This is a genomic window from Bacillus sp. FSL K6-0994, from assembly GCF_038630815.1.
Classification (GTDB): Bacteria; Bacillota; Bacilli; order Bacillales; family Bacillaceae; genus Bacillus; species Bacillus safensis.
The window spans coordinates 1436077-1551419 of sequence record NZ_CP152043.1; the positions used below are offsets into that span (position 1 = coordinate 1436077).

Annotated in this window: 113 protein-coding genes and 1 riboswitch (1 of these 114 running past the window's edge); of the genes, 111 read left to right on the forward strand and 2 right to left on the reverse strand. The window is 42.5% G+C overall.

Annotated elements, in window-relative coordinates; all coding sequences use genetic code 11:
• From MHB69_RS07355 to MHB69_RS07420, 14 genes are all read left to right on the forward strand, one after another.
• Positions 1-966, forward strand: the 3' portion of a protein-coding gene (locus MHB69_RS07355; protein WP_024424230.1) for a carbamoyl phosphate synthase small subunit. 129 nt of this gene lie to the left of the window's left edge; the window shows 966 of its 1095 coding nt (coding positions 130-1095); its start codon lies off the left edge, out of view; it ends in the stop codon at positions 964-966.
• Positions 951-4166, forward strand: a complete 3216-nt coding sequence (carB, locus tag MHB69_RS07360) for a carbamoyl-phosphate synthase (glutamine-hydrolyzing) large subunit (protein WP_342496119.1) — start codon at positions 951-953, stop codon at positions 4164-4166. Before MHB69_RS07355 ends, carB begins: the two co-directional genes overlap by 16 nt.
• Positions 4163-4939: a dihydroorotate dehydrogenase electron transfer subunit gene (locus MHB69_RS07365; protein WP_326483453.1), complete on the forward strand. Its 777-nt coding sequence runs from the start codon at positions 4163-4165 to the stop codon at positions 4937-4939. The genes carB and MHB69_RS07365 overlap by 4 nt, the downstream gene beginning before the upstream one ends.
• Positions 4933-5865: a dihydroorotate dehydrogenase gene (locus tag MHB69_RS07370; RefSeq protein WP_342496120.1), complete on the forward strand. Its 933-nt coding sequence runs from the start codon at positions 4933-4935 to the stop codon at positions 5863-5865. The genes MHB69_RS07365 and MHB69_RS07370 overlap by 7 nt, the downstream gene beginning before the upstream one ends.
• Positions 5837-6541, forward strand: a complete 705-nt coding sequence (gene pyrF, locus MHB69_RS07375) for an orotidine-5'-phosphate decarboxylase (protein ID WP_342496121.1) — start codon at positions 5837-5839, stop codon at positions 6539-6541. Before MHB69_RS07370 ends, pyrF begins: the two co-directional genes overlap by 29 nt.
• Before the next feature lie 7 nt (positions 6542-6548).
• Positions 6549-7187, forward strand: coding sequence for an orotate phosphoribosyltransferase (gene pyrE, locus MHB69_RS07380; RefSeq protein ID WP_024424225.1), 639 nt, complete (start codon positions 6549-6551; stop codon positions 7185-7187).
• Between the two features lie 191 nt (positions 7188-7378).
• Positions 7379-7481, forward strand: a riboswitch (SAM riboswitch).
• 74 nt (positions 7482-7555) lie between these two features.
• Entirely contained in the window at positions 7556-7702 is a 147-nt protein-coding gene (locus MHB69_RS07385) for a YezD family protein (RefSeq protein WP_073205135.1), read from the forward strand.
• Between the two features lie 45 nt (positions 7703-7747).
• Entirely contained in the window at positions 7748-8449 is a 702-nt protein-coding gene (locus MHB69_RS07390) for a phosphoadenylyl-sulfate reductase (RefSeq protein WP_024426945.1), read from the forward strand.
• 13 nt (positions 8450-8462) lie between these two features.
• Positions 8463-9527, forward strand: a complete 1065-nt coding sequence (locus MHB69_RS07395; protein ID WP_034281721.1) for an inorganic phosphate transporter — start codon at positions 8463-8465, stop codon at positions 9525-9527.
• Positions 9528-9584: 57 nt separating this feature from the next.
• Complete coding sequence (gene sat, locus MHB69_RS07400) at positions 9585-10721, forward strand: sulfate adenylyltransferase (RefSeq protein WP_024426947.1); 1137 nt, start codon at positions 9585-9587, stop codon at positions 10719-10721.
• A 14-nt stretch (positions 10722-10735) separates the two neighbouring features.
• On the forward strand, positions 10736-11329 hold the full coding sequence (gene cysC, locus MHB69_RS07405) for an adenylyl-sulfate kinase (RefSeq protein WP_034281722.1): 594 nt from the start codon (positions 10736-10738) through the stop codon (positions 11327-11329).
• Positions 11330-11358: 29 nt separating this feature from the next.
• On the forward strand, positions 11359-12114 hold the full coding sequence (gene cobA / locus MHB69_RS07410; protein WP_024426949.1) for a uroporphyrinogen-III C-methyltransferase: 756 nt from the start codon (positions 11359-11361) through the stop codon (positions 12112-12114).
• 74 nt (positions 12115-12188) lie between these two features.
• Positions 12189-12974, forward strand: coding sequence for a sirohydrochlorin chelatase (locus MHB69_RS07415; RefSeq protein WP_342496122.1), 786 nt, complete (start codon positions 12189-12191; stop codon positions 12972-12974).
• Positions 12955-13458 carry a bifunctional precorrin-2 dehydrogenase/sirohydrochlorin ferrochelatase gene (locus MHB69_RS07420; RefSeq protein ID WP_081124362.1) on the forward strand — a complete coding sequence of 168 codons (504 nt, stop codon included), beginning with the start codon at positions 12955-12957 and terminating at the stop codon, positions 13456-13458. The genes MHB69_RS07415 and MHB69_RS07420 overlap by 20 nt, the downstream gene beginning before the upstream one ends.
• A gap of 38 nt (positions 13459-13496) precedes the next feature.
• Here MHB69_RS07420 and MHB69_RS07425 read toward each other — a convergent pair whose 3' ends face one another.
• Positions 13497-15206 carry an NFACT RNA binding domain-containing protein gene (locus MHB69_RS07425; protein ID WP_065214339.1) on the reverse strand — a complete coding sequence of 570 codons (1710 nt, stop codon included), beginning with the start codon at positions 15204-15206 and terminating at the stop codon, positions 13497-13499.
• Between the two features lie 165 nt (positions 15207-15371).
• Here MHB69_RS07425 and MHB69_RS07430 point away from each other — a divergent pair, with 165 nt between their 5' ends.
• The 17 genes from MHB69_RS07430 (at position 15372) to spoVM (ending at position 32939) form a co-directional block, all read left to right on the forward strand.
• Positions 15372-18047, forward strand: coding sequence for a calcium-translocating P-type ATPase, SERCA-type (locus MHB69_RS07430; RefSeq protein ID WP_101677214.1), 2676 nt, complete (start codon positions 15372-15374; stop codon positions 18045-18047).
• A gap of 83 nt (positions 18048-18130) precedes the next feature.
• Positions 18131-19006 (forward strand): YicC/YloC family endoribonuclease, encoded by an 876-nt coding sequence (locus tag MHB69_RS07435; RefSeq protein ID WP_034281735.1) that lies wholly within the window; start codon positions 18131-18133, stop codon positions 19004-19006.
• Between the two features lie 76 nt (positions 19007-19082).
• The gene (gene remA, locus MHB69_RS07440) at positions 19083-19352 is read left to right on the forward strand and encodes an extracellular matrix/biofilm regulator RemA (protein ID WP_008344898.1); all 270 of its coding nucleotides are present in this window, start codon (positions 19083-19085) and stop codon (positions 19350-19352) included.
• Between the two features lie 9 nt (positions 19353-19361).
• Positions 19362-19976: a guanylate kinase gene (gene gmk, locus MHB69_RS07445; RefSeq protein WP_024424214.1), complete on the forward strand. Its 615-nt coding sequence runs from the start codon at positions 19362-19364 to the stop codon at positions 19974-19976.
• 3 nt (positions 19977-19979) lie between these two features.
• Positions 19980-20183: a DNA-directed RNA polymerase subunit omega gene (gene rpoZ / locus MHB69_RS07450; protein ID WP_003211647.1), complete on the forward strand. Its 204-nt coding sequence runs from the start codon at positions 19980-19982 to the stop codon at positions 20181-20183.
• A gap of 117 nt (positions 20184-20300) precedes the next feature.
• Positions 20301-21518, forward strand: a complete 1218-nt coding sequence (coaBC, locus tag MHB69_RS07455) for a bifunctional phosphopantothenoylcysteine decarboxylase/phosphopantothenate--cysteine ligase CoaBC (RefSeq protein ID WP_034281738.1) — start codon at positions 20301-20303, stop codon at positions 21516-21518.
• A complete protein-coding gene (priA, locus tag MHB69_RS07460; protein ID WP_111927351.1) occupies positions 21515-23923 on the forward strand; it encodes a primosomal protein N' in 2409 nt (802 codons plus the stop codon). Before coaBC ends, priA begins: the two co-directional genes overlap by 4 nt.
• A gap of 15 nt (positions 23924-23938) precedes the next feature.
• The gene (gene def, locus MHB69_RS07465; protein WP_034281741.1) at positions 23939-24421 is read left to right on the forward strand and encodes a peptide deformylase; all 483 of its coding nucleotides are present in this window, start codon (positions 23939-23941) and stop codon (positions 24419-24421) included.
• Positions 24422-24426: 5 nt separating this feature from the next.
• Positions 24427-25380: a methionyl-tRNA formyltransferase gene (gene fmt / locus MHB69_RS07470; protein ID WP_034281743.1), complete on the forward strand. Its 954-nt coding sequence runs from the start codon at positions 24427-24429 to the stop codon at positions 25378-25380.
• Positions 25367-26710 (forward strand): 16S rRNA (cytosine(967)-C(5))-methyltransferase RsmB, encoded by a 1344-nt coding sequence (gene rsmB / locus MHB69_RS07475; RefSeq protein WP_342496123.1) that lies wholly within the window; start codon positions 25367-25369, stop codon positions 26708-26710. Before fmt ends, rsmB begins: the two co-directional genes overlap by 14 nt.
• A 3-nt stretch (positions 26711-26713) precedes the next feature.
• Positions 26714-27796: a 23S rRNA (adenine(2503)-C(2))-methyltransferase RlmN gene (gene rlmN, locus MHB69_RS07480; protein ID WP_024424208.1), complete on the forward strand. Its 1083-nt coding sequence runs from the start codon at positions 26714-26716 to the stop codon at positions 27794-27796.
• A 3-nt stretch (positions 27797-27799) separates the two neighbouring features.
• A complete protein-coding gene (locus tag MHB69_RS07485; RefSeq protein WP_034281746.1) occupies positions 27800-28570 on the forward strand; it encodes a Stp1/IreP family PP2C-type Ser/Thr phosphatase in 771 nt (256 codons plus the stop codon).
• On the forward strand, positions 28564-30519 hold the full coding sequence (gene pknB, locus MHB69_RS07490) for a Stk1 family PASTA domain-containing Ser/Thr kinase (RefSeq protein WP_024426959.1): 1956 nt from the start codon (positions 28564-28566) through the stop codon (positions 30517-30519). The genes MHB69_RS07485 and pknB overlap by 7 nt, the downstream gene beginning before the upstream one ends.
• Before the next feature lie 12 nt (positions 30520-30531).
• A complete protein-coding gene (rsgA, locus tag MHB69_RS07495; RefSeq protein ID WP_342496124.1) occupies positions 30532-31428 on the forward strand; it encodes a ribosome small subunit-dependent GTPase A in 897 nt (298 codons plus the stop codon).
• 3 nt (positions 31429-31431) lie between these two features.
• A complete protein-coding gene (gene rpe, locus MHB69_RS07500; RefSeq protein WP_252058025.1) occupies positions 31432-32082 on the forward strand; it encodes a ribulose-phosphate 3-epimerase in 651 nt (216 codons plus the stop codon).
• 60 nt (positions 32083-32142) lie between these two features.
• The gene (locus tag MHB69_RS07505) at positions 32143-32787 is read left to right on the forward strand and encodes a thiamine diphosphokinase (protein ID WP_034281751.1); all 645 of its coding nucleotides are present in this window, start codon (positions 32143-32145) and stop codon (positions 32785-32787) included.
• Between the two features lie 71 nt (positions 32788-32858).
• Positions 32859-32939, forward strand: a complete 81-nt coding sequence (spoVM, locus tag MHB69_RS07510; RefSeq protein WP_008354550.1) for a stage V sporulation protein SpoVM — start codon at positions 32859-32861, stop codon at positions 32937-32939.
• A 72-nt stretch (positions 32940-33011) separates the two neighbouring features.
• Here the strand turns inward: spoVM and rpmB are convergent, their stop codons facing one another.
• Complete coding sequence (gene rpmB / locus MHB69_RS07515; protein ID WP_003212514.1) at positions 33012-33200, reverse strand: 50S ribosomal protein L28; 189 nt, start codon at positions 33198-33200, stop codon at positions 33012-33014.
• Between the two features lie 271 nt (positions 33201-33471).
• On the opposite strand from rpmB, the gene MHB69_RS07520 reads away from it, so the two are divergent.
• The 80 genes from MHB69_RS07520 (at position 33472) to MHB69_RS07915 (ending at position 115074) form a co-directional block, all read left to right on the forward strand.
• Entirely contained in the window at positions 33472-33834 is a 363-nt protein-coding gene (locus MHB69_RS07520; RefSeq protein WP_008344871.1) for an Asp23/Gls24 family envelope stress response protein, read from the forward strand.
• 15 nt (positions 33835-33849) lie between these two features.
• Positions 33850-35523 carry a DAK2 domain-containing protein gene (locus tag MHB69_RS07525; RefSeq protein WP_041117363.1) on the forward strand — a complete coding sequence of 558 codons (1674 nt, stop codon included), beginning with the start codon at positions 33850-33852 and terminating at the stop codon, positions 35521-35523.
• 148 nt (positions 35524-35671) lie between these two features.
• Entirely contained in the window at positions 35672-36334 is a 663-nt protein-coding gene (gene sdaAB / locus MHB69_RS07530; RefSeq protein WP_024424201.1) for an L-serine ammonia-lyase, iron-sulfur-dependent subunit beta, read from the forward strand.
• A gap of 20 nt (positions 36335-36354) precedes the next feature.
• Positions 36355-37257, forward strand: a complete 903-nt coding sequence (gene sdaAA, locus MHB69_RS07535) for an L-serine ammonia-lyase, iron-sulfur-dependent, subunit alpha (RefSeq protein ID WP_024424200.1) — start codon at positions 36355-36357, stop codon at positions 37255-37257.
• Positions 37235-39283 (forward strand): ATP-dependent DNA helicase RecG, encoded by a 2049-nt coding sequence (recG, locus tag MHB69_RS07540; protein ID WP_342496125.1) that lies wholly within the window; start codon positions 37235-37237, stop codon positions 39281-39283. Before sdaAA ends, recG begins: the two co-directional genes overlap by 23 nt.
• A 112-nt stretch (positions 39284-39395) precedes the next feature.
• Positions 39396-39962: a transcription factor FapR gene (fapR, locus tag MHB69_RS07545; RefSeq protein WP_024424199.1), complete on the forward strand. Its 567-nt coding sequence runs from the start codon at positions 39396-39398 to the stop codon at positions 39960-39962.
• Positions 39963-39977: 15 nt separating this feature from the next.
• Positions 39978-40976 carry a phosphate acyltransferase PlsX gene (plsX, locus tag MHB69_RS07550; protein ID WP_034281756.1) on the forward strand — a complete coding sequence of 333 codons (999 nt, stop codon included), beginning with the start codon at positions 39978-39980 and terminating at the stop codon, positions 40974-40976.
• Positions 40977-40991: 15 nt separating this feature from the next.
• Positions 40992-41936, forward strand: coding sequence for an ACP S-malonyltransferase (gene fabD, locus MHB69_RS07555; RefSeq protein ID WP_101677207.1), 945 nt, complete (start codon positions 40992-40994; stop codon positions 41934-41936).
• Positions 41936-42679 carry a 3-oxoacyl-[acyl-carrier-protein] reductase gene (gene fabG / locus MHB69_RS07560; RefSeq protein ID WP_024424196.1) on the forward strand — a complete coding sequence of 248 codons (744 nt, stop codon included), beginning with the start codon at positions 41936-41938 and terminating at the stop codon, positions 42677-42679. The genes fabD and fabG overlap by 1 nt, the downstream gene beginning before the upstream one ends.
• Before the next feature lie 81 nt (positions 42680-42760).
• A complete protein-coding gene (gene acpP / locus MHB69_RS07565) occupies positions 42761-42994 on the forward strand; it encodes an acyl carrier protein (RefSeq protein WP_008344853.1) in 234 nt (77 codons plus the stop codon).
• Positions 42995-43175: 181 nt separating this feature from the next.
• Entirely contained in the window at positions 43176-43919 is a 744-nt protein-coding gene (gene rnc / locus MHB69_RS07570; RefSeq protein ID WP_034281759.1) for a ribonuclease III, read from the forward strand.
• 105 nt (positions 43920-44024) lie between these two features.
• Positions 44025-47585 (forward strand): chromosome segregation protein SMC, encoded by a 3561-nt coding sequence (gene smc, locus MHB69_RS07575; protein WP_268480796.1) that lies wholly within the window; start codon positions 44025-44027, stop codon positions 47583-47585.
• A gap of 21 nt (positions 47586-47606) precedes the next feature.
• Entirely contained in the window at positions 47607-48593 is a 987-nt protein-coding gene (ftsY, locus tag MHB69_RS07580; protein WP_342496126.1) for a signal recognition particle-docking protein FtsY, read from the forward strand.
• Positions 48594-48735: 142 nt separating this feature from the next.
• Positions 48736-49068 carry a putative DNA-binding protein gene (locus MHB69_RS07585; protein ID WP_012009935.1) on the forward strand — a complete coding sequence of 111 codons (333 nt, stop codon included), beginning with the start codon at positions 48736-48738 and terminating at the stop codon, positions 49066-49068.
• A 13-nt stretch (positions 49069-49081) separates the two neighbouring features.
• On the forward strand, positions 49082-50422 hold the full coding sequence (gene ffh, locus MHB69_RS07590) for a signal recognition particle protein (protein ID WP_034281763.1): 1341 nt from the start codon (positions 49082-49084) through the stop codon (positions 50420-50422).
• A 105-nt stretch (positions 50423-50527) separates the two neighbouring features.
• On the forward strand, positions 50528-50800 hold the full coding sequence (rpsP, locus tag MHB69_RS07595; RefSeq protein ID WP_008344841.1) for a 30S ribosomal protein S16: 273 nt from the start codon (positions 50528-50530) through the stop codon (positions 50798-50800).
• Complete coding sequence (locus MHB69_RS07600; protein ID WP_024424192.1) at positions 50800-51045, forward strand: KH domain-containing protein; 246 nt, start codon at positions 50800-50802, stop codon at positions 51043-51045. The genes rpsP and MHB69_RS07600 overlap by 1 nt, the downstream gene beginning before the upstream one ends.
• 103 nt (positions 51046-51148) lie before the next feature.
• Positions 51149-51535, forward strand: coding sequence for a YlqD family protein (locus MHB69_RS07605; protein ID WP_024424191.1), 387 nt, complete (start codon positions 51149-51151; stop codon positions 51533-51535).
• An 8-nt stretch (positions 51536-51543) separates the two neighbouring features.
• Positions 51544-52068, forward strand: coding sequence for a ribosome maturation factor RimM (rimM, locus tag MHB69_RS07610; RefSeq protein ID WP_024424190.1), 525 nt, complete (start codon positions 51544-51546; stop codon positions 52066-52068).
• Entirely contained in the window at positions 52065-52799 is a 735-nt protein-coding gene (gene trmD / locus MHB69_RS07615; protein ID WP_024424189.1) for a tRNA (guanosine(37)-N1)-methyltransferase TrmD, read from the forward strand. Before rimM ends, trmD begins: the two co-directional genes overlap by 4 nt.
• A gap of 137 nt (positions 52800-52936) precedes the next feature.
• Positions 52937-53284, forward strand: a complete 348-nt coding sequence (gene rplS / locus MHB69_RS07620) for a 50S ribosomal protein L19 (RefSeq protein ID WP_008354510.1) — start codon at positions 52937-52939, stop codon at positions 53282-53284.
• Positions 53285-53374: 90 nt separating this feature from the next.
• Positions 53375-54223, forward strand: a complete 849-nt coding sequence (gene ylqF, locus MHB69_RS07625) for a ribosome biogenesis GTPase YlqF (RefSeq protein ID WP_034281765.1) — start codon at positions 53375-53377, stop codon at positions 54221-54223.
• Positions 54224-54299: 76 nt separating this feature from the next.
• The gene (locus tag MHB69_RS07630) at positions 54300-55064 is read left to right on the forward strand and encodes a ribonuclease HII (protein ID WP_211042774.1); all 765 of its coding nucleotides are present in this window, start codon (positions 54300-54302) and stop codon (positions 55062-55064) included.
• Positions 55065-55090: 26 nt separating this feature from the next.
• A complete protein-coding gene (locus MHB69_RS07635) occupies positions 55091-56830 on the forward strand; it encodes a glycosyltransferase (protein WP_342496127.1) in 1740 nt (579 codons plus the stop codon).
• Complete coding sequence (locus tag MHB69_RS07640; RefSeq protein ID WP_003211418.1) at positions 56827-57102, forward strand: FlhB-like flagellar biosynthesis protein; 276 nt, start codon at positions 56827-56829, stop codon at positions 57100-57102. The genes MHB69_RS07635 and MHB69_RS07640 overlap by 4 nt, the downstream gene beginning before the upstream one ends.
• 176 nt (positions 57103-57278) lie before the next feature.
• On the forward strand, positions 57279-58439 hold the full coding sequence (gene sucC / locus MHB69_RS07645) for an ADP-forming succinate--CoA ligase subunit beta (RefSeq protein WP_024426972.1): 1161 nt from the start codon (positions 57279-57281) through the stop codon (positions 58437-58439).
• 22 nt (positions 58440-58461) lie between these two features.
• Positions 58462-59364 (forward strand): succinate--CoA ligase subunit alpha, encoded by a 903-nt coding sequence (gene sucD, locus MHB69_RS07650; protein WP_007499624.1) that lies wholly within the window; start codon positions 58462-58464, stop codon positions 59362-59364.
• Positions 59365-59427: 63 nt separating this feature from the next.
• Positions 59428-60330, forward strand: coding sequence for a DNA-processing protein DprA (gene dprA, locus MHB69_RS07655; protein ID WP_070325815.1), 903 nt, complete (start codon positions 59428-59430; stop codon positions 60328-60330).
• Positions 60331-60523: 193 nt separating this feature from the next.
• Entirely contained in the window at positions 60524-62599 is a 2076-nt protein-coding gene (topA, locus tag MHB69_RS07660; protein ID WP_041108973.1) for a type I DNA topoisomerase, read from the forward strand.
• Positions 62600-62669: 70 nt separating this feature from the next.
• Entirely contained in the window at positions 62670-63974 is a 1305-nt protein-coding gene (gene trmFO / locus MHB69_RS07665; protein ID WP_024424183.1) for an FADH(2)-oxidizing methylenetetrahydrofolate--tRNA-(uracil(54)-C(5))-methyltransferase TrmFO, read from the forward strand.
• 62 nt (positions 63975-64036) lie between these two features.
• A complete protein-coding gene (gene xerC, locus MHB69_RS07670; protein WP_034281771.1) occupies positions 64037-64954 on the forward strand; it encodes a tyrosine recombinase XerC in 918 nt (305 codons plus the stop codon).
• A 14-nt stretch (positions 64955-64968) separates the two neighbouring features.
• Positions 64969-65514 carry an ATP-dependent protease subunit HslV gene (gene hslV / locus MHB69_RS07675; protein ID WP_034281773.1) on the forward strand — a complete coding sequence of 182 codons (546 nt, stop codon included), beginning with the start codon at positions 64969-64971 and terminating at the stop codon, positions 65512-65514.
• A gap of 16 nt (positions 65515-65530) precedes the next feature.
• A complete protein-coding gene (gene hslU, locus MHB69_RS07680) occupies positions 65531-66931 on the forward strand; it encodes an HslU--HslV peptidase ATPase subunit (protein ID WP_024424180.1) in 1401 nt (466 codons plus the stop codon).
• A gap of 34 nt (positions 66932-66965) precedes the next feature.
• Positions 66966-67745: a GTP-sensing pleiotropic transcriptional regulator CodY gene (codY, locus tag MHB69_RS07685; protein ID WP_007499612.1), complete on the forward strand. Its 780-nt coding sequence runs from the start codon at positions 66966-66968 to the stop codon at positions 67743-67745.
• A gap of 288 nt (positions 67746-68033) precedes the next feature.
• Positions 68034-68423 (forward strand): flagellar basal body rod protein FlgB, encoded by a 390-nt coding sequence (gene flgB, locus MHB69_RS07690; protein WP_012009952.1) that lies wholly within the window; start codon positions 68034-68036, stop codon positions 68421-68423.
• Complete coding sequence (flgC, locus tag MHB69_RS07695; RefSeq protein ID WP_024424179.1) at positions 68423-68875, forward strand: flagellar basal body rod protein FlgC; 453 nt, start codon at positions 68423-68425, stop codon at positions 68873-68875. Before flgB ends, flgC begins: the two co-directional genes overlap by 1 nt.
• A gap of 11 nt (positions 68876-68886) precedes the next feature.
• Positions 68887-69204, forward strand: coding sequence for a flagellar hook-basal body complex protein FliE (gene fliE / locus MHB69_RS07700; protein WP_034281774.1), 318 nt, complete (start codon positions 68887-68889; stop codon positions 69202-69204).
• Positions 69205-69253: 49 nt separating this feature from the next.
• Complete coding sequence (gene fliF, locus MHB69_RS07705) at positions 69254-70846, forward strand: flagellar basal-body MS-ring/collar protein FliF (protein ID WP_024424177.1); 1593 nt, start codon at positions 69254-69256, stop codon at positions 70844-70846.
• Between the two features lie 11 nt (positions 70847-70857).
• Complete coding sequence (gene fliG / locus MHB69_RS07710) at positions 70858-71874, forward strand: flagellar motor switch protein FliG (protein ID WP_034281776.1); 1017 nt, start codon at positions 70858-70860, stop codon at positions 71872-71874.
• Positions 71867-72631, forward strand: a complete 765-nt coding sequence (gene fliH / locus MHB69_RS07715) for a flagellar assembly protein FliH (protein WP_034281779.1) — start codon at positions 71867-71869, stop codon at positions 72629-72631. Before fliG ends, fliH begins: the two co-directional genes overlap by 8 nt.
• On the forward strand, positions 72628-73944 hold the full coding sequence (gene fliI, locus MHB69_RS07720; RefSeq protein WP_217008594.1) for a flagellar protein export ATPase FliI: 1317 nt from the start codon (positions 72628-72630) through the stop codon (positions 73942-73944). The genes fliH and fliI overlap by 4 nt, the downstream gene beginning before the upstream one ends.
• A gap of 8 nt (positions 73945-73952) precedes the next feature.
• Positions 73953-74396 carry a flagellar export protein FliJ gene (fliJ, locus tag MHB69_RS07725; RefSeq protein WP_024424173.1) on the forward strand — a complete coding sequence of 148 codons (444 nt, stop codon included), beginning with the start codon at positions 73953-73955 and terminating at the stop codon, positions 74394-74396.
• A 12-nt stretch (positions 74397-74408) separates the two neighbouring features.
• Complete coding sequence (locus MHB69_RS07730) at positions 74409-75128, forward strand: MotE family protein (protein WP_342496128.1); 720 nt, start codon at positions 74409-74411, stop codon at positions 75126-75128.
• On the forward strand, positions 75129-76454 hold the full coding sequence (locus MHB69_RS07735; protein ID WP_041117386.1) for a flagellar hook-length control protein FliK: 1326 nt from the start codon (positions 75129-75131) through the stop codon (positions 76452-76454).
• Positions 76454-76900 (forward strand): flagellar hook assembly protein FlgD, encoded by a 447-nt coding sequence (gene flgD / locus MHB69_RS07740; RefSeq protein WP_024426978.1) that lies wholly within the window; start codon positions 76454-76456, stop codon positions 76898-76900. Before MHB69_RS07735 ends, flgD begins: the two co-directional genes overlap by 1 nt.
• A 17-nt stretch (positions 76901-76917) precedes the next feature.
• The gene (gene flgG, locus MHB69_RS07745; RefSeq protein ID WP_024426979.1) at positions 76918-77709 is read left to right on the forward strand and encodes a flagellar basal body rod protein FlgG; all 792 of its coding nucleotides are present in this window, start codon (positions 76918-76920) and stop codon (positions 77707-77709) included.
• A gap of 37 nt (positions 77710-77746) precedes the next feature.
• The gene (locus MHB69_RS07750) at positions 77747-77962 is read left to right on the forward strand and encodes a flagellar FlbD family protein (RefSeq protein WP_008344794.1); all 216 of its coding nucleotides are present in this window, start codon (positions 77747-77749) and stop codon (positions 77960-77962) included.
• On the forward strand, positions 77959-78387 hold the full coding sequence (fliL, locus tag MHB69_RS07755) for a flagellar basal body-associated protein FliL (protein ID WP_024424168.1): 429 nt from the start codon (positions 77959-77961) through the stop codon (positions 78385-78387). The genes MHB69_RS07750 and fliL overlap by 4 nt, the downstream gene beginning before the upstream one ends.
• A gap of 32 nt (positions 78388-78419) precedes the next feature.
• Positions 78420-79418, forward strand: a complete 999-nt coding sequence (gene fliM / locus MHB69_RS07760) for a flagellar motor switch protein FliM (RefSeq protein ID WP_024424167.1) — start codon at positions 78420-78422, stop codon at positions 79416-79418.
• The gene (fliY, locus tag MHB69_RS07765; protein ID WP_034281787.1) at positions 79408-80529 is read left to right on the forward strand and encodes a flagellar motor switch phosphatase FliY; all 1122 of its coding nucleotides are present in this window, start codon (positions 79408-79410) and stop codon (positions 80527-80529) included. The genes fliM and fliY overlap by 11 nt, the downstream gene beginning before the upstream one ends.
• Positions 80530-80556: 27 nt before the next feature.
• Complete coding sequence (locus MHB69_RS07770; RefSeq protein ID WP_007499584.1) at positions 80557-80919, forward strand: response regulator; 363 nt, start codon at positions 80557-80559, stop codon at positions 80917-80919.
• 57 nt (positions 80920-80976) lie between these two features.
• Positions 80977-81597, forward strand: coding sequence for a flagella biosynthesis regulatory protein FliZ (gene fliZ, locus MHB69_RS07775; protein ID WP_231293995.1), 621 nt, complete (start codon positions 80977-80979; stop codon positions 81595-81597).
• Positions 81590-82255, forward strand: coding sequence for a flagellar type III secretion system pore protein FliP (gene fliP, locus MHB69_RS07780; RefSeq protein ID WP_008354479.1), 666 nt, complete (start codon positions 81590-81592; stop codon positions 82253-82255). The genes fliZ and fliP overlap by 8 nt, the downstream gene beginning before the upstream one ends.
• Before the next feature lie 16 nt (positions 82256-82271).
• Positions 82272-82541, forward strand: coding sequence for a flagellar biosynthesis protein FliQ (gene fliQ / locus MHB69_RS07785; RefSeq protein WP_003211206.1), 270 nt, complete (start codon positions 82272-82274; stop codon positions 82539-82541).
• Between the two features lie 6 nt (positions 82542-82547).
• Complete coding sequence (gene fliR / locus MHB69_RS07790) at positions 82548-83327, forward strand: flagellar biosynthetic protein FliR (protein WP_024426982.1); 780 nt, start codon at positions 82548-82550, stop codon at positions 83325-83327.
• A complete protein-coding gene (gene flhB, locus MHB69_RS07795) occupies positions 83324-84412 on the forward strand; it encodes a flagellar biosynthesis protein FlhB (protein WP_029707677.1) in 1089 nt (362 codons plus the stop codon). Before fliR ends, flhB begins: the two co-directional genes overlap by 4 nt.
• Before the next feature lie 29 nt (positions 84413-84441).
• Positions 84442-86475, forward strand: coding sequence for a flagellar biosynthesis protein FlhA (flhA, locus tag MHB69_RS07800; protein ID WP_034281791.1), 2034 nt, complete (start codon positions 84442-84444; stop codon positions 86473-86475).
• Positions 86475-87584, forward strand: a complete 1110-nt coding sequence (flhF, locus tag MHB69_RS07805) for a flagellar biosynthesis protein FlhF (RefSeq protein WP_041117390.1) — start codon at positions 86475-86477, stop codon at positions 87582-87584. Before flhA ends, flhF begins: the two co-directional genes overlap by 1 nt.
• On the forward strand, positions 87578-88483 hold the full coding sequence (locus MHB69_RS07810; protein ID WP_327825851.1) for a MinD/ParA family protein: 906 nt from the start codon (positions 87578-87580) through the stop codon (positions 88481-88483). Before flhF ends, MHB69_RS07810 begins: the two co-directional genes overlap by 7 nt.
• Positions 88480-89553 (forward strand): chemotaxis response regulator protein-glutamate methylesterase, encoded by a 1074-nt coding sequence (locus MHB69_RS07815; protein WP_342496129.1) that lies wholly within the window; start codon positions 88480-88482, stop codon positions 89551-89553. The genes MHB69_RS07810 and MHB69_RS07815 overlap by 4 nt, the downstream gene beginning before the upstream one ends.
• Before the next feature lie 5 nt (positions 89554-89558).
• The gene (locus MHB69_RS07820) at positions 89559-91586 is read left to right on the forward strand and encodes a chemotaxis protein CheA (protein ID WP_342496130.1); all 2028 of its coding nucleotides are present in this window, start codon (positions 89559-89561) and stop codon (positions 91584-91586) included.
• A 24-nt stretch (positions 91587-91610) separates the two neighbouring features.
• Positions 91611-92072 carry a chemotaxis protein CheW gene (locus MHB69_RS07825; RefSeq protein WP_024424157.1) on the forward strand — a complete coding sequence of 154 codons (462 nt, stop codon included), beginning with the start codon at positions 91611-91613 and terminating at the stop codon, positions 92070-92072.
• Between the two features lie 12 nt (positions 92073-92084).
• A complete protein-coding gene (locus MHB69_RS07830; protein ID WP_065214356.1) occupies positions 92085-92711 on the forward strand; it encodes a chemotaxis protein CheC in 627 nt (208 codons plus the stop codon).
• Positions 92711-93211: a chemotaxis protein CheD gene (locus MHB69_RS07835; protein WP_024426989.1), complete on the forward strand. Its 501-nt coding sequence runs from the start codon at positions 92711-92713 to the stop codon at positions 93209-93211. The genes MHB69_RS07830 and MHB69_RS07835 overlap by 1 nt, the downstream gene beginning before the upstream one ends.
• A gap of 24 nt (positions 93212-93235) precedes the next feature.
• Positions 93236-94003 (forward strand): FliA/WhiG family RNA polymerase sigma factor, encoded by a 768-nt coding sequence (locus MHB69_RS07840; protein ID WP_024424154.1) that lies wholly within the window; start codon positions 93236-93238, stop codon positions 94001-94003.
• Positions 94004-94024: 21 nt separating this feature from the next.
• Positions 94025-94564, forward strand: coding sequence for a Swarming motility protein SwrB (locus MHB69_RS07845; protein ID WP_065214357.1), 540 nt, complete (start codon positions 94025-94027; stop codon positions 94562-94564).
• Between the two features lie 155 nt (positions 94565-94719).
• Positions 94720-95454, forward strand: coding sequence for a 30S ribosomal protein S2 (gene rpsB / locus MHB69_RS07850; protein ID WP_024426991.1), 735 nt, complete (start codon positions 94720-94722; stop codon positions 95452-95454).
• A gap of 91 nt (positions 95455-95545) precedes the next feature.
• Positions 95546-96427, forward strand: a complete 882-nt coding sequence (gene tsf / locus MHB69_RS07855; RefSeq protein ID WP_024424151.1) for a translation elongation factor Ts — start codon at positions 95546-95548, stop codon at positions 96425-96427.
• 134 nt (positions 96428-96561) lie between these two features.
• A complete protein-coding gene (gene pyrH / locus MHB69_RS07860; protein WP_008344767.1) occupies positions 96562-97284 on the forward strand; it encodes a UMP kinase in 723 nt (240 codons plus the stop codon).
• Between the two features lies 1 nt (position 97285).
• Positions 97286-97843: a ribosome recycling factor gene (frr, locus tag MHB69_RS07865; protein ID WP_024424150.1), complete on the forward strand. Its 558-nt coding sequence runs from the start codon at positions 97286-97288 to the stop codon at positions 97841-97843.
• Positions 97844-97973: 130 nt separating this feature from the next.
• Positions 97974-98756, forward strand: coding sequence for an isoprenyl transferase (locus MHB69_RS07870; RefSeq protein WP_065214358.1), 783 nt, complete (start codon positions 97974-97976; stop codon positions 98754-98756).
• Between the two features lie 12 nt (positions 98757-98768).
• Positions 98769-99563 (forward strand): phosphatidate cytidylyltransferase, encoded by a 795-nt coding sequence (locus tag MHB69_RS07875; protein WP_024424148.1) that lies wholly within the window; start codon positions 98769-98771, stop codon positions 99561-99563.
• A 39-nt stretch (positions 99564-99602) separates the two neighbouring features.
• Entirely contained in the window at positions 99603-100754 is a 1152-nt protein-coding gene (dxr, locus tag MHB69_RS07880; protein ID WP_024424147.1) for a 1-deoxy-D-xylulose-5-phosphate reductoisomerase, read from the forward strand.
• 6 nt (positions 100755-100760) lie between these two features.
• Positions 100761-102026 carry an RIP metalloprotease RseP gene (gene rseP, locus MHB69_RS07885; RefSeq protein ID WP_101677204.1) on the forward strand — a complete coding sequence of 422 codons (1266 nt, stop codon included), beginning with the start codon at positions 100761-100763 and terminating at the stop codon, positions 102024-102026.
• Between the two features lie 80 nt (positions 102027-102106).
• The gene (locus tag MHB69_RS07890; RefSeq protein ID WP_252050428.1) at positions 102107-103804 is read left to right on the forward strand and encodes a proline--tRNA ligase; all 1698 of its coding nucleotides are present in this window, start codon (positions 102107-102109) and stop codon (positions 103802-103804) included.
• Between the two features lie 133 nt (positions 103805-103937).
• A complete protein-coding gene (locus MHB69_RS07895) occupies positions 103938-108191 on the forward strand; it encodes a PolC-type DNA polymerase III (RefSeq protein ID WP_231293996.1) in 4254 nt (1417 codons plus the stop codon).
• 425 nt (positions 108192-108616) lie between these two features.
• Positions 108617-110467 carry a glycoside hydrolase family 9 protein gene (locus MHB69_RS07900; protein WP_342496131.1) on the forward strand — a complete coding sequence of 617 codons (1851 nt, stop codon included), beginning with the start codon at positions 108617-108619 and terminating at the stop codon, positions 110465-110467.
• Positions 110468-110500: 33 nt separating this feature from the next.
• Entirely contained in the window at positions 110501-112606 is a 2106-nt protein-coding gene (locus MHB69_RS07905; protein ID WP_034281817.1) for a glycoside hydrolase family 48 protein, read from the forward strand.
• An 80-nt stretch (positions 112607-112686) separates the two neighbouring features.
• A complete protein-coding gene (locus tag MHB69_RS07910; RefSeq protein WP_034281819.1) occupies positions 112687-113916 on the forward strand; it encodes an endo-1,4-beta-xylanase in 1230 nt (409 codons plus the stop codon).
• A 24-nt stretch (positions 113917-113940) separates the two neighbouring features.
• Positions 113941-115074 (forward strand): cellulase family glycosylhydrolase, encoded by a 1134-nt coding sequence (locus MHB69_RS07915; protein WP_342496132.1) that lies wholly within the window; start codon positions 113941-113943, stop codon positions 115072-115074.
• The last annotated feature ends 269 nt before the right edge of the window (positions 115075-115343 follow it).

The window sequence follows — 115343 nt, forward strand, 5'->3', positions numbered from 1 at the left end:
CCATCATACTGCGGACAAATTGTCACACTGACTTACCCGCTTATCGGCAACTATGGCATTAACCGTGACGATTTTGAATCGATCACACCGTTTGTGAAAGGGCTGATTGTGAAAGAGCTTTGTGAAAAGCCCTCAAACTGGCGCTCTTCATATTCACTCGATGAATATTTAAAAATGAAAAACATTCCGGGGCTGAGCGGAATCGATACACGGAAGCTGACTAGAATGATTCGAAGTGCAGGGACTTTAAGAGGGGCATTTGCAGGACCTGATGAACAAGTAGAAGACGTTGTCCGCCGCCTTCAAACATTGCAGCTGCCAACAGATCAAGTGAGTCAAGTATCTGTGAAAAATGCGTACCCAAGCCCAGGCAGAGGAAAAAGAATTGTCCTTGTCGATTTCGGCATGAAGCACGGCATTTTGCGCGAGCTCAATAAACGTGACTGCGACGTCATTGTGGTGCCATACAACATCACTGCAGATGAAGTGCTGCAGCTAAAGCCTGATGGCATCATGCTTTCAAACGGACCTGGAGATCCTGTGGATGTACCGGAAGCCGTTGAGATGATTCAGCAATTGATTGGAAAGGTGCCGCTCTTTGGTATATGCCTCGGACATCAATTATTTGCTCTAGCATGCGGTGCAAGCACAGAAAAAATGAAATTTGGCCACAGAGGATCAAACCATCCGGTGAAAGAACTAGCAACTGGCAAGGTGACACTGACGTCTCAAAACCATGGCTACACGGTTAGCAGTATTAACGAAGACGTGCTCGAAGTCACACATATTGCCCTAAACGACAATACGATTGAAGGATTAAAACATAAAGAAGCACCAGCATTCACTGTTCAGTACCACCCAGAAGCATCACCGGGTCCAGAAGATGCAAACTACTTATTTGACCAGTTCATGGAAATGATTCATACGACTGAGAAAGAAGGGGAAGAAGTATGCCAAAACGCGTAGACATCAAAAAGATTTTAGTAATCGGATCAGGTCCTATCATCATCGGTCAGGCAGCGGAGTTTGACTATGCAGGTACACAGGCTTGCTTAGCGCTAAAAGAAGAGGGCTATGAAGTCGTTCTTGTGAACTCTAACCCTGCGACCATTATGACAGATACAGAAATGGCTGATAAGGTATACATCGAACCACTGACACCAGAATTTTTAACACGAATCATTCGAAAAGAACGCCCTGATGCGATCTTGCCAACACTTGGCGGGCAAACTGGATTAAACCTTGCTGTTGAATTGTCAGAGCTTGGCGTATTAGCTGAATGCGGCGTTGAAGTACTCGGTACAAAGCTGTCAGCCATCCAAAAAGCAGAGGATAGAGATTTATTCCGTAATTTAATGAATGAACTAAATGAGCCAGTACCAGAAAGTGAAATCATTCATAACCTGGAAGAAGCGATGGCGTTTACAGATCAAATCGGTTTCCCTGTCATCGTCAGACCAGCCTATACATTAGGCGGAACGGGCGGCGGAATTTGTACAAACGAGCAAGAACTGAAGGAAATCGTTGAAAACGGTCTGAAGCTAAGCCCAGTCACACAATGCTTACTTGAAAAAAGCATTGCAGGCTTTAAAGAAATTGAATATGAAGTCATGCGAGACAGCGGTGACCATGCAATCGTTGTTTGTAACATGGAAAACTTTGACCCTGTCGGCATCCATACTGGTGACAGTATTGTTGTAGCCCCAAGCCAAACGTTAAGTGACCGTGAATATCAGCTGCTTCGCAATGTGTCGCTTAAGCTGATCCGTGCACTTGGCATTGAAGGCGGCTGTAACGTACAGCTGGCACTTGATCCAAACAGCTTTCAATACTATATCATCGAGGTAAACCCGCGTGTGAGCCGTTCATCTGCGCTTGCGTCAAAAGCGACAGGCTATCCAATTGCCAAATTGGCAGCGAAAATTGCTGTCGGCTTAACGCTTGATGAAATGATGAACCCAGTCACAGGTAAAACCTATGCAGCCTTCGAGCCGGCACTTGACTATATCGTTTCTAAAATCCCGCGCTGGCCGTTCGATAAATTTGAATCTGCGAACAGACGTCTTGGTACGCAAATGAAGGCAACTGGTGAAGTCATGGCGATCGGCCGCACATTAGAAGAGTCTCTTCTAAAAGCTGTACGTTCACTTGAAGCCGATGTGCATCACATTGAATTAAAAGATGAAGTAGACATCACAAATGAAGTGCTTGAAAAACGGATTATCAAAGCGGGAGACGAACGATTATTTTATATCGCTGAGGCGCTTAGAAGAGGCTATACCGTCGAACAAATACATGAATTCTCAAAAATTGATTACTTCTTCCTTCATAAGCTGGAAGGTATCATCGCCTTTGAGAAAACATTAAAAGAAAACAAAGGCAATACAGCCGTATTAAAAGAAGCGAAAGAAAAAGGCTTCTCAGATATCTACATTAGCCGTGAGTGGAATATGAAAGAAGCGGATGTCTACAAGCTAAGACAAGAAGCAGGCATTGTACCTGTATACAAAATGGTGGATACATGTGCGGCAGAATTTGAATCAGAGACACCATATTTCTACAGCACGTATGAAGATGAAAATGAATCAGAACGTACAGACAAGAAAAGTGTCATCGTATTAGGTTCAGGTCCTATCCGAATTGGACAAGGGGTAGAATTTGATTATGCGACTGTTCACTCAGTGTGGGCAATTAAACAAGCAGGCTATGAAGCGATCATTATAAACAACAACCCTGAAACGGTCTCAACAGACTTTAGTATTTCAGATAAGCTTTACTTTGAACCACTCACTGTAGAAGATGTCATGCATATCATCGATCTTGAACAGCCTGAAGGAGTCGTTGTTCAGTTCGGCGGACAAACGGCGATCAACCTAGCAGACGAATTATCAAATAGAGGGGTTAAAATTCTTGGAACTTCTCTAGAAGACCTAGACCGCGCAGAAAACCGGGACAAGTTTGAACAAACGTTAGAAACACTCGGCGTGCCGCAGCCTAAAGGGAAAACAGCAACGTCTGTGCCTGAAGCTGTAGCGATTGCCAATCAAATCGGCTACCCAGTCCTTGTCCGTCCTTCCTATGTATTAGGCGGCCGCGCGATGGAAATTGTGTATCAAGAAGCCGAGCTTCTTCACTACATGGAGAATGCGGTGAAGGTCAATCCGCAGCATCCAGTGTTAATTGACAAGTATTTGACAGGAAAAGAAATTGAAGTAGATGCCGTGTCTGATGGAGAAACTGTCGTAATCCCAGGCATTATGGAACACATTGAAAGAGCCGGAGTTCACTCTGGTGACTCGATTGCGGTCTATCCGCCGCAAACATTGTCTGAGGACATCAAAGCAAAGATCGCAGAATACACGATCAAGCTTGCCAAAGGACTCAACATTATTGGGCTTTTGAACATTCAGTTTGTCCTATCAAAAGGTGAAGTGTATGTACTTGAAGTGAACCCGAGATCAAGCCGGACGGTTCCTTTCTTAAGTAAAATTACGGGCATTCCGATGGCAAACCTTGCGACAAAAGTCATCTTAGGAGACAAGCTCAAAAATTATGGCTACGAAGAAGGCCTTCACACAGAGCAAGAAGGGGTGTACGTCAAAGTTCCAGTCTTCTCTTTTGCAAAATTAAGAAGAGTGGATATTACACTCGGGCCTGAAATGAAATCAACAGGTGAAGTCATGGGGAAAGATGTCACGATCGAAAAAGCCTTATATAAAGGATTGATTGCATCAGGCATTCAAATTCCTAAAGACGGAACAGTTCTTCTGACAGTGGCTGATAAGGATAAAGAAGAAGGACTTGAGATCGCAAGAAGATTCCATTCGATCGGCTATCATATTTTAGCAACAGAAGGAACGGCGAATTATTTAAAACAAGCCTCCATTCCATCAAGTGTGGTCGGCAAAATTGGAGAAGAAGGCAAAAATCTTCTCGATGTCATTCGAAACGGGGAAGCCCAATTCGTGATCAACACATTAACAAAAGGAAAACAGCCGGCAAGAGACGGCTTTAGAATTAGACGTGAATCTGTTGAAAACGGAGTGGCCTGCTTAACGTCCCTAGACACAGCAGAAGCCATTTTAAGAGTGCTTGAGAGCATGACATTTAGAGCGGATGAAATGCCAGAAGTGAAAACGAATGCTGAGGTGACAGTAACGATATGAAAAAAGCATACTTGACGGTCGTCTCGAACCGAGAGATCGCTGATCATATTTACGAAATGACATTAAAAGGTGACCTTGTGGACGCCTTTCAAACGGCTGGACAATTTCTTCATCTAAAGGTCAGTGAATCCATGACACCGCTGCTGAGAAGACCGATCAGTATTGCCAACATTCATGCCGAGCAAAAAGAAGCAACCATCATTTACCGCGCAGAAGGAGAGGGCACAAAGCTCCTCTCCCAAAAGCGGGAGGGAGAATCAGTCGATGTATTAGGGCCGCTTGGAAACGGGTATGATCCTTCAGTCGTCAAGCCCGGAGAGACGGCATTACTAGTCGGCGGCGGAATTGGCGTACCGCCTCTATATGAACTGTCCAAGCGTTTAACGAAAAAAGGAGTCATCGTAAAGCATGTCCTCGGCTTTCAATCGAAAAAGGATGTATTTTACGAGGAGAAATTTCAAGCACTCGGCGATACGTTTATTGCAACTGTTGATGGCACATATGGTGCTAAAGGCTTTGTAACAGATGTGATAAAAGAGCAAAACCTGAGCTTTGATGTGCTGCTTTCCTGCGGTCCGACACCTATGCTAAAAGCGCTGAAAGACACGTATCCTGATAAGCCCGTCTACATTTCGATGGAAGAACGAATGGGCTGCGGGATTGGTGCCTGCTTTGCATGTGTCTGTCATACCGATCAGCTCGACAAACCTTACGTCAAAGTCTGTCTTGATGGACCTGTTTTTAAAGCAGAGGAGGTGGCATTGTCATGCTAAACGTTGAGTTACCGGGATTATCTTTAAAGAATCCAATTATCCCTGCATCAGGCTGCTTTGGATTTGGGAGAGAATTTGCATCCTTATATGACCTATCATTACTGGGCGGTATCATGATCAAAGCCACAACCCTTGAACCGAGATTTGGCAATCCGACACCAAGGGTAGCCGAGACAGGAGCTGGTATGCTCAATGCAATCGGACTTCAAAACCCAGGTCTAAAAGGCGTGCTTGAAAATGAATTGCCTTGGCTCGAGCAGTTTAATACACCTATTATTGCGAATGTTGCTGGCTCACAGGTTGAAGATTATGTTGAAGTAGCCAAGCAAATCAGCCAAGCCAAAAATGTTCATGCCCTTGAACTGAATATTTCTTGCCCAAATGTTAAAACAGGCGGGATCGCCTTTGGTACAGATCCAAATATGGCGGCGTCATTGACAAAAGCAGTCAAGGACGTCTCTTCTGTACCTGTCTATGTCAAGCTGTCACCTAACGTAGCCAATATTGTAGAGATTGCTCAAGCGATTGAAGCTGCTGGAGCGGATGGACTCACCATGATTAACACATTAATTGGGATGCGTTTAGATTTAAAAACGGGGAAACCCATTCTTGCCAATAAAACAGGCGGATTATCAGGACCAGCTGTCAAACCTGTCGCTGTGCGCATGGTGCATGAGGTGAGTCAAGCGGTTTCTATTCCGATTATCGGGATGGGCGGAGTGCAAAGTGCTGAAGATGTACTTGAATTTTTACTAGCAGGTGCAAGTGCAGTAGCTGTCGGTACAGCCAATTTTGTGAATCCATTTATTTGTCCGGAAATCATTGAAGAGCTGCCAAATGTGTTAGCAGCATATGGTTATTCATCTGTAGAGGAATGTATCGGAAGGAGCTGGAAACATGAAGCACTTGCCCATCATCGCGCTTGATTTTCCTTCAGGACAGGAGGCGCTTGCCTTTTTAGATCCCTTTGAAGGGACACCATTATTTGTGAAGGTCGGCATGGAGCTGTTTTACCAAGAAGGACCTGCCATCCTTGATGCGCTGAAAGAAAAAAATTGCCGCATTTTTCTCGATCTAAAATTACATGACATTCCAACAACGGTGCAAAAAGCGATGAACCGGCTTGCCGCACTTGGCGTTGATTTGGTCAATGTGCATGCTGCTGGCGGGAAACGAATGATGCAGGCTGCATTAGAGGGACTTGAAAGCGGGACTCCTGCTGGACAAAGCCGCCCAGGCATTATTGCAGTGACCCAGCTGACTAGTACGTCAGAAGACATGATGAGAAAAGAATTACTCATTGACCGTCCGCTGCAAGAGACTGTTATCCGGTACGGACAATTAGCATATGAAAGTGGGCTGGACGGGGTTGTTTGCTCTGTTCATGAATCTAAAGCACTTCATGAACATATCTCACCATCCTTTCTCACTGTAACGCCAGGGATTCGCTTACCGAATGATCAAACCGATGACCAAAAGCGTGTGGCGACACCTGCCTATGCAAAAGAGCAAGGTGTTTCACAAATTGTTGTCGGAAGATCAATCACAAAAGCTGATAAACCAATAGAAGCCTATCATCAAATTTTGAAAGAGTGGGAGTGACTGCCAGATGAAATCAAAAATCGCGAAACATCTATTACAAATCAAAGCGGTCTCATTAAAACCAGACGAACCGTTTACATGGGCGAGCGGTATAAAATCACCGATCTATTGTGATAACCGCCTCACATTATCATATCCAGAAGTCAGACACGACATTGCGGAAGGTCTAAAAGATTTGATTCTCACTCATTTCAAGGGGGCAGAGGTTGTCGCGGGTACTGCAACAGCTGGCATTCCGCATGCGGCATTAGCAGCAGACCGCTTGAACATCCCGATGTGTTATGTCAGAAGTAAGCCGAAAGCACACGGCAAAGGAAATCAAATTGAAGGGGCCGTATCGAAAGGCCAAAAGGTTGTCGTCGTCGAAGACCTTATTTCCACAGGAGGCAGTGTGCTTGAAGTGGTCGCTGCTCTTCAAGCTGAGGGCTGCGAGGTACTAGGAGTTGCCGCAATCTTCACATACGGACTGCCAAAAGCAGCAGCCGCTTTTCAAGAAAAAAATATTCCGTATGTCACCCTGACAGACTATGACACATTGACAGACGTGGCACTTGAACTGAAAGCGATTGAGCCGTCTGCGATGAACAAACTAAAACGCTGGAGACAAGATCCGTCCTCTGAATCTTGGATGGAAGAAACGGTCTGAAAAGAAGAGAAAGGACTAGGATGAAGAGCATTTTAGCCTCCTATCGTTAACAAAAGCTGTGCCTGCCCGCACGGCTTTTTTATTTGGGTGAAAATAGTAAAATAGACTCAAATTTTAATAAAAACTAATCCTATCAATAAAGTCGGGTTGACTTTTGTTTGAATTGTGTTAATATTTAAGACAAATTGAAACTCTTATCCAGAGAGGTGGAGGGACTGGCCCGATGAAACCCGGCAACCTGCGATCCGCAAGGTGCTACTTCCTGCAAAATGATTCTATTTTGAAAGATAAGGAAATCGTGAGCTTCCTCATCTTTCTTTCGGACTGAAAGAAAGTTTTTTTATTTTAACGGTGAGGAGGAAGAGGAGATGGAAGTGAAACAAAATCAGGATGAGGACTTAGTAAAGCATATGCAAGAACTGATTGGGGATATGAAATTCGGTTCAATTACGTTAATTGTTCAGGACGGTCAAGTGATTCAAGTGGAAAAAAACGAAAAAATTAGATTGAAGTAGTGCGGAAATTAGCAATATGAGCGGTACTCCGGAAGGGGAGAAATCATGTTAACTTATGAAAATTGGCAAGAGCCGTCCATTACATTTCAAGAGGATGATTTGTATAAAGGAGCCCTGTCTGTACTGAAATGGGCGTACGGTCATTATGGTGACCAGCTCGTGTATGCGTGCAGCTTTGGCATCGAGGGCATCGTTCTGATTGATCTGATTGCAAAAGTAAAAAAAGATGCGAGAATTGTCTTTTTAGATACAGGTCTGCATTTTAAGGAAACATACGACACAATTGATGCGGTAAAGGAAAGATACCCGGGTTTAGACATTGTATTGAAAACGCCTGAGCTGACGGTTGAACAGCAAAATGAGCAGCACGGTGATGAATTATGGAAAACAAATCCTCAAAGCTGCTGCCATATGCGTAAGGTCATTCCTTTGCAAGAAGCTCTCTCTGGTTATCCAGCATGGCTTTCCGGTTTAAGAAGAGAGCAGTCACCAAAACGAGCAGGGACGAATTTCTTAAATAAGGATGAAAAATTCAAATCAGTGAAAGTATGTCCGCTCATCCATTGGACGTGGAAGGACATATGGAGATATGCATCTAGAGAGGAACTTACTTATAATCCGCTGCATGACCAAGGATATCCAAGTATCGGCTGTGCACCGTGTACACAGCCAGCATTTACTGCAGATGATCTGCGTTCTGGCAGATGGTCAGGAACAGCAAAGACAGAGTGCGGATTACATGAGTAAGGGAGCATAATGTATGGAAATCGCCGCAATTTTATTTAGTCTATTCTTTGCTTTAAACATAGGCGCAAGCGGGGCAGCTGCTTCTATGGGCATTGCGTATGGATCAGGTGCCATTCAAAAGCCCATTTATGCACTCAGTTTTTGTGCAGTGGGGATTTTAGCAGGTTCAGTGATTGGCGGCGGCGAGGTCGTCAAAACGATCAGCTCTGGTATTATGCCAGAATCAGTCATTACACTTGAAATCGTTTGTATTATCATTGGTTCTGCTGCACTATCACTTTTCATAGCGAATCTCATGGCGATTCCTTTATCAACAAGTGAGGTCACAGTAGGGGCTGTGGTTGGTGTGGCAGTCGCGTATAAAGTATTGTTTGTGAAATCCATTTTAGTGATTGTGGCATTTTGGGTCATCATCCCGCTTTTTGCCTTTCTTTTTACCTTTGCTGTCGTCAAAATCATCAGAATGTTCCCTAAACGGAAGCTGTCTAAAAAAGGCACAGCTATTTTATCTGTCGTATTAATCCTCAGCGGATTTTTAGAGGCATTTTCAGCCGGTATGAACAATGTGGCAAATGCCGTCGGCCCGCTCGTCGCTTCAGGCGTTTTGTCTGTTGGGCAGGGAACACTTTACGGCGGAATCTTCGTCGCAGCAGGGGCCCTCTTGCTAGGCAGAAGAGTGCTGGAAACAAACGGAAAGAAAATTACCCGCTATCAAACAGGCGAAGGGATTTTACTTTCGAGTACCGGTGCCGGGCTTGTCATCGTCAGCTCTATTTTTGGGCTGCCCGTTCCACTTACGCAAATCACCTCCTCGTCTATCATCGGGCTTGGAATGGCAAAAGGCGGGCCTAACATTTTTCACAAACATGTTGTGAAAAAAATGCTGAAAGTATGGGTGGTCTCACCTTTTTTATCACTCAGCCTCTCGTATTTGCTTGTGAGCCTTTTCTTAAAAGGAGACTATTACTCTATCTTTATCATGATGAGTGTACTGCTTGCCTCACTTGGTGCGCTGAGTCTGATGAAGGCAGTCAAAAATGAAAGCAGCTCTATTCATGAACAGGGCGGCGGGATTTAACCATAAATCCGACTATTAACATCTAATAAATATGAACATTGAGAGGAAGATGAACAAATGAGTTTAACACCACATGGTGGCGTATTAATTAATCGAGTAAATGAAGAATATGATCTCAGCACGGCTGCGAAGGAAATTGAACTAGATGCGATTTCCTTTGCAGACCTTGAACTCATTGCAATTGGCGGATATAGTCCAATTGAAGGGTTTTTAACAAAAGCTGATTATGAAGCAGTTGTAAGCAGTATGCGGCTAGCAAGTGGTGTCGTTTGGTCTCTTCCTATTACACTGCCAGTAACAAAAGAAAAGGCGGCGGAAATCCATCAAGGCGATATCGTGCGCTTATCCTACAATGGAACTGTATATGGGGTCATTGAAGTAGAGGATCAATACACACCAGATAAAGAAAAAGAAGCGGTGAATGTCTATAAAACAGATGACCGCAATCATCCAGGCGTGAAAAAATTATTTGAACGCGGCGATACTTACATTGGCGGAAAAATTACACTGACGAAACGCAGTGAAAAACCATTCCCTCAATTTACGTATGAGCCAGAAGAAACAAGACGTCATTTTAAAGATAACGGCTGGAAAACCATAGTTGGTTTCCAAACGAGAAACCCTGTTCATCGTGCTCATGAATATATTCAAAAAACAGCACTGGAAACAGTCGATGGTTTATTTTTAAATCCGCTTGTCGGTGAAACAAAATCTGACGACATCCCGGCAGATGTAAGAATGAAAAGCTATCAAGTATTATTGGACGGTTATTATCCAAAAGACCGCGTCTTTTTAGGTGTTTTTCCTGCTGCAATGCGTTATGCTGGACCAAAGGAAGCCATTTTTCATGCGCTAGTGCGGAAAAATTATGGCTGCACCCATTTTATTGTCGGAAGAGATCATGCAGGTGTTGGTGACTATTACGGCACATACGAGGCGCAGGAACTATTTGATCAATTTACAAGCGAAGAAATCGGCATTACTCCATTAAAATTTGAACACAGTTTCTACTGTAATACATGTGAAGCGATGGCCACTCCAAAAACGTGTCCTCACGACAAAAGCGAGCATGTCATTCTTTCAGGTACAAAGGTTCGAACAATGCTGAGAAACGGTGAATTACCACCAAGCACGTTCAGCCGAAAAGAAGTCATTGAAACATTAATCGAAGGATTAAAAACGACGGTATCTTAATGGGAGGGTATGACATGAGCAACGAACATATCGTGTGGCATGATTCATCAATTACAAAAAAAGAATATCAGCAGAAAAACAATCATACGAGCGGCATTATCTGGCTTACAGGTCTAAGTGGGTCAGGTAAATCAACGATCGCGAATGCAGCTGCGAGAGAGCTGTTTGAACAAGGCTACCAAGTCACAGTTCTTGACGGCGATAACGTGCGGCACGGACTCAATAAAGATCTAGGGTTTTCAGATGATGACAGAAAAGAAAACATCCGCCGGATCGGAGAAGTAGCAAAATTATTTGTGGAGCAAGGGACGATTGTCATCACTGCTTTTATTTCTCCATTTCAAGAAGACCGCCACACTGTCAGACAGTTGGTCGAAGATGGGGAATTTCATGAAGTATTTGTCAAATGTGATCTGAACGTGTGTGAAGAGCGTGATCCAAAAGGGTTATATAAAAAGGCGAGAAACGGTGAAATTCCGTTTTTCACTGGAATCGATTCACCGTATGAAGAGCCTGCTGCGCCTGAGCTCGTATTAGATACAGGGGAATTATCACGTGAGGAATCTAAACAGCGTCTTGTTGATTATGTAAAAGGAACAACGAAATAATCATCTGATGGCAGGGGGAGAAAAGCAAGATGGGGAAAGTATACATTGTGGGTGCTGGACCCGGTGACCCAGATTTAATAACATTAAAGGCCCATAAGGCGATACAGCGGGCAGATGTCATCTTATATGATCGTCTTGTCAATCAAGAAATTCTCGCCCATGCCAAACCGGAGGCGGAATTGATTTATTGCGGCAAGCTGCCAAATCATCATACAATGAGACAGGAAGCCATCAATGAAGCGCTTGTGGCTCATGCAAAGGAAGGGAACGTTGTCGTTCGGCTGAAAGGCGGCGACCCCTTTGTCTTTGGCCGCGGCGGTGAAGAAATCGAATGCTTAGCTGAGCACGGAATTCCGTATGAGGTCGTCCCAGGAATTACTTCTGGGATTGCAGCGGCTGCTTATGCGGGCATCCCTGTGACACATCGTGAATTCAGCTCAAATGTTGCTTTTGTCACGGGTCACTATCAAAAGGATGAACATTTTGAAGAAAAGTGGGAGGCGCTGGCTACAGGGATTGATACTCTTGTGATTTACATGGGTGTCAAAAACGTGGAAAGAGTGCAGCGCCTGCTTTTGAAAAATGGACGGGACCCTGAAACACCCGCTGCATTTATACACTGGGGAACCACAACAAGGCAAAAGACAACGTGCTGCACGGTGGCGACATTGTCTGAAACCGTTGAAAAAGAAGGGATCGAGCATCCAAGTTTAATTGTTGTTGGAGATGTCGTTCATTTTCATCAAAAGCTGAACTGGTTTGAACCTGCATTCATCGAGAAATGAGAATGATAGAGAAAAGACACGTGCATACATCGTGTCTTTTCGTCTGATGAAAACAAGTGAGAGGGAGGAGCCGCATGAAACAAGCTGTCCTTTATGTTGGGCATGGAAGCAGGGTAAAAGAAGCACAAGATAAGGCCATTTCTTTTATGAAAAGCTGTATGCCGTTAGTGAAAGCAGATATACAAGAAATTTGTTTTTTAGAGCTGACGGACCCTTCTATAGAAGAAGGATTTGAGGCCTGTGTGAAAAAAGGAGCGACACACATTGCAATCGTCCCGCTCCTCCTTTTAACTGCCATGCATGCCAAATCGGATATCCCGGTCGAAATTGAGAAAGTGCATGCGCGTTTCCCGCAAGTGAAGGTCACATATGGAAAGCCAATCGGCGTGAATCAAGAAGTAACAAAAGCGGTTGCCGCAAGAATTGAAGAAGCAGGATATCAAGGCGAGCACGCGCGGATTCTTTTAATTGGCCGCGGGAGCTCTGATCCGGATGTGAAGCGAGATGTGTTTGGCATTGCAGACGATGTCCGAAATCTGCTTCAGCATGCAGAGGTTCTTCCGTGTTTTATTACAGCATGTGAGCCAAATTATCGAGATGTTCTCGCGCAGTTATCAGCAGATGACGATGGGCCTGTCTATCTCGTTCCTTACTTGCTGTTTACGGGGATTTTAATGAAAGAAATTGAAAATGAAGCCGCTCAGGCGAGAAAGCGGCTGAAAGATGTCCGGGTATGCCGGTATATTGGCTTTCATCCGCATGTCAAATCGGCTTATATTGAACGCGTGCAAGAAACCATTTTAAACAAAGACGATGCGTTTCGTTTCCGAGGAGAAATCCATGCTTCCAGTCCATCTTGATTTAACCGATAAACAAGTGGTCATCGCCGGCGGCGGATCTGTCGCGTTAAGAAGAGCAAAGGCATTGTGTACGGAGTCTTGCCAGATAACCGTTGTGAGTCCTAATATTTCTGAAGAGATGGAACGCCTCATTGATACATATGCGCTCAATTGGAAGGAAAAGAAAGTAGACGATGAAGATTTAAAGGATGCGTTTTTCATTGTTGCTGCTACAAACGACCCTTCGGTAAATGAATGGATTGCACAAACAGCACAGCCTCACCAGCTCGTGAATTGTGTGAGCCAATCTGAGCTCGGCAATGTGATGGTGCCGAAGGTTGTCAAAGCAGGAAAAGTGACGATTTCAGTTTCTACAAGCGGTGCAAGCCCCGCCCGGACAAAACAATTGGCTGCGGCAATTGAATCCTTGCTTGAAGAAGAGGATATTGACGCACTTGATGCCCTTTACATCGAAAGAAAAAAACGACAAAGAAAAAGCCGATAAAATCGAGGGTCAGTCCCCGATTTTATCGGCTTTTTTATTTATTTTCTCAGCTTGAGCACAAGATCTTCGTCAGGCGTGACAAATAATGTTTGCTGCTGATCATACGTAACAAAGCCAGGCTTTGCTCCGTTTGGTTTTTTCACATGCCGGATTTTCGTATAATCGACAGGAACGGAGCCGGACTCTTTTGCCTTCGAGAAGTAGGCGGCAATTTGAGCCGCTTCAAGCAGCGTTTGTTCATCAGGTGCTTGGTGGCGGATGACGACATGTGATCCAGGAATATCCTTTGTATGCAGCCAAATATCATCACGAGCAGCTGCCTTTGTAGTCAAATACTCGTTTTGTTTGTTGTTTTTTCCGACTAAAATTGGTATGCCTTGGGACGATTCATACGTTTCGAGCTGAATGGCCGCCGGTTTTTTCTTTTTGGCGTGGCGCTTTTGTTTGGCGCGCAAATATTTTCCTTCAACAAGCTCTTCTCTCATTTCCTCTAAATCCTTCGGTGAAGCAGAGGACAGCTGCTGAATCAGCTCTTCAAAATAAGCAATTTCTTCATGTGTCCGCTTAATTTGTTCATTTACAGCTTCTACAGCATTTTTTGCCTTTTGATATTTTGTGAAATATGCCTGTGCATTTTCAGAAGGGGTTTTATTTGTTTTGAGCGGGATCGTGATTTCTCCGCCGTCTTCATCGTAATAATTGATGACAGTCGCTTCTTTATCCCCTTTTTTAATCGCATATAAATTGGCTGTTAACAGCTCACCATAGAGCTGATATTTGTGTGCATCTTGGGATTCTTCAAGTGTTCTTTTTAGCTTTTTCAGCTTGTTTTCATTTTTCTTTTTTTCATTGACGACAAATCGTTCAAGGTCTGCCGCCTGCTGTTTGACTCTGTCTCTCTCAGCTTTTCCGAAATAAAAGCGGTCAAGCAGCTGGCTGAGTGAGTCGAATGTCTTCATCTCGCCATGGACATGCTGAAGCTCTAATAAATAAAAATACTCTTTCCCATCTTTTCTTGTGAGCTGCGGCGTAAAAGAATGCATGCGAATGAGCTGGAACATGTCGAGCAGTGTATTTGGAATTGTTTCTTGATTGGCAAGGCCGGCCCGGTGTACTGCTTCCTTTGCAAACAGCGGGGAAACCCCAGAGAAGGTATCGACAATTTGATTCGCGATCTTTCCTTCTTGAAAGCGTAAATGCTTCATAATATCATCCTTTGTCACGTCAAAAGGATTCAATTTTTGCTGCGCAGGCGGCAGAAGGTATTCATGACCAGGAAGCACCGTTCGATAGCTGTTCACAGATGGAGAAAGGTGTTTTAAACCATCAATGATCTGCTGCGTTCCATCCTCTACAAGAATCAAATTACTATGACGTCCCATGATTTCAATGTAAAGCTTACGCGTCTGTTCATCACCGATTTCATTTCGGCTTCTCACATGAAGCACGATCACCCGGTCAAACCCAATCTGTTCAAAACGTTCAATAAAGCCGCCCTCAAGATGCTTTCTGAGCAGCATACAAAACATCGGCGGCTCGCTTGGATTGTCGTATTGATGCTCTGTGAGCTGCACTCTCGCATAGCTCGGATGAGCCGATAAAAGCAGCTTATGATTTTTCCCGTTTGCCCGAATATGAAAAATCAGCTCGTGTTTATATGGCTGATGGATTTTTGAAATCCTCCCGCCAGTTAATGTCTCTTGCAATTCATTTGTCATACCATATGTAAAAATGCCGTCAAATGACATGTTGGATACACCCTCTTCTTTCACACAAATCTACTGAAAGAACCTTCCGTTTTCTCGTTCTTTAGGCAGTCTTATTATTATAGCATGATTTAGGACGAGTCTGAATAAACTGGCTTATAGAACACTGCATATGAGAGAGAACAAAAGAGGAGTGGACGAGGTCAAATGAATTGGCATGAACTGAACCAAACCGATTTATTAAAAACAATGAATACATCGATAGGTGACGGACTGTCAGAAAAAGATGTACAAAAGCGGCTTGAAAAACATGGGCCAAATGAATTGCAGGAAGGAAAAAAGGCGTCGGCTCTGATCATTTTTTTAGCACAGTTTAAAGATTTCATGGTGTTAATCTTGCTTGCAGCAACAATCATTTCTGCCTTTTTAGGAGAATACATTGATGCTGTTGCGATTGTAGCCATTGTTTTGATTAATGGTGTACTCGGTTTTTATCAAGAACGCCGGGCGGAGAAATCCCTTCAAGCGTTAAAAGAATTATCAACTCCGCACGTGTATGCAAGGAGAAATAATGAATGGGTCAAGATCCCGTCTAAACATCTCGTGCCAGGGGATATTGTGAAATTTTCAAGCGGAGATCGGATTGGGGCAGATATTAGATTACTAGAAACAAAGAGCTTAGAAATTGAGGAGTCCGCTCTCACTGGTGAGTCCATCCCAGCGGTCAAACACGCAAGTCCGCTTTCAAGCGGCCATGTCTCTCTCGGAGATTTGACGAACATGGCCTTTATGGGGACGCTTGTCACTAGAGGCAGCGGCGTAGGGGTTGTCATTGGTACAGGAATGAATACGGCGATGGGACAAATTGCCGGCATGCTGGATGCAGCAGGTAATATGGAAACGCCGCTGCAAAGACGTCTCGAGCAGCTTGGGAAAATTCTGATTGTGGCTGCTTTATTTTTAACGGTGCTCGTTGTTGTTCTCGGGGTTGTGCAAGGACATGAATTGTATCATATGTTCCTAGCGGGAGTATCTCTTGCTGTTGCGGCGATTCCAGAAGGCCTGCCGGCGATCGTCACTGTTGCACTTTCCCTAGGGGTGCAGCGGATGATCAAACAAAAATCGATTGTCAGAAAGCTCCCCGCGGTGGAAACACTCGGCTGCGCGTCAATCATTTGCTCAGATAAAACAGGAACGATGACGCAAAATAAAATGACCGTGACCCATGTATGGGCAGAGGGGAAAACGTGGAATATTTCTGGCACAGGCTACGAGCCATCCGGTGACTTTACCTTGAACGGAGAAATCGTCCATGCTGACAAGCACCCAAGCCTGCAAAAGGTGTTATTATACGGGGCGCTTTGTAATACATCGACCATCGTTGAAAAAGACGGGGAGATGAGGCTTGATGGAGATCCGACAGAGGGGGCGCTTCTCACCGCAGCACGTAAAGCGGGTTTTACAGAGCAATTCATCGAAGCTGGATTTCATGTCATTGAGGAGTTTCCTTTTGATTCAGAAAGAAAGATGATGTCAGTCGTCGTTGAAACGAATCAAAAAGAGCGGTATGTCATTGCAAAAGGTGCGCCGGATGTACTAATGAACCGTTCCAGTCATATCATGCACGGCGGGCGCACAGCTTCTTTTTCAGCCACTCACAGGCAAGAAACAGAAGCTGCGATTCAAGGGTTAGCAAGACAGGCGCTTAGAACCATTGCCATCGCGTATAAAAAAGTCGGTCTGACGGAAAAAATCACCTCTGTAAAGCAGGCTGAAACCGATTTAACATTGATCGGGTTAGAGGGCATGATCGATCCACCGCGCCCTGAAGTCAGACGAGCGATTAAAGAGTGCCGGGATGCCGGGATTAAAACGGTCATGATTACAGGCGACCACGTAGAAACGGCCAAAGCGATTGCCAAAGACTTAAGCCTTTTACCGAAGCAAGGACAGGTGCTCGACGGAAAAGCGCTTGATCAGATGAGCGACAAAGAGCTTGAGCAAACGGCTGAAAATGTATACGTCTTTGCCCGGGTTTCCCCTGAGCATAAACTGAGAATTGTCAAAGCCTATCAAAAAAATGGTCATGTTGTGGCGATGACAGGTGACGGGGTCAATGATGCGCCTGCCATTAAACAAGCAGATATTGGCATTTCCATGGGCATCACTGGAACAGACGTAGCCAAAGAAGCGTCTTCTCTTATTTTACTTGACGACAACTTTGCGACCATAAAATCCGCCATTAAAGAGGGCCGGAATATTTATGAAAACATTCGTAAGTTTGTCCGTTATTTGCTGGCATCAAATGTCGGAGAAATTTTGGTCATGCTGTTTGCGATGCTCCTCGCGCTTCCGCTTCCGCTCGTTCCTATACAAATCTTATGGGTAAACCTTGTCACAGATGGTCTGCCGGCTATGGCACTTGGCATGGATAAGCCAGAAGGCGATGTCATGAAGAGAAAGCCGCGGAATGTGAAAGAGGGCATTTTTGCTAGAGGGCTTGGCTGGAAGGTCATCTCAAGAGGATTCCTCATCGGGCTTGCGACCCTTTTGGCATTTATATTTGTGTATCACCGCGATCCAAACAACCTGCAATATGCACAGACTGTCGCATTTAGTACGCTTGTTTTGGCGCAGCTCATTCATGTATTTGACTGCCGCAGTGAACGGTCCATTTTTGAACGTAATCCATTTGGGAACCTTTATTTGATCGGTGCGGTTTTGTCATCACTTTTACTCATGTTTGTGGTCATTTATTACCCGCCGCTTCAGCCGATTTTCAAAACGGTGGCGGTTGCACCAATTGATTGGCTGCTGATCATTGGGATGTCTGCACTGCCAACTTTTTTACTGGCAGGATCACTTTTGACAAGAAAAAAATAATTGATTATGGTATAATTTTGAGGTAATAGTGTCTGCTATTACCTTTTTCATTTTATTAATATGAAAGAATTGGGTGTTTTGACATGATACGCAGTATGACGGGATTCGGCCAAGCGAGTAAAACGGATGGAGAACTGACAGTGTCAGTTGAGCTAAAATCGGTCAATCACCGTTTTAAAGAGGTTCATGCCCGTTTGCCGAGGCCGCTTTTATATTTCGAAGATACATTAAAAAAAATCATTCTTCGTCACGTGCAGCGCGGTAGAATTGAGCTGTTTGTCACGATTGAAGGCGGTAAACTAGCAAGCCGGTCCTTACAGATCGACTGGCCGCTGCTTGATGAATACATGAAAGCCGCAAAAGACCTCGAGGAACGCTATCACATTTCAGGCATTCAGCATGCACATGACTTATTGGGGCTGGAGCTTGCCGTTCAAGTGGAAGAGTCAGCCAGCCGAAATGAACAGTTAGAGCAGCTGCTGATGGAAGCTTGCGAGGCTGCTGTCAAGGAGCTTTGCTTCATGAGAGAGCAAGAGGGCGCATCACTTCAAAAAGACTGTGAACTGAGGCTTTCTGAACTAGAGGCCTATACAGAAGAAATCAAAGTCTTTGCACCAGAGGTTGTGAGTCAGTACAAAGAACGATTGAATCAGCGATTGCAAGAATGGATCGGAGAGGCGCTTGACGAGAGCAGACTAACGACAGAGGCTGCCATTTTTGCTGACCGGTGTGACATTACAGAAGAGATTACGAGACTGAAAAGTCATTTTCAGCAGTTTCAGCAAATCTTGCTGCAAGGCGGTGCTGCCGGCCGAAAACTTGACTTCCTTGTACAGGAGCTCAACCGTGAAGTGAACACCATTGGATCAAAAGCGAACCATCACCATTTAACAAAGCTGGTGGTTGAAATGAAAAGTGCTATTGAAAAAATAAAAGAACAAGTGCAAAATATAGAATAGTCATTGTGTATGCTGTTTACAGTGCGTCTCTTTCGGCGAGACTAGAGACGTTTATATTACAGGGGGACGAAAGAAGATGACCATAAAGTTGATCAATATCGGATTTGGAAACATCATTTCAGCGAATCGGATGATTTCGATCGTCAGTCCGGAATCAGCACCGATTAAACGAATGATACAAGACGCAAGAGATCGAGGCATGCTCATAGATGCTACATACGGAAGAAGAACCCGTGCTGTTGTCATTATGGACAGTGACCATGTCATCTTATCTGCCGTTCAGCCTGAGACTGTCGCGCAAAGACTTTCTGTAAAAGAAGAAATCATAGATGAAGGGCAGGGGTAATACGCCATTATGAAAGAAAGAGGACTTTTAATCGTTCTCTCTGGACCTTCGGGAGTTGGAAAAGGAACGGTCAGACAAGCCATTTTCTCCCAGGAAGATACGAAATTTGAATACTCTATTTCTGTGACGACACGCAAACCGCGTGAAGGTGAAAGAAATGGTGTCGATTATTTCTTTAAAACCAGGGAAGAATTTGAACATATGATTGAAAACAAAAAGCTGTTAGAATGGGCAGAGTACGTCGGGAATTACTACGGCACGCCTGTTGACTATGTAGAACAGACATTAAGCGAAGGAAAAGATGTTTTCCTTGAAATTGAAGTGCAAGGTGCACTTCAAGTAAGAGAAGCATTCCCGGAAGGTCTTTTTATTTTCCTTGCACCGCCTAGTCTTTCAGAACTTCAAAACCGTATCATTACTCGCGGTACAGAATCTGAGGAGCTCATTCGAAACCGAATGGCTGCTGCGAAAGAAGAAATTGAAATGATGGATGCTTACGACTATGTCGTTGAAAACGATGATGTCGAGCTTGCTTGTGAAAGAATCAAAGCGATCGTCCTTGCAGAACACCTGCGCAGAGACAGAGTCGCACCAAGATATAAAAAAATGCTGGGGGTAGAATAAACCATGTTAGATCCTTCAATTGACTCATTGATGAACAAACTTGATTCAAAATATACACTTGTAACAGTGTCGGCACGCCGTGCACGTGAAATGCAGATCCATCAAGATCAGCAGATTGAAAACACAAAGTCTTACAAATTCGTAGGCAAAGCACTAGAAGAAATTGACGCTGGTCTTTTGACATTTGAAAAAGAGGATCAAGAATAACACATCGCTTCTGCAATGCAGATACGATACGTTCAAAAAAGTCAAAACTATGATTGGTTTTGACTTTTTTGAATTGTAGACGAATTTGTGAAAAAGGCCGTTAAGGGGGACAAACAAATGTTACAGTCAAAAAATATATTGCTTGGTGTCAGCGGAGGAATCGCCGTATATAAAGCAGCAGCACTTACTAGTAAACTCGTACAAGCAGGCGCAAATGTAAGAGTGATTATGACGGAATCTGCTCGTGAGTTTGTGTCTCCGCTTACCTTCCAAGCACTGTCTCGGCATGAGGTATATGTAGATACATTCAAAGAAAACAATCCAAAAGTCATTGCACATATTGACGTAGCTGACTGGGCCGATCTCATTCTTGTTGCCCCTGCAACAGCACATACGATTGGTAAAATGGCCGCTGGACTTGCAGATGATATGCTCACAACGACTTTGCTTGCTTCTACAGCGCCTGTATGGGTCGCACCAGCGATGAATGTGCATATGTATGATCACCCGGCTGTGAAACGGAACATTCGCACATTATATGAAGACGGCTACAGGTTTATTGAGCCGAGTGAAGGTTATTTAGCCTGCGGGTACATTGGAAAAGGGCGATTAGAAGAGCCTGAAAAAATTGTTGAACACATCCGGGCCTTTTTTGAAGAGCCAAAAAGCTTACCGCTCTCAGGTAAAAAAGTTGTGGTGACAGCAGGTCCTACACGTGAAGTGATCGATCCTGTCCGGTTCTTTACAAACCGTTCTAGTGGAAAAATGGGCTATGCGATTGCAGAGGCTGCTCAGCAAATGGGTGCAGATGTTACGCTGATTTCTGGACCTGTTTCTTTAACTGAACCTGACCATGTACATGTAGTGCACGTTGAATCAGCTGAAGAGATGTATCATGCTGCGCTAGATGTATACGGGGAAGCTGATCTTGTCATTAAATCAGCAGCTGTCGCCGATTACACCCCTGTCACGACATATGCTCATAAAATGAAAAAACAGGCCGGCGCTCTGGACATTGAATTCACCCGGACAAAAGATATTTTAAAAGAACTGGGGAAAAGAAAAGAGCATCAAGTGCTGGTCGGATTTGCAGCTGAAACGCAGGATGTAGAATATTATGCGAAAAAGAAAATTGAATCCAAGCATCTCGATATGATTGTGGCCAATAACGTCACTAAAGAAGGTGCAGGCTTTGGCACAGATACCAATGTGGCAGCAATCATCAAAGCAGATGGAACGAAAAAAGAGCTGCCAATGATGAGCAAAAAAGACCTCGCTTTTGAAATTTTAAAGGAGGCAATAATGCTGCTTCCAAAAGAGCGTGATCGCGCATGATTGCTGAAGTCATCGTAGATGTCACAACGAAAGCCATTGACCGGCCATTTGATTACCGTGTACCAGATCGATTCAAAGATCTCGTCAAAGCGGGAATGAGGGTGGTCGTTCCCTTTGGCCCGCGGAAGATTCAAGGGTTTGTGACAAAAGTCAAAGAGGAAACAGACATCAAGACAGGAAGCATTAAAGAGATAGTCGATTTATTTGATTTATCACCTGTTCTGACAGATGAGCTACTGGAGCTTTCTCACTGGCTGACGGAAAAAACATTGTCCTATCATATTACGGCACTTCAATCGATGCTGCCCGCAGCCATGAAGGCAAAGTATGAAAAAGAAATACAGGTGCTATCAGAGGAAGAACTTCCGCAGTCATTGAAAGAGCTTTTCGGTCAGCGAGAGAGCATTCTTTATGCTGACATCCCGTCTGAACAATTAAAACAGATTCAAAAGCATGTCCAAAAAGGTCATCTAGAGGTGAGATACCATGTCTCGCAAAAATCTGGAAAGAAAAAGGTCCGCATGCTCCAGCTGGCTGTATCGAAAGAAAAACTTGAAGAAAAGCAGCAGCAGCTAAAGAAAAATGCGGTAAAACAAAAGGCACTGATTTCCTACTTGCTTCAAGCGGGAGAGGCAACCTTTTTAGCGAAAGACTTGCAGCAGCAAACAGGCGCGAGTTCTCAAACGCTTAAAACCTTTATTCAAGAAGGGCTGTTAACAGAAAGCTATGAAGAGGTCTACCGGGATCCTTACCGTGACCGGGAGTTTACACCATCTGCATCACTTGATCTCACGCCTGAGCAAACAGAGGCGGCAAAACATATTCATCAAGCAGTCAGTGAGGATCAGCACGCAACCTTTTTACTGCACGGAGTGACAGGAAGCGGCAAAACGGAGATTTACTTGCAGACAATTGATCATGTTCTTCAAAAAGGCAAAGAAGCGATCGTTTTAGTTCCTGAGATTTCGTTAACCCCTCAAATGGTGCAGCGATTTAAAGAACGATTTGGCTCAAATGTGGCTGTTCTTCACAGCGGCTTATCGACAGGAGAAAAATATGATGAATGGCGGAAAATTCATCGCAAGGAAGTCAAGCTTGTCGTTGGCGCAAGATCTGCTGTTTTCGCTCCATTTGAAAATTTAGGCATGATTATTATAGATGAAGAGCATGAATCCTCTTATAAACAAGAAGAAATGCCTCGTTATCATGCCAAGGATGTCGCCATTGAACGAGCAGTGCGGCATCAATGTCCAGTCGTATTAGGCAGTGCAACACCTTCACTTGAAACCTATGCACGTGCAAAAAAAGGCGTCTATACATTGCTGCCGCTCAAGCACCGCGTCAACCAGCAGCAGATGCCGCACGTTTCGTTAATTGATATGAGAGAAGAACTAAGAAATGGCAACCGCTCCATGTTCTCAGAAGAATTAATGATCAGGTTAAAGGAAGTGCTTGAAAGAAAAGAACAAGCCGTTTTATTTCTGAACAAAAGAGGCTATTCATCCTTTGTGATGTGCCGTGATTGCGGATATGTGGAGCAATGTCCTCATTGCGAAATTTCTCTCACCTATCACCGCTATCAAAAACGGCTGAAGTGCCATTATTGTGGTCACGAAGCTCCAGTACCTTCTGAATGTCCAGAATGCCACAGTGAGCATATTCGCTATTTTGGAACTGGCACGCAGCGAGTAGAAGAAGAACTGACAAAGGTATTGCCTGAGGCGCGTGTGATCCGAATGGATGTGGATACAACGTCACGTAAAGGTGCTCACGAAAAGCTTCTTACGTCTTTTGGCAATAAAGAAGCGGACATTTTGCTCGGGACGCAGATGATTGCAAAGGGGCTGGATTTCCCAGATGTCACACTTGTTGGTGTTCTCAGTGCGGATACATCCCTTCACATCCCTGATTTTCGTTCAAGTGAAAAAACATTTCAGCTTCTCACACAGGTCAGCGGCAGAGCAGGGCGCCATGAAAAAGCGGGCTCGGTCATTATTCAATCGTATACGCCTTCTCACTATAGTATTGAATTAACGAAGCAGCATGACTACGAAGCCTTTTATGAACAGGAGATGCTGCATCGACGCCACCAGTCCTATCCGCCTTATTACTTTTTGGCAATGGTGACAGTGTCACACGAAGAAGTGACGAAGGCAGCACATGTCACTGATCAAATTGTCCAGTTCCTAAAAATGAACTGTGCACCGAATACTCGAATCCTTGGTCCGGCCGCATCGCCAATCGCTAAGATCAAAGATAGATATCGGTATCAATGCGTGATAAAATACAAAAGGGAAAATGAACTGGCAAGTTTACTACGGAAAATACAAGACCATTATCAAAAGGAAATGGAACAAAAACAATTGATGATTTCAATAGATATGAATCCATATATGATGATGTAAAACGGAGGGCTGTAAGTGGCAGTAAAACCAATAGTCATACATCCGGCAGAAGTGCTTGAACAAAAGACAGAGCGCGTCGGTACATTCGATAAAAAGCTTAAAAAACTGCTGGATGATATGTATGATACAATGCTTGAGCTGGATGGAGTTGGACTAGCAGCACCACAAATCGGTATTTCAAAAAGAATCGCTGTTGTAGATATCGGAGAAGAATCTGGCAGAATTGACTTAGTGAACCCCGAGGTGCTTGAAGTAGAAGGAAGCCAGACAGATATTGAAGGCTGCCTGAGCTTTCCATCTTTATACGGCACTGTAGAGAGACCGAACTATGTGAAGGTAAAAGCCTTTGATAAGAAAGGCAAACCATTTACAATAGAAGCAGACGGATTTTTAGCAAGAGCTTTATTGCACGAAATTGATCATTTAGACGGCATTTTATTTACGTCAAAAATCATTGAGACTTATACAGAAAAAGAACTTGCGGAAATGGAAGGGTGAAGAAAATGGCACGTATCGTATTTATGGGAACCCCTGATTTCTCAGTACCTGTGCTGCAAACACTGATAACAGAAGGATACGAAGTGGTAGGGGTTGTCACGCAGCCAGACCGCCCAAAAGGAAGAAAACGAGTGCTCACACCGCCTCCTGTAAAAGTGGAAGCCTTAAAGCACGGCATTCCTGTGTTGCAGCCTGAAAAGGTGCGCCTTGATGAAGAAATTGATAAGGTGCTTGCCTTACAGCCGGATTTAATCGTCACAGCGGCATTTGGACAAATTTTACCAAAGCGATTACTCGATGAACCTAAGTTTGGCTGTATCAATGTTCATGCCTCGCTGCTGCCAGAACTAAGAGGCGGCGCGCCGATCCATTATGCGATCCTTCAAGGCAAAAAGAAAACAGGCGTTACCATCATGTACATGGTGGAAAGACTTGATGCAGGTGACATGATCAGTAAAGTAGAAGTAGAAATCGATGAATTAGACAATGTCGGAACATTGCATGACAAATTAAGTGTTGCAGGTGCCGCGCTGCTAAAAGATACGGTGCCAAATGTTCTGAGCGGGTCTATTTCTCCGATTCCGCAAAATGAAGAAGCGGCCACATATGCACCAAATATTAAGCGGGAGCAAGAAAGATTAGACTGGACAAAAACCGGCGAAGAGCTTTACAACCAAGTTCGCGGGCTAAATCCTTGGCCAGTTGCCTATACTGAATGGAACGGCGCTCATCTAAAAGTATGGGAAGCGAAAAAGGTTCCGCTTCAAGCGCAAGAAGAACCCGGGAAAGTGATTGAGCTTCAAAAAGAAGGTCCGGTCATTGGAACTGGGAATGAGCAAGGCCTTTTATTAACAGGTGTGCAGCCAGCTGGTAAGAAAAAAATGAGCGGCGAAGACTTCTTAAGAGGCGCAAATATCGAAATTGGACAGAAATTAGGGTTAATGAATGAAGAAAAGTAATGTGAGAGAAGTAGCGCTGGACGCTTTAATCAAACTCGAACAAAACCAGGCTTACAGTAATTTGCTGTTGCAGTCAGTCATGAAAGATAAAGACTTAGCTGATCAGGACAAACCGCTGTTAACAGAGCTTGTATATGGTACACTGCAAAATAAGCTGGCATTAGATTATATGCTGACGCCCTTTGTGAAAAAACCGCAAAAGGTCGCTCCATGGGTGATGCAGCTTTTGCGGATGTCTCTTTATCAAATGGTGTACCTTGAAAAAATACCAGATCGTGCAGCCGTTCATGAAGCTGTCGAGCTAACGAAAAAGCGCGGACACAAAGGCATTTCTTCACTTGTGAACGGTGTTCTTCGTTCCGTGCAAAGAGAAGGCGTTCCGTCATTTGATGCGATCAAAGATCCCGTAAAGCGGCTGTCCATTGAGACAAGCCACCCATTATGGCTTGTGCAGGAGTGGGTTCAGGCGTACGGGTTTGAAGCGGCAGAAAGCATGTGCCGCATTCATTTAGTCCCGCCAAAGCAAACCCTTCGTGTCAATCGAATGAAAATTGACCGCACGGCACTGCAGCAAAAACTAATGGATGCAGGTATTGAAACGGAGCTTGGCGACTTATCTGAAGATGCACTTAAGCTCATGAAAGGGTCCATCGTCTCAACCCCTTCTTTTCAAGAAGGCTATGTGACGATACAAGATGAAAGCTCGATGCTTGTCGCAAGAGCGCTCGACCCTCAGCCAGGAGAAACGGTGCTTGACGCCTGTGCGGCTCCTGGCGGAAAATCAACACATATTGCAGAACGTATGAACGATGAGGGCAAAATTGTTTCTCTTGATTTACATGAACATAAAGTGAAACTCATCAAACAAGCAGCAAAACGTCTGAACCTTACTCACATTGAGGCAAAAGCACTTGATGCAAGGAAAGCGGCAGACTATTACAGCGAAGCTTCGTTTGACCGTATTCTCATTGATGCACCGTGTTCCGGTTTTGGCGTCATTAGACGAAAACCAGATATGAAATATACAAAGTCACAAGAAGACTCAGCAAGGCTTGCAGCTATCCAGCAGGCCATTTTAAAGGAAACGGCCCCGCTTTTAAAACCGGGCGGAACCCTTGTATACAGTACGTGTACAATGGACCCAACAGAAAATCAACAAGTGATTCATGCGTTTTTACAAGAACACCAAGACTTCGAACCCGATCTATCTCTTAATGAACGGCTGCCTGAGCAGGTTGCTCCGTTTGTTCAAAACGGAAGTGTACAAATTCTTCCTCATTATTTCGGAACAGATGGTTTCTTTATTTGCAGCATGAGAAAGAAGGGATAAAAAATGACAGAACAAAAAGTAAGAAAAGAACTGAAGACAGAAATGCCGTCGATCTACTCATTTGAGCTTCACGAAATGAAAGAATGGTTAAAAGAACAAGGCGAAAAGCCTTTCCGCGCAGCCCAAATTTTCGAGTGGCTTTATGAGAAACGTGTGACATCCTTTGACGATATGTCTAACCTTTCAAAGGATTTAAGAGAAAAATTAAAAAATCAATTTGCGATCACCACATTAAAAACCGTGATCAAACAAACGTCTCAAGACGGAACGATCAAGTTTTTATTTGAATTACATGATGGCTATACGATTGAAACAGTGCTGATGCGCCACGAATACGGCAACTCTGTCTGTGTCACAACTCAGGTTGGCTGCCGAATTGGCTGTACATTCTGTGCATCTACACTTGGCGGGTTAAAACGAAATCTTGAAGCAGGAGAAATCGTTGCTCAAGTATTGAAAGTGCAGCAGGCACTTGACGAAACAGATGAGAGAGTCAGCTCGGTTGTCATCATGGGAATTGGCGAACCGTTTGATAACTTTGACGAAATGCTTGCTTTCCTTAAAATCATCAACCATGACAACGGCTTAAATATTGGTGCGCGTCATATTACAGTGTCGACAAGCGGAATCATTCCAAAGATCTATCAATTCGCTGATGAGCAAATGCAAATCAATTTTGCTGTCTCTCTGCATGCACCGAACACAGAGATCAGAAGCCGTCTGATGCCAATCAATAAGGCATATAAGCTGCCGAAATTAATGGAAGCCATTGAATACTACATTCAAAAAACGGGTAGACGTGTCAGCTTTGAATACGGCCTGTTTGGCGGAGTAAATGATCAAGTTCATCATGCAGAAGAGCTTGCAGACTTATTAAAAGGAATCAAGTGCCACGTGAACCTCATTCCGGTGAACTATGTACCGGAAAGGGATTATGTAAGAACACCGAGAGAACAAATCTTCCTATTTGAAAAAACGTTGAAAGAACGCGGCGTAAACGTAACAATTAGACGAGAGCAAGGCCATGATATTGATGCTGCTTGCGGTCAGCTAAGAGCGAAGGAGCGTCAGGAAGAGACGAGGTGACGAATGTTGATAAGGGCAGCCTTTCAAACCGATACAGGAAAAGTCCGTCAGCATAATGAAGATGATGCAGGTATTTTTGAAGCAAAAGAAGACACCCTTCTAGCTGTTGTAGCAGATGGAATGGGAGGTCATCTTGCTGGTGATGTCGCCAGCAGGATGGCCGTCTCTTCTTTAAAAGAATACTGGGAAGAAACATCTTCAATTCCAGCAAAACCAGCAGAGCAAGAAAGCTGGTTAATCTCAAAAATAAGTGACATTAATGATCAAGTATATGAACATGCGAAAAACAATGAGGAGTGCCAAGGAATGGGGACGACCATTGTTTGTGCGCTCGTTCATTTGCAAACGGTCACAATTGCCCATATTGGAGACAGCCGCTGCTACTTGCTGAGAGAAGGAGCACTGACCCAGCTAACGGATGACCATTCACTTGTAAATGAGCTTGTGAAAACAGGTGAAATTTCTAAAGAGGATGCAGAATATCATCCAAGAAAAAACGTGCTCACAAAAGCTTTAGGAACAGATAAACACGTTCAAATTGATGCACATACTTTTGAAGTAGACCCAGGAGATCAAATCCTGCTTTGCTCAGATGGTTTATCCAATAAAGTAGAAGAAGAGAATTTGATTCATATTTTAACGCAAACGACCGCACCAGATGAAAAAGTAACAGCATTAATCCAAACAGCGAATGACAACGGCGGTGAAGATAACATTACAGCAGTATTGTTAGAAATCTCCTCCCAGCCAGAGGAGGGTGACAGCAAGTGTTGATCGGAAAACGGATCAGCGGCCGTTATCAGATTCTTCGCGTCATAGGCGGAGGCGGAATGGCAAACGTTTATTTGGCGGAGGACATGATTTTAGATCGCGAAGTTGCGATTAAAATTTTGCGCTTTGACTTTGCAAGCGATGATGATTTTATTAGACGTTTCCGGCGCGAGGCGCAATCAGCCGCAAGCTTAGATCATTCAAATATTGTCAGCATCTACGATGTAGGGGAAGAAGATGACATTTATTATATTGTCATGGAATATGTCGAGGGGATGACGCTGAAAGAATACATACACGCCAATGGCCCGCTTCATCCGAAAGAAGCCGTTCGCATTATGGAGCAAGTCGTTGCGGCAATGGAAGAAGCCCATGCAAAGCAGCTCGTCCACCGGGACATTAAGCCTCACAATATATTAATAGACAACATGGGGAATATTAAAGTCACTGATTTTGGGATTGCCATTGCACTCAGCTCAGCGACCATCACCCACACAAATTCGGTTCTAGGATCCGTGCACTATTTGTCTCCAGAGCAAGCCCGCGGAGGTCTTGCGACGAAAAAGTCAGACATCTATTCACTTGGAATTGTGCTCTATGAACTCATTTCTGGACGCATGCCATTTGAAGGGGAATCAGCTGTCAGTGTTGCGCTGAAGCATTTGCAATCAGAGCCGCCATCTGTAAGAAGGTGGAATCCTTCTGTTCCACAAAGCGTGGAAAACATCATTTTAAAGGCAATGGCCAAAGATCCATTTTATCGATATGAAGATGCATCTGAAATGCAAAAAGATCTGCAAACTGCTTTCGACCCTTCAAGACTAAAAGAAAAACGCTTTGTCATTGAAGAGGATCATGAAGCAACGAAAGCGATCCCAATCATTCAAGATCATCAAGTCGATCAAGACAATGAAAAAACAGCTGTCCATCCGGTGCAAAAACCGAAGAAAAAAGAGAAACAAAAGCCGAAAAAGAAACGAAAAAAATGGCCTTGGGTTGTGGCATCCATCCTGTTTATTCTAACTGCTGCGACCATTTTAGCTATCACTGTGTTTCCCGGACTGCTCTTTCCAAAAGATGTTGAGGTCTCTGATGTATCTGGCATGACGATTGAAAAAGCAGAGGACACCTTGAAGAAAGCCGGCTTTACCGTCGCCTCTGAACCAATTGAGATCGCTGATGAAAAAATTGAAAAAGGGCTTGTCGTCAAAACAGACCCGAAAATCGGCACAAAGGTAAAAGAAGGAACCGAGATTCAGCTTTACCAAAGTACTGGCAAAGAAAAGACCGAATTACCTGATGTAACAGGTGAAAAGGTTGATAAAGCAAAAGAATTATTAGAGAAAAAAGGGTTTAAGCAAGTTGTTGTGGAGGAAGTAAATGATAATGACACCGAATCTGGGATTGTCATGGAACAGAAACCTTCAGCGAGTACTGAGCTTGTGGCAGCAGATGAAGAAGTGACGTTGACGGTCAGCATAGGTCCTGCCGATATTACATTGCGGGATTTAACGACATATAGTAAACAGGCTGCATCGAATTATTTAGAGGATAACGGATTAAAGCTTGATGAAAAAGAAGCGTATTCTGATGATGTGCCAAAAGGTGAGGTGATGAAGCAGGAACCAGGAGCTGGTACTGCTGTGAAACCAGGTGATACGGTTAAAATCACCTTCTCACTTGGACCGAAGAAAAAACCGGCTAAAACGGTGACTGAGAAGATTGCCATCCCGTATGAACCAGTAACTGAAGGGCAAGAAATGACCGTTCAGATTTCCATTGACGATGCTGAGCATAGCATTTCTGATTCATATGAAACCTTTAACATCACTGCACCAACTGAACGGACCATTAAATTTAAGATTGAACCAGGTCAAAAAGGATACTATCAAGTGACAGTTGATGATAAGGTCGTAAGCTCTAAAACAATCGAATACCCTGACGATGAATAAAGGAGGGACTTTATGCCTGAGGGCAAAATTATTAAAGCATTAAGCGGATTTTATTATGTGCTCGATGAGTCTCTAGAAAGTGGAAAAGTGATTCAGTGCAGAGCGAGAGGCATTTTTCGGAAAAACAAAATCACACCTCTTGTTGGAGATTATGTTGTATATCAAGCGGACAACGATAAAGAAGGCTACTTATTAGAAGTAAAAGAGCGGACAAACGAACTTGTTCGTCCGCCTATTAGTAACGTCGATCAAGCGGTGCTCGTTTTCTCTGCGACAGAACCGACCTTTAGCACATCGCTTTTAGACAGATTTCTAGTGCTGGTGGAAGCAAATGATATTAAGCCGATTATCTGTATCACAAAAATGGACTTATTGAAAACAGATGAAGAGCGTGAAAGTATTCAAGGCTATGCAGAGGACTACCGGCAAATTGGGTATGATGTTCATGTAACATCCACGATCGAGGGAGACGGAATTGAAAAGCTGACCCCGCATTTTCACAATAAAATCACTGTATTTGCCGGTCAGTCTGGTGTAGGTAAGTCCTCTCTTTTAAATGCGATGAGTCCTGATTTGGCGCTGAAAACCAATGATATTTCCTCTCATCTTGGAAGGGGGAAGCATACGACAAGACATGTCGAACTCATTCGTACAGCAGAAGGGCTCATTGCAGATACACCTGGCTTTAGCTCACTCGAATTTACCGGCATCGAAGCGGAAGATTTAGGCCTTTACTTTTTAGAAATTAAAGAGCGGAGTGCAGATTGTAAGTTTAGAGGCTGTCTGCACGTGAAAGAGCCTGGCTGTGCGGTAAAAAGCGCGGTCGAACAAGAGCAAATCAGAGCGTATCGCTATCAGCATTATTTAGAGTTTTTAACTGAAATCAAAGACAGAAAGCCGAGGTACTAACTCATGGTTTATATTGCCCCTTCCATTTTATCAGCAGATTTCGCCAATTTGGAGAAAGATATCCGTGATGTGGAACAAGGCGGAGCGGATTACATTCATATCGACGTGATGGACGGCCATTTTGTACCGAATATTACATTTGGGCCGAATGTTGTGGAAGCGATCAGACCGCATACAAAGCTGCCGCTCGATGTTCACTTAATGATTGAGCAGCCAGACCGGTATATTCCTGCATTCGCAAAAGCAGGTGCTGACATTATTTCTGTCCATGTAGAAGCTTGTCCGCACTTGCACAGAACGATACAACACATAAAAGAACAAGGCGTAAAAGCAGGCATCGTCTTGAACCCGCACACACCTGTTTCTCAGATTGAGCATGTATTAGAGGATGTAGACCTTATCTTATTCATGACGGTGAATCCTGGTTTTGGCGGACAGGCGTTTATTCCATCTGTCCTCACGAAGGTAAAAGAAGTGAAGACCCTTAGCGAACAAAAGGGCTTATCAGACTTACTCATAGAAATAGACGGCGGTGTCAATGTAGAGACTGCAAAGAGCTGTAAAGAGGCGGGCGCTAACTTACTTGTGGCCGGCTCAGCGGTATACGGTAAAGACAACCGTGCAGCAGCCATTCAGGCCATTCGAGAAGCGTAAAAAAAGGAACCAAAGTCACTCTGATCTTTGGTTCTTTTTACATGGAGAGGAGCGTATATCATGCACATACATATCGTAGCCGGCGGTCCTTTTGATTACATCCCGCCCCTTGAACATGAAGCATCACAGGACGATATTCTCTGGGTCGGTGTAGACCGGGGGACGCTCTTTTTACTAGAGCACGGCATCATGCCTGCCAAGGCTTTTGGTGATTTTGACAGTGTGACAGAAGAAGAGCTTTGCGAGCTGAAAAAGAAATTGCCTGCCTTGAATGTATTTCAGGCTGAAAAAGATGAAACCGATTTAGAGCTTGCGCTGAACTGGGCCATGCGCCAGCACCCTGCGCATATTCACATTTACGGCATTACAGGAGGAAGGGCTGATCACTTTCTTGGAAATATTCACCTTCTATATCAAGGCATTCAGCACAAGCAGAACATCACTCTTGTAGATAAGCAAAATATCATTCAAATGTTTGGACCTGGTACATACGAAATAAAAGAAGACCCTGATAAAAAATATGTGTCGTTTCTGCCCTTTGGTACATCGGTTGAAAAGCTGACATTAAAAGGTTTCAAATATCCTCTGAAAAATTGTCATATTGAGCCTGGTTCCACACTATGTATTAGTAACGAACTCATCCACTCAAATGGTACTTTTTCTTTTCATGAAGGCATATTAATAATGGTAAGAAGCAAAGATTGACCAACCTATCAATGTGGATGGCTGATTAAGCTCAATTGTGCTGCAAGCGGTACTTTTAGGAGGGGGACAAAATGAAATTTTATACAATCAAACTGCCTAGATTTCTTGGCGGCATTGTCCGTGCGATGCTTGGTTCATTTAAAAAAGATTAATGAGTAATCTCCTTTATTTCCACATAAAAACGCCTGCTACAGTTTATTGTAGCAGGCGTTTACTCTTCTTGCTTATACACGCTCAACTTTACCAGATTTCAAAGCTCGAGCTGATACATATACTCTTTTAGGCTTACCGTCCACTAGAATACGAACTTTTTGAAGGTTCGCGCCCCATGTACGTTTTGTAGAGTTCATTGCGTGAGAACGGTTGTTCCCAGCTTTTGTTTTTCTGCCTGTAATAACGCATTTACGTGCCATTTGTTTCCCTCCTAACTGCGAAAACATCATCATATTCTTCATATACGTACTTAGAGATGCCTCAAGATACTTTAATAATTTACCACAGCTTCAAGGGGTTTGCAAGGATTGTTTACTCCTCTTTCAAGAAAAATACCTTGACATCTTGATAAAAAATCGAGGCTATAGTATAAGTAGGATTGGGTCGGATTGAATGATTTCTTTTAAAAAGAAGGGTCTTATAGTAAAATAGTGATAACTCAGGGCAATTTCTCAAAAAGGGGGAACCAATGTGTCCATTGAACTTAGAACGAAATACGGACAAATTGATATATCAAATGAAGTCATTGCAATGGTGGCAGGAGGCGCTGCGATCGATTGCTATGGTATTGTTGGCATGGCGTCCAAAAACCAAATTAAGGACGGCTTGACGGATATTCTCCGCAAAGAGAACTTCAGCCGGGGTGTTCTTGTGCGTCAGAAAGAAGACCGCATTCATATTGATATGTACATCATCGTCAGCTACGGTACAAAAATATCAGAAGTCGCACATAATGTTCAAACGAAAGTCAAATATACGATTCATCATACAATTGGACTTTCTGTTGACTCGGTCAACATTTATGTACAAGGAGTAAAAGTTACGAACCCGTAGTAAGGAGGAAATATATTGTCTATTAGAAATCTTGATGGCCGCTCATTTGCAAAAATGATTCTTGCAGGTGCTCACCATCTTTCTCAAAACGCACAAATTGTGGATGCGTTAAATGTTTTTCCAGTGCCAGACGGAGACACGGGGACAAATATGAATTTGTCGATGACTTCAGGGGCAAAAGCAGTTGAAGAAACAAACACCGATCATATTGGGAAGGTCGGCGTGGCCCTGTCAAAAGGGTTATTGATGGGCGCAAGAGGAAACTCTGGCGTGATCCTGTCACAGCTCTTTAGAGGTTTCAGTAAACATATTGAACAAAAAGAAACAATTGATGCAAAAGAATTTGCTCTTGCCTTACAGGCGGGTGTTGATACAGCATATAAAGCCGTGATGAAACCGATTGAAGGAACGATCTTAACAGTTGCAAAGGATGCAGCAAAGAAAGCGGTTGCTGTTTCAGCAGCAGAGGATCAAATTGACCGCGTTCTAGAGTTAACGATTGAGGAAGCAAGAGCATCACTTGATCGAACGCCAGATCTGCTTCCTGTCTTAAAAGAAGTGGGTGTTGTCGATAGTGGAGGTAAAGGACTTCTATGCGTATATGAAGGTTTCCTTGCTTCATTAAGAGGTGAAGAGCTTCCTCCTAAATCGGCTTCTTTACCTACGCTAAAAGAACTCGTTAGTGCAGAGCATCATAAAAGTGCACAAAGCCATATGAACACAGAAGATATCGAATTTGGCTACTGTACTGAATTTATGGTGAAATTTGAAGAAGACAAACAGTCCTTTGATGAGAATGCCTTCAGAGAAGACTTAAGTGAATTCGGAGATTCACTTCTTGTGGTGTCTGACGATACACTGGCGAAAGTTCATATTCATGCCGAGCAGCCAGGAGATGTTTTATCATATGCACAGCGCTACGGCAGCTTGATTAATATGAAAATTGAAAACATGAGAGAGCAGCATAGCTCAATCGTGAACGAAGAAAGAGAACATGTGCCTACTGCACCAAAAGCACCTGCTGCTGAAAAACAGCGCTTTGGTGTGGTCAGTGTCGCAATGGGAGAAGGAATTGCTGACTTGTTCAAAAGCATCGGAGCTTCCGTCGTCATTGAAGGCGGGCAGACGATGAATCCGAGCACAGAAGACATTGTCACAGCAATAGAAAGCGTACATGCCGAAACCGTCTTTATCTTACCTAATAATTCTAATATTGTCATGGCAGCTAAACAGGCGGCAACTGTCTCAAACCGTGAGGTCGTTGTCATTCCGACGAAGACCGTTCCTCAAGGAATGTCGGCACTTCTTTCTCTCAATGAAGCAGCTTCAAATGAAGACAATGAAAGAGCGATGCTAGAAGCGATTGACCATGTGAAAAGCGGGCAAATTACCTTTGCAGTAAGAGATACTCAAATTGATGGAATCGACATTGCGAAAGGTGACTATATGGGTCTGTTCAACGGGAAAATCACGTTAACAGCGAAAAATCAATTAGATGCAGCAAAAGAACTTCTAACCAAAATGGTGACAGAAGATGATGAGATTGTCACCATCATTAAAGGAGAAGATGCATCATCTGATGAGCTGGATGTGTTACAAGCCTTTATTGAAGAAACATTTGAAGATGTAGAAGTTGAAGTCCACGATGGAAAACAGCCGCTTTATTCATATATTTTAGCGGTTGAATAACGAAAGAAGGGCAAATAAAGCCCTTCTTCTTCTTTTGCAATTTTTTACTAGCCATTCAACGGTGAAATGAGTTGCGGGAAACGAATGAATCCATTAGTCTAAAGAAAGAACCAAACCATACGCGAGTGGTGATGAGAGGGGAAGACCTATGAAATTTAGAAGTGTGTTTGATATTATTGGACCTGTCATGATTGGGCCATCAAGTTCGCACACAGCGGGTGCGGCTCGTATAGGGAGAGTAGCCCGCAGCTTATTTGGAAGAGAACCGAAACGAATTGTCGTTTCATTTTATGGTTCTTTTAAAGATACGTATAAAGGACACGGTACAGATGTCGCCATTATCGGCGGTGTTCTTGACTTTGATACATTTGATGAACGAATCAAAACAGCGATTGATATTGCAAAAAGCAAAGAGATTGACATTGAATTTAAAGAAGAAGAGGCGGTGCCGGCGCATCCGAATACAGCAAAAGTAGAGATTTCAGATGCGAACGGAAGCCTTGAACTAATCGGGATTTCCATCGGCGGAGGTAAAATTGAAATCACAGAATTAAATGGCTTTGAGCTCAGGCTCTCAGGGAATCATCCTGCTATTCTTGTGGTTCATAACGATCGCTACGGGACGATTGCGGCAGTTGCCAATGTCTTAGCGAAATTCGCCATCAACATCGGTCATATGGAAGTGGCGCGTAAAGATGTCGGGCAAGAGGCACTGATGACGATTGAAGTAGATCAAAATATTGACCCAGCTGTCCTATCAGAGCTAGAAACGCTGCCAAACATTATTCAAGTCACACAAATTGCAGAGTAACAACAAGGAGGTTATGAATGATGTTTAAAAACGTCAAAGAACTCGTGCAGCTAACAGAAGAACGGAATACCTCCATTTCAGAAATTATGATTGTGCAAGAAATGGAAGTGACAGGGAAGTCACGTGAGGAAATTTTCTCCCAGATGTACCGCAACCTAGAAGTGATGGAGCAGGCCGTTGAAAATGGGCTGAAGGGTGTGAAATCATTATCAGGCTTAACAGGCGGAGATGCAGTCAAACTTCAAGCCTATATCGCATCAGGCAAAACACTGTCTGGTCATACGATATTAGATGCTGTCAGTAAAGCAGTTGCAACAAATGAAGTCAATGCTGCAATGGGAACCATTTGTGCCACGCCTACAGCAGGCTCAGCAGGTGTTGTACCAGGTACGTTATTTGCAGTAAAAGAAACATTAAAGCCAACAAAGGAACAAATGGTCAGATTCCTATTTACTTCTGGCGCATTTGGTTTTGTTGTGGCGAATAACGCCAGCATTTCCGGTGCAGCAGGCGGCTGTCAGGCAGAGGTAGGTTCTGCATCAGGGATGGCGGCAGCAGCTATTGTCGAGATGGCAGGCGGGACACCGCAGCAATCTGCAGAAGCGATGGCGATTACACTGAAAAATATGCTTGGACTTGTTTGTGATCCTGTAGCGGGACTTGTCGAGGTACCGTGCGTGAAACGAAATGCAATGGGTGCATCTAACGCCATGATTGCAGCAGACATGGCTCTTGCCGGCATCACAAGCCGCATTCCATGTGATGAAGTCATTGATGCGATGTACAAAATCGGTCAAACGATGCCAACGGCTCTTCGCGAAACAGCCCAAGGCGGTCTCGCAGCGACACCGACAGCAAGAGAGCTTGAAAAGAAGATTTTCGGAGGTGTGACCTCATCTCGTGATACAGAAACTGCAAGATAATGTCTCTGTCCTGAAGGGGATTGGAGAGGAAACCGAAAAAACACTCAATGAACTTGGAATCTACACAGTAGCCGATTTACTCGGCTACTTTCCTTATCGATATGACGACTATGAGCTTCGTAACTTAGAAGAAGTAAGGCATGACGAACGTGTCACAGTTGAAGGAAAAGTACATAGTGAGCCCGTTCTCACCTATTATGGCAAAAAACGAAGCAGGCTGACATTCAGGCTGCTTGTCGGGCGTTTTCTCATTACGGCGATTTGTTTCAATCGCCCGTATTTAAAACGAAGCCTTGTGTTAGGTGGTACAGTTTCCGTCACAGGAAAATGGGATAAAAACCGTCAATCTATCATGGTGCAGGAATTTAAAAAAGGGACGCACGAGCAAGATGGCAGTATAGAGCCCGTTTATTCAGTAAAAGAAAATGTGACCGTGAAAATGATGAGGCGCTTTGTAAAGCAAGCCTTGTCACTTTATGCAGACAAAGCTGAAGATCCATTGCCAAAGCAGCTTGTTTCTGCCTATAAACTCATGTCCTATCAGGAAGCATTAAAAACCATTCATCTCCCAGAAACAAGAGACTCGCTCAAGCAAGCAAGACGCCGTTTTGTGTACGAGGAATTTCTCATCTTTCAGCTGAAGATGCAGGCGATTAGAAAGAAAGAACGAGAGAGAACATCAGGCATCCAGCATCCGTTTTCCAAAGAGGCAGTTTTTGAGTTTGTTGACAGCCTGCCATTTCCGCTGACGAAGGCACAATCAAGAGTGCTTGATGAAATCATGTCGGACATGGCGTCTCCATATCGAATGAACCGGCTGCTCCAAGGAGATGTAGGTTCAGGGAAAACAGCTGTTGCGGCCATTGCGCTTTATGCCGCTCATTTATCAGGTTTTCAAGGTGCATTAATGGTCCCAACAGAAATTTTGGCAGAACAGCATGCCGATTCACTTTACCAGCTGTTTGAAAAATGGGGGCTGAATATTGCCCTTTTGACAAGCTCTGTGAAAGGAAAGCGACGCAGAGAATTGCTTGAACGTTTAAAAGAAGGCGAGATTGACATATTAGTCGGCACGCACGCACTCATTCAAGACGAAGTCGAATTTCAACAGCTCGGTCTTGTCATCACAGATGAGCAGCACCGGTTTGGCGTAGAGCAGCGGAAAAAACTAAGAAGCAAGGGGCAGGACCCGGATGTCTTGTTTATGACGGCCACACCTATTCCGCGAACACTTGCGATCACTGTCTTTGGAGAAATGGACGTCTCCGTCATTGATGAATTGCCAGCTGGCAGAAAACAAATCGAAACGTATTGGGTGAAGCATGACATGCTTGAGAGAATTCTTGCTTTTGTTGATAAAGAGCTGAGAAAAGGCAGACAGGCATATATTATTTGTCCGCTCATTGAAGAATCAGACAAGCTTGATGTCCAAAATGCGCTTGATGTCCATAGCATGCTCACTGAGGCATACCGCGGCAAGTGGTCGATTGGCTTAATGCATGGGAAGCTGGCGAGTGATGAAAAAGATCAGGTCATGAGAGCCTTTACCGCAAATGATGTACAAATTCTCGTTTCAACCACAGTCGTTGAAGTCGGGGTCAACGTACCGAATGCAACCATCATGGTCATTTATGATGCAGACCGCTTCGGACTGTCTCAGCTTCATCAGCTAAGAGGCCGGGTCGGACGAGGAGAGCATCAATCATTTTGTATTTTAATGGCTGATCCGAAGTCAGAAACGGGGAAAGAGCGGATGCGGATTATGTCCGAAACAACCGATGGCTTTGAATTGTCTGAAAAGGACTTAGAACTAAGAGGACCTGGCGACTTCTTCGGTAAAAAACAAAGCGGGATGCCAGAATTTAAGGTAGCAGATATGGTTCATGACTATAGAGCACTGGAAACGGCTAGAAAAGATGCAGCAGACCTTGTCCAATCGGACGCCTTTTGGACTGAGCCCGAATACAAAGAACTCCGGCAAACGCTGATAGACAGTGGTGTGCTGGGCGGAGATAAATTAAGCTGATCAAACGCTGGAGGAATTTTCTTGTCTTTTTGAAACAAGGATTGATTTATCATCTATGAGATTATATACTACTATTAGTACCTAGTCATAAATGTACGGATGGTGTCTGCATATGAAACTAAATAAAAAAGAACGTCAAAAGCTTCTCCAGCAAACGATCAGCTCGACTCCATTCATTACTGATGAAGAATTGGCAAGTAAATTCGGTGTCAGCATACAAACGGTTCGTCTTGATCGTTTAGAGCTGTCGATCCCTGAATTACGCGAAAGAATTAAGCATGTGGCCGAAAAGACATTAGAGGATGAAGTAAAGTCACTTCCACTGGATGAAGTGATTGGAGAAATGATTGATGTAGAGCTTGATGACCAAGCCATTTCCATTTTAGAAGTGAGAAAAGAGCATGTATTCAGCCGAAACCAAATTGCCAGGGGACATCATCTCTTCGCCCAGGCAAATTCGCTGGCAGTTGCCGTCATCGACGATGAACTGGCTTTGACAGCAAAAGCGAATATCAGGTTTACAAGGCAGGTGAAACAAGGCGAAAGAGTCGTCTCTAAAGCCAAAGTAGCCTCACATGATAAAGAAAAAGGAAGAACCGTAGTTGAAGTAAACAGCTATGTTGGTGAGGAAGTTGTCTTTTCAGGTGACTTCGTCATGTATCGCTCAAAACAAAAGTAAAAGGTGGCACGTAATATGAGAATTGCAGTCGATGCAATGGGGGGAGATCATGCCCCTAAAGCCATTATTGACGGTGTGCAAAAAAGCTTAACAGCATTTTCAGATATCGAGATTACACTTGTCGGCGATGAAAACAAAATCAAACCATACATAACAAACAACGACCGCATCACGATTTTAGATGCAAAAGAAGTGATTGAACCGACGGATGAACCAGTGCGTGCAGTTAGACGTAAAAAGGATTCATCTATGGTGAAAATGGCGCAGGAAGTATCCGAGGGACGAGCAGATGCCTGCATCTCAGCAGGAAATACTGGCGCCCTCATGACAGCTGGACTGTTTATCGTAGGCAGAATTGACGGTATTGACAGACCGGCACTTGCCCCAACCTTGCCAACACTGGATGGCAGCGGCTTCTTGTTACTAGATGTTGGTGCCAACGTTGATGCTAAACCAGAACATCTCGTGCAATATGCCATGATGGGATCAATCTACGCAGAGCGTGTCTTCCCAAAGAGCAATCCGCGTGTTGGACTGTTAAATGTAGGAACAGAAGATAAAAAAGGCAACGATTTAACGAAAAAAACCTTTGAATTATTAAAAGCATCAGATTTGAATTTCGTAGGAAATGTAGAGTCTCGTGACTTATTAGAAGGTGTTGCTGACGTTGTTGTCACAGATGGTTTCACTGGAAATATTGCGCTTAAAACGATTGAGGGCACAGCCCTTTCTGTCTTTAAAATGCTGAAAGAAACATTAACATCCAGTTTTACAGCAAAAATAGCAGCAGGCATGATGAAGCCAAAATTAATGCAGATGAAATCTAAAATGGATTACTCCGAATATGGCGGTGCCGCTTTATTTGGTTTAAAGGCACCTGTCATTAAAGCGCACGGCTCCTCTGACGAAAATGCCATTTTCCATGCAATTCGTCAGGCACGTGATATCGTAGAAAAAGACGTTTCAGCCATCATTCATCAAGAAGTCCAAAAAGAAACAACGAATGAGTCTTAATGGAGGTAAAGCAGCATGACTAAAATTGCATTTTTATTCCCTGGCCAAGGCTCTCAAAAAATTGGCATGGGAAAAGATTTATTTGACCAAGAAGCAGTATCTAAAGCTGTTTTTGAAGAAGCAGACAAGACCCTCGGGTTTGACTTATCTTCTCTGATTTTTGAAGGGGATGCAGAAGAACTGACGCTCACCTTTAACGCGCAGCCAGCTCTTTTAACGACAAGTATCGCCATCTTAAAGAAATTTGAAGAGAGCGGAATCAAAGCAGATTATACAGCAGGACACAGTCTTGGCGAATACACGGCCCTCGTTGCAGCAGGCGCACTTTCGTTTAAAGATGCTGTTTATGCAGTCAGAAAGCGCGGAGAATTAATGAATGAAGCTGTTCCAGCAGGAGAAGGCGCCATGGCAGCAATTCTTGGCTTAGACAAAGCGGCACTTGAAGAAGTGACAAAAGAAGTGACAGAGAGCGGTCACCTTGTAGAGCTCGCTAACTTAAACTGTCCTGGTCAAATCGTGATATCTGGTACAGCAAAAGGGGTAGAACTTGCTTCAGAGAAAGCGAAAGAAAAAGGCGCAAAACGTGCAATTGCCCTTGAAGTGAGCGGACCTTTCCATTCTGCATTAATGAAACCAGCCGCTGAAAAATTTACGGATGTTTTGTCAAAGCTGGATATTGCGGATGCGAAAACACCGGTCATCTCAAATGTAACAGCAGACATCGTGACTTCCCGAGATGAAATTGAGACAAAACTGATTGAACAACTGTATTCTCCTGTTCGTTTTGAAGAAAGTGTGGAACGCCTTATTGATTTAGGCGTCACAACATTTATTGAAATTGGTCCTGGCAAAGTGCTTTCAGGTCTTGTGAAAAAAGTGAATCGCCGCCTGACGACGATTTCCGTTTCAGATCAAGAAACAATTGAAGCAGCCATTCAAACATTGAAGGAGGATTCTTGATGCTTACAAATAAAACAGCCGTTGTAACAGGAGCATCACGCGGGATTGGCCGATCCATCGCGATTGATTTAGCGAAAAGTGGTGCAAATGTTGTCGTGAACTATTCTGGAAACGAAGCAAAAGCAAATGAAGTCGTAGATGAAATCAAAGCACTCGGCCAGCAGGCATTTGCTGTGAAAGCTGATGTCTCAAATGCTGAAGAAGTACAAGCCATGATGAAACAAGCGATTGATACCTTTGGTTCAATTGACATTCTTGTGAATAATGCAGGGATCACAAAGGACAACCTGCTCATGAGAATGAAAGAGAATGAATGGGATGATGTCATTAACATAAACTTAAAAGGTGTTTTTAACTGTACAAAAGCTGTGACACGTCAAATGATGAAGCAAAGAAGCGGAAGAATTATCAATTTGGCTTCAGTCGTTGGTGTGTGTGGTAACCCTGGACAAGCAAACTATGTTGCAGCAAAAGCTGGTGTCATCGGATTAACGAAAACAACAGCAAAAGAGCTGGCAACCCGTCATATTACTGTTAATGCAGTAGCACCAGGCTTTATTTCAACAGATATGACAGACAAGCTTGATGAAAATGTACAGACGGAAATGCTCAAGCAAATTCCGCTCGCACGCTTTGGTGCACCTGAAGATATTAGCAACGTCGTTGTCTTTTTAGCTTCAGAAGGAGCAGGTTATATTACAGGCCAAACCATCCAAGTAGATGGCGGAATGGTCATGTCCTAAGAAATATCAAAATTTCATTCGGTTTTCTCTAGTTTTTTAAAAACAATTCAACTATAATACTTTGAGGGGAGGTGAAAGGCAATGGCAGACGTATTAGAGCGTGTATCAAAAATTATTGTAGACCGCCTTGGCGTTGATGAGGCTGACGTGAAAATGGAAGCTTCATTTAAAGAAGATTTAGGCGCTGATTCCCTTGATGTAGTTGAGCTAGTTATGGAACTTGAAGATGAGTTCGATATGGAAATTTCTGACGAAGATGCTGAAAAAATTGCAACAGTCGGTGACGCTGTGAACTACATAAATAACCAGCAATAAGTGTAACAAAGTCCCGTCTACTTTTGACGGGACTTTGAAAATTTATGTTAGTTTCAACACATTCAGCTGATCAATTGTCAGCCTTTTTCAGATGCTGGGAGCAATGTTTCCCTGCATGTAGAAAGAGAGACTCCATATAATCAGTATCCTTAAAGGCGATTACGCCTACCTGGAGGTTGCTATGCCAAAACAATATAAAGACAAACAGAAACAGAGCAAAAAACTAGAGCAATTTAGAGAATTCCAGCAGCGCATTTCTGTACAATTTAAAAATGAAAAGCTTCTATATCAAGCCTTTACCCATTCCTCTTATGTGAATGAACACCGGAAAAAGCCATACGAGGATAATGAAAGACTTGAATTTTTAGGAGATGCTGTTTTAGAATTGACCATCTCTCAATTTTTATTTGCAAAATATCCAGCGATGAGCGAGGGAGATTTAACGAAACTAAGAGCGGCGATCGTATGTGAACCGTCACTTGTATCACTAGCACATGAGCTGTCCTTCGGAGACCTTGTTCTTTTAGGAAAAGGCGAAGAAATGACAGGCGGCAGAAAACGCCCAGCACTCTTAGCGGACGTATTCGAGGCGTTTATCGGTGCACTTTATTTAGATCAGGGGCTTGAGCCGGTTGAACGTTTCCTAGAAGCGTACGTCTATCCGAAAATTAACGATGGAGCATTCTCGCACGTCATGGACTTTAAAAGCCAGCTGCAAGAATTTGTGCAGCGCGATGGAAAAGGTGTGCTCGAATACCGTATCCTGCATGAAAAAGGGCCTGCACATAACCGGGAATTTGAAGCAAATGTATCCCTTCGAGGTGAAGTGCTCGGAATTGGAAATGGACGCTCTAAAAAAGAAGCAGAACAGCACGCTGCACAGGAAGCACTTGCTAAATTGCAGAAACATCATATGAACCAATAAAATCCCCCTCGTTATTCAGGGGGATTTCACTCTGTTTTCCATCATCTTTTTTCACTTCATATGGTAAGATGATAGTACTTTAAATACATAAGGAGGATCACTCTCATGTTCCTCAAACGTTTAGACGTGATAGGATTCAAATCATTTGCACAGCGAGTGACCGTGGACTTTGTTAAAGGGGTCACAGCTGTGGTTGGACCAAACGGGAGCGGCAAAAGTAATATTACCGATGCTATCCGCTGGGTACTTGGAGAACAATCAGCGAAAAGCCTCCGCGGAGGAAAAATGGAAGATATCATTTTTGCAGGAAGTGACTCAAGAAAAAGAGTCAATCTAGCAGAGGTGACTTTAACATTAGATAACGAAGATCACTTTTTACCGATCGATTTTCACGAAGTCAGTGTGACAAGAAGGGTTTATCGTTCAGGAGAAAGTGAATTTCTCATAAACAATCAATCTGTCCGCTTAAAGGATATTATTGATCTTTTCATGGATTCAGGTCTTGGAAAGGAAGCTTTTTCCATCATCAGCCAAGGAAAGGTAGAGGAAATTCTATCAAGTAAGGCAGAAGAGAGAAGAAGCATCTTTGAAGAAGCGGCTGGCGTTTTGAAATATAAAACAAGAAAGAAAAAAGCCGAGAATAAACTGTTTGAAACGCAGGACAACTTAAACCGAGTAGAAGATATTCTGCATGAACTAGAAGATCAAGTAGAACCATTAAGAATGCAAGCATCCATTGCAAAGGACTATTTGCAAAAAAAAGAAGAGCTTGAAAATGTGGAAATTGCCTTAACTGTCCATGACATCGAAGCACTTCATGAAAAATGGACAACACTTGGTGAAGCAGTCGAGCGCTTCAAACAAGATGAAATGAAGCAGTCTACAGATATCCAAGCAAAAGAAGCCAAAATTGAAGAGTCGAGAGACCGCATTCAAGCGCTTGACGAATCAATTAATGACCTCCAAGAAGTTCTTCTTTTCACAAGTGAGGAATTAGAAAAGCTTGAAGGAAAAAAAGAAGTGCTAAAAGAGCGGAAAAAAAATGCGGCCGCAAACCAAGGACAGCTTGAGGAAACGCTCGTTCGTTTAACTGAAAAGCAAGCGCTGTTAACCGAAAAGATTGAGCAGCAGAAAATCACGCGTGACAGCCTGCAAAAAGAAGTGCAGCAGCTAAAAGATGAAGTGAACACAAAGCAGCATCAACTGTCGCTTCATAGTGAAGATGTGGAAGGTCAAATTGAACAGCTGAAAAGCGATTATTTTGATCTGCTCAATGAACAGGCTTCCATCCGTAATGAACGTAAATTACTAGAAGAACAGCAGCGCCAAGCTGCCATGCAGCTAGAGCGGCTGACGCAAAATAACCAAAAACATATCGAAGAACGAGTGTCTGTTAAAGAAAAGAAAACAGAAGCTGAGCAGCAGCTTTCAGCACTGGAAGAAGACATTCTAGCTCAAGTAAAACGCTTTAGAGAAGCAGAACAAAAGCTTGAGCAAATGAAACGTCAATACGAGAAAAAAGAAACGGCTCTTTACCAAGCCTATCAATACGTACAGCAGGCAAAATCCAAAAAAGAAATGCTTGAATCCATGCAGGAAGACTTCTCAGGCTTTTTCCAAGGAGTGAAAGAAGTCTTAAAGGCAAAAGAACGGTTAGGCGGTATTCATGGTGCCATTGCAGAGCTGATTCAAACGGATCAGCAGTATGAGACAGCGATTGAAATTGCGCTGGGTGCAGCCACGCAGCACGTCGTTACAGAAAATGAAGCAGCTGCGAGACAAGCGATTGGATACTTAAAGCAGCATTCCTTTGGACGTGCAACCTTCCTGCCAATGAACGTGATCAAAGAAAGAACCATTCAGCTCAGAGATGTTCAAACAGCAGAGCAGCATGCTGCATTTATCGGCATAGCGAGTCACCTCGTTTCCTTTGACGAAAAGTATCAAAAGGTGATTCAGAATTTGCTTGGAACTGTGCTGATCGTTAGAGACTTAAAAGGCGCCAATGAACTGGCGAAAATGCTTGGACATCGTTACCGCATCGTGACTCTTGATGGAGATGTCGTAAACCCCGGCGGTTCAATGACCGGTGGCGGCGTAAAGAAAAAGAACAACTCTCTTCTTTCAAGAAACCGGGAGATCGAAACGTTAACAAAGCAGCTCGTTGAAATGGAAGAGAAAACAACGATCCTTGAAAAGGAAACAAAAGAAACGAAGCAATTGATCGGAGCAAACGAAAGCCAATTAAACGAACTGCGTCAGCGCGGCGAAACGCTTCGTGAAAAGCAGCAAGATCTCAAAGGGAAGCTATACGAACTGCAAGTTGCAGAAAAAAATATCAATGCTCATCTTGAACTTTATGATCAAGAAAAAGAAGAATTGCAGCAGCGTTCTACTGAACTCGCGGAGAAGGACAAAAAGCAGGTCGCTCTTGAAGTCTCTATAGGTGAGAAACTGACGGCTCTTGATCAAGAAATCAATACATTAACAAAGCGTAAGCAGACGCAAAGCTCAACGAAAGAAACCATTTCTGCTGAATTAACTGAGCTGAAAATCTCGCTTGCCAAAAAAGAGCAGTCCTTAGCGAATGAACAAGAAAAGCTTTCGAGCTTAATGGCTGAATTAGAAGAAGCTGAACAGACGCTGATGGAAACAAAAGAAGATTTGTCACTCTTAACAAGTGAAATGTCATCTAGTTCAAGCGGAGCCGAACAACTGGAAGAAGCGGCGAAAGAGAAGCTGGAAAACAAAAACAAAACAACCGCACTCATTTCAGAGCGCCGTAAGCAGCGTCTCGCTCTTTCTGAAACATTAGAATTTGCTGAACGTGAGCTTAAAGAACAAAAACGTTTGTATAAGCAGCTCACCACAAGCTTAAAAGATGAAGAGATTAAGCTTGGCCGTATGGAAGTCGAGCTCGATAACCTGATCGCTTATTTGAACGATGAATATGCTCTTTCATTTGAAGGAGCAAAAGAGATGTATCAGTTGACGTTATCGCCAGATGAAGCAAGAAAACGAGTGAAGCTGATCAAACTAGCCATTGAAGAGCTTGGAACAGTAAACTTAGGCAGCATTGACGAGTATGAACGTGTGAATGAACGCTATCTCTTCTTAACAGAACAGCGAAATGATCTGACAGAAGCGAAAAATACATTATTCCAAGTCATCGAAGAAATGGATCAAGAGATGACAAAGCGTTTCTCTGAGACATTCTCTCAAATCCGCGGTCACTTTGAATCTGTTTTCCAAGCATTATTTGGCGGCGGAAGAGCAGATCTTAAACTGACAGATCCAAATGATTTACTCAACTCTGGCGTTGATATTGTCGCGCAGCCGCCAGGGAAAAAACTGCAAAACTTAAGCCTTCTTTCAGGCGGAGAGAGAGCCTTAACAGCGATCGCTTTACTATTCTCTATCTTAAAAGTGAGACCTGTTCCATTCTGCGTGTTAGATGAGGTAGAAGCGGCGCTTGATGAAGCAAATGTTTTCCGTTTTGCGCAATATTTAAAGAAATACAGCCAGGAAACACAGTTCATTGTCATTACGCACCGCAAGGGAACAATGGAAGAAGCCGATGTGCTTTACGGCGTGACCATGCAGGAATCAGGTGTTTCTAAGCTTGTATCTGTCAAACTAGAAGAAACGAAAGAGCTTGTCCAGTAATTAAAGGAGGTTTTTGAACCAATGAGCTTTTTTAAGAAATTAAAAGAAAAATTTACGCAGCAAACCGATTCAGTATCAGAAAAGTTTAAAGATGGACTCGAAAAAACGAGAAACTCCTTCCAAGGAAAAGTAAATGAACTGATTTCCCGCTACCGCAAAGTCGACGAAGACTTTTTTGAAGAGCTGGAAGAGGTTCTGATCGGCGCTGATGTCGGTTTCACAACTGTGATGGAACTGATTGATGAGCTGAAAAAAGAAGTGAAATTAAGAAACATTCAAGACCCAAGCGAAGTACAAGCGGTCATTTCTGAAAAACTGGTTGACATCTACAATAGCGGAGAGGAACAAATCTCTGCTCTGAACATTGAAGACGGGTGTTTGAATATCATTTTATTTGTAGGCGTCAACGGTGTTGGAAAAACAACGACTATCGGCAAGCTTGCAAACAAGCTGAAAAATGAAGGGAAATCCGTCATTTTAGCAGCAGGTGATACGTTCCGTGCCGGTGCCATCGAGCAGCTTGAAGTGTGGGGAGAACGTTCAGGTGTTCCTGTCGTCAAACAAACGGCAGGCTCTGATCCAGCAGCGGTGATCTATGATGCCGTTCAATCAGCAAAAGCGAAAAATGCGGATGTCCTCATCTGCGATACAGCAGGAAGACTTCAAAACAAAGTCAACTTGATGAAAGAACTGGAGAAGGTCAAGAGAGTCATTGAACGCGAGGTTCCAGATGCACCTCATGAAGTATTGCTCGCTCTTGATGCGACAACGGGTCAAAACGCAATGGCACAAGCTAAGGAATTTTCTAAAGCGACAAATGTGACAGGGATTGCTTTAACAAAGCTTGACGGTACTGCAAAAGGCGGAATTGTTCTTGCGATTCGAAATGAGCTGAACATTCCCGTGAAGCTTGTCGGTTTAGGTGAAAAGGTGGACGATCTGCAAGAGTTTGATGCAGAATCGTATGTGTATGGATTATTTTCAGACGTAATTGATCAACAAGACTAACAAAAAAATGCCGGCAAATCTGCTGGCATTTTATTTATGCGTAGCATCATGAAGTGACAAGATAAAAACTTGACACACAGAAGAGAACCGTGTAAACTTAGTTGATGTAAAGGGAATGAACTTAACAAAGGGGAGAGAGCCCATGACGCTTGAAAAAACAACGAGAATGAATTACTTGTTTGACTTCTATCAATCGTTGTTGACCGCAAAGCAAAAGAGCTACATGTCGCTTTACTACCTAGACGATTTTTCCCTCGGTGAAATTGCGGATGAATATGAAGTATCAAGGCAGGCTGTTTATGATAATATTAAACGGACTGAAGCGATGCTTGAACAATATGAAGAAAAGCTGCTCTTGTTTAAGAAATTTAAAGAGCGTAAAGAACTTCTCAAAAAAATGAGAGAGCTTGTAGCTGATTCTGCGCAAACAGAAGAAGCAGAAGCTTTAATTGAATCGCTTGAGAAATTAGATTAGGAGGCGGCACAGTATGGCATTTGAAGGATTAGCCGACCGACTGCAGCAGACGATTTCAAAAATCCGCGGCAAAGGAAAAGTGTCAGAACAAGATGTAAAAGAAATGATGCGCGAGGTACGCCTTGCCCTTCTTGAAGCTGACGTCAATTTTAAAGTAGTCAAAGACTTTGTGAAAAAAGTAAGTGAGCGGGCAGTTGGACAAGAGGTCATGAAAAGCCTTACCCCTGGACAGCAGGTCATTAAAGTTGTAAAAGAAGAACTCACTGAATTAATGGGCGGAGAAGAGAGTAAGATCGCTGTAGCGAAAAAATCTCCAACAGTCATTATGATGGTTGGTCTTCAAGGGGCAGGTAAAACAACCACAACAGGGAAGCTTGCCAATTTACTTCGCAAAAAACATAATCGCAAGCCGATGATGGTAGCTGCTGATATTTACCGACCAGCAGCGATCCAGCAGCTTCAAACGCTTGGGAAACAGCTTGATATGCCGGTGTTTTCATTAGGTGATCAAGTCAGCCCTGTCGAAATTGCCAAACAGGCAATTGAAAAAGCGAAAGAAGAACACCATGATTATGTCATTTTAGATACAGCAGGACGTCTTCATATCGATGAAGAATTAATGGATGAACTTCAGCAAGTAAAAGAAGTAGCAAATCCAGAAGAAATTTTCCTAGTTGTTGACTCTATGACAGGTCAAGATGCGGTCAATGTCGCGAAAAGCTTTAATGAACAGCTTGGTTTAACAGGTGTCGTTCTAACAAAACTAGACGGTGATACAAGAGGCGGTGCAGCACTTTCTATTCGAGCTGTCACCAACACGCCGATTAAATTCGCTGCGCTAGGAGAAAAGCTTGATGCGATTGAACCATTCCATCCGGAGCGGATGGCATCAAGAATTCTTGGCATGGGAGATGTGCTCACGCTGATTGAAAAAGCACAGGCAAACGTCGACCAAGATAAAGCGAAAGAGCTTGAGCAAAAAATGCGGACAATGAGCTTCACGCTCGATGATTTCCTCGAGCAGCTTGGCCAAGTTCGGAATATGGGTCCACTTGATGAACTGATCCAAATGATGCCGGGAGCCGGTAAAATGAAAGGGCTCAAAAACGTCCAAGTAGACGAAAAGCAGCTCAATCATATCGAAGCGATCATTAAATCAATGACGACCGAGGAAAAAGAACAGCCAGAGGTCATCAATGCAAGCCGAAGAAAACGGATTGCAAAAGGAAGCGGAACATCTGTACAGGAAGTCAATCGCCTTTTAAAGCAATTTGATGAAATGAAAAAGATGATGAAGCAAATGACCAACATGTCCAAAGGAAAGAAAAAGGGCTTTAAATTACCATTTATGTAATTGGTTATACATGATAAAACCGTTGTTAAGAAAAAACACTTTACAAACCCTTTTATCATTGTTAATATACTATCTTGTTGAAATATTTTCGGAGGTGCTAGTAAAATGGCAGTAAAAATTCGTTTAAAACGTATGGGAGCAAAAAAATCTCCTTTCTATCGTATTGTTGTAGCAGATTCTCGTTCACCACGTGACGGTCGTTTCATTGAAACAGTTGGAACTTACAACCCAGTGGTATCACCAGCTGAGGTGAAAATCAACGAAGAATTAGCGCTTAAATGGCTTCAAAATGGTGCGAAACCATCTGATACAGTTCGCAATCTTTTCTCAAGCCAAGGAATTCTTGAAAAATTTCATAATGCGAAAAACAGCAAATAATGAATGAGCTGTCCTTGGAAGAATTGATTGTGTCCATCGTCGAGCCACTTGTTGATTTCCCTGAAGATATTCACGTATCTTCATTAGAAAAAGATGAGCAGGTGATTTACACACTGTCTGTCAATGCTGAAGATACCGGAAAAGTGATCGGAAAGCAGGGACGTACAGCAAAAGCGATACGAACAGTCATTTTTGCAGCAAGTGCAGAGTCTTCTAAGAAAGTTCAACTTGAGATTGCTGACTAAAAAGGGAGAGGGCTTAGGACCTCCCCTTTTTTTACACGTTTAAATCTATTTTTCGTTATACTGTAGAGGACAAATGCCTTCGGATAGGGGGACAAAAAGGAAGATGCAGATCATTCAACATGTCACCGTGATGCAAGTATTAACTGAAAGCAGTAAGGACAAACTGTTAACGACTTTTTTGGAGAAAAAAGAAAGACTAGAACGTGAATGCAATCAACTATATTTTCAACTAAAAAAACATGAAAAAGAACCACATCAGCAAGAAGCCATCCCTCAATTTCAAAAAGCGATCGATAAAAGGCAAGAGAAGATCCGGCAAATTGATTTTCAAGTAGAGCAGCTGCATATTTTGCCGCTTGGAAGTGAAATGAAAGAAACAGAAGTGGATGCACTGGTTGAAGTAAAAATAGGTGATAAATGGGATGACAAGATGCAAGATAATGTCATCGTCGTGAAAGACGGCACCATTGTGGAAATACGTCAGGGGTGATTGAGAACATGGAGCTAGAATGGTTGAATGTGGGAAAGATCGTCAATACACACGGAGTGCGCGGAGAAGTACGCGTCGTGTCAAAGACGGATTTCCCAGAAGAGCGCTACAAAAAGGGAAGCGTCCTCTATATTTTTAAGCAAGGTCAAAGCGAGCCGCTGAAAGTGACTGTCGCATCGCATCGCCAGCACAAACAGTTTGATTTGCTCACATTTGAAGAAATCAACTCATTAAATGAAGCAGAGCATTTGAAAGAATCAATCTTAAAGGTAGAAAAAGAACATCTTGGGTCATTAGACGAAGGAGAATTTTATTTCCACCAAATCATCGGCTGTGAAGTATACGATGAAGAGGACAAGCTGATCGGCCAAATCAAAGAAATCCTTACGCCAGGGGCAAATGATGTGTGGGTGGTTGGAAGAAAAGGCAAAAAAGATGCCCTCATTCCATATATACCATCTGTCGTCAAAAAGATCGATATCTCATCCAAAACCGTACACATTGAAGTGATGGAAGGACTTATTGACGAATGAAAATCGATTTCTTAACCCTTTTTCCTGAAATGTTCGAAGGTGTGCTTCACTCATCGATCTTAAAAAAAGCACAGGAGAAAGAAGCTGTCTCATTTCAAGTCGTCAATTTTAGAGAGTATTCGGATCATAAGCATAAAACAGTGGATGACTATCCGTATGGCGGCGGTGCTGGTATGGTACTGAAAGCGCAGCCCGTCTTTGATGCGGTAGAAGATTTAACGAAGAAAGCAAGCACGAAACCCCGAATCATTCTTGTCTGTCCTCAAGGGGAAAGATATACACAAAAGAAAGCAGAAGAACTTGCAAAAGAAGAGCATCTTATGTTCATTTGCGGCCACTATGAAGGCTACGATGAGCGCATCAGGGAGCATCTTGTCACAGATGAGATCTCAATCGGAGATTTCGTCCTCACAGGCGGAGAGCTGCCAGCGATGATGATTGCAGACAGTGTGGTCAGGCTTTTGCCTCATGTGCTTGGAAAAGAAGCGTCTCACATCGAAGATTCATTCAGTACAGGTCTGCTTGAGCACCCGCACTATACAAGGCCGGCGGATTATAAAGGACTAAAAGTGCCGGATGTGCTCCTCTCTGGAAATCATGCCAAAATTGAAGAGTGGCGGCGCAAAGAATCCTTGAAGCGAACCTATACAAGACGGCCAGATTTGATCGATTCTTGCAAAACATTAACGGATGAAGAAAAAAGATGGCTTTGGCAGCTTCATAATGACTAGATTGTATTGCACACGGCATAGAGGTATGATATGATACTACTTGTGACTTGGACGGCTTGCTGATCCAAGTTTGAAAACGATGTTCCGCTGCAATGAAGAAAGAGGACATGAGCATCTGTTGGAAGGAGTTGAAAACGATGCAACATTTGATTGAAGAAATCACAAAAGAACAATTACGCACTGATCTTCCTGCGTTCCGTCCTGGTGACACTTTACGTGTACATGTTAAAGTTGTCGAGGGTACTCGTGAGCGTATCCAGATCTTTGAAGGTGTTGTAATTAAGCGTCGTGGTGGTGGAATCAGCGAAACTTTCACAGTTCGTAAGATCTCTTACGGTGTAGGCGTTGAGCGTACATTCCCTGTACACACACCAAAAATCGCTAAGATCGAAGTTGTACGTCACGGTAAGGTACGTCGTGCGAAACTTTACTACCTACGTGAACTTCGCGGTAAAGCGGCTCGTATCAAAGAAATCAGACGATAATGATATCAAAGGAAAGAGCTTGTTACCTGTAACAGGCTCTTTTTTTGTACAATGTATAGAGATAACAGGTAGAAGAAAGAAGGTGCACATATGACGATTCAATGGTTTCCAGGCCATATGGCAAAAGCAAGACGTGAAGTCACAGAAAAATTAAAACTCATCGACATCGTATTTGAATTAACCGATGCAAGAATTCCGATGTCCTCTAGAAACCCAATGATCGAAGAAATCCTTCAAAACAAACCCAAAATCATGCTCTTAAACAAAGCAGATAAAGCAGATCCTCGTATGACAAAGGAGTGGCAGGCGCATTTTGAGCAGCAAGGCGTTCGGTCACTTGCCATTAACTCTGTCGATGGACAAGGGTTAAATCAGATCATCACGGCTTCAAAAGAAATTTTAAAAGAAAAATTCGACCGCATGAAAGCAAAAGGCGTCAAACCACGTGCCATTCGAGCACTGATTATCGGGATTCCCAACGTCGGCAAATCGACCTTAATCAATCGTTTAGCAAAAAAGAACATTGCCAAAACAGGAGACCGGCCTGGTATTACGACATCACAGCAATGGGTGAAGGTAGGGAAAGAACTAGAACTGCTTGATACCCCTGGAATCCTCTGGCCAAAGTTTGAAGATGAGCAGGTAGGACTCAGGCTTGCGGTGACTGGAGCGATCAAAGATTCGATCATCAACTTACAGGATGTCGCTGTGTATGCACTTCGTTTTCTAGAAGAGAATTACCCGGAGCGATTAAAAAAACGCTATGACCTAGCGGAGATACCTGAAGATACGGTTGAGCTGTTTGATGCAATTGGCACTAAGCGCGGCTGTCTAATGAGCGGGGGATTCATAAACTATGACAAAACCACCGAAATCATTATTCGGGATATTCGAACAGAAAAATTTGGTCCCCTCACATTTGAGAAGCCTGAAAGCTAAAAGACACGCAGCTCATGCGGGTCTTTATTTTTTGCGAAAAACTGCCGATATAAAGAAGGAGGCTGCGAAAAAGCCTATGTACACGGTGAAGCAAATAAAAGAACTAATAGAAAAGCATGCAGGCGACGAGTCATACATTCGCGAGCTTGTGAAAGATGATACGAGAAAAAGTGTCCAAAAACTGATAGAAAAATGGCGCAAAGAGAGAGAAAAGCAGCAAGCACTTCACGCAGCATGGCATGACATGCTGCAATTTGAAAACAAAGCAAAGGCGCAGGGATACACATGTATTGCTGGAATAGATGAAGCAGGAAGAGGACCGCTTGCCGGCCCAGTTGTGGCAGCAGCCGTTATATTAAAGGAAGAGACAGTCCTGCTCGGTTTAAACGACTCAAAGCAATTATCTGAGAAAAAAAGATTGGCTTATTATGATTTAATTCAAAAAGAAGCACTTGATATCGGAATCGGCATTGTTGATGCGGCTACGATCGATCAAATCAATATTTATGAAGCATCAAGACTGGCGATGGTAAGAGCTGTAGAGCAGTTAACTCATACACCTGATTATCTACTCATAGATGCCATGACACTCCCGCTTTCTACCCACCAAGAGAATATCATCAAAGGAGATGCAAAAAGTGCATCCATTGCAGCAGGTGCATGTATTGCGAAGGTGACAAGGGATCAGATGATGGAAGAGTACGGGCGTAAATATCCTGAGTATCAATTTGAAAAACATAAAGGGTACGGAACGAAAGAGCACCTGGCTGCGATTCAAACACATGGTGCTACCCCAATCCACCGATTATCGTTTGCGCCGGTGAAATCTGTTATATCATAAATTTTAATCTAAGGAGGCTGCCTGTGATGACAAGAGTTGAGGACATACATACAGCACTGAATAGCCGGCTGAATACGGCCGAATCGGTTCCATTAAACACCGAAGGGAAGGATAATGTTCATCGGCTGATTCTCGGCAAGGTACTAAAAATGCTTGGAGATGATACAGCCCTTGTTCAAATAGGCTCAACGAAAATAAAAGCACAGCTGGCGGCTCAGCTTAAAGCAGACGTGTTTTATTGGTTCCAATTTGTACAAGAGGGTGGAGGCAGCCTCAATAAACTAAGACCCGTTCAGCAATTTGATCAAGATCCTAAGACATTAAAGGATGCAGCAGCCAAACTATTAGAAGGTCTCTCACTGAAAAATGGGATTGAAAACATGCTGACGGCTACAGCTTTTTTAAAGGAAAAGCCGGTCATCAACGAAGGAGAGTTAAAAACGGCAGTGAAGTGGATCGAACAGCTTCAAGGAGCTGATGTGAAGAAAGGGCTCCAGGCACTTCTCTTTGCTTTAAAGAAAGATTTACCGATCCAGCAAGGGGTGCTTCAATCTATTTTAGCCGTAAAATCATCCTCTGCCCTTCACCAGGATATAACAGCGCTATTAAATCAATTAACACAGCTTCCGAAGCACACAGATGCCACACAGACCCTTATACAAGCCGTTCGGTCAGTTGTAGATGCAGAGACAGCCGTCCATGCAGAAAAGCTCTTATCGGTCCTTCTAGCAGCGAGAGAAGGCGTGGCGAAGCAAGACGGCAATTCACCAATAACGACTCCGCTCAATCCGTCTCAGCAAAAAGAAAATAGTCTTGCCTCAATTGTTCAAGAGCGTCAGCCGTCCCAAGTTCTTCAGACAAACGTGCAGCAGCAGTCAACAAGTCCAACAGCGCTGCAAATTCCGCTTCAGCAAATTGAGCGGATACTGACAAGCTTGATGAAACAAGGTGCAGACGGGCAGCAAGAGCCTAACTTAAAACAGCTCACAGCATTGCTTCAAGGACTCCAGCAGGCAGGATCTCAGCCTGACGCAAAAGGAGCTGTGCTTCAAAAAGAGTTTCCCTTCCTGTCAAAAAGAGAGGCAAAAGCTTTGGCCCAGGTGGTGCAGCAGACTGAACCAACATTAAGCAATAAAACTGATGTGCTCGATTTACTTATGACGATGAAAAAGGCAATTGGTGTACGTGATGAAATCGGTATGCTGAAACTGCTCGAAAAAGGCAGCCAGGATGTCAAAAGTCAGGAGCTGCACCAATTAAAGCTTGTGCTGAATGATGTGAAGCAGGCGGATTTACCAGAGCCCATTAAAAAAGAAGTGGATCAATTATTTCATAGATTGAATGGGCAGTTATTTGTGCAGCAGGAGAACCAAACCGTCAGTCAAATGATGGTTTCCTATCCTCTTTTCTCAAAACATAGTGTTCAAGATTTAACCTTTATACTAAAGGGACATAAGAAAAAAGATGGCTCTATTGATATTTCTCAGTGCCGCCTGATGTTTTATCTAAACATGGAAAACCTTGAAGAAACCTTAATAGACTGTACGATTCAGCAAAAGGTCATGTCCATTACTGTCGAGACAGCCCATGAACTGCAAGGAACCATTAATCCTATGATTCCGGCTGTTCGGGAGAATTTAAATGCTCTAGGATACAGTTTAACGGGAATTACAGCGAAAAAGAGACAAGAGCCAGTAGATCCGTCTCAATTTCTAGATGAACACTTTCATAAAATCAGCGAGAAAGGGCTGGACTTACGAGTATGAAGGATTCAAAACCGCTTAGAAGAGCGGTCGCTCTGCATTACGATGAAGAAAAACAAAAAGCGCCAAAAGTCGTTGCAACAGGCAGCGGCTATGTGGCAGATCATATTATTGAAGAAGCAAAAAAGTCGGGAGTCCCAATCCAGGAAGACCGTAATTTAGTCGAACTCATGCGCCACTTAACATTAGATGAGGAGATCCCCGAAGCGTTATACGATACTGTAGCAGAAATTTTTTCGTTTATCTACAGATTAGATCAAAAAATGAAAAAATAAGGTAAAAAAAGCGATTTGGCTGAAAAATTTATATTTTTAATAAAATAAAAGTTTGAATGTTTAGAAGGATTTTACGATTTTACATAGAACCCTAGACATTCTCTTTTTTATTCTTTAAAATGAAAGCGCAGTCTATTTTATAATTTTTGTTTCTACATATGTTGGGAGGATGGGAAATGAATATCCATGAGTACCAAGGAAAAGAAATCCTAAGAAAATATGGGGTTTCAGTTCCAAATGGTAAAGTAGCATTTACACCTGATGAAGCAGTGAAAGCATCAGAAGAGCTAGGGAGCTCTGTATATGTCGTAAAAGCACAGATTCATGCAGGCGGCCGTGGTAAAGCAGGCGGGGTAAAAATTGCAAAAACGAAAGATGAAGTGAAAGGGTTTGCAGAGGAATTGCTCGGCAAGACACTTGTCACACATCAAACAGGGCCTGAAGGGCGCGAAATAAAACGCTTACTTATTGAAGAAGGCTGCGATATTCAAAAGGAATACTATGTTGGACTAGTTTTGGACAGAGCGACATCAAGAATTGTATTGATGGCATCTGAAGAAGGCGGTACTGAAATTGAAGAAGTAGCAGAAAAAACGCCAGAAAAAATCGTCAAAGTGGTCATCGACCCAGCGATTGGCCTGCAAGGCTATCAGGCGAGAGAAGTAGCATTTAAAATTAATATTCCAACAAAATTAGTTGGCCAAGCTGTTAAGTTTATGACAAGCCTTTACAATGCGTTTATTGAAAAAGATTGTTCAATTGCTGAGATTAATCCACTTGTTGTAACAGGCGATGGAAAAGTCATGGCACTTGATGCAAAATTAAACTTTGATAGCAATGCCTTATATAGACAAAAAGATATATTAGAATACCGTGACCTTGATGAAGAGGATCCAAAAGAAATTGAAGCATCTAAATATGACTTAAGCTACATTTCTTTAGATGGAAATATTGGCTGTATGGTCAATGGAGCAGGACTTGCGATGTCTACAATGGATATCATCAAGCATTACGGCGGGGACCCTGCAAACTTCCTAGATGTTGGCGGCGGTGCAACAGCTGAAAAAGTAACGGAAGCATTTAAAATCATCTTATCTGATCAAAATGTCAAAGGGATTTTCGTGAACATTTTTGGCGGCATCATGAAATGTGATGTGATTGCAGAAGGTGTTGTTGAAGCGACGAAACAGGTCGGCTTAACATTACCACTTGTTGTACGTCTTGAAGGAACAAACGTTGAATTAGGGAAGAAAATCCTGAGTGATTCAGGCTTAAATATCACTTCTGCTGAGTCTATGGCTGACGGGGCAGAAAAGATTGTATCTTTAGTCAAGTAGAGCAGAAAGGCAGGGAACCTAAATGAGTGTATTTATTAATAAAAATACGAGAGTAATTGTTCAGGGGATTACCGGTTCAACCGCATTGTTCCATACAAAACAAATGATTGAGTACGGAACAAATATCGTTGGCGGTGTCACACCTGGAAAAGGTGGAACTGAAGTAGAAGGAGTTCCTGTATTTAATACTGTATCTGAAGCAGTGCAGACAACTGGAGCGAACGCTTCTGTTATCTATGTACCAGCACCATTTGCGGCAGATGCCATTTTAGAGGCTGTTGACGCAGAAGTCGATCTCGTCATTTGTATCACTGAACATATTCCAGTGCTTGACATGGTCAAAGTGAAACGGTATATGGAAGGGAAAAAGACAAGACTAGTTGGGCCAAACTGCCCAGGTGTCATCACACCTGAAGAATGTAAAATTGGTATCATGCCTGGCTACATTCATAAAAAAGGTCATGTGGGTGTTGTTTCTCGTTCTGGAACGCTTACATATGAAGCGGTACATCAGCTTTCAGAAGCTGGTGTTGGACAATCGACAGCTGTAGGAATCGGGGGAGACCCGGTAAATGGGACAAACTTTATTGATGTTTTAAAAGCATTCAATGAAGATCCTGAAACGCATGCTGTGATTATGATCGGTGAAATCGGCGGTACGGCTGAAGAAGAAGCAGCTGAATGGGTAAAAGCAAATATGACTAAGCCGGTCGTTGGCTTTATTGGCGGTAAAACGGCGCCTCCAGGAAAACGTATGGGACATGCTGGTGCCATTATTTCTGGTGGTAAAGGAACAGCTGATGAAAAGGTAAAAACAATGCGTGAATGTGGAATTGAAGTGGCAGAAACACCATCTGTCATGGGAGAAACGTTGATTAAAGTATTAAAAGAGAAGAATCTCTTCGAAGCTTGTAAAACGCATTAATGACACAAGAAGACTTGTTCTTTGGCAAGTCTTCTTCTTTCTATCTTAAACTGGAGGAATGGTATGTACAACGTGTCCGAAAGAATGATTTTTCACCGCTTAAAAGGCCTCATCTCACCCTCATTATTAACAAAATGGTGGAAAGTCGATCCTGAGCTATATATAAATGAAGAAACACATCATTTTAAACAGGATCGAGCATTACAAACGATCGACCTTACCCGCTTAAAACAAGCTGAAGAAAATGAATTCCCCATTTTTCAACACATCGTTCAAGCCTATTTAAAGCAAAACATTCACATGATTCCCATCACATCACCCTTATATCCCAGCACACTAAAAAATATTTATGATCCTCCCCCTGTGTTATTCCTAAAAGGAAACGTATCATATTTAAATGAAGAAAAAAGTTTAGGTGTAGTCGGCACGCGAGTTCCATCGTCTTATGGAGAAGCATGTGTGAAGAAAATTGTTGGTGAGCTTGTAAAGGAAGATTGGATGATTGTCAGTGGTTTAGCTAAAGGAATTGATGGACTTGCACATAAAGAGTGCATCAGGAAAAAAGGAAAAACGATCGGCATTATAGCAGGCGGTTTTCAGCATTTATACCCAAAAGAGCATGAGCAAATGGCTCAATACATGGGCGAGCATCATTTGCTTTTGTCAGAGCACCCTCCTTATGTCAAACCAGAAAAGTGGCATTTTCCAATGAGAAATCGTTTAATTAGTGCACTGACGAAAGGAACAATCGTGATACAGTGCAAAGAAAAGAGCGGTTCTCTTATTACAGCCTATCAAGCACTTGAGCAAGGAAAAGAGGTATTTGCGGTTGCTGGATCCATCTTTGATCCTAATTCCACAGGTCCGGCAAGACTCATTCAGCAGGGAGCAAAGCTTGTTCATTCAACAAAAGATATTTTAGAGGAATTCTCCTTCCGCAGCGTTCAATATACTGAACCATCATAAAAATATCGTTTGACAAAAGACATCGGAATATTTAATAATAGTGAGGATTTAAGTTTACACTTTGTTTTTCGTGTTTATAATGATGTTCATCATAAAGAATTTTTAATGATTGCCTGTTAGATAGGTGCAATTAACATAAATATGAATTGTGAAATGTATAAAGAGAGAACACCTCTTAAGGGGGATTTTGAGTATGGCTGATTATTTAGTCATCGTTGAGTCGCCAGCAAAGGCGAAAACGATTGAGCGTTATTTAGGAAAAAAGTATAAAGTAAAAGCTTCAATGGGGCACGTAAGGGATTTACCGAAAAGTCAGCTCGGTGTTGATACTGAGCATGACTTCGAACCGAGATATATTACGATTCGCGGGAAAGGCCCGGTTTTAAAAGAATTAAAAACAGCGGCGAAAAAAGCAAAAAAAGTCTATCTCGCAGCTGACCCCGATAGAGAGGGAGAAGCGATTGCTTGGCATTTAGCACACAGCCTTGACCTTGACCTCTCTTCTGACTGCCGCGTTGTTTTTAACGAGATTACAAAAGATGCGATTAAGGATTCCTTTAAGCATCCACGTATGATCAATATGGACTTAGTTGATGCGCAGCAGGCAAGACGGATTTTAGATCGTCTCGTTGGGTATAAAATCAGTCCGATTTTATGGAAGAAAGTGAAAAAGGGCTTAAGTGCCGGACGTGTTCAATCAGTTGCACTCCGCCTGATTATTGATCGCGAGAATGAAATTAATGAATTTAAACCAGAAGAATACTGGACTATTGACGGTACATTCCTTAAAGGAAAAGAAAGCTTCGAAGCGAGTTTCTTTGGCCTCAATGGCAAAAAACATCCATTGAAAACAAAAGAAGATGTAAAAGAAATCCTTTCGAAATTAAAAGGAAGCAAATTCTCTGTAGAGAAAGTAACGAAAAAAGAGCGGAAACGTAATCCAGCCGTTCCGTTTACGACTTCTACTTTACAGCAGGAAGCTGCAAGAAAATTAAACTTCCGTGCGAAAAAAACAATGATGATTGCACAGCAATTATATGAAGGAATTGATCTTGGTAAAGAAGGTACAGTCGGTCTCATTACATATATGAGAACGGACTCAACACGTATTTCCAATACGGCAATTGAAGAAGTATCTGCTTTCATTGATCAGACGTACGGCAAGAATTTCTTAAACACAACAAAACGACCGGCCAAAAAGAATGAAAATGCACAAGATGCTCACGAAGCCATCCGCCCGACTTCTACGTTAAGAAAACCGGCAGATGTCAAGCATGTGCTAAGCCGCGATCAGCTTCGTCTGTATAAATTGATTTGGGAACGATTCGTGGCAAGCCAAATGGCGCCGGCTGTTCTTGATACAATGAGTGTGGATCTTGATCATAACGGTCTTACTTTCCGTGCGAATGGCAGTAAAGTGAAATTTCCTGGGTTTATGAAGGTTTATGTGGAAGGAAAGGACGACCAGCTAGAGGAAAAGGACAAAATGCTTCCTGATCTCAAAGAAGGGGATACAGTTCTTTCAAAAGATATCGAACCTGAACAGCACTTCACACAGCCGCCTCCGCGTTACACTGAGGCAAGATTGGTCAAAACACTTGAAGAGCTCGGTATAGGCCGTCCATCTACGTATGCACCAACATTAGATACGATTCAAAAGCGCGGCTATGTCGCACTTGATAATAAACGATTTACTCCGACAGAGCTTGGAGAGATTGTACTCAACTTAATCATTGAATTCTTCCCTGAAATCATTAACGTTGAATTTACAGCGAAAATGGAAAAGGAACTTGATAGTGTTGAAGAAGGTACGATCGAATGGGTTCGTATTATCGACAGCTTCTATCAAGACTTTGCAAAACGGGTAGAAAAAGCTGAAGCAGAGATGCAAGAAGTTGAGATTGAGCCGGAATACGCCGGAGTTGATTGTGAAGAGTGCGGACATCCGATGGTGTACAAAATGGGTCGATACGGTAAGTTCATGGCTTGCTCTAACTTTCCTGACTGCCGTAACACAAAACCAATTGTCAAAGATATCGGTGTCAAATGCCCGTCATGTCATGAAGGAAACATTGTTGAACGAAAATCGAAGAAACGCCGCATTTTTTACGGCTGTGATCGTTTTCCAGAGTGTGAATTCGTCTCTTGGGACAAACCAATTGAAAGAAAGTGTCCAAAATGCGAAAATATGCTTGTAGAGAAAAAGCTGAAAAAAGGCGTTCAAGTTCAATGTGTGAACTGTGATTATAAAGAGGAACAACAAAAATAGCGGTGAGCAGCCTTGTTCACCTGCTTTTTTATGTCATCAAACAGACCTTACGAAATAGGAGAGTTGTACAATGAGTCAATTTGTAAATGTGATCGGAGCCGGTTTAGCTGGAAGTGAAGCAGCATGGCAAATCGCTAAACGAGGCATTAAAGTCAATTTATATGAAATGAGACCTGTGAAACAAACGCCGGCTCACCACACAGATAAATTTGCGGAGCTTGTATGCAGCAACTCACTGCGTGCGAATGCTTTGACAAATGCAGTAGGTGTATTAAAGGAAGAAATGCGTCATTTAGATTCAGCTATTATCGCAGCAGCAGATGAAAGCTCAGTTCCTGCTGGCGGCGCGCTTGCAGTAGACCGTCATGAATTTGCAGCAAACGTGACAGACCGCGTGAAAAATCATCCGAATGTTACTGTCTTTCAAGAAGAGGTGCAGAGCATTCCAGAAGGTCCGACAATTATCGCGACTGGCCCGCTGACATCTGAAGCACTTTCCAAAGAATTAAAATCGTTAACAGGAGAAGAATATCTCTATTTCTACGATGCAGCAGCACCTATTCTAGAGAAAGACAGCATTGATATGGATAAGGTGTACTTGAAATCTCGCTATGACAAAGGAGAAGCTGCTTATTTAAACTGTCCAATGACAGAAGAAGAATTCGATCGTTTTTATGAGGCGCTCATTTCTGCTGAAACTGTACCATTAAAAGAATTTGAAAAAGAAATCTTCTTTGAAGGCTGTATGCCAATTGAAGTCATGGCGAAAAGAGGAAAGAAAACGATGCTGTTTGGTCCGATGAAGCCAGTAGGACTTGAAGATCCGAAAACAGGCAAAAGACCTTACGCTGTTGTTCAATTAAGACAGGATGATGCAGCAGGTACTTTATATAACATCGTTGGCTTCCAGACACATCTGAAGTGGGGCGATCAAAAGGAAGTATTCCGTTTGATTCCAGGTCTTGAAGAAGCAGAGATTGTCCGTTACGGCGTGATGCACCGTAATACATTTATTAACTCGCCAAGCCTTTTAAGACCGACTTATCAGTTTAAAAATAGAGATGATCTATTCTTTGCCGGACAAATGACAGGCGTTGAAGGGTATGTCGAGTCCGCAGCGTCGGGACTAGTGGCTGGTATTAACGCCGCTCGTTTTGTCAAAGGAGAAGAGCTTGTGACACTTCCTGAGGAAACGGCGATTGGCAGTATGGCTCACTACATCACATCGACAAACAAGAAAAGCTTCCAGCCGATGAATGCGAATTTTGGTTTGCTGAAAGATCTAGGAGTTCGAATTAAAAACAAACAAGAACGTTATGCAGAGTACGCTAAGCGTGCAATCGAAACTATTCAAACTATTTCGAAATCTCTGTAGTAAAACATTGCACGGAAAGCAAGATATGTGATACCATTTAAAAGCCTTAAAGAGGTGTAAAAATGACGAATAAACAGCGTCTTGTCCACTTATTCATTGAATATCTGCAAATTGAAAAAAACTATTCAGCTTTAACGATCTCAGGATATACAGAAGCCATTGAAGAGTTTGTCAGATTTATGAACATTCAAGGAATAGACGGTTTTGAAGAGGTATCCTATCAAGATACGAGAATTTATTTAACAGAAGCTTATGAAAAAGGCCTGACAAGAAGAACGATTAGTAAGAAAGTCTCTGCGCTTCGCAGCTTTTATAAATTTCTATTAAGAGAACAGCTTGTGAAAGAAAATCCTTTTTTACTCGTTAGCTTACCAAAGCAGGATAAGCGGATTCCTTCATTTCTGTATGAAGAGGAACTAAAAGAGCTTTTTACAGTTTCTGATGTCAGCACACCACTTGGGCAAAGAAATCAAGCCATTTTAGAACTTCTTTATGCAACAGGTATGAGGGTCAGTGAGTTATGTTCATTAAAAGAATCTGATCTTGATTTATCGATGGATACAGTGCTTGTTCATGGGAAAGGCAGCAAACAGCGGTATGTTCCTTTCGGGTCATATGCTCATGAAGCGCTCATTACTTATTTAGAGGATGGAAGGCAGAAGCTGAAAGCTAAGGGGAAAGACCGTGCTGATACTCATGTGTTTTTGAATCAGCGCGGGACGCCTCTTACAGACAGAGGTGTTCGATTCATTCTCACTGAATTAATGAAAAAGGCGTCAGGTACATTACATATCCATCCTCACATGTTGAGGCACACCTTTGCCACGCATCTCTTAAACGAGGGAGCAGATTTGAGAAGTGTTCAAGAACTTCTCGGTCATTCAAATTTATCATCTACACAGGTGTACACGCATGTATCAAAAGATTCTTTAAGAAACACGTACATGTCTCATCACCCAAGGGCTTTTAAACGATCCTAAAAGGAGGTTTTTTCATGTCATCATTTCATGCAACAACCATCTTTGCCGTTCAACATAAAGGAAAAAGTGCAATGGCTGGCGACGGTCAAGTTACTTTCGGGCAGGCTGTCGTGATGAAACACACAGCAAAAAAAGTGCGCCGTCTTTTCGGAGGCAAGGTGCTTGCAGGTTTTGCAGGTTCAGTAGCAGATGCTTTTACACTCTTTGAAAAGTTTGAAACAAAGCTTGAAGAATATGGTGGTAACTTAAAGCGGGCAGCCGTAGAACTAGCGAAGGAATGGCGAAGTGACAAGATGCTAAGGCAGCTTGAGGCTATGCTCATCGTCATGAATAAAGAAAGTATTTTGCTCGTCTCTGGAACTGGAGAGGTCATTGAACCAGATGATGGGATTTTGGCAATTGGCTCAGGCGGCAACTATGCGCTTAGCGCCGGGAGAGCTCTCAAAACCCATGCAGGTGATCATCTCACAGCGAGAGAAATTGCAAAGGCCGCTCTTGAAACGGCCGGAGAAATCTGTGTCTACACGAACGATCAAATCACTTTAGAAGAGCTTGAATAGAAAGGACATGAGACGTATGGAGAAAAAGCCGTTTACCCCAAGAGAGATAGTTGAAAAGCTTGATCAATACATCATTGGTCAGCTTGATGCGAAAAAAGCAGTGGCGGTGGCTTTAAGAAACCGTTACAGAAGAAGTCTTTTACATGATAAGCTAAAGGATGAAGTCGTTCCTAAAAACATTTTAATGATCGGCCCAACAGGTGTGGGGAAAACAGAAATTGCCCGCAGAATTGCTCGAATTTCTGGTGCGCCTTTTATTAAAGTGGAAGCGACGAAGTTTACTGAAGTGGGTTATGTCGGCCGTGACGTAGAGTCCATGGTGAGAGATTTAGTTGAAACAGCGATTAGACTTGTCAAAGAAGAAAAGATGAAAGATGTTCAAGAAGAAGCAGAAAAACAAGCAAATAAACGTCTTGTTCATTTACTTGTTCCTGGTAAGAAAAAGAGCCAGTCTGTGAAAAATCCTTTTGAGATGCTGTTTGGCGGTTCTGATGAAGATGACCGTGATCGAGATCATTCAAATGAAGAAGTGGAACTCGAATCGACAAGAAAGCGAATCGCTCATCAGCTGGCTATGGGAGAACTTGAAGATCATTACGTCACGATTGAAGTAGAAGAACAGCAGCCTTCCATGTTTGATATGCTTCAAGGCTCGGGTATGGAGCAAATGGGTATGAACATGCAGGATGCGCTCGGCAATCTCATGCCTAAAAAGAAAAAACGCAGAAAGCTGACTGTCAGAGAAGCAAGAAAGGCGTTAACGGCTGAGGAAGCTTCAAAACTGATTGATATGGATGAAGTCAGTCAGGAAGCGGTCTACAAAGCAGAGCAGCAAGGAATTATTTTTATCGATGAAATCGACAAAATTGCCAAAAGCGGTGGTGCATCATCTGCAGATGTTTCTCGTGAAGGGGTTCAGCGTGATATTTTACCGATTGTAGAAGGTTCAACTGTGATGACGAAATATGGTGCCGTTAAAACTGATCATGTGCTGTTTGTTGCAGCAGGTGCATTTCATATGGCAAAGCCATCAGATTTGATTCCGGAGCTTCAGGGACGTTTCCCAATCCGTGTAGAATTAGATAAATTAAGTATAGAAGACTTTGTGAAAATCTTAACGGAACCAGATAATGCATTATTAAAGCAATATAAAGCTTTACTTGAAACAGAAGGTATATCTCTTGAATTTTCTGACGATGCTATTCATAAGATTGCCGAAGTGGCTTATCATGTCAATCAGGAGACAGATAACATCGGTGCAAGAAGGCTTCATACCATACTTGAGAAGCTGCTTGAAGAGCTTTCATTTGAGGCGCCTGATATTACGATGGAGACAGTGACCATTACCCCTCAGTATGTCGAAGAGAAGCTAGGAAAGATTGCAAATAACAAAGATTTAAGTCAATTTATACTTTAACAAATGAATAAAGTAATCTAGGAGGATCATTATTATGGCGTTACTACAAAAAACAAGGATTATTAACTCAATGCTGCAAGATGCAGCGGGGAAACCAGTTAATTTTAAAGAAATGGCAGAAACACTGAGAGATGTCATTGATTCAAACATTTTCGTATTAAGCAGAAGGGGAAAGCTTCTTGGCTACTCCATTAATCAGCAGATCGAAAATGCACGTATGAAAAAAATGCTTGAAGATCGTCAGTTCCCTGAGGAATATACAAAGAGTCTATTCAATGTCCCTGAAACGTCTTCAAACCTTGATATTAACAGTGAATATACAGCTTTCCCGATTGAGAACCGTGACTTATTCCAATCAGGCTTAACAACAATTGTCCCAATTATCGGCGGAGGAGATCGTTTAGGTACGTTAATCCTGTCCCGCTTACAAGATACATTCACAGATGATGATTTAATTCTTGCTGAATACGGGGCAACAGTTGTTGGAATGGAGATTCTTCGCGAGAAAGCAGAAGAAATCGAAGAAGAAGCAAGAAGCAAAGCGGTTGTCCAAATGGCGATTAGCTCTCTTTCATATAGTGAGCTTGAAGCGATTGAGCACATTTTTGAAGAGCTGGATGGAAACGAAGGTCTTCTTGTCGCAAGTAAAATTGCAGATCGTGTAGGGATTACGCGTTCAGTGATCGTAAACGCCTTACGTAAGTTAGAAAGTGCAGGCGTAATCGAATCTCGTTCTCTTGGAATGAAGGGAACGTACATCAAAGTGTTAAACAACAAATTTTTAATTGAACTCGAAAATTTAAAATCTCATTAATCAAAAACCCTTTTTGGCCGAAATAAATGCTGAAAAGGGTTTTTTTATGTGAAAAAATGAGGATTTGTCCGAAAAATGTCACTCTTTTTTCCAAGAAACCCCTTACAAATCTGTAGTGCTTTGAATCTAGGCCTTTATACCTATTCGTAAAATAGATATATATTACGAGTTTTTTTTACATATACATCATAGACTTTAATCCTATTATTTCTTACAATGAACATATGGTTTTACAAATCTCGACATGATTAAATGGAATGAAATACATATGATTGGAGGTATATGGTTTTGGATATATTTTCTGGAACGATAAGCAACCTTGAGAATGCCTTGGGCAGAGCGAATGTTAAGCAAAAAGTCATAAGCAATAATATCGCGAATATAGATACACCGAACTACAAGTCGAAAAACGTCGCATTCCATGACATGCTAAATGATGCGTCAATCAAATTAGATGCTAAAAAAACGTACCAAGGTCACATTGATTTTTCAAAAACAGGGTCTAATTATTCAGTTGTTTCGAGCAACCGTACTTCTTATCAAGAAAACGGAAATAATGTCGATATTGATCAAGAGATGAGTGAACTCGCTAAAAACCAAATTCAGTATAATGCGCTGGTGGAAAGAATGAGCGGGAAATTCAATTCTCTTAAAACAGTTTTGACAGGAGGTAAGTGATGTCGATCTTTTCAGGAGTGAACGCTTCGGCCTCAGCATTAACGGCACAGAGGCTCAGAATGGACGTTGTATCCTCAAACCTTGCAAATATGGATACGACAAGAGCTAAACAGGTTGATGGCAACTGGGAGCCTTATAGACGTAAGCTTGTCACATTACAGCCGTCAGGTGAATCGTTTTCATCTATATTGAACTCAAGTATGAATTCGAGCGGCAAATTAGGAAACGGCGTCAAAGTAACAAAGATTACTGAAGACGAAACTCCATTCAACCTTCAATATGATCCTACAAATCCCGATGCCAATGAAAATGGATATGTTCAAACACCAAATGTCGATCCATTAAAAGAAATGGTCGACCTCATCAGCAGCTCAAGATCATATGAAGCAAACGTGACTGCTCTAAATGCGAATAAAAGCATGCTGATGAAAGCTTTAGAAATAGGAAAGTAAGGTGAAAACAATTGGTTAATGCAATATCTCCTTTCCAGCTTCAAACTGCTCAGCAAGCAAGTGAATTGACGAATGCAACGCCCATTCAGGCGGCTGCACCTAAAAGTCAAACGAATTTCTCTGATGTGCTGAAGAATTCCATTGAGGCATTAAATCAATCACAGCTGAAATCAGACCAGTATACAAATGCGCTTGCACAAGGAAAAGATGTCAATCTCGATGAAGTCATGATTGCTTCACAAAAAGCGAGTGTCACACTCACAGCTGCAACAGAGTTTCGAAATAAAGCAGTCGAAGCGTACCAAGAGATTATGAGAATGCAGATGTAGGAGGTGCTGGTGGACAAAAAAAGACTGAATGGAATGACCGGGGGTTAAGATGAATCGTACTTTAATGCAATTAAGAACAAAAACAGTTGAGTTTTGGCGAAATCGATCAAAATTACAAAAAATACTCATGATTGGCGGCGTTGCTGCCCTAGCAATCATTATTACGGTTGTTAGCATCTTTGCTTCTTCTGAAAAAATGGTTCCGCTCTTTAGAGACTTGTCTGAGGCAGAAGCTGGACAAATCAAACAGGAACTAGATGGCAAAAACGTTAAATCGGAACTTGCAAACAATGGAACAACGATTCTCGTTCCAGAAAAGCAAGCAGATTCTTTAAAAGTAACACTCGCATCCGAAGGGCTCCCTAAGACAGGCAACATTGATTATTCCTTCTTTGCAAACAATTCAGGCTTCGGTTTAACAGATAATGAATTTGATGTTCTGAAAGTAGACGCAACTCAGACAGAACTATCCAATCTGATCAACACAATTGATGGGATTAAAGATTCAAAAGTGATGATTAACCTGCCAAAAGATTCCGTTTTTGTTGGAGAAGAGCAAAGTAATGCATCAGCATCCATAGTGCTGCAAGTTGAGCCGGGCTACACGCTCACACCGCAGCAAGTAAAAGGCCTTTATCATCTTATTTCAAAAAGTGTGCCGAATTTAAAAACAGAAAACATTGTCATTATGGACCAAGATTCCAACTACTACGACTTAAACACCAGCTCCGATTCCTATGCAAGTGGAATGGATGCACAGCAGCAGAAAAAAGAGGAAATCGAAAAGAATCTTCAAAGAAAAATTCAGCAGCTGCTCGGAACAATGATGGGTCAAGATAAAGTGGCTGTATCGGTCACAACAGACATTGATTTTACTGAAGAAAAAAGAAAAGAAGACCTAGTAGAACCTGTTGATAAAGAAAACATGCAGGGGATTGCTGTCAGCGCTGAAAAGATTGCTGAAACTTATTCAGGTAACGGCGCAGCAGCTGGAGGCACCGCTGGAACAGGTGACGATGATGTCACAAATTATCAAGGTGCCGATGGAGCGAATGGAAGCGGAGATTACGAAAAGAGCGAAGATCGCATCAATTATGAAGTCAACCGCATTCATAAAGATATCAAAGAAAGCCCTTATAAAATTAGAGATGTTGGCATTCAAGCATTGGTCGAACCACCAACTGCAAACGATGTAAACTCTTTAACGGCTGAAAGACAAGATGATATCAAAAAGATTCTTTCAACGATCATTAGCACATCGATTGATAAAGAATACACAAATGGTCAAGCGCTCACTCAAGCCGACTTAGATAACAAAATCGTTTTATCTGTATCAAAATTAGACGGTAAACAGCAAACTGCGGCAGATAACCCTTCAAACAATATTCCAATTTGGGTTTATATTGTAGGCGGTGTGCTTCTACTTGCAATTATCGCTCTTATCATTCTTCTTGTACGCAAGCGTAGAAGAGATGAGGAAGAAGAGTTTGAGTTTGATGAACGTACACCAATCGATGTTCCTGATATCGACACTGAACCAGAAACAGAAGAAATGGTGAGAAAAAATCAGCTTGAAAAAATGGCAAAAGAAAAACCAGAAGACTTTGCTAAATTGCTACGCAGCTGGCTGTCCGAGGATTAGGAGGAATACACATGTCGAGAAAAGATCCAAATCGACTAACAGGCAGACAAAAAGCAGCAATCCTAATGATTTCCTTAGGGCTAGACGTGTCAGCATCTGTATACAAACATCTGTCTGAAGACGAAATAGAAAAATTAACATTAGAAATTTCCAATGTACGAAGTGTAGATACTGCTAAAAAAGATGAAGTCATCGAAGAGTTTCACAGCATTGCCATCGCGCAGGACTACATATCGCAGGGCGGTCTTATGTACGCAAGACAAGTGCTTGAAAAAGCGCTTGGTGAGGATAAAGCGGACAGCATCTTAAACAGGCTAACATCCTCTCTTCAAGTGAAACCATTTGATTTTGCTCGAAAGGCTGACCCAGAACAAATTTTAAACTTTATCCAGCATGAGCATCCACAAACGATAGCACTTATCCTTTCCTACCTGGATCCAGTGCAGGCTGGGCAAATTTTATCTGAGTTAGGCGAGGAAGTACAAACTGAGGTTGCGAGACGTATTGCCTTAATGGACCGTACATCTCCAGAGATCATCAATGAGGTGGAGCGTATTCTTGAACAAAAGCTCTCTTCAACCTTTACGCAGGACTATACGCAAACGGGCGGAGTCGAAGCGGTTGTAGAAGTGCTAAATGGTGTAGACCGTGCAACTGAGAAAACCATTTTAGACACACTTGAAATTCAAGATCCAGAGCTTGCTGATGAAATTAAGAAACGTATGTTTGTCTTTGAAGATATTGTCACTCTTGACAGCAGAGCGATTCAGCGTGTCATCAGAGATGTTGAAAATGATGACTTATTGCTCGCACTCAAAGTGGCAAGCGAAGAAGTCAAAGAAATTGTCTTCCGCAACATGTCACAGCGGATGGTCGAAACATTCAAAGAAGAAATGGAGTTTATGGGGCCTGTCCGGCTTAGAGATGTCGAGGAAGCACAAACCCGTATTGTCAGCATCGTAAGACGACTTGAGGAAGCTGGAGAAATCGTCATAGCTCGAGGCGGAGGAGACGATATCATTGTCTAGGATTATCAAACATGAAACATCTGTTATTCCTGAACAAGGGCGGCAAACGATTCCTTTACAGCAAGTAAACTTTAAAAGAGAACATCACGAAGAAGAGCTTGTCAATGAAACTGAAGCATCGCAGCTAGTACTCAGTGATGCAGAAGATCAAGCGAGCCGCATATTAGAACAAGCAAACAGTGAGCTGGAAAAAACAATGGCTGAAATCAATCAGCGCCGGACTGATTTTGAAGAGGAAAGAATGCAGCTCATTGAAGAAGCGAAACAAGCAGGTTATCAAGAAGGCTTCCAAAAGGGCGAAGCAGATGCGAATATGCAGTACCAAGCTATTCTTGATCAAGCAAATGACATCGTCAGTCTTGCAAGGCAGGATTACGAAGAAAAAATTGAAAGCTCTGCTGAGCAAATTGTAGAACTCGCTTTTGAACTCGCCAAACGCGTTTGGAATGCAGCTGAGGACACGAAAGATCCATTTTTGGCTCTTGTGAAGCAGGTCATTTCAGAAGTGAAAGAATATGATGATATTTCCATCTATGTTGACCCTGAACATTACGAGCATGTGATGGAATATAAAGACGAATTGATTAGAATCCTTCAAAAGGATACACACCTTGCCATTTACTCGGATGAAAAAGCGCCAAAAGGAACTTGTTACGTAGAAACAAGTTTTGGAAAAGTGGAAGCGAGTGTTGATACCCAAATGAATCAGTTGAAAGAAAAATTATTAGAAGTCATTGATTCAGGTGATCACAAATGAAAATGGATGTACTAAAAGAAACGATTGAAACTGCCGATCCTTATAAACGATTTGGTAAAGTCAATCGAGTGGTTGGGCTCATGATTGAATCTAAGGGGCCGGAGAGTTCGATCGGAGATGTTTGTCTCATTCATAAAAAAGGGAGCAAGCACCATCCAATAAAAGCAGAGGTCGTAGGGTTTAGAGATGAAAACATTCTGCTCATGCCTTATGTAGAAGCATCCAATATTTCACCAGGAAGTCTTGTTGAAGCGACGGGTGAGTCGCTGAAGGTCAAAGTAGGAACTGGATTAATAGGTGAAGTCGTTGATGCCTTCGGTCATCCGCTTGATGGCAGTATGCTTCCAAAGGGACTTGCACCTGTTTCGACAGATCAGTCACCCCCAAATCCAATGGACAGGCCGCCTATTCGAGAAAAGATGGGTGTTGGTGTTAGAGTCATCGACAGTCTGCTCACAGTTGGCACTGGTCAAAGGATCGGGATTTTTGCCGGAAGTGGTGTTGGAAAAAGTACCTTAATGGGGATGATTGCAAAGCAGACAGAAGCAGACCTGAATGTCATTGCCCTTGTTGGAGAGCGTGGCCGTGAAGTTCGTGAGTTTATTGAAAAGGATTTAGGTTCTGAAGGACTGAAGCGATCAATTGTTGTCGTTGCTACTTCTGACCAGCCTGCACTGACGAGACTGAAAGCTGCGTATACAGCAACAGCTATTGCGGAGTATTTCAGGGACAGAGGCAAAAATGTCATGTTCATGATGGATTCTGTTACGAGGGTCGCCATGGCGCAAAGGGAAATAGGACTCGCAACTGGCGAGCCGCCAACAACAAAAGGATATACACCTTCAGTGTTCGCTATACTGCCAAAATTGCTCGAACGAACTGGGACAAATCAGCTTGGTTCCATCACAGCGTTTTACACAGTGCTTGTTGATGGAGACGATATGAACGAGCCGATCGCTGATACAGTGAGGGGGATCCTTGACGGGCACATTGTACTTGATCGTGCTTTAGCCAACAAAGGACAATTTCCCGCTGTTAACATTTTGAAAAGTATCAGCCGTGTCATGAGTAATATCGCAAGTCATGATCACAAGGAAGCGGCTAACCGGTTCCGCCAGCTTTTGTCCACTTATCAAAACGCTGAAGACCTCATTAATATTGGAGCATATAAAAAAGGCTCCTCCAAAGATATTGATGAGGCCATGCAGGCTTATCCTCATCTGATTTCATTTTTGAAGCAGGATGTAGAAGAGGCTGTATCTATTGAAGACAGTGTGAGTTTATTGCTCAGTTTGATGAATAGAGAGGATTGACAAAAACAGTGAGATATCAATACAAATTTCAAAAGCTCTTAGAACTGAAAGAAAGTGAAAAAGACAAGTCACTCGCAGCGTACCAACAATCCGTTTCGGCATTTGAGCAAGTCGCTGAAAAACTCTATGAAAATATGAGTAAAAAAGAGCTAATGGAAAAAAGCAAAGAAGAAAAGCTGAGAAGTGGAATGAGTGTTCAAGAAATGCGTCATTACCAGCAATTTGTGACCAACTTAGATAACACCATTCAGCATTATCAGCAGCTTGTGATCATGAAACGTCACCAAATGAATGAAAAACAATCTGATTTAACTGAAAAAAACATTGAGTTTAAAAAGTTTGAAAAAATGAAAGAAAAGCAATTTGAAAAGTTCTCCCTTGAACATAAGGCAATTGAAATGAAAGAAATGGATGATATCTCTATCAGCCAATTCATGTTTCAAGGACATTAGGAGTCGAGATGAATGCCTAAGAAGGAAAAAACGAAGGAATCAGGCGGCGGAAAATTTCAATGGATCTTGTTTATTGTCATCATCCCATTGATTGTGCTTGTGATTGTCACTGGCACGATCCTTTATATGGCAGGTTTTGATCTAAAAAAACCGCTCCAAAACATTCCTGGGATCAGCAGTTTGGTTGGTTCAGATGACACCTCAAAAACGTCATCTTCACCTAATGATCAAAGCGATGCAGAGTTGAAAGAACTGAAAAAGACCATTAAAGAGCAAAAAAATGAGCTCGAAATTGCACAAAAAGATTTGAAAACAAGTGATGAAGAGATTAAAAGATTGAATCAAAAAATCAACTCACTTGAAAAAACATCTGAAAATGATGCAAAGAATACGTCAGCCAATGACAGTTCATCGAATAACGGCTCATCGAATAACAGCAGCTCATCAAATAACACGTCAGGTAATAACTCAGCAGGGGCGTCCTCTGATACAGCGGCTTCCTCTAATCAGCAGACAAAAGGAAAGGTCGCCAGCATTTATGAAAGCATGGACCCAGGGAAATCCGCCAAAATTTTATCAGAATTAAGTGATAAAGAGGCGTTAAAAATCCTTGAAGAGCTGAGCAAAAATAAACTGACAGACATATTAGCAAAACTGACACCTCAGAAGGCAGCAACGTTTACAAAAGAGCTTGCCAAAAAAGAAGAAAGTGAAAATGGGGGTGGACAATAAGTGAAGCTATTGGATATTGGAGCCTTACAGCAATCTTCTCAAGGTCTCTCAGGGCTAAAAGGAGACGGCGCTGCATCTGCACGCGGTTTGTTTAAACAATTGCTTAGCGGAGCAGGCGCTCAAAGCGGTCCTGTTCATGCTGAAACAGCCGCTCTTGCCTCTCTTTCTATCAATGATGCGATGCAAATTGTTGAAAAATGGATGCAATCACCTGAAGAAGGAATGAGCGCAGACTTACTCAGTGCGCTTCAAACACTACAAGGTCAAACGCTTGAATCATCTGATCTCAAGTCACTTGAAGAACTATTTCAAAAAATGGAATCTTCCATTTACGGTGATCAAGCTGAAAAGCCAGGTTCTGAACATAGTGAACAGCTCATACAAGTCCACTTTTTCATCTATCAATTGCTCAATCAACAGCCGCTCAGCTTTGATGCGAAACTTGTGCAGGATATTGAAGGGAAAGGTCAAGACTTTATCCACTTTCTTTCGAAAAACGGGGTAGATGAAAAACTCATTCAGCAAGTAAAAGAGCAGTTCTTCTCGCAGGGATCAGCGCCAAAGCTCAATTCGATGACTCAAAGTGAGCTAAAGCACTTTAATCAGCTAATCGACCATATGATGGCGAATGCGAAAGGGTCTGACAAAGAGTGGAAAATTTCACTAGGAGAGTTGAAGGAACTAATCTCTCCAAAACAAGAATCTACACTCGCTTCTCCGGCAAAAGGGAATGCATCTCTTGAGTGGCTCATCAAAAAAGAAGTCGTTAAAGGACAAAGCGCTGCTGCACCAGCTTCTGAAAAAATAATGACCCACTCGCTTCTGCCAGGTCATAAGCAGTTTTTCCAACTGCAGTCAGCGGCTCCTGTTCAGCAGACACAAACGACTGATGAAAAGCCAGGAACGGTTGATCAGCAAATTCTAAACACGTGGAAGCAAATGAAATTCACGCCGTTTGGTAATTCAAGCGGACGCTTTACCGTTCGATTAAATCCTGAAAATCTTGGATTCATTACCATTCAGCTAACGAAGCAAAACGGTATGTATGCGAGTAAAATTACAGCCTCGACGCAAGCAGCGAAAGAGCTGTTAGAGCATCATCTGCCGCAGCTCAAGCAGGCGCTTCCGAATATGTCGGTTCAAGTGGACCGTTTCCATATACCGCTTCAATCAAATGAGCAGCCGTTATTTGGACAGTTTAGTGAAGAAAACAAGCAGCAGCAGCCAAAAGGACAGAATTTCCAGCAGACTGATGAACAGGAAACAGAATTCCAAGATGTACTGGATGCTCTTGTTGGGTCAGATGAAGAAGAGGAGGAGATCTAATGGCAACAGTTGATGCTACGAATAGAACAGCCGCACAAGCAGACACTTCTTCAAAAGCAGAAAAGAAAACAGATACGCTTGGCAAAGATCAATTCTTGAAAATTTTGCTCACGCAGCTTCAAAACCAAGATCCGACAAACCCACTTGATGACCGTGAGTTTGTCACGCAGCTGGCGACATTTTCATCTTTAGAACAGCAAACCAATATGAACGATTCGATCACCAAGCTGAATCAGCTCATGTCTACATTTGTTGCACACCAAGATCCGTTTACGACGTATGTAGGCTGGATTGGTAAAGAAGTATCGGGCAAATTGGATGATAAAGAGATATCGGGCACTGTGAAGTCTGTTAAAAACATAGACAATGAATACTTACTTGTTTTAGAAGATGGAACGAAAATCAGCCCTTGGGATGTTACAGCAGTTGGAGAAAAAACGAAGTAATTCGAGGAGGAAAATAAATGTTACGCTCACTTTACTCAGGAATTAGCGGAATGAAAAACTTCCAATCAAAATTAGATGTGGTAGCCAACAACGTAGCCAACGTCAATACACACGGATACAAAAAAAGCCGTATCACGTTTAAAGATATGGTCAGCCAAACCATTGGAAGTTCAGGTGGACCAACGAACAACTCTGGTTCAATCAACTCAAAACAAATTGGTTTAGGGTCATCTTTATCTTCTATTGATAAAATCATGTCAGCGGGATCTTCTCAAAATACAAATGAACCTTACGACTTCTATATCAATGGCGATGGGTTTTTCCGTATTGAAAGTCAAGGAGAAATTCTTTATACAAGAACAGGGAATTTCGACACTGATTCAGAGGGAAGCTTAGTCACCCCTGATGGAAATTATCTACTTGGAATGAATGGACAAAAGATAACGATTCCAGATGGCGTTTCAAGTGTAAGTGTTGGTCCAGATGGAACGGTTTCGGTTGTTGAAAACAACGTATCTAGAAATGTTGGACAGATTTCACTCGTATCTTTCCGTAACGCTGGAGGATTAGACAAAGTTGGTGACAACCTTTACCGCCAAACGTTAAGCTCAGGTGCACCAAGTAATCCTATCGTACCTGGTGAAGAAGGAACTGGCGTGATCCAAACAGGGAAACTTGAAATGTCAAACGTTGATTTAACAGACGAGTTTACCGAAATGATTATCGCGCAGCGTGGATTCCAATCGAATGCAAAGACGATTACAACATCTGATGAAATTCTGCAAGAGCTTGTGAATCTGAAACGATAGGAGGTAGGGGGAGCGGATGCTCGCTTCTCTGCTTAATATGATTGAAGTGACAAGATTAAATGGCAAAGGATTTATGCTGAACGCTCTCCATATCGAGCAAATCGAAAGTTTTCCAGACACGACCATTACTTTGGCCAATGGAAAGAAATTCGTTGTGAAAGAAGATGAGGAGCAGCTTCAAGAGAAAATCATTTCTTTCTACAGAAAAATCCAAGTCATTTCATTGAATCAAGGAATAGAGGAGTTTGAATGAAGAAGAAATTAGTCGTAGTAATGCTAATCATGATTATTGCCATCGTCGGAATTGGAGCAGGCATCTTTTTTCTGCTGAATGGGTCAGACGAAGCAAAAGCTGAAAAAGAGCCAACAGCAGATGAAGTCGTAAAAGCTTCTGTTGAAATTCCTGAGATTATCACCAATTTAAAGTCTGAAGGAAATGCTGTCAAACTTGTCCTGAATATTGAAACGGACTCTGAAAAAGCAAAATCAGAGCTTGAGAAAAGAAGTTTCCAAGTAAAAGATGCTGTAATCGACATTTTATCAGACACGAATGCAGATGAACTTGATGGCAAAAAAGGCAGAGAACATTTTAAAACACAAGTCAAAAACAAAGTGAATAACTATTTGCAAGATGGCAAGGTGAAAGAAGTATATATAACCTCCTTTAATCTGCAATAGAGGCGATTAATTAACGCGATGGAGGTGAAGAAATGTCAGGAGAAGTGCTTTCCCAGAATGAGATCGACGCATTATTATCCGCCATCTCAACAGGCGAAATGGATGCAGAAGAGCTGAAAAAAGAGGAAACGACGAAAAAAGTGAAGGTGTATGACTTTAAACGTGCACTGCGCTTTTCAAAAGACCAGATTCGAAGTTTAACAAGGATTCATGATAACTTCGCTAGACTGCTCACCACGCATTTTTCAGCGCAGCTAAGATCATATATTCAAATTACTGTCAGCTCGGTTGACCAAGTACCATACGAAGAATTTATTCGTTCGATTCCTAATATGACATTATTAAACTTATTTTATGTCAGCCCGCTTGAAGGAAGAATCATGCTTGAAGTAAACCCAACAATCGGCTATGCGATGATGGACAGGCTGATGGGCGGGATTGGCATTAGTCATAATAAGACAGAATCACTTACAGAAATTGAAACAAAGATTATCTCAAACATGTTTGAGGGAGCTTTGGAAAATTACAGAGAAGCGTGGCAGTCCATAACCGACATCGAGCCTGAAATGGCAGATTTCGAGGTAAATCCCCAGTTTGTTCAAATGGTGTCACCAAACGAAACAGTTGTCGTCATTTCTCTTAATACACAGATTGGCGAGGTAAGCGGGGTTATTAACCTATGTATTCCTCACGTTGTATTAGAGCCTATTATTCCGAAGCTGTCTGTACACTACTGGATGCAGTCTGAACGAAATGAACCAAAACAGCAAGAAACAAAGGCCATTGAAAAACGGATTATGAAGGCAAAAATACCGGTAGTCGCAGAGCTGGGACAATCGGAAATGACGGTGGAAGAGTTTTTGAATTTGGAAATTGGTGATTGTATTGCCTTGGACAAACCAGTAAATGCGCCTCTTACTGTTATGGTCGGAAATAAACCGAAATTCTTGGGACAGGCCGGCCGCGTGAATCGGAAACAGGCGATTCAAATTCTAGATCACGACATAAGAGGTGAAGAAGATGGAGAATAACGGAAGTAAATTATCACAAGACGAAATCGATGCGCTCCTTAAAGGAGGCAGCAATGACGATATAGAGCCTGATACAGTCCTTTCTGCAATGGAGCAAGATGCTATTGGAGAAATCGGAAATATTTCATTCGGCAGCTCTGCAACAGCACTTTCAACCCTATTAAATCAAAAAGTGGAGATTACAACTCCAACTGTTACAGTGATTCAAAAAAGTATGCTGAATGAGGAATTTCCTCATCCGTATGTTGCTATTGAAGTGAATTATACGGAAGGCTTCAGCGCAAGTAACCTGCTTGTCGTCCAGCAAACAGATGCAGCAGTTATTGCGGACTTAATGATGGGTGGAGACGGGACAAATGCTGACCCTTCTTTAAGCGAAATTCACTTAAGTGCAGTACAAGAAGCAATGAACCAAATGATGGGTTCTGCTGCGACATCCATGTCGACTGTCTTTAATAAAAAGATTGATATTTCTCCGCCGCGCGTCGAATTACTTGATGTGAAAGAAGGAGAAGGGACAGACCGCATTCCAGCTGAAGAAATGCTTGTCAAAGTATCCTTCAGATTAAAAATAGGTGAACTCATCGATTCAAATATTATGCAGCTTTATCCTATTACATTTGCGAAGGATTTAATCGCAGAATTAACAGATCCTGCGCAAGAAGAAGAGCCGGTTCAAGAAGAAGTGAGTGCACCTGAACCTCAGCCGGCAGCTCCGCAAACGCAGTCTGCCCCAGCGCAGCAAGCAGCACCGCCGAAAAGACAGGCGAAGCCAAAGCCGGCAGCACCTGTAAATGTGACGCCAGTTGAATTTGAATCGTTCAGTGAGCCTCAGCATACAACAAACCAGCTTGGAAACCTTGACATGCTGATGGACATTCCGCTTTCCATTACGGTGGAACTTGGAAGAACTCAGCGCAGTGTAAAAGAAGTTCTTGAGCTTTCAGCAGGAAGTATCATTGAACTGGACAAACTTGCTGGTGAGCCAGTAGACATCCTAGTTAACAAACGAATCGTCGCCAAAGGGGAAGTCGTTGTCATTGATGAGAACTTTGGTGTTCGTGTGACTGACATTTTAAGCCAGTCAGAAAGACTTTCTAATTTAAAATAAACAAACATACAGGGAGAGAATAAGTAAATGGCTACTAAGGTATTAATCGTAGATGATGCAGCATTCATGAGAATGATGATCAAGGATATTCTTGTAAAAAACGGATTTGATGTAGTAGGAGAAGCAGAAAACGGTGCACAAGCAGTTGAAAAATATAAAGAAACATCTCCTGATCTTGTCACAATGGATATCACAATGCCAGAAATGGACGGAATCACTGCACTAAAAGAAATTAAACAAATCGATGCTTCTGCAAAAATCATCATGTGTTCTGCAATGGGGCAGCAGTCAATGGTTATTGACGCGATCCAAGCAGGTGCAAAAGACTTTATCGTGAAGCCATTCCAGGCAGACCGCGTACTTGAAGCAATTAATAAAACGTTAGGCTAAAAAAGGGTGTAAGATTTGTTGAAAAAACGTTTGATATGTATAGCAATGATCAGTTTTATGCTTTTCTTGACGATGCAGCCTGCCTCACTGTTTGCCGAAACGAAAGATCCTGAGAATGGCACAGTGAATGACTGGCTCAAAGGTGAGAAAGAAAGCAAAAAGGATACAGAGAAGAAAACCACTGACAATCAAACGAATCCGGCAGAAGAAGTTCCCTCTTCTTCTGTCTCCATTATGGATTTTGTCAAAATGATTGGTGCCTTACTTTTTGTCATCCTGCTTATTTATGGTTTAGTGAGATTTGTTGGTAAGCAAAACCGCTTACTCAAACCATTTCGCTATGTTGAAAATATTGGCGGAACGACAGTCGGACAAAACCGTTCAGTCCAGCTGATCAAAGTGGGAAAACGAGTATTAGTTGTCGGCGTAGCAGACTCAATCCAGCTGCTAAAAGAAATTGATGATGAACAAGAATGTGAAGCGATCGTGAAACAATATGAAGAAGCGATGGAAAGCAAAACCGATTTACCAAAAATGGTTCAAAAATTCACATCGCAGATAAAGAAACATGATCAGCCGACCACTTCTTCTTTTTCAGCCAATTTAAAGGCGCAGCTAGCCGAATTGAAAAAGACCCAATCAGAAGTCAGAAAGAAAGGCCCGAAACAAAATGAATGAGTTTATCGATTTATTTAATTCCAGCGGTGCAGGAAATATCAGCACATCTGTCCGTCTTCTTTTACTTTTAACAGTATTTTCGGTTGCACCGGGCATTCTCATTTTAATGACGTGTTTTACACGGATTGTGATTGTTCTTTCATTCGTCAGAACATCACTTGCAACCAACTCAATGCCGCCAAACCAAGTGCTTGTTGGACTTGCGTTGTTTCTCACATTTTTTATCATGGCACCCACGTTCTCACAGATTAATAAAGAGGCGCTGACGCCGCTTTTAAATGATGACATCACGTTAAATCAGGCGTATGAAAAAGCCGAAGTGCCTATTAAAGAGTTTATGAGTAAACATACAAGACAAAAAGATTTGGCTTTATTTCTTAGCTACGCAAAAATGGATACACCTGAATCGATTAAAGATATTCCTTTAACGGCGATGGTTCCCGCTTTTGCCATTTCAGAATTAAAGACGGCATTTCAAATTGGTTTTATGATCTTTATTCCATTTTTAATTATTGACATGGTGGTCGCAAGTGTTCTGATGTCAATGGGGATGATGATGCTTCCGCCGGTTATGATATCGCTCCCTTTCAAAATATTGTTATTTGTTTTAGTCGATGGATGGTATTTGATTGTTAAATCTTTGCTGCAAAGCTTTTAGAGTAGGTGCTTAAAACATGAGTTCAGAATTTGTCATTACGATGGCTGAAAGATCAGTATATGTGGTATTGCTTGTGAGTGGGCCGCTTCTAGCGCTTGCACTCATTGTGGGACTGATTGTCAGTGTGTTTCAGGCGACAACCCAAATTCAAGAACAGACGCTTGCGTTTATTCCTAAGATTGTTGCAGTACTCATTGGACTTGTTGTGTTTGGTCCATGGATGCTTTCAACAATCGTGTCCTTTACGACAGAGCTGTTCTCGAATTTAGATCGATTTGCAGGTTAATAAGCGATGTCAATCATAGAATTATTCCCTGCTTTTCTTTTAGTTTTTATTCGGATCACCGCTTTTTTTGTGACAGTACCGCTTTTAGCGCATAGAACGATCCCGGCTGTACACAGAGTTGGATTCTCACTGTTTTTAGCTGTCATTAGTTTTAGCACCATAAAAGAACCGCCAGCACTCGACATAGACGGTCTTTATATGATGCTTGCGGTGAAAGAAGCAATGGTCGGACTTCTGCTTGGGCTGATTGCATACATCATGGTGTCCGCTGTTCAAATTGCTGGCTCATTCATTGATTTTCAAATGGGTTTTGCGATTGCCAATATTATTGATCCGCAAACAGGGGCGCAGACGCCGCTGATGGGACAGTTTTTTTATACGGTCACATTGCTGTTGATGCTGGCAACAAACGCACATCACCTGCTGCTTGATGGAATCTATTACAGCTTTCAATACATTGCAGTTGATCAATACGCATTGAATTTCGGCAGTGAATCCTTTGCTTACTTTATCGCAAAGAGCTTCAACCAAATGTTTATCATCGCCTTTCAAATCTCGGCACCTGTCGTGGCAAGTCTGTTTTTAGTCGACTTGGCGCTGGGGATTGTGGCACGTACAGTTCCGCAAATGAACGTATTTGTGGTTGGACTTCCTATTAAAATGGGTGTGAGTTTTATTATGATCATCATCTGTATGGGCGTCATCTTCGGTGTTGTCCAAAATACATTTGAAACGATTGTACTCACCATGAGGAATTTCTTAGCATTGGTCGGTGGTTCGTCATGATGACAAGGCTTAGACTAGACTTGCAATTTTTCGCAGGTGAAAAAACAGAAAAAGCAACGCCGAAAAAAAGGCGGGATTCACGTAAAAAAGGACAGGTTGCCAAAAGCACCGACGTCAATACAGCCATCTCATTTCTATTAATCTTTTTATCATTCTTTTTTATTGGGCCTTTTATGAAAGAGCGGATTATCGCGCTCATAGAACGTTTTTATTCAACAACCATGCTAATGAAGGTTAGCACATCTAATATTCATCAATTATTCTTGGAATTGCTTCAGGAAACAGGGCTCCTCCTCATGCCAATCCTTGGTGTTGGTATGCTGGCGGGCATTATCAGTAACTATTTACAAGTCGGCTTTCTCTTTTCACCAGAAGTGATCAAACCGAAATTAGAAAAGCTTGACCCAATCAAAGGGTTTAAACGGATATACAGTATTCGAGCCCTCGTAGAGCTATTAAAATCCATTTTGAAAATTGGCTTTGTAGGCTTTGCGACATTTATTGCTCTTTGGATGCACTTTGACGAAATTCTGCGGCTTCCTTTATTAACAGCAGAGGAAACCCTTCATTTCGTTGCAAATATGACCTTAATTATGGGGCTGTATGCTGCTGGTGCTCTTCTGATCTTAGCAGGGCTTGATTATATGTATCAGAAATTTGATTATGAAAAAAACTTGCGGATGTCCAAACAAGACATCAAAGATGAGTATAAAAAATCAGAGGGTGACCCGCTCATCAAATCAAAGATTAAACAGCGTCAGCGGGAAATGGCCATGAGACGGATGATGCAGGAAGTCCCAAAAGCGGACGTCATCATTACAAACCCAACCCACTATGCCATTGCTTTAAAGTATGACGAAGAAAAAATGGACGCGCCCTTTGTTGTGGCAAAGGGAACGGATATTTTGGCTTTGAAAATTAGAACGATTGCGAAAGAGCACGATATCATGACCGTAGAAAACCGGCCGCTCGCCCGCGCGCTCTATGATCAGGTCGACATAGACCAAGCGGTGCCGGAAGAATACTTTAAGGCCATCGCAGAAATTTTAGCTTACGTCTATAAAACGAAACAAAAGATTTTATGAATTTTTGGTTTTAAAAGGAGAGAACAGGCATGTCAGCAAGAGATTTATCTGTTTTATTCAGTGTTATTTTAATTGTGGCGATGCTGGTCATACCGTTTCCGCCAATGCTATTAAGTATTTTAATCATTATTAATATTTCTCTTGCGCTTATCGTGCTTCTCACCACAATGAACATGCAAGAACCACTGCAATTTTCGATTTTTCCATCATTGCTTTTGCTCTTAACGCTGTTTCGTTTAGGGCTTAACATCTCTACAACACGTTCTATTCTTTCAACAGGAGATGCTGGAAAGGTTGTAGAAACGTTCGGTTCATTTGTTGTTGGAGGAAATATCCTCGTTGGTCTCGTTGTTTTCCTTATCCTGATTATCATTCAGTTTATTGTTATCACAAAAGGGGCAGAGCGTGTATCAGAGGTTGCGGCAAGATTTACTCTCGATGCGATGCCAGGTAAACAAATGAGTATTGACGCAGATTTAAATGCAGGTATGCTGACAGAAAGTGAAGCAAGAAACCGCCGTGAAAAAGTAGCGAGAGAAGCAGACTTTTATGGAGCGATGGATGGTGCAAGTAAGTTCGTTAAAGGGGATGCCATCGCAGGTATTATCATCGTCATTATTAATATTATTTTTGGAATCATTATCGGGATGCTTCAGCAAGGAATGTCGATTCAAGAATCAGCTTCCCACTTTACGCTATTAACGGTAGGAGACGGGATTGTTTCACAAATTCCTGCACTTCTCATTTCAACAGCAACAGGGATTGTCGTCACAAGGGCTGCTTCTAATGGGAACCTTGGTTCAGATATCACTGAACAACTGTTTGCATTCCCTGCTATGCTTTACGTCACAGCAGGCACGATCTTCCTTCTTGGGCTGTTTACGCCAATCGGCGTACTTTTGACAGGACCGATCGCAGGTTTACTTGCCCTCGGCGCATACTTGATGTCGAAAAACAAACAAGACCAAGAAGAAATTGAAGAGGTACTGGAGGAACAGGCAGAGGTAGAAGAGATGAAAAGTCCAGAAAGTGTCATTCATCTCCTGCAAATGGATGCCATTGAATTTGAATTTGGCTACGGCCTCATCCCGCTCGCTGATGCAAACCAGGGCGGTGACCTGTTAGACCGGATTGTGATGATCCGAAGGCAGCTTGCCCTTGAACTTGGTCTCGTCATTCCAGTCGTCCGAATCCGGGACAATATTGCACTGAACCCAAATGAATACCGGTTGAAAATTAAAGGGAACGAAGTAGCAAAAGGAGAGCTGCTGCTTGATCATTACTTAGCGATGTCCCCAACGCCTGATGATGATCCGATTGAAGGAATTGAAACAATCGAACCATCCTTTGGCCTGCCGGCTAAATGGATATCAGAAGCAGAAAAAGATCAGGCTGAGATGCTAGGCTATACGGTTGTGGATCCAGCGTCTGTTGTGTCTACTCACATCACAGAAAAGATTAGACAAAACACACACGAGCTGCTCGGACGCCAAGAAACGAAGCAATTAATCGATCATCTGAAAGAAAGTTACCCTGTCTTAGTGGATGAGGTAACGCCAAATCCGCTGGCAGTCGGTGATATTCAAAAAGTACTGGCGAAGCTGCTGAAAGAAAAGGTCTCTATCCGAAACCTTGTCACCATTTTTGAGACGCTTGCAGACTACGGAAAATTAACGACTGATACAGATTTATTAACAGAGTATGTGAGACAGGCGCTGGCAAGACAGATTACCGCACAGTATGCAAGAGAAAATGAATCACTCAAAGTCGTGACATGCTCAGGCCGAGTAGAAAAGGTGATTGCAGACAGCGTTCAGCAGACAGAGCATGGCAACTACTTATCGTTAGATCCAGAATCCTCTGAAAGTGTGATTCAATCAGTGGCGAGAGAAATTGAACAGCTTTCGCTTCGTCAGGAAACGCCGGTTCTATTATGCTCACCTCCTATAAGAATGTACGTTAAGCAGTTGTTAGAAAGATATTTCCCAGATTTACCGGTACTATCTTATAACGAACTAGAAGCGAATGTGGAAGTACAGAGCATCGGAGTGGTGGATATCTAATGAAAATGAAAAAAATCACAGCAAATTCTATGCAGGAGGCAACGATTCAAATCAGGCAGCAGCTTGGGAAAGATGCCGTTATTTTAAATTCTAAAACCGTTGTCAAACGCAAACTGTTCGGTTTGAAGAAACAGCAAATGGTCGAAGTGATTGCAGTGCTGGATCAAGATTTCGAGGAAAGAGCTGGTAAAGGGTTAAACCCTGCGCCGCCTCTTCCAGTGTTGCCAAAAAAGGAAAAGCTGCCCGAAGAGCCTTCATTTGTTCCCAAGGCGGCGAAACCAGCGCCTTCTCATACTCAGCCTTTAGAATATGTGAGGAATGAACGGCATGCGGGTATTCTGCCTGATCCTCTTATAGCAATCGATCAAAAGCTAAAGGATCAAGGGCTTGATGATGCCATTCGAGACGAATGCCTGAAGGGTCTTTTAACAAAGGGTGCGGTTAAAGAAAATCACATAAAAAAAGAACTTGAACAACTGCTGACAGATATGCTGCCAGCTAAAACCTCTGATGAGCCGATGATTTCGTCAAAATACATTGTACTGTTCGGTTCAACCGGAGCTGGTAAAACGACAACGATTGCAAAGCTGGCTGCTAAAACGGCTATTCAGCAGCAAAAGAAAATCGCTTTTATTACAACCGATACGTACCGGATTGCAGCGATCGAACAGCTGAAAACATATGCTGAACTTCTGAATGCACCGCTTGAGGTTTGTTATTCGAGAGAGGATTTTGTAAAAGCCCAAGAGACCTTTAAAGAATATGATCATATTTTCATCGATACAGCAGGCCGTAACTTTAAAGAAGAAGCGTATATCAAAGAGCTGACCGACATTATTCCATTTGATGAGAGCATTCAAAGTTTTCTCGTGATGAGTGCCACATCGAAGTATCAAGACATGAAAGCCATGGTCAAACGCTTTGAGCACGTTCCAATCAATCAATTCATTTTTACAAAAGTGGACGAAACGGACACGATGGGAACCATTTTTCAAATCATTGCTGACTCTCAAATCAAACTTGGTTTTTTAACAAATGGTCAAAATGTGCCTGAGGATATTCTTGAAGGTTCTCCTCTTGAACTTACAAGGATGGTTTTACAATCATGAAGCCTGACCAAGCAGAAGGGTTAAGAAAACTAGTTCAGCAGAGTCAAATCATCACACCCTCTCCTCTTAACGCCAGCGGACAGGCAAAGACCATTGCCGTCATGAGCGGTAAAGGCGGGGTAGGTAAATCGAATTTGACCCTGAATATGGCACTGTCTATCGCAAGTACAGAGAGAAGAGTGTTAGTGATTGATCTTGATTTTGGGATGGGGAATATTGATATTTTACTAGGGAAAACATCGACTAGTTCTATATTAGATGTTCTCGTTAGAAAAAAATCCTTCAAAGCAGCCATGACAAAAGGAACGGACAATCTATATTACATTTCTGGCGGAAGCGGGCTTGAACAGCTGTTTTCTTTAGATAAAGATCAATGGTCGTTCTTTTTGGAAGAGATGGAAAGAATCATGCAGGACTTCGATTGTATCTTTTTCGATATGGGTGCCGGCTTGTCAAAAGATCAGCTGCCTTTTGTCTTATCGGCAGGAGAAGTGGTCGTTGTGACTACGCCAGAGCCAACATCCATCATGGATGCCTACAGCGCGATTAAACACTTAGCCATTCATCAGTTTGAACGGTCTGTGCAAATCATTGTCAATCGGTGCAAAACCCCGTCAGAAGGGTCTGAAACCTACCGGAAATTAGCAGGAGTGGTCACATCTTTTCTTCACAGAAAACTTGTATTTGCTGGCGCTGTGCCTGATGATCCTGCGGTTCCTAAAGCAGTATCAGAACAAATTCCATTTTATATGAAACAGCCTCATTCAAGGCTGAGTAAAACCATTAAGATGCTGGCAGAAACACTATATCATCAGCAGATAAGAGAGGCACGGAGAGAACAGCATACGTTTATAGATAAGTTGTCCTCTTTTTTTAAAAGGAGGAAGGTGGACTCATGATTAGAGTGCTAGTAGTAGATGACTCGGCCTTTATGAGAAAGCTCATTAGTGATTTTCTAAGTGCCGAGCAAGAAATAGAAGTCGTCGGAACGGCGCGAAATGGGGAAGATGCCTTAAAACGGATCAAGGAACTGAATCCAGATGTTGTCACGTTAGATGTGGAAATGCCTGTTTTAAATGGAACAGAAGCATTAAAACAAATTCTGGCTGAACACGACCTTGCCGTGATTATGGTGTCAAGCCAGACAAAGCAAGGAAAAGATTTAACCATTCATTGCTTAGAACTCGGTGCTTTTGACTTTGTGACAAAGCCTTCGGGAAGTATTTCTCTCGATTTGCACAAAGTGAGGGGGCAAATTGTAGAGCGGGTACTTGCAGCAGGACTGTCAAGGAAACGCACTGAAGAGAAGGTGTCTCCTAAGCCGGTGATAAAGCCGCCAAGTCCAGTGGCTGCACCCCGGCTGCCATCTGTAAAAGGCAGCTCACTCCGAAAGATTATTACTATCGGAACATCTACAGGGGGACCAAGGGCACTTCAACGAGTCGTAACGAAGCTGCCTAAGGACATCGAGGCCCCTATATTGATTGTGCAGCATATGCCAGCAGGATTCACGGCATCACTTGCTACTAGGTTAGATCATTTATCACAAATTACGATTAAAGAAGCGCAAGATGGAGACATCGCGAAAAATGGAGTGGCTTACATAGCTCCTGGTGGAATGAATATGTCACTTCATGACCAAGGGGGGTCACTTGTCATCAGGCTGTCCCCTGAAGACACGGAAAGCCGGCACAAACCATCTGTTAACTATTTATTTGAATCCATCAGCAGCATAAAGGGTTACGAGAAAATCGCTGTCATTATGACAGGTATGGGCAGTGATGGTACTGAAGGTGTCAAAAAAATGGTCGCAAGCGGTCATACGAAAGTCATTGCAGAAAAAGAAGAATCATGTGTTGTTTTCGGAATGCCTAAATCAGTCATTAAATCAGGCCTTGCACATGAAACAAGGCATGTGGATGACATCGCACATGCAATTATTAGCTCCATGAAAAAAGAGAGGGCGTGAACACGTTGGATGTAAACCAATACTTAGATATCTTTTTAGATGAAAGCAGAGAACACTTACAAACTTGTAATGAAAAACTTCTTGATTTAGAAAAGAACCCAACCGACTTGCAGCTAGTGAATGATATATTCAGAGCGGCTCATACATTGAAAGGAATGAGTGCAACGATGGGCTTTGATGATATGGCTCATTTAACGCATCATTTAGAAAACATGTTTGATGCTATCCGTAATGAACAAATGATTGTCACTCCTGAGTCAATGGATACGATGTTCGAAGCACTCGATCATCTTGAAGCAATGGTTCAATCGATTGCAGAAGGAGGAGACGGGAAACGTGATGTCACAGAGATTAGTAAAAAGCTAGATGTGACAGGAAGCCATGCTGAAGCAGCTTCTAGCGTTGAAACAGCAGATGCATCAGCTGCTGCTAATGACTTAGATTATAACGAATTTGAACGTACGGTTCTTGATGAAGCGAGAGAGCAAGGCTTCAAATGCTATGAACTTAACGTGACATTAAGCGAAGCGTGCTTACTAAAAGCTGTTCGTGTCTATATGATTTTTGAAAGACTAAATGAAGCAGGCGAGGTTGTCAAAACCGTTCCAAATGCAGAACTGTTAGAATCAGAAGATTTTGAATCTGAATTCAGCATTTCTTATCTTTCTAAACAGCCGATGGACGAAGTGCAGAAAATCGTCACGGCGATCTCAGAGGTTGAGAAGGTTGAGATCTCTGAAGTCTCCGCATTTGAAGAAGCAGCTCCGGCTGAAAAGCAAGAGGTGCAGCCTGAACAGAAAAAAGAAGAAACATCCGTTCCTGCTGTAAAAGCGCCAGCAAATGATGCGCCAAAAGCAAATGGCAATAACGGTGCAGCTGCCGGCGGAACGAAAACAATTCGTGTCAACATCGACCGTCTTGATTCTCTTATGAATCTATTTGAAGAACTTGTGATTGATAGAGGCCGATTGGAACAGATTGCTAAAGAACTAGAAAATAACGAACTCACAGACACAGTCGAAAGAATGACTCGTATTTCTGGAGACCTGCAATCAATCATCCTGAACATGAGAATGGTACCTGTGGAAACTGTCTTTAACAGATTCCCGCGTATGATTCGTCAATTGACGAAAGAGCTTAATAAGAAAATTGAACTGATTATTGAGGGTGCTGAGACGGAGCTTGATCGAACAGTGATCGACGAGATTGGAGATCCGCTGTTGCACTTACTTAGAAACAGTCTAGATCACGGGATTGAATCACCAGAAGAACGTGTGAAAAAAGGCAAGCCGGAAAAAGGTACGGTTCTATTAAAAGCGTATCATAGCGGAAACCATGTCTTCATTGAAGTAGAAGATGATGGAGGCGGGATTAACCGTAAAAAGGTGCTTGAAAAAGCGTTAGAGCGCGGGGTTATTACAGAAAGAGAAGTAGAAACGCTTGAAGATCATCAAATTGATTCATTGATCTTTGCAGCAGGATTCTCTACAGCTGATACGATTTCTGACATCTCAGGCCGCGGTGTAGGTCTTGACGTTGTGAAAAACAAGCTGGAATCACTTGGCGGATCTGTGAGCATTAACTCAACAGAAGGACAGGGTTCACTATTTTCGATCCAGCTTCCGCTTACATTATCGATTATTTCCGTTCTTCTTGTAAAACTAGAAGAGGAAACATTTGCGATTCCGATTTCTTCTATTATTGAAACGGCGGTCATTAAGAAAAGTGACATCCTGCAAACGCATGATCGTGAAGTGATTGATTTCCGCGGATTTATCGTACCGGTCGTGTACTTGAAGAAACAATTCCACGTACCAAATGCGAATGAATTAGAGGAAGAACTGCACATCATTGTTGTTCGTAAAGGAGACAAGCTGACAGCATTTGTGGTCGATTCATTTATTGGTCAGCAAGAGGTTGTATTGAAATCACTAGGAGATTATCTGCCAAACGTATTTGCGATATCCGGCGCAACGATCCTAGGTGACGGTCAAGTTGCACTCATCGTTGACTGTAATGCACTGATCAAGTAAAAAACAATAGAGGAGCGGTCTGAAATGAGTACAGATATCAAAACTGGCGAAAAGATGATTGTGTTTATCGTAAACAAAAAAGAATACGCCATTTCAGTATCAGAAGTAAAGTCCATTGAAAAATGGCAGCAGCCGACAAGAGTTCCTGGCGTTGCCCCTTATATATGCGGTGTTATTAATTTACGCGGTGTCGTGACGCCTGTCATTGACCTGAGAGTCAGACTTGGTTCTACTGACAACGAGATTACAGATGAAACAAGAATGATCATTGTACAAGTTGGTGACATTGAAGTCGGCTGGATTGTTGACGAAGCAAATGATGTTATTACCGTCCATCAGGAAGAAGTAGAATCTTCTCCTGAATCAGCTGAAAAAGAAGGACAGTCATGGGTGACAGGTATCATTAAGCATGATCAGCGTCTTTTCAATATTATTCATGCCGGTGCTGTCCTCGACAAGAGCGTTCAAGGTGCACCTGTTCATTAAGGGGGATGTGAAATGAGCATTTTCAACGAAATTAAAGATGAACAGCTAGATATTTTAGGAGAGGTTGGGAATATCGGGGCAGGCCACGCAGCGTCTGCTCTTGCCAACCTATTGGATCGCAAAATAGATATGGCTGTTCCTTTTGTCAAGGTTCTCTCGTTTGAAGATTTAATGGATTTCTTTGGCGGTGCAGACCTTCCTGTTGCAAGTATTTTCCTGCGAATGGAAGGGGATTTAACCGGCTCAATCTTTTTCATTATGCCGTTTGAGCAAGCGGAGCAATTTGTAAGAGAGCTTGTCCAGGACCCGGCATTTGATATTGATACGATTCATGAACATGAGATGGGGACGTCAGCACTTCATGAACTGGGAAATATTTTAGCGGGCTCTTATTTATCAGCCCTTGCCGATTTAACAAAATTGCAGCTTCACCCAAGTGTTCCAGATGTGACGCTCGATATGTTCGGGGCTGTCATTAGTGAAGGGTTGATGCAATTCAGTCCTCTTGGCGATCAGGCGATTGTGATTGATACATCTATTTTTGATGATCAAAATAAGCAAGAGCTGAAAGGAAATATGTTTCTATTACCAGACTTTGAATCGTTTGAAAAACTATTCAAAGCATTAGGTAACCTATAATGAACGTGCAAATTCCGGCAGTTGTAAAGGTTGGTATTGCGGATGTTCAGCTTGTTAAATCACCGGACCGCATTCGGACATCCGGTCTTGGTTCCTGCGTAGGGCTTGTCTTGTTTGATCAAGACAAAAGGCTGGCAGGCCTTGTCCATGTTATGCTTCCAGACTCCTCTCTTTCAAAAGGGGCGGTGGAGAACTTGGCTAAATATGCAGATACAGGTGTCAAGCATACAATTGATCTGCTCCTAAAAGCAGGCGCACGCAAACATGCGCTAAAGGCAAAACTTGCTGGCGGGGCGGAAATGTTTAAGTTTAAGTCAACCAATGATCTAATGAGAATTGGACCTAGAAACGTTTCAGCTGTAAAAGAACATCTGTCTCTTCATCATATCCCGATTATTAGTGAGGATACAGGCGGAAACAGTGGCCGTACAATTGAATTCGATCCGCTTACGGCAGAGCTTGAGATCCGTACTGTGAAGCAAGGCATTATGAAGATATAACTAAGGAAGTATAGGGGGATAAAGATGCAATCCTTAAATTACGAAGATCAGGCGCTATGGGCTAGATGGAAAGAGTGGAAAGACCCAGCTGCTGGAGATGATCTTATGCGCCGCTATATGCCGCTCGTCACATATCATGTTGGAAGAATTTCCATCGGTCTCCCGAAGTCAGTGCATAAAGAAGACTTGATCAGTCTAGGGATGCTCGGTTTATATGATGCCCTTGAAAAATTTGATCCCGGAAGAGATCTGAAGTTTGATACATATGCATCCTTCAGAATCCGCGGGGCCATTATCGACGGTCTTCGTAAAGAGGACTGGCTGCCTCGTACATCAAGAGAAAAAACAAAAAAAGTAGAAGCGGCTATTGAAAAGCTTGAACAGCGGTATTTGCGTAATGTGACGCCGACAGAGGTGGCTGAGGAACTCGGCATGAGTGAACAGGATGTCGTCACAACGATGAATGAAGGATTCTTTGCAAATCTGCTCTCAATTGATGAGAAGCTGCATGATCAAGAAGACGGAGAGAACGTCCAAGTCATGATTCGCGACGAGAAGTCTGTGACTCCAGAAGAGAAAATGCTGAAAGATGAATTAATTGAACAGCTTTCTGAAAAAATCACAGAGCTTTCAGAAAAAGAAAAGCTTGTGATCAGTCTTTTCTATAAAGAAGAACTGACATTAACGGAAATCGGTCAAGTGCTCAATTTATCTACCTCGCGCATTTCGCAAATTCATTCAAAGGCCTTGTTCAAGCTTAAGCATCTGCTTGATAAAGCCATTCAATCTTAAAGAGTTAGTGAGTGAAAAAATATGTTATGGCTGATTAGCTTCATGCTTCATGCTGCACTTATTTATTTTGTGATTATTTTATATACGAGAATGAATTCGCTGAAGGCAACAGAACAAAAGCAGCGAGAACTTCTAGAAGAAACGGAAAATACCCTGGCTGCATTTTTGATGGAGGTCAAAGAAGAGAATGACAAACTATCAAAAGTGGCAGCCGCTTCCCCTGATTTTTCTGCTGAAGAGCTGAAATCGGATCTTCAGACACCAAAGCAGCCACAACCACCAATTGAATCCCAGCAATCGGTCGAAAGTGAAGATCCCGTACCGGAGCACCTGTCGGCTCTCCTTAGCGAAGTTGAGGTGCAGGAAGAGAAGGTAAACGAACCCGTTCCACAACTCGAAACAGAGGCTTCTATGCCTTCTAAAAGTGAAATAGAAGAAACATTCGAGGACCAAGTGAAGTCCCTATATGATGAAGGGCGGTCACTAGAAGAAATAGCGAAAGAAATGAAAACTGGCAAGACAGAAATCGAGCTTTTATTAAAATTTAGCGGAAAGCTGTAAAGGATTCTTGATTGTCAGTCCATCATGTGTTATATTATTTCTTGGTGTTAAATACACACGCTTAATGATTCGTATGAAGGTGCTGCCGTGGCGCAGTTTTATGTGAACATGACTTAAGCGGAGGAAAAAAAACCATTATATTAGGAGGCAACAAAATGTCAGTTATTTCTATGAAACAATTGCTAGAAGCTGGTGTTCACTTCGGTCACCAAACTCGCCGTTGGAACCCAAAAATGAAGCGTTACATCTTTACAGAGCGTAACGGTATCTACATCATCGACCTTCAAAAAACGGTGAAAAAAGTAGAAGAAGCTTACAACTTCACGAAAAACCTTGCTGCTGACGGAGGAAAAATCCTTTTCGTTGGTACGAAAAAGCAAGCACAAGATTCAGTGAAAGAAGAAGCAATCCGTTCTGGTATGTTCTATGTGAACCAACGCTGGCTTGGTGGAACTTTAACAAACTTTGAAACAATCCAAAAACGTATTAAACGTTTAAAAGATATTGAAAAAATGCAAGAAAACGGTACGTTCGAAGTTCTTCCTAAGAAAGAAGTCGTTCAACTGAAAAAAGAATTAGAGCGTCTTGAAAAATTCCTAGGCGGAATCAAAGACATGAAGAGTCTTCCGGATGCACTTTTCATTATCGACCCTCGTAAAGAGCGTATTGCAGTTGCAGAAGCTCGTAAATTGAATATCCCAATCATCGGTATCGTTGACACAAACTGTGATCCAGACGAAATTGATGTTGTGATCCCTGCAAACGATGATGCAATCCGTGCTGTAAAACTTCTAACTGCTAAAATGGCAGATGCGATTCTTGAGTCTAAACAAGGCGAAGAAGAAGCTGTTGTAGAAGAAACGACAGAAACTGAAACAACAACTGCGTAACCTATTCAAAAGGTGATAAGAGGGAAATGCCTTTTATCACCTTTTTTTCACCTAGTAATCCGTGTTTTAACATAGAAGGAGGAAATGTAAAATGGCAATTACTGCTCAATTAGTTAAAGAACTGCGTCAAAAAACTGGTGCAGGTATGATGGACTGTAAAAAAGCGTTAACAGAAACTGATGGTGACATCGAGAAAGCAATCGACCTTCTAAGAGAAAAAGGAATCGCAAAAGCTGCGAAAAAAGCAGACCGTATTGCGGCAGAAGGATTAACTCTTATCAAAACTGACGGCAACACAGGCGTGATCCTAGAAGTGAACTCTGAGACTGATTTCGTTGCGAAAAACGAAGGATTCCAAGCACTTCTTAACGAACTTGCTGATCATTTGCTTGCTGCTAAACCTGCAACACTTGAAGAAGCTCATGCTTCTAAAATGGAAAACGGTTCAACAGTTGAAGAGCATATCACATCTGCAATTGCGAAAATCGGAGAGAAAATCACTCTACGCCGTTTCTCTGTCATCACAAAAGAAGATAATGCTGCATTCGGTTCTTACCTGCACATGGGCGGACGTATCGGTGTGTTAGCTGTTCTTAACGGAACAACTGACGAAGAGCTTGCAAGAGACATCGCTATGCACGTTGCAGCTGTAAACCCTAAATACATTTCTCGTGACCAAGTGTCAGAAGAAGAAGCAAACCGTGAGCGTGAAGTATTAACACAGCAAGCTCTTCAAGAAGGAAAGCCTGAAAACATCGTAGCTAAAATGGTAGAAGGCCGTCTAAACAAATTCTTCGAAGAAATTTGCTTACTTGACCAAGCGTTCGTTAAAAACCCAGATGAAAAAGTGAAACAAGTTGTAGCAGCGAAAAACGCAACTGTTCAAACTTATGTTCGCTATGAAGTGGGCGAAGGTATCGAAAAACGTCAAGACAACTTTGCTGAAGAAGTTATGAGCCAAGTGAAAAAATAATGTTTGAAAAGCTCTCTGGGGCTTTTTTAGGGAGCACAAGCACTGTGTTCCCTATTTTTTAGAGGATATTGATTTACAAAAGACAGTTTCTTACGCATAATAAGAGACGGTATAGTTTACACTTGGAGGTTATCATGAGCAAACCGAAATATAATCGCATTGTACTGAAGCTAAGTGGCGAAGCACTAGCGGGTGATGCTGGAAATGGAATTAACCCAACTGTCATTCAATCAATTGCAAAGCAAGTAAAAGAAATTGCAGAGCTCGATGTTGAAGTTGCAGTCGTTGTAGGCGGAGGAAACCTTTGGCGCGGAAAGACAGGCAGTGATCTAGGAATGGACCGTGCAACAGCAGACTACATGGGGATGCTGGCAACAGTGATGAACTCACTGGCGTTACAGGACAGCCTAGAAACGCTTGGCATTCAGTCTAGAGTGCAAACCTCTATCGAAATGAGACAGGTTGCAGAACCATACATAAGAAGAAAAGCGATCCGTCATCTTGAAAAGAAACGTGTCGTCATTTTTGCTGCAGGAACAGGAAACCCTTATTTCTCTACAGATACTACGGCAGCACTTCGTGCAGCAGAAATCGAAGCAGATGTCATTTTAATGGCGAAAAATAATGTAGATGGTGTCTACAGTGCTGATCCTCGTACAGATGCGGATGCAGTAAAATATGATAAGCTTTCATATCTTGATGTACTTAAAGAAGGGCTTGCTGTAATGGATTCTACTGCGTCCTCATTATGTATGGACAATGACATTCCATTAATCGTATTCTCCATTATGGAAGAAGGAAATATTAAACGTGCCGTAAACGGCGAATCAATCGGAACGATCGTGAGGGGGAAATAACGTGTCAAAAGAAGTGTTGAACCAAACGAAAGAAAAAATGGAAAAAGCCGTACAAGCCTACGGACGTGAGCTTGCAACTGTTCGTGCTGGCCGTGCAAATGCTTCACTGCTTGATAAAGTGACAGTGGATTATTACGGTGCACAAACACCGCTTAACCAAATTGCGTCGATCACAGTGCCAGAAGCACGTATGCTGATTATCACACCTTACGATAAAACAGCAATCGGTGATATCGAAAAAGCGATCCAAAAGTCTGACCTTGGCATCACGCCAACAAGTGACGGAAATGTGATCCGCATTGCGATTCCTGCGCTGACAGAAGAAAGACGTAAAGAGCTTGTGAAAGTCGTGAAAAAATACTCAGAAGAAGCAAAAGTAGCTGTTCGTAACGTGCGTCGTGATGCAAACGATGATTTGAAAAAGCTTGAGAAAAATGGGGAGATCACTGAAGATGAATTAAGATCATCGACAGAGGATGTTCAAAAATTGACAGATGAATATGTCGCTAAAATTGATGACGTGACGAAAGATAAAGAAAAAGAAATCATGGAAGTTTAAGAAAAAACTATGTACAATAGATAATAGTGAAAAGACCCTCTTCATGTTTACAGGGGGTTTTTTTGTTAATACTGTTGATGACTATATTATTTAGCGGGAACGCAACCTTTTTGGGTGATGGAGGAATCTCATGCTCAATATACTCAAAAATTGGAAGAATCAGCAAACAGCAGCTTCCAACTTAGAAAGCCTGACAAAAGAAGACATATTAAATGGAGAAATTCCTGAACATATCGCCATTATCATGGATGGGAACGGAAGATGGGCGAAAAAACGTGCTCTTCCACGGGTAGCAGGTCATCATGAAGGAATGAAAGTCGTCAAGCGCATGACAAAGCTTGCAAATGAGCTGAATGTCAAAGTGCTGACTTTGTATGCTTTCTCTACGGAAAATTGGAAACGTCCAAAATTAGAAGTAGACTTTTTAATGAAACTTCCTGAAGAATTTTTAAACATCTACCTGCCTGAACTCATCGAAGAAAATGTCCGTGTGCGTTTAACAGGTGATCCAAACGGCCTCCCGCAGCATACGAAAAAAGCGGTAGAGAACGCAGTAAAGAGTACGGCGAACAACGACGGACTCATTTTGAACTTTGCGCTCAACTATGGTGGGCGCACAGAAATCGTCTCCGCATGCAGACAAATTTCTGAAAAGGTCAAAGAAGGTAAGCTTCGAGCAGAAGACATCACAGAAGAGATGTTTTCAGCTTATTTAATGACAGAATCTCTTCAAGATCCGGATTTGCTCATTCGCACGAGTGGAGAAATTAGATTAAGCAACTTTATGCTTTGGCAAATTGCGTACAGCGAGTTTGTCTTTACGGATGTGCTTTGGCCTGACTTTTCTGATGAGCACCTTATAGGCGCTATCGGGGAGTACCAGCGCCGCGGCCGGAGGTTCGGTGGAATTTAGAGGGTGGTGCAGATGAAACAAAGAATTTTGACGGGTGTTTTGGCAGCTGCAGTCTTTTTGCTTGCAGTTATATATGGACAGATGCCATTTACCCTGCTGATTTATTTAATGGGAAGTGTCGCTCTCTTTGAGCTTTTAAGAATGAAAAAGATCTCGATTTTCAGCTTTCCTGGTATTGTCAGCTTAATATTGCTTTGGCTTTTAATGGGCGGAGACAACAGCTTCTTCCCAAACGTGGACGCATCAAAAATGCAGATTGCTTTATTTGCAGTCTTAATACTTTTAACTTATACAGTTTTGAGCAAAAACTCTTTCACATTCGATGAGGTTGCTTTTGTTGTATTAGCCACATTATATATTGGCGTTAGTTTCTATTATTTTATCCAAATTAGAGGCTTATATGGCATGAGTGCGATCTTCTTCGCAGCAGTGATTATTTGGTCTACTGACTCAGGAGCCTATTTTATTGGGAAATCTATGGGGAAACGAAAGCTTTGGCCAGAAATCAGCCCAAACAAAACAGTAGAAGGATTTATCGGCGGAATCGTCACAGCGGTCGTGTTGTCACTTGTGTTTCAGGCGGTTACAGGATTTTTGCCATCATATCTGCTTGTGATGTTTATTACTCTTTTACTCAGTATCTTTGGACAGCTAGGCGACCTTGTGGAATCTGCTTTAAAGCGTCATTATCACGTGAAGGATTCAGGGACAATTCTCCCTGGCCATGGCGGGATTTTGGACAGGTTTGACAGCTTTTTATTCGTTCTGCCGTTTTTATACTTACTGCTCGCAACGTTTGCCAGCTAACCTCATAGAAACTTATTGAACGAGAGAAGGAGTGGCAATTTGAAATATATTTCGCTATTAGGCGCAACAGGATCAATTGGAGAACAAACGTTAGATGTGATCAGTCAGCACCCGGACAAGTTTAAGCTGAAAGCCATGACATTTGGCAGAAATATAGCAAAGGCGATTCCGATCATTGAGCGCTTTCAGCCTGAATTCGTCGGCTGTGTAGACGAAGAAACCTATCACATGCTAAAAAATCATTCATTTGCATACGATGTGAAGCTGGCTGCTGGTGATGAAGCCAACATCGAGGCAGCGACCTATGATGCAGTGGACGTAGTGGTCAATGCACTTGTAGGGAGTGTTGGACTTGTTCCAACATTAAAGGCCATTGAACAAAAAAAGACGATTGCTCTCGCAAATAAGGAAACACTTGTGACAGCTGGTCATATAGTAAAAGAGTACGCTAAAACATATGATGTACCTTTACTTCCTGTCGATAGTGAGCATTCCGCTATTTTTCAATGCCTGCAAGGTGAACAAGCTAAAAATATTGAACGCTTAATCGTGACAGCTTCAGGTGGTAGTTTCCGAGATAAAAAACGAACTGAACTTGAAGGTGTTACGGTTGAAGAAGCGCTGAACCACCCGAACTGGTCGATGGGAGCGAAAATCACCATTGATTCAGCGACGATGATGAATAAAGGGCTCGAGGTGATCGAGGCACATTGGTTGTTTGATATCCCTTATGAACAAATTGATGTGCTGCTACATAAAGAGAGCATTATCCATTCGATGGTGGAATTTCACGACAAAAGCGTCATGGCTCAGTTAGGGACACCTGACATGAGAGTGCCTATTCAATATGCACTCACATACCCTGACAGGGCGCCGTTACAAGAAGCGAAATCATTGAACCTTTGGGAGATTGGACAATTGAATTTCCAGAAAGCGGATTTTGACAGGTATCGCTGCTTACATTTTGCTTATGAATCAGGTAAAATAGGAGGGACAATGCCTGCTGTACTTAATGCAGCAAATGAAATGGCAGTCGATGCATTTCTAAAAGGCAAAGTAACGTTCCTGCAAATTGAAGAATTGATTGAAAAGGCACTAATCAGACATCATGTGATTTCAACGCCTAGTTTGCAAGATATCCATGAAGTGGACAAAGATACACGAGACTTTGTTCAATCAATCCTCACATAAGGTGGTATGTTCGTGAATACAGTGATTGCGTTTATTATTATTTTTGGAACGCTCGTTTTTTTCCACGAGCTTGGCCATTTAATTATGGCGCAGCGCGCGGGGATTTTATGCCGCGAGTTCGCAATTGGTTTTGGGCCGAAGATTTTCTCCTTTAAACGAAAAGAAACCGTTTATACCATTAGACTTCTCCCTATTGGCGGATTTGTTAAAATGGCTGGAGAGGACCCTGAAGTTATTGAAATTAAACCAGGTCATACAGTGGGGCTCTTATTCAATGAGCAAAATGAAGTAGAAAAGATCATTTTAAATGATAAAGAAAAATATCCTGATGCACTTGTCATCGAAGTTGAGCAGATTGATTTAGATCATGCTATGAGAATCTCGGGATATGAAGCTGGAAATGAAGATATTCTGACTGGCTACAATGTCAGTCAAACAAGCTTCTATATTGCAGATGGTGAAGAAATTCAAATCGCACCATACAATCGTCAATTCGGTTCAAAAACGGTTTGGCAGCGAATTAAAGCTATCGCAGCTGGACCGATTATGAACTTTATTCTAGCGTATGTGATTTTGGTTGCTTTAGGTTTTATTCAAGGGGTAACCGTTGATGATCCTGTACTCGGTAAGCTGACGAAAGACGGCCGGGCGGCTGAGGCTGGACTCATGCAGGGAGATCACATCGTGTCCATTAACGGCGAGAAAATGAATTCTTGGACAGACGTCGTTCAAACAGTTCAAAAGAACCCTGAGAAAAAAATGAATGTCGTCATTGACCGAGACGGCAAGGAAAGCACTGTGCAGGTTGTACCAGAAGCTGTGAAAGCAGATGGGAAAAGCATTGGCCGTTTCGGATCATATCCGCCAACGGAAAATGGATTTTTGAAAGTTATTTCATCCTCTGGAACAACTGTCGTTTCAACGGCAGGTCTGATCTTAACGAACTTGCAAAAAATTGTCACAGGACAATTTTCACTAGACATGTTAGCAGGTCCTGTTGGAATTTATGACATGACAGGAGAAGTAGCCAAACAAGGTGTGTTAACATTAATGCAGTTTGCGGCGTTCCTCAGTATCAACCTAGGCATCGTGAATTTGTTACCGATTCCTGCATTAGACGGAGGACGTTTACTATTCTTATTTGTTGAAGCCATTCGCGGTAAACCAATTAATCGTGAGAAGGAAGCACTTGTTGTCTTTATCGGTGTTGCTTTCCTCATGCTGTTAATGTTAGTGGTAACGTGGAATGACATTCAGCGGTTATTTTTATAAAAACCATTCTCTCTTGTTTCTCATTCCGGGAAACAAGAGTTTTTGTGAGAAGTCCTATTTCATAAATGAGGTGTAACGACATGAGACAATCCCTGACTTTTATTCCAACTCTTCGAGAGGTGCCGGCAGATGCTGAGGCAAAAAGTCATCAACTCTTAGTAAGAGCTGGGTTTATTAGACAAAATACAAGTGGAATCTATCATTATCTGCCGCTTGCGCATAAAGTCATTCAGCATATTCAATCGATCGTCCGCAAGGAAATGGAAAAGGCAGGCGCAGCTGAGCTGCTAATGCCAGTGCTGCAGCAGGCAGAAATGTGGCAAGAGTCAGGAAGATGGTATACATACGGTCCAGAACTGATGCGTATGAAGGATCGCCACGGACGCGAATTTGCGCTTGGCCCAACCCATGAAGAAGTGATCACATCATTAGTACGCAGCGAAGTGAAATCGTATAAGAAGCTACCTTTAACACTATATCAAATTCAATCAAAATTCCGTGATGAACAGAGACCACGCTTTGGACTGCTGCGCGGACGTGAATTTATCATGAAGGATGCATACTCATTCCATTCTTCACCAGAAAGCCTTGATGAAACATACAACAAAATGTTTACGGCTTACTCTAATGTGTTCTCAAAAGTGGGTCTCAATTTTAGACCAGTCATTGCAGATTCAGGGGCAATGGGTGGAAAAGATACGCATGAGTTCATGGCGCTCTCAGAAGTCGGAGAGGATACCATCGCTTATTCTGATACGTCCTCATATGCCGCGAATATCGAAATGGCTGAGGCTGTATATCACGGAAAAGAAGCAAATCCTGCGGACTTCAAAGAGCTTGAAAAAGTCCATACGCCGCAAATGAAAACCATTCAAGATGTGGCTGGCTTTTTAGAAGTTGAACCTTCTGCTTGCATTAAATCTGTTTTGTTTAAAGCAGATGATGCGTATGTTCTGATCCTAACTAGAGGCGATCATGAAGTAAATGATGTGAAAGTGAAAAACTTGGTAGGAGCACAGCTTGTCGAGCTTGCTTCACGCGAAGAAGTGCTGAAAGTTATTGGAACTGAGCCTGGATTTGTTGGACCTGTTAAACTGGAAGCAGAAGTCGATATTTATGCTGACCTTGCTGTGAAGGGAATGACAAATGCTGTCGCTGGTGCAAACGAAGCGGACTATCATTATGTCAATGTCAATCCTGCACGTGACGTGTCAGTAAAAGAATTCACAGATCTTCGCTTGATTCAAGAAGGAGATATTTCTCCAGATGGGGAAGGCACAATCCAATTTGCAAAAGGGATTGAAGTAGGACAAGTCTTTAAACTGGGCACTCGTTATTCTGAGTCGATGGATGCAACGTACCTCGATGAGAATGGTCGTGCGCAGCCAATGATTATGGGCTGCTATGGCATCGGCATCTCTAGAACGCTGTCAGCGATTGTTGAACAGCATCACGATGAGAAAGGAATCATTTGGCCGGAAACAGTGGCACCATATGACCTTCACCTCCTTGCATTAAATATGAAAAACGATGCGCAGAAAGAACTGGCTGAAACGTTGTACGAGCGCTTAGAAGATGAAGGCTTTGACGTACTTTTCGATGACCGCCAGGAGCGTGCAGGAGTAAAATTTGCAGACAGTGATTTAATTGGACTGCCAATTCGTATTAGCTGCGGAAAACGTTCAGAAGAAGGTATAGTAGAAGTGAAGTTTAGAAAATCAGGTGAATCACATGAAGTATCTGTTGATGATCTGATTTCATTTATACGCCAAGCATAAAGCGAACAAAAAAATGAAGGTACCTCCTGTAGAAAAGAGGTACCTTTCTGATTGACAAAAGGAGGGTCCTGTCTTGGATGAACAATTACCGATCACACGGCGGCAATTTCATATATTACTCAATCAGATTCAAATGACAGATGATGACCTCAGTCGTTACTTTGAAGAAGGAGAAATCGTCAAATTGACGGTGCATAAGGCGACGAAAACATGGCATTTCCTTTTTAAATTTAAAGCGCTTTTGCCTTACAAAGTATACGCCATGTTTCTCAGCAGGCTGACAAATGCATTTTCACATATTGCACAAATCACTTGTACGATTGAAGTGAGTGATCCGCACATATCTGAAGAACTCGTGCAATCGTACTGGTCACATTGTGTGGAAGAACTTCAAGGAATTTCTCCCCCAATCATCAGCTTGCTTCAGCAGCAAAAACCATCGCTGTCTGGACATAAAATCATCATTAAAACAAAAAGCGAAACAGAGGCACTCGCTATTAAGAAGAAGTACAGCCCGATGCTTCAGGCCGCATTTAAACAAGTGGGCTTTCCAGAGCTGCAATTCGATACAGAAATTTTTGTATCAGATCAAGAGATTCAGAAGTTCAGAGAACAAAAGCTTGCTGAAGATCAAGAAAGAGCCATGCAAGCCCTCACTGAGATGGAGAAGAAAGAAAGTGAGGAGCAGAATGAAGCTCCGTCAGGCCCTCTGATGATTGGCTATCAAATCAAAGACAATGAAGAAATTCGTACGCTTGATAGTATCATGGACGAGGAAAGAAGAATTACCGTTCAAGGCTACGTATTCGATGCAGAAACGCGTGAGCTGAAAAGCGGGAGAACGCTTTGTATCTTTAAGATCACAGATTATACAAACAGTATTTTGATCAAAATGTTTGCAAGAGAAAAAGAAGATGCTCAGCTGATGAAATCATTGAAAAAAGGCATGTGGGTGAAAGCAAGAGGAAGCATTCAAAATGATACGTTTGTCAGAGATCTTGTCATGATCGCCAATGATGTCAATGAAATGAAACCGCAGCTGAAAGAAGATACAGCACCTGAGGGTGAAAAGCGTGTGGAGCTTCATTTACATTCCCCTATGAGCCAAATGGATGCTGTGACTGGCATTGGCAGACTTGTTGAACAAGCAAAAAAATGGGGACATGAAGCAATTGCCCTGACGGATCATGCCGTTGTACAATCCTTCCCAGATGCGTATGCAGCAAGTAAAAAGCATGGCATCAAAATGATGTACGGTGTGGAAATCAACTTAGTAGACGACGGGGTACCGATTGCATATAACCCAGAGCACCGCTTGTTAGAGGATGCGACGTATGTCGTATTCGACGTAGAGACAACTGGACTTTCAGCCGTTTATGACACGATCATTGAGCTGGCAGCAGTGAAAATAAAAGGCGGGGAAATCATTGACCGCTTTGAGGCATTTGCTAATCCTCATCACCCGTTATCAGCGACCACCATCGAATTAACAGGTATCACCGATGATATGGTGAGAGATGCACCAGATGTCGTCGACGTCGTGCGGGATTTCAAAGAATGGATTGGACAAGATATCCTTGTTGCGCACAATGCGAGCTTTGATATGGGCTTTTTAAATGCAGCGTATAAACGCCTGCTAAAAACAGATAAAGCGTCAAACCCTGTCATTGATACACTTGAACTTGGCCGGTTCCTTTACCCAGAATTTAAAAATCACCGGCTGAACACTCTTTGTAAAAAGTTCGATATTGAACTGACGCAGCATCACAGGGCGATTTATGATGCAGAGGCGACAGGCTATCTCATGCTGAAGATGCTAAAAGATGCGGCTGAAAAAGAGATTGCCTATCACGATCAATTGAATGAAAACATGGGGCAGTCGAATGCTTACCAGCGCTCACGTCCTTACCACGCGACTTTGATTGCTCAAAATGAGACTGGCCTTAAGAATTTATTTAAGCTTGTTTCACTTTCTCATATACATTATTTCTACCGGGTCCCGCGTATTCCGCGCTCTCAGCTTGAGAAATATCGTGAAGGTTTAATTGTTGGATCTGCTTGTGATAAGGGTGAGGTATTTGAAGGAATGATGCAAAAGTCACCTGATGAAGTGGAAGACATTGCAGCATTTTATGACTATTTAGAAGTACATCCGCCAGAAGTGTATCAGCACCTGCTGCAGCTTGAGCTAGTTCGAGATGAGCGTGCGTTAAAAGAAATCATCACAAACATTGTCAAGCTTGGCGAAAAGCTGAATAAACCAGTTGTGGCGACTGGAAATGTACATTACCTGCATCCAGAGGACAAAATTTATCGTAAAATCTTAATTTCATCACAGGGTGGAGCGAATCCGCTGAACCGCCATGAACTGCCAAAAGTTCATTTTAGAACGACAGATGAAATGCTCGAAGCCTTCTCCTTCCTAGGAGACGAAAAAGCGAAAGAGATCGTCGTAACAAATACGCAAAAGGTATCTGAGATGGTCGAAAGCATTAAACCTATCAAAGATGATCTTTACACACCAAAAATTGAAGGTGCAGATGAAGAAATACGGGAAATGAGCTATCAAATGGCGCGCAGCATCTACGGAGATGATTTGCCGAAAATCGTAGAAGACCGCATTGAGAAAGAATTAAAAAGTATTATCGGTCATGGCTTCGCCGTTATTTACTTAATCTCTCATAAGCTCGTAAAAAAATCACTTGATGATGGATATCTTGTTGGTTCAAGGGGATCTGTCGGCTCATCTCTTGTTGCGACATTAACAGAGATTACTGAAGTAAATCCACTTGCACCTCATTATGTATGCCCAAGCTGTAAGCACTCTGAGTTCTTTAATGATGGATCTGTTGGTTCAGGCTTTGACCTTCCTGATAAGGACTGTCCAGAATGTGGAACGCCGTATAAAAAAGATGGACATGATATTCCGTTTGAAACGTTCTTAGGTTTTAAAGGAGACAAAGTACCTGATATTGACTTAAACTTCTCAGGCGAATATCAGCCGATCGCACATAACTATACGAAAGAGCTGTTCGGTGAAGATTATGTATACAGAGCAGGTACGATTGGTACCGTTGCAGAAAAAACAGCATATGGTTACGTAAAAGGCTATGCAGGAGATCATAACCTTCATATGAGAGGCGCTGAAATCGACCGGCTTGTACAAGGCTGTACAGGGGTAAAACGAACAACAGGCCAGCATCCAGGCGGGATTATCGTTGTGCCTGATTATATGGACATTTACGATTTCTCACCTATTCAATACCCAGCAGATGCGACAGGTTCCGATTGGAAGACGACACATTTTGATTTCCATTCGATCCACGATAACTTGCTCAAGCTGGATATTCTTGGGCACGATGATCCAACGGTCATTCGTATGCTTCAAGATTTAAGCGGAATCGATCCAAAAACGATTCCAACAGATGACCCTGAAGTCATGAAGATTTTCCAAGGGACAGAGCCACTAGGTGTAACAGAAGAGCAAATTGGCTGTAAAACAGGTACACTCGGTATCCCAGAATTTGGGACAAGATTTGTTCGGCAAATGCTAGAGGATACAAAACCAACGACCTTCTCAGAGCTTGTTCAGATTTCTGGACTATCACACGGTACGGATGTTTGGCTCGGAAATGCGCAAGAGCTCATTCACAATAAAACGTGTGAACTAAGTGAAGTAATTGGGTGTCGTGATGATATTATGGTCTATCTCATCTATCAAGGCTTAGAGCCGTCACTTGCCTTTAAAATCATGGAATCTGTTCGTAAAGGAAAAGGACTTCCTCCTGAATGGGAAGAAGAAATGAAGAATAATAATGTACCAAACTGGTATATTGATTCTTGTAAAAAAATCAAATACATGTTCCCTAAAGCCCACGCGGCTGCTTATGTGTTAATGGCTGTTCGGATTGCTTATTTCAAGGTGCATCATGCACTCCTGTACTATGCAGCTTACTTTACCGTTCGTGCGGATGACTTTGATATTGAAACGATGACAAAAGGATCGAATGCGATACGAGCTGTTATGGATGACATTAACTCTAAAGGTCTAGATGCATCACCGAAAGAAAAGAACCTATTAACTGTACTAGAGCTTGCACTTGAAATGTGTGAAAGAGGCTACCACTTCAAAAAAGTTGACCTCTACCGCTCAAGTGCAACGGAGTTTATCATTGATGGAGACGGTTTAATACCGCCATTCAACTCAATCCCCGGACTTGGTACAAACGTTGCGTTAAATATTGTCCGCGCGCGGCAAGATGGGGAATTTCTCTCAAAAGAAGATTTACAAAAACGCGGAAAAGTGTCGAAGACCATCCTTGAATATTTAGATCGTCAAGGCTGTTTAGAAGCACTTCCTGATCAAAACCAGCTTTCTTTATTTTAATGTGATAAATAAGAGCGCCCTAAAAGGGCGTTCTTTTCTCTATATACAATAATTTTATTATGTTAACTAATAAAGATTTCTCATCAATTGGAATTATTTTCTTATTCATTCATATATCTTGATTTAGCGTGATGTTTTAAGAGAAGAGATTGTATGTCATTCTTTCTACCCAAATAGAGCTCAAAAGAGAATTTCGCCGTCTGAAATGTTCTCAAGCGACATATGATCATTCTGGGTACAGTCAGAAGGAGAATCAAGAGAAAACCTTCGATGAGCGTAAAGCTGATTGCTGTTTACTATGCTTATTTTTGAAACATATTTGATTCTTTTCAAAACTGTACAGATCACGAAATGAAGGATAGAAAGGAGGCGGTCGCGTCTATTGATCAATGTTTCACTAAAAAGAAGGGGTGAGCAATAGAGAAATGGCATCTTACAACTATGTAGAGGTTCTCCAAAAATCCATGCTGTTTTATGAAGCGCAGCGGTCAGGCCGGCTTCCGGAAAGTAATCGTCTTAACTGGCGGGGAGATTCTGGACTAGAGGACGGGAAGGATGTTGGGCATGACTTAACTGGCGGCTGGTATGATGCAGGAGATCATGTGAAATTTGGACTTCCGATGGCTTATTCAGCAGCCGTGCTTGCATGGACAGTATATGAATACCGGGAAGCTTATGAAGAAGCAGAATTGCTTGATGAGATCTTAGATCAAATCAAGTGGGCAACGGATTATTTTTTGAAAGCACATACAGGACCGAATGAATTTTGGGCGCAAGTAGGTGATGGAAACGCCGATCATGCTTGGTGGGGTCCAGCAGAAGTGATGCCGATGAACCGGCCAGCTTTTAAAATTGATGAACATTGCCCTGGCACAGAAGTAGCTGCACAAACTGCGGCGGCTTTAGCAGCAGGTTCTATCATTTTTAAAGAAACAGATGCGTCCTATGCAGCAAAGCTTTTAACACACGCCAAACAGCTATATGCATTTGCTGACAGGTATCGCGGCAAATATACAGATTGTGTCACCAATGCGCAGCCATTTTACAACTCCTGGAGCGGCTATGTTGACGAACTTATTTGGGGCGGGATCTGGCTGTACTTGGCGACAAATGAAGAAACCTATTTAAACAAAGCATTAAAAGCGGTAGAGGAATGGCCGAAGGATTGGGATTATACGTTTACCATGTCATGGGACAATACTTTTTTTGCCTCACAAATCTTACTAGCAAGAATCACGAAAGAAAACAGATTTATAGAATCGACAGAGCGCAATCTTGATTACTGGACTACAGGTCTTGTTCAAAATGGAAAAGTAGAAAGAATCACCTATACGCCTGGCGGTTTGGCATGGCTTGATCAATGGGGTTCACTTCGTTATGCCGCCAATGCAGCATTTTTAGCCTTTGTCTATGCTGATTGGGTATCTGATCAAGAAAAGAAAAATCGATACCAATCGTTTGCGATTAAGCAAACTCACTATATGCTAGGGGATAATCCGCTGAATAGAAGTTATGTCGTTGGTTTTGGCCAGAATCCGCCGAAGCACCCGCACCACCGTACTGCACATGGCTCATGGTCGAACCAGCTGACAAATCCTCCAGTTCATCGGCACACACTTTATGGAGCACTTGTTGGAGGTCCTGATGCACAGGATCAATATGACGATGACATCTCGGATTATGTATCAAACGAGGTGGCGACCGATTATAATGCCGCCTTCACTGGAAATATCGCCAAAATGGTGCAGCTGTTTGGTCAAGGGCAATCAAAGCTGCCAAATTTCCCGCCTAAAGAACAGGTGGAGGATGAGTTTTTTGTAGAGGCAGCTGTGATGCATAACGATACAACATCTACTCAAGTGAAAGCAGTGCTATACAACAGGTCAGGCTGGCCGGCAAGAAGCAGTCAAACACTGACCTTTAGATATTACGTTAATCTGAGTGAGGTCTTTGCAAAGGGGTTCACTGAAAAGGATATTCAAGTGACAGCAGCCTACAATGAAGGCGCTTCCTTATCACCTTTAAAGGTATATGACGCATCAAGCCGCGTCTATTTTGCAGAAATCGATTTTACGGGCGTAGCTATTTCTCCTAGGGGAGAATCTGAGCATAAGAAGGAAATACAATTTCGATTATCTGCTCCAAATGGATCGAATATATGGGATGCCTCAAATGATTATTCCTATCAAGGATTAACATCCAATATGCAAAAAACAACGAAGATTCCTGTCTTTGACGATGGTGTTTTAGTATTTGGCACACTTCCAGACAAATAAAAAAACAATGATTTTATTGAAAGGGTGAAGGACTTGTCAAACAAAGAACGGTTTTTAACGCTTTATCATCAAATCAAAAGCGATGCGAATGGATATTTTTCACCAGAAGGAATTCCGTATCATTCAATCGAGACGCTCATTTGTGAAGCACCTGATTACGGACATATGACAACTTCAGAAGCGTATAGCTATTGGCTGTGGCTTGAGGTGCTGTACGGACATTACACAGGGGACTGGAGCAAATTAGAGGCAGCTTGGGACAATATGGAGAAGTACATCATCCCAGTCAATGAAGATGGACATGATGAGCAGCCGCATATGAACGCTTATAATCCGTCCAGCCCAGCCACATACGCAGCAGAGAAACCATTTCCGGATCAATACCCAAGCCAGCTGACCGGTGCTCGTCCTGCTGGTCAAGATCCAATTGATAGTGAATTGAAATCAACCTATGGGACGAATGAAACGTATTTAATGCACTGGCTCCTTGACGTAGATAACTGGTATGGCTATGGCAACTTGCTCAACCCATCACATACAGCCGCCTATGTGAACACATTCCAGCGTGGTCCGCAGGAATCTGTATGGGAGTCCATCCCTCATCCATCACAGGACGATAAATCTTTTGGTAAGCCGAATGAAGGCTTTATGAGCTTGTTCACAAAAGAAAATCAAGCTCCAGCTGCCCAGTGGCGCTATACGAATGCAACGGATGCTGATGCGCGTGCGATACAAGCGATGTATTGGGCAAAGGAGCTCGGCTATAATCAGTCAACTTATCTTGATAAAGCGAAAAAAATGGGGGATTTCCTCCGTTACGGCATGTACGATAAATATTTTCAAACGATTGGAAGCGGGAAGCAGGGGAATCCGTATCCTGGAAACGGAAAGGGCGCCTGTCATTACTTAATGGCGTGGTATACCTCTTGGGGCGGAGGACTTGGGGAGTATGCAAACTGGTCATGGCGTATCGGAGCGAGCCATTGTCATCAGGGATATCAAAATCCTGTCGCCGCTTATGCTTTATCCTCTGATAAAGGAGGCTTAAAGCCATCTTCGTCAACAGGGGCAAGCGATTGGGAAAAAACCTTAAAGAGACAGCTTGAATTTTACGTATGGCTTCAATCGAAAGAAGGAGCCATAGCAGGAGGCGCAACCAATAGCTGGAATGGAGACTATAGCGCTTATCCAGCAGGAAGAAGTACTTTTTATGATATGGCATATGAAGATGCACCTGTTTACCTTGACCCGCCTTCAAATAACTGGTTTGGAATGCAGGCGTGGCCAATGGAGCGCGTAGCAGAGCTTTATTATATTTTTGTAAAAGATGGCGACAAAACATCTGAAAATGTCCAAATGGCCAAATCTGTCATAACAAAATGGGTCAGCTATGCCTTAGATTACATTTTTATCGGCAGTCGTCCTGTGTCGGATGAAGAGGGTTATTTCTTAGATGAGCAAGGACAGAGAATTCTAGGGGGAACGAATGTTTCAGTTGCTACAACAAGTGCGCCTGGAGAGTTTTGGCTTCCTGGAAATATTGCTTGGAGCGGACAGCCTGATACTTGGAATGGGTTCCAGTCTGCAACAGGAAATCCAAATTTAACAGCTGTAACTAAAGATCCGACTCAGGATACGGGCGTATTAGGAAGTCTAGCCAAAGCTTTGATATTCTTTGCTGCAGCCACAAAGCAGGAAACAGGTGATTATACAGCGCTTGGTGCAAGAGCGAAAGATGCAGCCGCGCAGCTCCTAGAGGTTGCATGGAATTACAATGATGGCGTCGGCATAGTGACAGAGGAAGATAGAGAAGACTATGACCGTTTCTTTAGAAAAGAAGTGTATTTCCCAAATGGATGGAATGGGACATTTGGTCAAGGAAATCAGATTCCTGGAGCCAGCACCATTCCTTCTGACCCGCAGCGAGGAGGGAATGGGGTCTATACGAGTTTTGCTGATCTTCGTCCGAAGATTAAACAAGATCCAGCATGGTCTTCACTCGAAAGTAAATATCAGTCTTCATTTAATGAAGCTACAGGCAAATGGGAGAATGGCGCACCAGTTTTCACTTATCACCGCTTCTGGTCTCAAGTGGATATGGCCACTGCCTATGCTGAATACCATCGTCTGATCAACTAAGAGGTTAAAATCAAGCTGCCGGCTTCTAGCCGGCAGTTTGATTAGTAATATCAATCCAATGAAGATAAGGGTGATTTCACATGGTCAAAGAAAGAAGCTTTCTTCATCATTCATTCAATAGAGGCGAAAATGGGCAGGAAAATCTGATGTGGAAAAAAGAGGCGGATGATCGAATCTCAGAGCATAGACAAAGAGATCTTGTGATCAACGTGACAAACGGCGAAAAAAAGCCAATAGCAGGTATAGAGGTTGAAATAAAGCAAATCAGACATGAATTCGCCTTTGGTTCAGCGATGAATGATCAAGTGTTATTTAATCAACAATATGCTGATTTTTTCGTAAAGCATTTTAATTGGGCAGTTTTTGAAAATGAAGCAAAATGGTATGCGAATGAGCCAGAAAGAGGGAAAATCACCTACGAAAAAGCAGATGCGATGCTGAATTTTGCAGATCGACATCAGCTTCCAGTGAGGGGGCACGCTTTATTTTGGGAGGTAGAGGATGCGAATCCAAGCTGGCTAAGGTCACTGCCGAATCACGAAGTATATGAAGCTATGAAAAACCGGCTTGAGCATGCGGGCAATCACTTTAAGGGAAGGTTCCGTCATTGGGATGTAAACAATGAAATGATGCATGGTTCATTTTTTAAAGATCGCTTTGGGAAAACTATTTGGAAGTGGATGTATGAAGAAACGAAAAAAATTGACCCTCAAGCACTATTGTTTGTGAATGATTATAATGTGATCTCTTATGGTGAACACCATGCCTATAAAGCGCATATCAATGAACTGCGTCAGTTAGGCGCACCTATTGAGGCGATTGGGGTTCAAGGCCATTTTGAAGAACGGGTCGATCCAGTCATTGTCAAAGAGAGGCTCGATGTGCTGGCTGAGCTTGGTCTTCCAATATGGGTCACAGAGTACGATTCTGTTCACCCTGACCCTAATAGAAGAGCGGATAACCTGGAGGCTTTATATCGTGTCGCATTTAGTCATCCAGCCGTAAAAGGAGTGCTGATGTGGGGATTTTGGGCAGGTGCCCATTGGAGAGGTGAACATGCAGCCATCGTGAATTATGATTGGTCTTTAAATGAAGCAGGCCGACGTTATGAAAAGCTTCTAAATGAGTGGACGACCCAAAGAGTTGAAAAAACAGATGCTAATGGCCATGTGAAATGTCCAGCATTTCACGGAACATATGAGATTCGAATCGGTAAAGAAAGTAAAATGTTGAAACAGCAGACGATTGCACTTGATTCAAATGAACAAACACCGTATCAACTAGATGTGATCCTGCCTCAAGAAGGATAGAGATAGATTGTGAGGAGAATGTAAATGAAAAAGTTGGCTCAAAGAGTGTCTTGCTTCATACTTGTAGCCGCTATATGGTCTGGCTGGTTTTCGCTTACGATGAAGGCCGCCGCTTATGTGCAAACGTCTGGTACACAATTTACGCTGAACAATCAACCATTTTACTTCGCCGGCACAAATAATTACTATTTCCATTACAAATCTAAAAAAATGGTAGATGCTGTGTTCGATGATATGAAAGCAATGAATTTAAAGGTCATACGAATTTGGGGCTTTCACGACGGGGCCCCTCAAGAGAACTCATTCTTACAATCTAGTCCAGGCGTCTATGAAGAATCTGGTTTTCAAAAACTAGATTATGCGATTTATAAAGCAGGACAGGAAGGAATAAAGCTTGTGATCCCACTAGTGAACAATTGGGATGACTTTGGCGGGATGAATCAATACGTGAAGTGGTTCGGGGCAGAATCGCATGATGCTTTTTATACAGATCCTCGTATTCAAAAAGCATACAAAAATTATGTGCGTTATGTATTAGAAAGAACCAATACGTATACAGGTGTTCAATATAAAGACGATCCAGCTATTATGACTTGGGAATTAGCCAACGAGCCGCGGATGCAGTCAGATCCCACGGGAAATGTACTAGTCAAATGGGCAGATGAAATGAGTACATGGATCAAATCGCTGGATCGTCACCATCTTGTTGCAGTAGGAGATGAAGGATTCTTTCGCATACCAGGACATGAAGATTGGTTTTACGGTGGAGGAGAAGGCGTCGATTGGGACCGTTTAACATCTCTTCCTAATATCGATTATGGAACCTATCATCTGTACCCAGATCACTGGAGCAAGTCTGCTGCCTGGGGAGTGAAATGGATCGAAGACCATATCACCCGCGGGAATTCAATCGGAAAGCCAGTTGTGCTAGAAGAGTTTGGCTATCAAAATCAATCAGCTCGTCCTGACGTATACCAAAGCTGGCTGTCAGCAGTTGAGCGGCTCGGAGGGGCTGGCAGTCAATTTTGGATTTTAACAAGCATTCAGGACGATGATTCGCTCTATCCGGATTATGACGGTTTCCGCATCATAAAAGGGAGCAGGGAGGCAGCACTTATCAGTGAACATGCGAAAAGAATGAATAAAAAGAACCGATGACGAATGCCTGCTGAATAAGGAACTGTTTATACCGCTCACTCCAATTAGTAATTCTTACTTTTCAGACAGAATATTTATCACTTTTTCTATATTTAAATTTCTTGAAATATGAAGCGGTTATGAGACCAAGTTCCAGAAACGATCAAGAAGCAGAAGGTATTTATGAGATTTCGTTGAAAGGAAGGGGGTGGTTATATTTATTTTAATTCATAAAAAGGTATTTCCAATAACTTGACTAAATGGAAATTTAATTCTATACTCTGTAGTAC

What these genes read in the sequence shown, in the direction of transcription:
- rpsP (WP_008344841.1), top strand. Translation starts at nt 50,528, where the DNA reads ATGGCAGTAAAAATTCGTTTAAAACGTATGGGAGCAAAAAAATCTCCT.
- rnc (WP_034281759.1), top strand. Translation starts at nt 43,176, where the DNA reads ATGCCAAAACAATATAAAGACAAACAGAAACAGAGCAAAAAACTAGAG.
- MHB69_RS07605 (WP_024424191.1), top strand. Translation starts at nt 51,149, where the DNA reads ATGCAGATCATTCAACATGTCACCGTGATGCAAGTATTAACTGAAAGC.
- flgD (WP_024426978.1), top strand. Translation starts at nt 76,454, where the DNA reads ATGGCAACAGTTGATGCTACGAATAGAACAGCCGCACAAGCAGACACT.
- acpP (WP_008344853.1), top strand. Translation starts at nt 42,761, where the DNA reads ATGGCAGACGTATTAGAGCGTGTATCAAAAATTATTGTAGACCGCCTT.
- MHB69_RS07730 (WP_342496128.1), top strand. Translation starts at nt 74,409, where the DNA reads ATGCCTAAGAAGGAAAAAACGAAGGAATCAGGCGGCGGAAAATTTCAA.
- MHB69_RS07395 (WP_034281721.1), top strand. Translation starts at nt 8,463, where the DNA reads ATGGAAATCGCCGCAATTTTATTTAGTCTATTCTTTGCTTTAAACATA.
- flhF (WP_041117390.1), top strand. Translation starts at nt 86,475, where the DNA reads ATGAAAATGAAAAAAATCACAGCAAATTCTATGCAGGAGGCAACGATT.
- rlmN (WP_024424208.1), top strand. Translation starts at nt 26,714, where the DNA reads ATGACAGAACAAAAAGTAAGAAAAGAACTGAAGACAGAAATGCCGTCG.
- rsmB (WP_342496123.1), top strand. Translation starts at nt 25,367, where the DNA reads ATGAAGAAAAGTAATGTGAGAGAAGTAGCGCTGGACGCTTTAATCAAA.
- flhB (WP_029707677.1), top strand. Translation starts at nt 83,324, where the DNA reads ATGATGACAAGGCTTAGACTAGACTTGCAATTTTTCGCAGGTGAAAAA.
- MHB69_RS07630 (WP_211042774.1), top strand. Translation starts at nt 54,300, where the DNA reads ATGTACACGGTGAAGCAAATAAAAGAACTAATAGAAAAGCATGCAGGC.
- coaBC (WP_034281738.1), top strand. Translation starts at nt 20,301, where the DNA reads ATGTTACAGTCAAAAAATATATTGCTTGGTGTCAGCGGAGGAATCGCC.
- sdaAB (WP_024424201.1), top strand. Translation starts at nt 35,672, where the DNA reads ATGAAATTTAGAAGTGTGTTTGATATTATTGGACCTGTCATGATTGGG.
- MHB69_RS07900 (WP_342496131.1), top strand. Translation starts at nt 108,617, where the DNA reads ATGGCATCTTACAACTATGTAGAGGTTCTCCAAAAATCCATGCTGTTT.
- MHB69_RS07600 (WP_024424192.1), top strand. Translation starts at nt 50,800, where the DNA reads ATGAATGAGCTGTCCTTGGAAGAATTGATTGTGTCCATCGTCGAGCCA.
- MHB69_RS07635 (WP_342496127.1), top strand. Translation starts at nt 55,091, where the DNA reads ATGACAAGAGTTGAGGACATACATACAGCACTGAATAGCCGGCTGAAT.
- sdaAA (WP_024424200.1), top strand. Translation starts at nt 36,355, where the DNA reads ATGTTTAAAAACGTCAAAGAACTCGTGCAGCTAACAGAAGAACGGAAT.
- MHB69_RS07915 (WP_342496132.1), top strand. Translation starts at nt 113,941, where the DNA reads ATGAAAAAGTTGGCTCAAAGAGTGTCTTGCTTCATACTTGTAGCCGCT.
- ftsY (WP_342496126.1), top strand. Translation starts at nt 47,607, where the DNA reads ATGAGCTTTTTTAAGAAATTAAAAGAAAAATTTACGCAGCAAACCGAT.
- rplS (WP_008354510.1), top strand. Translation starts at nt 52,937, where the DNA reads ATGCAACATTTGATTGAAGAAATCACAAAAGAACAATTACGCACTGAT.
- rimM (WP_024424190.1), top strand. Translation starts at nt 51,544, where the DNA reads ATGGAGCTAGAATGGTTGAATGTGGGAAAGATCGTCAATACACACGGA.
- MHB69_RS07370 (WP_342496120.1), top strand. Translation starts at nt 4,933, where the DNA reads ATGCTAAACGTTGAGTTACCGGGATTATCTTTAAAGAATCCAATTATC.
- MHB69_RS07420 (WP_081124362.1), top strand. Translation starts at nt 12,955, where the DNA reads ATGCTTCCAGTCCATCTTGATTTAACCGATAAACAAGTGGTCATCGCC.
- priA (WP_111927351.1), top strand. Translation starts at nt 21,515, where the DNA reads ATGATTGCTGAAGTCATCGTAGATGTCACAACGAAAGCCATTGACCGG.
- MHB69_RS07890 (WP_252050428.1), top strand. Translation starts at nt 102,107, where the DNA reads ATGAGACAATCCCTGACTTTTATTCCAACTCTTCGAGAGGTGCCGGCA.
- sat (WP_024426947.1), top strand. Translation starts at nt 9,585, where the DNA reads ATGAGTTTAACACCACATGGTGGCGTATTAATTAATCGAGTAAATGAA.
- fapR (WP_024424199.1), top strand. Translation starts at nt 39,396, where the DNA reads ATGAAACTAAATAAAAAAGAACGTCAAAAGCTTCTCCAGCAAACGATC.
- MHB69_RS07385 (WP_073205135.1), top strand. Translation starts at nt 7,556, where the DNA reads ATGGAAGTGAAACAAAATCAGGATGAGGACTTAGTAAAGCATATGCAA.
- flgC (WP_024424179.1), top strand. Translation starts at nt 68,423, where the DNA reads ATGTCGATCTTTTCAGGAGTGAACGCTTCGGCCTCAGCATTAACGGCA.
- rsgA (WP_342496124.1), top strand. Translation starts at nt 30,532, where the DNA reads ATGCCTGAGGGCAAAATTATTAAAGCATTAAGCGGATTTTATTATGTG.
- MHB69_RS07770 (WP_007499584.1), top strand. Translation starts at nt 80,557, where the DNA reads ATGGCTACTAAGGTATTAATCGTAGATGATGCAGCATTCATGAGAATG.
- MHB69_RS07430 (WP_101677214.1), top strand. Translation starts at nt 15,372, where the DNA reads ATGAATTGGCATGAACTGAACCAAACCGATTTATTAAAAACAATGAAT.
- MHB69_RS07910 (WP_034281819.1), top strand. Translation starts at nt 112,687, where the DNA reads ATGGTCAAAGAAAGAAGCTTTCTTCATCATTCATTCAATAGAGGCGAA.
- codY (WP_007499612.1), top strand. Translation starts at nt 66,966, where the DNA reads ATGGCGTTACTACAAAAAACAAGGATTATTAACTCAATGCTGCAAGAT.
- fliR (WP_024426982.1), top strand. Translation starts at nt 82,548, where the DNA reads ATGTCAATCATAGAATTATTCCCTGCTTTTCTTTTAGTTTTTATTCGG.
- sucC (WP_024426972.1), top strand. Translation starts at nt 57,279, where the DNA reads ATGAATATCCATGAGTACCAAGGAAAAGAAATCCTAAGAAAATATGGG.
- fabG (WP_024424196.1), top strand. Translation starts at nt 41,936, where the DNA reads ATGCTTACAAATAAAACAGCCGTTGTAACAGGAGCATCACGCGGGATT.
- MHB69_RS07585 (WP_012009935.1), top strand. Translation starts at nt 48,736, where the DNA reads ATGACGCTTGAAAAAACAACGAGAATGAATTACTTGTTTGACTTCTAT.
- gmk (WP_024424214.1), top strand. Translation starts at nt 19,362, where the DNA reads ATGAAAGAAAGAGGACTTTTAATCGTTCTCTCTGGACCTTCGGGAGTT.
- plsX (WP_034281756.1), top strand. Translation starts at nt 39,978, where the DNA reads ATGAGAATTGCAGTCGATGCAATGGGGGGAGATCATGCCCCTAAAGCC.
- fabD (WP_101677207.1), top strand. Translation starts at nt 40,992, where the DNA reads ATGACTAAAATTGCATTTTTATTCCCTGGCCAAGGCTCTCAAAAAATT.
- hslV (WP_034281773.1), top strand. Translation starts at nt 64,969, where the DNA reads ATGTCATCATTTCATGCAACAACCATCTTTGCCGTTCAACATAAAGGA.
- MHB69_RS07830 (WP_065214356.1), top strand. Translation starts at nt 92,085, where the DNA reads ATGAGCATTTTCAACGAAATTAAAGATGAACAGCTAGATATTTTAGGA.
- hslU (WP_024424180.1), top strand. Translation starts at nt 65,531, where the DNA reads ATGGAGAAAAAGCCGTTTACCCCAAGAGAGATAGTTGAAAAGCTTGAT.
- MHB69_RS07895 (WP_231293996.1), top strand. Translation starts at nt 103,938, where the DNA reads ATGACAGATGATGACCTCAGTCGTTACTTTGAAGAAGGAGAAATCGTC.
- fliQ (WP_003211206.1), top strand. Translation starts at nt 82,272, where the DNA reads ATGAGTTCAGAATTTGTCATTACGATGGCTGAAAGATCAGTATATGTG.
- MHB69_RS07390 (WP_024426945.1), top strand. Translation starts at nt 7,748, where the DNA reads ATGTTAACTTATGAAAATTGGCAAGAGCCGTCCATTACATTTCAAGAG.
- cobA (WP_024426949.1), top strand. Translation starts at nt 11,359, where the DNA reads ATGGGGAAAGTATACATTGTGGGTGCTGGACCCGGTGACCCAGATTTA.
- MHB69_RS07870 (WP_065214358.1), top strand. Translation starts at nt 97,974, where the DNA reads ATGCTCAATATACTCAAAAATTGGAAGAATCAGCAAACAGCAGCTTCC.
- fliF (WP_024424177.1), top strand. Translation starts at nt 69,254, where the DNA reads ATGAATCGTACTTTAATGCAATTAAGAACAAAAACAGTTGAGTTTTGG.
- MHB69_RS07415 (WP_342496122.1), top strand. Translation starts at nt 12,189, where the DNA reads ATGAAACAAGCTGTCCTTTATGTTGGGCATGGAAGCAGGGTAAAAGAA.
- ffh (WP_034281763.1), top strand. Translation starts at nt 49,082, where the DNA reads ATGGCATTTGAAGGATTAGCCGACCGACTGCAGCAGACGATTTCAAAA.
- MHB69_RS07875 (WP_024424148.1), top strand. Translation starts at nt 98,769, where the DNA reads ATGAAACAAAGAATTTTGACGGGTGTTTTGGCAGCTGCAGTCTTTTTG.
- xerC (WP_034281771.1), top strand. Translation starts at nt 64,037, where the DNA reads ATGACGAATAAACAGCGTCTTGTCCACTTATTCATTGAATATCTGCAA.
- MHB69_RS07750 (WP_008344794.1), top strand. Translation starts at nt 77,747, where the DNA reads ATGATTGAAGTGACAAGATTAAATGGCAAAGGATTTATGCTGAACGCT.
- fliI (WP_217008594.1), top strand. Translation starts at nt 72,628, where the DNA reads ATGAAAATGGATGTACTAAAAGAAACGATTGAAACTGCCGATCCTTAT.
- pyrH (WP_008344767.1), top strand. Translation starts at nt 96,562, where the DNA reads ATGAGCAAACCGAAATATAATCGCATTGTACTGAAGCTAAGTGGCGAA.
- fliY (WP_034281787.1), top strand. Translation starts at nt 79,408, where the DNA reads ATGGAGAATAACGGAAGTAAATTATCACAAGACGAAATCGATGCGCTC.
- MHB69_RS07835 (WP_024426989.1), top strand. Translation starts at nt 92,711, where the DNA reads ATGAACGTGCAAATTCCGGCAGTTGTAAAGGTTGGTATTGCGGATGTT.
- MHB69_RS07840 (WP_024424154.1), top strand. Translation starts at nt 93,236, where the DNA reads ATGCAATCCTTAAATTACGAAGATCAGGCGCTATGGGCTAGATGGAAA.
- MHB69_RS07815 (WP_342496129.1), top strand. Translation starts at nt 88,480, where the DNA reads ATGATTAGAGTGCTAGTAGTAGATGACTCGGCCTTTATGAGAAAGCTC.
- MHB69_RS07845 (WP_065214357.1), top strand. Translation starts at nt 94,025, where the DNA reads ATGTTATGGCTGATTAGCTTCATGCTTCATGCTGCACTTATTTATTTT.
- spoVM (WP_008354550.1), top strand. Translation starts at nt 32,859, where the DNA reads ATGAAATTTTATACAATCAAACTGCCTAGATTTCTTGGCGGCATTGTC.
- fliZ (WP_231293995.1), top strand. Translation starts at nt 80,977, where the DNA reads ATGCTTTTCTTGACGATGCAGCCTGCCTCACTGTTTGCCGAAACGAAA.
- rseP (WP_101677204.1), top strand. Translation starts at nt 100,761, where the DNA reads ATGTTCGTGAATACAGTGATTGCGTTTATTATTATTTTTGGAACGCTC.
- MHB69_RS07640 (WP_003211418.1), top strand. Translation starts at nt 56,827, where the DNA reads ATGAAGGATTCAAAACCGCTTAGAAGAGCGGTCGCTCTGCATTACGAT.
- trmFO (WP_024424183.1), top strand. Translation starts at nt 62,670, where the DNA reads ATGAGTCAATTTGTAAATGTGATCGGAGCCGGTTTAGCTGGAAGTGAA.
- cysC (WP_034281722.1), top strand. Translation starts at nt 10,736, where the DNA reads ATGAGCAACGAACATATCGTGTGGCATGATTCATCAATTACAAAAAAA.
- rpsB (WP_024426991.1), top strand. Translation starts at nt 94,720, where the DNA reads ATGTCAGTTATTTCTATGAAACAATTGCTAGAAGCTGGTGTTCACTTC.
- topA (WP_041108973.1), top strand. Translation starts at nt 60,524, where the DNA reads ATGGCTGATTATTTAGTCATCGTTGAGTCGCCAGCAAAGGCGAAAACG.
- MHB69_RS07365 (WP_326483453.1), top strand. Translation starts at nt 4,163, where the DNA reads ATGAAAAAAGCATACTTGACGGTCGTCTCGAACCGAGAGATCGCTGAT.
- fliG (WP_034281776.1), top strand. Translation starts at nt 70,858, where the DNA reads ATGTCGAGAAAAGATCCAAATCGACTAACAGGCAGACAAAAAGCAGCA.
- rpmB (WP_003212514.1), bottom strand. Translation starts at nt 33,200, where the DNA reads ATGGCACGTAAATGCGTTATTACAGGCAGAAAAACAAAAGCTGGGAAC.
- fliL (WP_024424168.1), top strand. Translation starts at nt 77,959, where the DNA reads ATGAAGAAGAAATTAGTCGTAGTAATGCTAATCATGATTATTGCCATC.
- ylqF (WP_034281765.1), top strand. Translation starts at nt 53,375, where the DNA reads ATGACGATTCAATGGTTTCCAGGCCATATGGCAAAAGCAAGACGTGAA.
- fmt (WP_034281743.1), top strand. Translation starts at nt 24,427, where the DNA reads ATGGCACGTATCGTATTTATGGGAACCCCTGATTTCTCAGTACCTGTG.
- MHB69_RS07825 (WP_024424157.1), top strand. Translation starts at nt 91,611, where the DNA reads ATGAGTACAGATATCAAAACTGGCGAAAAGATGATTGTGTTTATCGTA.
- remA (WP_008344898.1), top strand. Translation starts at nt 19,083, where the DNA reads ATGACCATAAAGTTGATCAATATCGGATTTGGAAACATCATTTCAGCG.
- dprA (WP_070325815.1), top strand. Translation starts at nt 59,428, where the DNA reads ATGTACAACGTGTCCGAAAGAATGATTTTTCACCGCTTAAAAGGCCTC.
- fliP (WP_008354479.1), top strand. Translation starts at nt 81,590, where the DNA reads ATGAATGAGTTTATCGATTTATTTAATTCCAGCGGTGCAGGAAATATC.
- sucD (WP_007499624.1), top strand. Translation starts at nt 58,462, where the DNA reads ATGAGTGTATTTATTAATAAAAATACGAGAGTAATTGTTCAGGGGATT.
- MHB69_RS07435 (WP_034281735.1), top strand. Translation starts at nt 18,131, where the DNA reads ATGATACGCAGTATGACGGGATTCGGCCAAGCGAGTAAAACGGATGGA.
- rpoZ (WP_003211647.1), top strand. Translation starts at nt 19,980, where the DNA reads ATGTTAGATCCTTCAATTGACTCATTGATGAACAAACTTGATTCAAAA.
- MHB69_RS07505 (WP_034281751.1), top strand. Translation starts at nt 32,143, where the DNA reads ATGCACATACATATCGTAGCCGGCGGTCCTTTTGATTACATCCCGCCC.
- pyrF (WP_342496121.1), top strand. Translation starts at nt 5,837, where the DNA reads ATGAAGCACTTGCCCATCATCGCGCTTGATTTTCCTTCAGGACAGGAG.
- MHB69_RS07425 (WP_065214339.1), bottom strand. Translation starts at nt 15,206, where the DNA reads ATGTCATTTGACGGCATTTTTACATATGGTATGACAAATGAATTGCAA.
- rpe (WP_252058025.1), top strand. Translation starts at nt 31,432, where the DNA reads ATGGTTTATATTGCCCCTTCCATTTTATCAGCAGATTTCGCCAATTTG.
- MHB69_RS07485 (WP_034281746.1), top strand. Translation starts at nt 27,800, where the DNA reads ATGTTGATAAGGGCAGCCTTTCAAACCGATACAGGAAAAGTCCGTCAG.
- pyrE (WP_024424225.1), top strand. Translation starts at nt 6,549, where the DNA reads ATGAAATCAAAAATCGCGAAACATCTATTACAAATCAAAGCGGTCTCA.
- tsf (WP_024424151.1), top strand. Translation starts at nt 95,546, where the DNA reads ATGGCAATTACTGCTCAATTAGTTAAAGAACTGCGTCAAAAAACTGGT.
- flhA (WP_034281791.1), top strand. Translation starts at nt 84,442, where the DNA reads ATGTCAGCAAGAGATTTATCTGTTTTATTCAGTGTTATTTTAATTGTG.
- carB (WP_342496119.1), top strand. Translation starts at nt 951, where the DNA reads ATGCCAAAACGCGTAGACATCAAAAAGATTTTAGTAATCGGATCAGGT.
- trmD (WP_024424189.1), top strand. Translation starts at nt 52,065, where the DNA reads ATGAAAATCGATTTCTTAACCCTTTTTCCTGAAATGTTCGAAGGTGTG.
- fliM (WP_024424167.1), top strand. Translation starts at nt 78,420, where the DNA reads ATGTCAGGAGAAGTGCTTTCCCAGAATGAGATCGACGCATTATTATCC.
- smc (WP_268480796.1), top strand. Translation starts at nt 44,025, where the DNA reads ATGTTCCTCAAACGTTTAGACGTGATAGGATTCAAATCATTTGCACAG.
- flgG (WP_024426979.1), top strand. Translation starts at nt 76,918, where the DNA reads ATGTTACGCTCACTTTACTCAGGAATTAGCGGAATGAAAAACTTCCAA.